Source organism: Pleionea sp. WD8-19 (genome assembly GCF_055326765.1).
Genome location: NZ_JBUZOU010000006.1, coordinates 1 through 115,343 on the forward strand (window position 1 = coordinate 1; position 115,343 = coordinate 115,343).

Consider the following 115,343-nt stretch of genomic DNA (forward strand, 5'->3'; position numbering starts at 1 on the left):
GACCGCTTGCAATTCTATATTTGCATTCTTTTTACGGGCTTTCGCTGCTTCATTTAAAATGAAGTCAGCGATGCCGTTTGCACAGTTTCTTAAAGTATCATCATAGCTGATTATATAGCCTGCAGTGACGTCATGTTCTTGGGCCGCATGACCAGCAAGGCGTTTTGCTGTGAGCATGGAATATCCCAACGCTTCAGAAATGGTGAGAAAAGTTCGCCGTAAGTCATGAGCGGTAATCTTGTAGCCGATGACTTCAGAGGCATAGCTAAGAATATCTCGGCAATCTCTAACTCTTCCTAGCTCGCAGACTGGTGAAGGGAATACAAACTCTTCAGAATACTTATATTTTTTCAATTCAGCTAAAATTCGTACAACTTCGTTACTCATCGGCATATATTCACGATCACCAGTTTTAATTGTTTTTCCTTCTGTTACTTCAAGAGCTGATAAGTCAAAGCGTACTCGATTCCATGTTAATCCTGCCATTTGATCCAAACGCCAACCGGTGAGCAACAAGCAGCGGGCTAGGGCCGAGTTTATGACACTTGAACCTAAAAACCTTTCTGACTTTTGCTGATAGTTTTCAACTGCTACCCACCATTTTCCTAAGTCAGGCTTATGTATTAGAGTGCGCTTTCGTGTGGCTTTAGGAGCAATTCTTAGATCGGATAGTACTTCAGTTGGGTTGTTTCCAAATAGTGGATTGCCATCAGTGTCTCGATAAGCTGCTCTGGCATAATTCCAAAGCGTCTTTATATATGCCATAGTTTGCTTAACTGAGCTTTCGGAAAGAGCCTGATTGCTTTCTGAACCGTTTCGTAATTCGCCAGCTAACTTCAAAATGAATTCTCGATTAAATGACGAAAGTTTTTTATCTCGATACTTGGATAATCTTGAGTTTAATTGGACGTTGTAAGTTTCAATAGTTTTATCTTTCCACTTTTTAACTTTTGCTATTTCACTATGAACTTGCTCAAGCGTAAGATCTAATGCCCCTTGTACTTTTAATTCTGCCTTAGCTTGATATTTACCTTCCTTTATTTGGGTTAAAGTCTGTTGCGCTTTTTCTCTGGCAACTTCAGGAATAATTTCATCAACTTCACCCAATGGAACATTGTATTTTTTTCCACCAAATGTTTTGACTAAGTAGTAAGTTCGTCTACCCGAGTGTCGTACATAACAGGCTAAATAAGATAATGAGCGATCCCAGTATTTCGATGGGGCTGTTTTACTGGTTGGTAAAGGCAGTTTTAACAGGGCTTTTTTAGTGAATTGAAATGCGCACGTTTTGTCATTTGGACGTAGTTCGCTCATTAAATCCTCACAGCTTGTTTGATTAGGTCAAAATAAGTTGATAGTGGGTTGAAAGCGCTGCCACACAATCAGTATTTTGGGCTTTAAAAAACAAAAGGATTATTGCACGTCGTGAAAATTGAACGCAATAGAAAAAAAACCAAAATATGAAGATTGGTTTGGATTTTTTATACCCTTTTTGTACCCGTAAATAATTATACGTCTAGATACGACTAGGTACGAAAAGAAACTAAGTAAATTAGGGTTTAGTAGATTAAAGTGTTGTAAAATATAGAAAAATACGTTTCTTTAAGTGTGATGTCGTATAATACAGTTTCCTTGTTAATTGATATGTTATTGAACTTGAAAACCGGCATGGGTTAATAGCCCATCCAGGGTTCGAATCCCTGTCCCTCCGCCAGATTAAATTAAAACCCGGTTATAACTACCGGGTTTTTTTATACCTTTTTTACGGATTATCCTGAAGGTTGTCACTTACAGCTCGATCGGCGTGTTCAAGTACGCATCTCAATGAGCAATTTCTATACAGGCCACCGCCTAAGTCTTGTAACTTTATATACGCGAAATATACTTGAACGTTGATTTTTGTGTAAACCGATAAGTTAAAGCCTCCTAAAATCACTGCTTGAATTGTTCCTGAAAATCTGCTGCTGTCTCTGAGGCAAACATTATTCGTTTAAAGCGTCGCTCTGCGCTAGCATAATGGACTGCCTACGAGCGATATTTAGTCTTCCGTTATGATACTAATTTACCCTGATTTTTTAGTCCTTGATTCATCTATTTTCGTTAAGAGCAATGCTTGCTCATTCGAATGTTGTTTTTAATATCACTAAAGTGTGTTAAATCAGAGTGCTTGTGCTGTCGTAGATATTAAAAAGAAAAACATTCGAGTATTATGTCGAATAGACATCCTAATCTTAAAAGTTTGAGCGACTTTTGTCAGTCAAGCTTTACTTTGTGCCACGCACCAACGCTGTGCATTACAGCTAATAATTCAGTTTTATTGGCGTTTCATGGGCGCCAAAAAAATCAAGCTCGAACTAACATTTGGTATAGTCGCTTTTCAGCAGGCCACTGGCAGCAGCCACAATGTATAGAGTCGATCCAAGGGCTTAGAGTGAGCTGCATGAACCCGGTGCTGTATTTCAACAAGAACTGCAGTGGATATTTTACTCATGAAACGGTTCAATTATTTGTAAAACTGGGAAATAGCCCAAATAACTGGCAAGGTGCAATTGTAAGTAGCCTGGATAATGGTAATCGATGGAGCCTACTTCAATCACTACCGGATGGCTTGCTAGGACCAACGCGTAATCCGCCATTATGTTTAAATGATGGCACGCTTTTGCTTCCTTCAAGTTGTGAGCGTTACGGATTTAGTAAGCCAATACTTGAAACAATTGATAAAGACGGAAAAGGCTCAAAGCACGAACTGCAGTTTAAAATGCAGAAGCTAACCAAGCCAACCCAATTAAATCAGCCCGCTATTGCTCGTCTTAATGAATTACAACTGACAATATATTGCCGCAGTAACCAAGGATATTTGTTTGCGAGTGATAGCTTGGATGGTGGAAAAAATTGGAGTCAGTTTTACCAGTCTCAAATTCCAAATCCTAACAGTGGAATTGCGATTTTTAACGATACCGGTGGCTTTTTTCTTGCTTACAATCCTAGTAAAACCAATCGTTTCGCACTTTGGGTTGCTTACTTTCCATCAAAAGGTGAAGCTAAGATAGTTTTCCAATTACGAAGTGACCGAAAAGCGCTTGCCTATCCAGCATTAACGCGAATTAGTACAAGTCAATTGCTACTTGTATATTCGGTTAATCAGATGTATTTGGAAAGTCGAATAATTAATGTATAACGAAATGATCTAAATTTAATAAAAAGAGAGTACTTGAGTAAACGTAAACAATTGCAGAGGCTTTAATGATTGATGATGATTTCGAATACGTAGCTGGCTCTTCAGGTCGTTTGAATAGGGTAGGTTATTGCTTCTCTTTATCACGAAACCTGGATCCTGAGCAAACAATTTTGGTCTCGGATGCTTCCTATATATTTAAGCATTGGTCACAGTCGCATCGATTTTTACACAAAGTGAGCTATCGGCGTGAGGATATATTGCAGTCTAAGGTAAACGCGCATCATGATCATGTATCAAATATTACCTTTGATCGCTATGAATCAGTGAAGTCAGTAAGTGTCATTGAAACTTGGCAGCTGAATGACTTGGAAATGGTTAAACAGCTGTACGATTGTAAGCTCTATAAAGAGTTCTGCTCGGGTTTTATGTCTAATGAAAAAGAATTTTTTAACGCATTGTTTTCTATTAATAGTGCAGAATCTAATATTGAAATTGCTCAACACTATCAGCTTGAAAAACAGAAAGCATTAGAGTATTTAACGCCAACACTCAACCTTCATAGCTTAAATGTTTATATTGATGCTGACATTATTTGCCAGGAGGAGTTAATAGAGCATGCATTGGTGTTGCCAGATTACCGTGAGCTCATTGACAAAAAGTTGCTCTTCAACAATGCCCCTTATTTAAAACCAGACGAAAGGTTTAAATACCTTTACTTTTTAATTAAACAATCGCTAAAGAAACCTAGTTTTTCGAAGGAACAAAAGTCGAGATTTGTACATTGGTGCTTGTTGCTCAATTTAAATCTTGATTTTATTGTCGGGAAACAGGACAAGGTGAAACTGCCTGCAGAACTTTTATTTGTGTTGTTTTACCTTTGTAAACACAACAACTGGTTTGCGACTTTGTGCGCGCCTCAGTTCGAGTTTGACTCTTCAAACGATATGTGGCACCGGTTATTAGATCGAGCTATCGTATTGCATTCCTACCCAACTTTGAGGCTTTTAAAGGCAAAAGTAGGTGAGTTTAAGGAGGTTGATCAAGCAAGGTTAATATCCTCCGCTCTTGCATCCGGTTGGTCACAAGAAGATATCGCGTTGCTACGTGACTTTTTAGAGTTGTCCGTTACACAGCAGCAAATTCAACAGTTTCAATCAGAGCTGGCAAAGGGCGCTAGTGTTAGTGAAATAGTGCGTTATGGGTTAACGCTCGGTTACGAGTCTTTATTGCCAAAGCTTGGGCAGGATGAGCTTAACAAAGCGATGCTGCAAGCTGCGGAAAATGGCTACGTTGAAATTGTCAAAGTGCTTCATCAACAGGGTGCTGAGTTAAGTTTCTGGGATAACTTTGCTGTCAAATACGCTAATAAGTACCAGTACCGAAGTTTACTCCTATACCTCTTTAGGCATGGCGTTGAAAATCAGTATTTTGAGAGTTTGAGTTCGGGTACTAATGATAGGTTTCTATATTTTGATGTGATGAAAGTCACTCTGGATGAATTGCGATAGTTATTAACGATAAGAGGGTAACTGATACTTAAAACTTTATCGCTGTGGTAGCGAATAAAGGCGTTTGCTGCTTTAAAATACCTGCCTAATTTAAGCTGACGTGTATGCCGTAATAATCGTAACCTCTTTGACGTATACATTACCGGACTTTATTGCGTGGCGTGAGTTAACATTTGGAGTCATTTAAATTTCTAATGTATTGATAATTAAAGGTTAATTAATTTGCCTGCTATCGCAAATGGAGAACTGAAAGCGAATTTTTTGGGGTTAACGACTTGCCAAGGGTTCAAATCATTATCTCTCTCCCAAATTGATCGGCTCTTTTCGCACTTCAATAAAAACCCAATTCTAAGTCAAACACCACGTCCTACAGGGGCTTACCTTCGTATCAGCTTTATCAATATCGGTATATATTTGTGATTGCCTTATCAATAAAAAATGGTAAGCTTGCTTAATTAGCATGAGATCTTTGCTTACAAATCAAAGTCTTGACTAACAAATATTCAAAACCAGACTAAAATAATTCAAAGGTATTTGAATTACGCAGATAAGAATTAGAATTAAGTGTTTCGTGCGTATAATTTAACGATCAGCCTGCCTGATTTTTCAGTAACTTGAAGGTTATACTCCGGCTTATCGTATTGAGCACTGAAATAATAATTGATGAGGTGAAGGTTTGATCAAGGTACTTATCGTCGACGATCACGATCTGGTTCGAACAGGTATTACCCGTTTGTTGGGCGATGTTCAAGGGATTAATGTTGTTGGAGAAGCCGCAAGCGGTGAAGAGGCGATTGCCAAATCAAGAGAATTGAATCCAAACGTCATTTTAATGGATGCCAATATGCCTGGCATAGGAGGTTTGGAAGCAACTCGTAGACTGATCCGCTATGATCCCGATGTAAAAGTGGTTGTCGTCAGTGTTCATGCCGATGAGCCTTACCCTTCACGCTTTATGCAGGCTGGAGCAGCCGGGTATCTGACCAAAGGTGCCGATATTGAAGAGATGGTAATAGCAATTCGTCAGGTTGCTCGAGGTAAACGTTATTTAACACCTGAAATTGCACAACAAATGGCATTAAAGCGATTTGATGACTCCGATGATGATCCGTTTCAAATTTTATCAGAGCGTGAAATGCAAGTGATGATGATGATCACGCAAGGACAAAAAGTACAGCAAATCTCCGATAAGCTCTGTCTGAGCCCAAAAACCGTAAATAGCTATCGCTATCGATTGTTTGAGAAACTCAGTGTCGATAATGATGTTGAGTTGACTCACTTGGCCATACGTCACGGCCTGATTTCCAGTGAAAATATGAAATAACGGGAGTAACGGCCCCGTTACTCCTAATCCCTGTTATGCCTCCTGCTGCCGACTCTCTTTTCGATATACCTGCGTTTTTAGCTCAACTTACTGAAAAGCCAGGTGTTTACCGTATGCTCGATAAAGAGCAACAGGTGATTTACGTCGGTAAAGCCAAAAACCTGAAAAAGCGGGTTTCCAGTTACTTCACCAAGAATGACCAGTCGATAAAAACGCAGGTTATGGTGAAGCAAGTTACCGGTATCGATGTCACCGTGACCAATACCGAGACCGAAGCGTTGTTGCTCGAAAATAACTTAATTAAGCAACTTAAACCACGCTATAACGTGGTGTTCAGAGACGATAAGTCTTACCCCTTTATTTTTTTATCCGGAGGCGAATATCCGCGCCTTTCGTATCATCGCGGTGCAAAAAAAGAAAAAGGCGAATATTTTGGGCCCTTTCCTGGCGCAAGTTCGGTAAGACACAGCCTTTCTTTACTTCAAAAACTGTTTAAAGTTAGGCAGTGTGAAGACTCGGTGTACCGAAATCGGTCTCGACCTTGTTTGCAATATCAAATCAAACGTTGCAAAGCACCCTGTGTTGGGTATGTTTCTGAGTCCGAATACGCTCAGGATGTTGCACTCACAAGACTGTTTTATCAGGGCAAAAGTGAGCAGGTGATTGAGTTATTGCAAGAACAAATGGATCAAGCATCCCAAAACTTAGCTTTTGAAAAAGCGGCCGAAATTCGAGATCAAATCGCAAGTTTACGAAAAGTCGTTAGCAAACAGGTCATTTCAGGTGTTCAAGTGGACCTGGATTTGTTTGCGGTGGGGGTAAAAGCCGGTGTTGCATGCGTTGTCGTACTTTTTATTCGTCAGGGGAAAGTTTTGGGGACGAAGAATTACTTCCCTAAATATTCATCGATTTACTCATCTTCCGAACTGGTTGAAACGTTTATATTGCAGTTTTATCTCTCCGGTCGAGAACTGCCGAAAGAAGTGATCGTCAATGACCCGAATATTGACTCGGCGCTGATTGGTTCCGCCTTATCGTCTATTGCCAAGCGAGGGGTGAAAGTATCGGTGAGTGTGCGAAAAGATCGTGCGGATTGGTTAAAACTGACCCAGCAAAATCTTGAGCAGGCCCTCCAGTCGCGATTGAATTTGCAGACAAATCAAAGCGAAAAATTAGTCGCGTTAAAAAAAGATCTTAAATTGGAAAGTTTACCCGAGCATATGGAGTGTTTTGATATCAGTCATACGATGGGTGAACAAACGGTTGCTTCTTGTGTTGTGTTTACCAATGGAGCTCCGGCCAGAAACAAGTATCGTCGATTTAATATTAAAGATGTTACGCCTGGTGATGATTACGCTGCAATTGCGCAAGCGGTATCGCGAAGATACGCTCGTTTGGTTAAAGAAGAGGGCGCGTTGCCGCAATTAGTCTTGATCGATGGCGGCAAAGGTCAACTGAAAGCCGCGCAAACTGCACTGGATGAGCTTGGGTTATCGGAGTTGGTTGTTGTTAGTGTGGCAAAAGGGACTGAGCGCAAAGCTGGCATGGAACAATTATTCCGACCCGGACAGTCCGTCGCCCAGGTTTTTGAATCGTCTTCACCCTCGTTGCATTTAATCCAGCATATTCGAGACGAAGCGCATCGATTTGCTATTGCTGGGCACAGACACAAACGCTCTAAAGCGAGAACGCGCTCCTGGCTGGAAGAAATTCCTGGGATAGGTCCCAAAAAGCGGCAAGCTTTGCTGAAACACTTTGGTGGCTTACAAAATATCGAAGCGGCATCTTTATCGGATTTACTTAAAGTGAATGGGATCAACAAGGAATTGGCGGAAAAAATTTATGATTATCTGCATGAAGAATGAATTCCGTTATAATGGCGGCTTAATTGAAGTGACTAACTAACAGAACATTGAATGAATATTCCGAATATCTTAACCACCTTTCGAATCTTGATGATCCCGGTGTTTGTGCTGGTGTTTTACTTACCGGTCGATTGGAGCCATAAAGGCGCGGCGTTAATTTTTGCTATAGCCGGTTGGACGGATTGGTTTGATGGCTACATCGCACGCCGATTTAATATGACCTCACCGTTGGGAGCTTTTCTGGATCCCGTGGCCGACAAATTAATGGTTACCATATCCATTGTTTTAATCGTGGAACTTTATGAAACACCTTGGATCGCCGTTCCAGCGTTAGTCATCATAGGACGCGAAATTACTATTACTGCATTACGAGAGTGGATGGCTGAATATGGTAAGAGCGCAGATGTAAAAGTATCGTTTATTGGCAAAGTGAAAACTCTTTGGCAGCTCGGTGCTATATTCTTTTTGATTCTGGGTGGGGCGCAACCTTCAATTTACGATATTTGGGGTTATCCTTTGTTTGTTATTTTGGGCTATTTTTCTCTTTATGTATCAGTTGCTTTAACGCTTTGGTCGATGCTGATCTACGTAAAAGCGGCGTGGCCCTACTTGACATCAAAAGAATTATAAGGATAATGCAGCTCCTCGAAGATGGCTGTAACAGCTTGTTTTTGAACAAAAAACAGTCTCGAATAGAATTCTTCGGAAAAACTAAAATTGGTGCTTGACAGAAAAATTTCACACTGTAAAATGCACCGCACTTAACGACGCGGGAATAGCTCAGTTGGTAGAGCACAACCTTGCCAAGGTTGGGGTCGCGAGTTCGAGTCTCGTTTCCCGCTCCAGTTTCAAAACTTAGGTAAGTTAAGTGATTTATCTGAGTTCGAGCCGGAATGCCGTATCGCACGTTTCCTGCTCCAAGTTCTTAAGTTTGGGCAAGTCTGAATACATTGCTTAAATTGACGTTAAAACCTCGAAACTCCCAAAAAGTCTCGAGGTTTTTTTGACTCAGGGCTGATGAGTTGTAGCGAACCCTGACAAATGGCTGGGTGGCAGAGTGGTTATGCAGCGGACTGCAACTCCGTGTACGCCGGTTCGATTCCGACCCCAGCCTCCATTCTTTTGAAAGGCGCAATGCCCGGGTGGCGAAATTGGTAGACGCAAGGGACTTAAAATCCCTCGGTGGCAACACCGTGCCGGTTCGACTCCGGCCCCGGGCACCATTCTTACAGTTAAGATTCACTAACTTCCGAATATTTCCGAATACTGTTTCCGAATAAAATCCACCTATTTTTCTTTTTTGGGCTTAGATGTGTTTCGTTTTTCTACTTCGGTAGTTTCTTTATTTTCGACTGACTCTACCGTATCAACCACTGGAATTTTTCGATCATAGGTATCGACCTGAGCCAATGTTTTGTGTCCGGAAGCTTGTTGCTTCTTGAATTGATCTCCTTCGAAATCACTGATGCCTTTTGCTTTTATATCGTGAAAGGTGAAATCCAGCTTTTGTTCAGTTGCTTTGCGTGCTCTTTGAATTGCTTTTCGCCAGCGGTCATCGAAAGCGGAAGTTGTAAGCCGTTTTCCTCTTTCCTGATGAATGACGTAGGGACTTAGTGTATTGGGATGAATTTTTTGCGCCTGGTTTATGGCGGCTCTCAATTTAGGCCCCCACCTCTTGATTTGTTTTTTACCTGTTTTGCCTTGCTGAATGAAAACACCTTCTTTTTGCAGTTGATCACGAGTTAATCCCAATACATCACTTTTTCGTGCCATGCACAAGTAACTGATCATCATGCAAACTTTTACGACTGGACAGGCATATTCATAAACCAGACTAAACTCATCGTCGGTAATATATCGATCGCGAGGCCTTTCTTTAAATTTACTAACGCCTTGGCAAGGATTTTTTTCACACTTTCCACGCTGAAACCCCCACTTAAAGACCGCACTCATAAACGCGTGTTCACGATTAGCCTGAACTTGTGAGGAGTGACCGCGTAAATCCATATATTGCCGAATATGTTTCGGCTCAATTTGATTAGGATGCACATTGCCAAAAACCGGTATTACTTTCTTCGAGTATTTCTCGTAATCTTTTTGAGTTGAATACGCTAAAGATGTGAACTTTTCTGATGCAAAATATTCATTAATTAAGCTTTGAAATGCCCCAACATTTGTATTTTGAACGAAAGCTTTTTCGTATTCTGCCCAGACGACTGCTTTTGATGCGGTTAAATCGCACAATCGTATGGTTCGTCCGTTTTTGGGGCGGTACTCATAAGCAGATTTTCCCCGATAAACGCGAGTTGGCATCCATTGATCGGACTTTTTACGGACTCTACCCATGACTCAAAGCCGCAAAATTGGGTTCATTATTAGGTAAAGACGATTGCTGAGATTTTGGGTGGTATACCGCGTGCCAGGTAACAGTGATTGTTCCATCATGTCGATCAATATAAGTGATTCCAGCCTTGTCAAGCACGCGACGTTGAATCAAAGGCTTCACCGCCTTTGTCAATTCAACGATTTCATCGTCGGTGAGTAGCTTAGCCATTACGACCTCTCAATTATTTCACTCAATACTCGCTGCACATTATGAAGCAAAACTATTGCTCCCCCTTGGCGCAATAAACCGAGTGTGCCACACGGTTTATCCAACAACGCACCAAGCCCCCGCGCTACGTCCGCTAACGCGCGCTACGCTTGGCCCACCCCTTTGTTCAATGGTAAGTTCGTACTGTCCATACCTTTATCCCAAGTTTGTAGTGTTGATTTACTGACTCCAAACGGTGCTTATAAGTCTCGTCATCCGGTTTTTTCAGGAGTAACACCACGCCTGGTTTTTTATTGGTATGAAAGGCGTAGTAGAGTGCCTGACCAACAGCTTCTGCCCATTTTTTGGCCCAGTCAAACTCGATGGCATATTCGACCGTTAAACAGTCAACGCGTGTTTTATCCGGCAACCGGTATTCAACGACCCCGAAATCTATGCACCAAACATTTTGATAATCGCGTTCGTATTGTCGTTCATGTAATACGATCTCCATATCCGAAGGGCGGTCGCTTAAGGAACCTCTGGCGAACATTATTATTGGTAAACTACATACAAATAATAAGAACAGCTTCATTCGGGTGCGCCTTTTTTTTAATTGCATGCGTTATTTTCCTCTTAGAATATCCCAAATGTCTTTCAATGTAGGCGTATCTACACATTGTGCGCAGTGGCCGTTGTTTCTTTCGAAAGTGGGAAGAACAATTACTTTGTAGCATTGTTTGCATTGTGTCTTGCTGCCGATTGGCAAGCCACGCTTTTGAGCCTCTTTGCACCATTTATTCCACAATCGATGCTTTGTATAAAGTGCAAGAAGCTTGTTCAGGGCTACGTAACCGGCACCAAATAGAGCAATGGTGAACACCCAGCTGATAGATTCTATAAAGTTCAAGACTTGCCTCTCTTCAATATTATTTTTGCAAATGTTAAAACCAAAGCGAATGATTTTGCCAAACCAAATTCGCCGCTTCACCAATATACCGATTGCAATTCTTATACACGAAAGCATTACGACCGCTTAACCGTCTCACCGGTGAAGCGAGAATGATTGACGAGGTATTAGGTTTAGCAATTTGCGAGATGATGCTTTCTCGCTCGATGCACCTAAATTGAAAACCTAGCAACCGATCAAACCAAAAAATAAGCATGCCCTAGACCTCCATAATGTTAAGCATTTGATCCGTTGTGGCATAGAAACAACGCTTGTTCGGGGGCAAACCCTTGATCGCACAAAGCACTGTAGGTTTTCCACTTCAGTTGTGCCTGCAATTCGATGTATTCCACCAGCAACGCTTTATTCTTCTTCAGGTTTTCCAGATCTGCCAACTGCTGGGTTAACTGGGTTTGAATGCGATGAATGCTCATAGTGGCAGCCTCCGTTAGTAGATTCTTTGTTGCACGCGAGTCAGAGCATTGCACTCACGTGGACTTAATGGAACATCGATCGGTCGCTGTACTAATTGCTGAACTAATCCTAATTCGCGTGCAGTCAGACGATGCGGATTGAGCAGAGCACGATCGATTATTTTTTGCTGTAAAAGTGTCATGGTCGACTCCAGATCTTGTGGGCAATTATTTTTCTGATGCTTGATTGCGGGATCCGAAACAAAGTTGCCAACTCACATTGGGTTGCTTGTCGCGAGTGATACATTTTGCGGATCTGTTCGGCCTTGGTGTAATTCATGTTTTTGTAATAGCGATTCACGTATTCACTCCTTACTTATCGACTTATTCACAACCGCGACCGATGTTACGACCATCCGGTGTGGTGAATTCACGCCAATGTCGCCAACCTTTACTTACCATTAAGCACCTTGGATGTACGTCGGGTTTTCATCAAGTAGCGTTTGCCGCGAAAGGACTTGATCACTAATTCCAAATCACCACTTCGATAGCACCGCTTTTTACCAAACAAGGTGGCGAGCCATAATTCCAGTGGACCCGCTTCCACGGTGTTGATTGCTTCTACCATAAACATGCAGCACCTCATAAAAACAATTGTTGTTGTGGATATTGTTTCTTGGCTTCTTCTTTCACTTTTAAAAAAGTGTTCCAGGATTGCTCGATTGTGCGGTAAAGCTCCTTGTAAGTGGCGCAGGTAAGAAGTTCCTTTTCTACCTGCTCACTGACGCGCTTGCCGACTGGTAAAAATTTACGCATGACTTACTCCTGACTATTGTTATTGTGTGTAAAGCTTTGCAACAGCCAATAACACAGTACTGCCAATAAGAACCACAAAACCCAGGCTGCTAACAAAAAGCTTCCGAGTTCCTGAGTGTTATTCTGCTGCTCTGTACTGGAGATACTTGCTGTGCTAATTGTCAGGGCGACGGTGTGAAATCCTGCACCTAAACGAAGCTTTGAGGCAGGGTGTATCAGGTTGCTCATGCTGTTACACCTCGATGATTTATTGATGCAGGTAGTACTGATTTTTGGCTTTTTGGCCCCTGTTTTTTCGGGAATTGGTCACTTGCTTCCGGATCACCCCATGCGTTATGCGCACGACCCACCCAATTATTAAACTGCTCAAAAAATTCGTGCACGCGCTGTAAGTCGGCATTCGCCTGTTGCAGATCGGACTCCAGGCCGCGCACGGTCATTGGCCGTTTGGCCTGGTTCAAAAACTGTTTTACATGCCGCACTCGATTAACGAACGGTGCGCAAAAGGCGTTTTGGTAGCGATATGCATACTCAAGGTAATAATTTGGGGCTGAGAAAATCGGTTTGCCTTTGTACTTTCCAAGTGGCCAAAGCAGCTCCGCTATCGTTTTCATGGCCATACCTCCAACCCGATCCGCTTTTCTAATGTCACAGGGACTTGTACCAACCGTCGATCGACCAGAAAGCCACTCCCTTTATGTTCGTTAAATGCACCTAGTGATTGGTGTGTGTCTTTTGTAAAGGCCTCGATTCGATGATCGTCTGATTTGATGGACACATCTCCGTACCATTGATGAAGGGTATGCAACCATTGGCCTACCGATTGAAATGCCTTTTGATTCATCACAATGCTCCTGCTTGATGTTTGAGTGCTAACAATCGCCGTGTAGTTTCGGCGCCGAAATAATTCATCCCTTTGTTGGTAATCATTACTTGAGCGTAGCTGTGTGGTTGAACTGGGGTTCGAGTGGTGCCAGTACGATAGACGAAAAGCTCCCGAACGATGTATTTCTGATAAGCGTGCAGTTGACCTTTACGTCGGAACAGAAACCCGGACCGTAACAGTTGCTCGATAAACAGGTTGGGTTTGATGTTGAGTACTTTCGCTGCATCGCGAAGACAAAAAAGTCCGTCCGTGGACACATAGTGGGAAAGAAAAGCGACTGCGCCTCGGCTTTGTTCGATTTCATTCGTTTCTTTGTGTGAACGCTGTTTGATGATGTGAACATACTCATGCAAATTTACTACTTCATATTCAATATTTATTGGAGCAAGTAGATGAAAGTCCTTTAGCACTTGTTTATTCAAGCTGTATTCGTTCGTACTCATCTAACGATTCCTTTTGAAGCGTTTACAATTTTTTATTCAGTAGTACTACTAAGTTGTGAAATTTTCGTTATCACTGGATTTTTCATTGCATCACCTATGACGGCTGTGTTTAATTGGATAGATATACCTTGATAATTTGAGATACAAATAAACATAGGATTTGTTTCCTGAGCAATTGAGGTAACTCGCAATACGAAAAATATCAAAATAGCTATTTGGTAGTAAAATACTACCAAATAGAGTTGAAATCAAGGCATTTATTCGATAATCTTGTGAGAAATTAACAATTAGGTAGCTAATAACGTGTGAATAAAGGAAAAACTGGTAAACTGTGAGCGACTATTTTCTGGCCAGAACTATAGGAGCAAACAAAAATGTCTGAAACCATTCTTTTCTTTATCTTGTCACTATTTGGAAATGGAGCAACTATGCTTCAAGTGGATCAAGCGTGTGTGGAGAAACAAATCGCTTGTGATACTGTAGAGGTTCGATCTGGGGGGGACGGGTCTACACCTCCTGATGACAGACCGAATAAAAGCGGGAGCAATTAGTAGGACATCTAATCTGTTCCCACAATCATAAGGAATAAATGATGGGAACAGTTCAAATACTTAATTTGTTTAGTACTGCCTTATTATGGGTAATTTGTGCATGCTTATTAACTAATTGGCGAAATCGTCCACTTTTTCTATTAACACTGATTGTTTTTCTGGACTGGTTGCTAGGAAAACTGATGTTTGGATTGGTTTGGAATTGGGGGCAAGCTTACTTAACATGGAATTTATGGTGGGTAGGACTTTCTTTCCCGTTTTACTTAGTAGTCTACGTAAAGCTAAATAGTAGATTTCGATCCGACAAAGATATTCAGATTTTAGCTTTAATGCTTGCAACCATGTTCGTTCATTTTATGCAATTTCTCGATTGGAACTTTAATGATGATCAGGTGATGAGGGGGGCTATGATCTATCTTTTGCCACTTATCAACCTATTAATTACTACAGTCCTTGCAAAAGATTCATTCTTCAGATTCTTGGACTTGCTTAGTAAGGCATTCGAAAGAACTGTTAAGCGGTTTAATTCGAACGGTCCGCAGTCTCTAGATACAAAGTACTAACTTACATCGAGGACGACATGACTATTTTTAGCAGCGGAGTATCAATTTCGTTATTGATTTTTTGTGCAGCTGTAGTCTTTTTTGCTGCGATTCGCAAAGAAAGAAAATACAAAAATGAAAAAGCAATTGAGGAGTAATTGCTATGTTAAATATTTGGATATCGCTTATTGTTATTGCTTCTATTTTTATTTTTTCTGCTGGAATGGGTATACAGGCTTTTCTACAAAAGCGAAGAAATAATATTTTACTAAAACAATATTTAAGCCATGTTTCGCGTAAAATCGATAAAGAGCGAGAACAAGAGAATAGACGTTATTCTCACATGCTCGTTATGGAATATTCTCAAATATGCAAAACCCTTAATTTTGCTGAGCAAATGGATACTGAAGCTTTTAATCGAAAGGGGGAATTGTTAGAAGAAATGGTTGAACATGGTTTTCAATGTACGGAATATGAAAAAAGTTCTCAAGGTGAAATAGCGGATAAAAACTTTTTGGAAATTTAGTTTCATCTCAGCAAGATTCCAACTTAGCTAACTAAAAAGGCAATACCAAGGAGCGGAAAATGCGTTTGTTTAGTGTACAATATGCAAATTTGTGTGTTATCTCAAAATAGGTGTTATGTGAACCCACACGACCGAATAAGAGAAGCTAGGATCCATGCAGGGTTATCTCAGAAAGGACTTGCGGAACTAGTTGGAACAACGCAACAACATATATCGCGAATTGAGGCTACGGCAGTGAAAAACGTTAAAGCACAATTGTTTGCAGATGTGCTTAAAGTACCTGTTGAATGGATTTCGTATGGCCAAAATCCACCACATTGGGTTGATTATGGGAGAGAAAATAACTTTAATTCTATAACACAAGAACATCTTTTAACAGCAACTCAACTGCTAATAGATGCCTTTATCACATCAAACCCTAAAATATCTGACGCGTCAAAACTTGATGTAATAAAGAATGCTTCTACAGTATCAATGGCGAAAGCATTGAAAGTTGCTTTGCTAGAAAACATAAAAACAAAAGAAGAACTTAAAAAATTACTTCCTGAGTGTTTTTAAATATTAATGCTCAGTTTTTAACATTTTTTTCAATTGTTGAATACTTATCTACCAGGCACTCATCCCTAAGAATTGTAGTTTCTTTTGGCTATCTGAATTTGGCAGTTGGAATCTGGACTCATTAAAGTTTATTTAACGCAATTCTCATTATGTTCAATAACTTTTCAATCCATCGGAAATAGTTTCAGCAAGTCTTCCTTAGTTTTGCACTTATCTATAAATGCGGTCCGTATCATGCGAGACAATTGAAGTACAGGCACATTGGTAAGCACCTCAATCTTGGCATCATTCGAAATTTTAGGGTTTGAGGTAATCATCGCATCCATGACTACTTGAATAGCTTGGGTAAGTGCTTCCAAATTTTCGGCGCTTAAGCCATGATTTTTAGATATTTCTATCCAATCAGGAGCGTTACGACCTTCTTCGATCCATTCAACCGGTACTTTCAGCGCTTGCGCAAATAAGTTTGACTCAATCTTTTTAATATTTCCATTTTCAAGTTTCGCGATGTGTTGTTGCGACTTACCTATTTTCTCGCCCAACTCTTTCTGTGAGAAACCAAGTAGTTGACGCACGTATCTTATGCGATTGATTTTGTCTCGATTGTCCACCGATTCAGCTCCGATACTACTAAAGGGGGTAATATACCATAAAAAGTGGTATTTGCTCAAACAGCGAGATAATCTGGAATTTATTTCTTAAATAGAATAAAATAACCAAAAAGTAGTGTTATACTACTAAATAGAAACTTATGTCGGATATACTTTATGTTTAGCAACACTATCGAAAAGTGTATTTATTTGTCCGGGAACAAGCAACATGTGCTTGCCAGAAAGCTGGGTGTTACGCAGAAGTTTGTTAGCAAGTATAAAAAGAAGGGGTATTTCCCACCAAAATACTACCTCAAATTAATCAAGGTATTTCCCGGTCAGTTGAGTTTGACGGAACTACATGATGAGTATCACACCCACCAAGGAATAGATTGAAGGAAGGTTTCTCATGCATAAAGTCGTAATTCGAACAATCGGAAAAATTTGGTTTAACAGAGAATCTTGCCAATTAAAAACCGTTGCATCGAAACAACAATTACTAACGGTTAGCAAGTGTGTTCTGATGCATTGCCCGAGGTTATTTGTGAGTTATTTGAAATTACTTAGTTTGATAATCAGGAGGAGTATCTCCAACATCACCAGTCGCAGCCTTAAAGGCGCTATCTGGCGATGTATTGCCATCATTGCCTCCAGAGGTATAGATACCGTCTGGTGGGGTATTTCCACTACCTCCACCAGCAACTTGGTCGCAGACAAAGTTACTAAAGCAATCCTGACTAATTGTGCCAGGCGTACCGAGACTAAATAAGGTAATTAAGATGTAAGTGTAAGACATCGTTGCGGCTTTCCTTAAATTAATATTTGAGGCGATAAAAGAATAACAGCGCCTTGTAAGTGGGGCAACTTATCAAAATTGAAATCTCATTTTTAGACAATTTGTTGCATTAAGCGGCATTGTGTTGAAGGTTTTTTAGTTACAACAATTTGAGTCTTAATTTACTCAAATAACTTGTTGGATATTCCAACTAAACGCGAAGTACCGAAGACGAGGAATTTCATTTTTCAATGAATCACCCAGGATTAGAAAAATGGCTGGCATTGGTTACATCAAATTGTTTCGCAAAATTACCGATTGGGAGTGGTACCACGATACCAACACCTTTCGTCTGTTTGTGCATCTTTTACTAAAAGCAAATCACAAACAAATTAAGTCTAAAGGGCGAATGATAAATCGTGGTCAGCTCGTGACTGGACGAAAGCAATTAGCGTCAGAAACAGGACTCACAGAACGGCAGGTTCGCACTGCAATGGACAAGCTTAAATCGACGAACGAGATTGAAATTGAAGCGACCAACAAGAATTCACTTGTAACTCTTGTTAATTACGGGCTGTATCAAAGTGATACAGAAAAAGCGACCAACCTGCGACCAGCTCTTCCGCCCGACTCCTGTCCATCGAACGCCCAGCAAAACGGCCAAACGAACGACCAGCAAAAAGACCGTGTAAGCGACCAAGAAAATGACCAACACAGTGACCAGCGAAACGACCAGCGACAAGCAGCGCTACAAAACGCGTTGAATAAAAATAGAGACCAACAAAACGACCACGAAGACGACCACGTAAAAGGCAAAGAAATCGACCAGTCCATCGACCAAACGAACGGCCAAAAGATGCGCGAACAACTCGTCACGCAGTCCGTCCATCGAGCGACCACAAACAAGAAGTTAAAGAATAAAGAATTTACTAATACTAGTATGACGACGAACGAAAATTACGAATCGCGGAACGGAAAAATCACCCCATTACGAAATTTCCCCACGCTCCCAAAAAACGAAACCGACACCACCGTGTTTGCCACAGTTCGACAATGGCTTGTTGCACAGTACGGCCAAAAATTTGAACTCGGCAGAATTCTTACCACTTCTACGGTGAAAAAAATTCGTAGTTGGGAAAACGAAACCTGGGCGAAGCGTGAAAACCTTTTTTACATTCTCGATGAAGCGTACCAACGCGCAAGCGAAAAAGATCCCGATCATGTACCTGGCCTTGCGCTTTGCATGGTGGATGACGTACTGAAGTCACAAAATCAAACAAAACAAAAATCTGAATCGTTGCAGTTTGACGACAACCAACTCAGTCAGATGGAGGCGCGAGGCGATGGCAGTTACAAACTCTGAAAAACACATTCCAGACGATCTCAAAGCCTTGTACCAAAAAAGCGCGAGAATCGCTGCTCAACGACCGAAAATTTCAAACCTTGGTGATGTATTGGAAAAATCAGACAATTTTCATAGCGGAATATTTAAGCCGGATAACAACGTGGTAGTGGGCGAAATCCAAAAGCGAATCGAACGCCAATCTGGAAAACCCTTTCAACTCACCCCGAGTGAGTCTTATTGCGATATTCACGGCACATACCCAGACACTTACATCGAAAATGGGATTGAATACGGTGTGCCGTGTTGTCCGAAATGCCGGCAAGAAGTCAGGGCGCTCAAGGCGATGAACGAATCTGTACCAGCGCGATTTAAAAACAAAATCTTTGATGATTTTAAGATCACACACGAAGGACAACAACGTGCTTTGCAAGCCTGCCGCAATTACGTGGAACACTTCGAAAATAACGCAAGAATAGGTCGCTGCATGGTGTTGGTTGGAAACGTAGGAACGGGTAAAAGTTTGCTGGCCAGCATCATGTGCAATGAAATCAGTAAGCAATACCGCATACATCCCCTATACACCACTGCAATGAATATGTTTCGTGCCATTCGCTCGACTTGGTCATCGGGTTCAACCGAAACCGAAGAACAAGTATTGCGACGCTATGCACTCGCACCATTGCTGGTGGTGGACGAAGTGGGCGTACAGTCCGGTAGCGACAACGAGGAAATCTTAATGTACGAAATTGTGAATCGTCGTTACACACTGATGAAACCCATCATCATCTTAGGTAACGGGGATGCAAAAGACATCGAAAAATATTTGGGGGGACGCAGCTTCGACCGTTTACGTGAAAACGGTGGCGGTTTGGTGGCGTTCCATTGGCAATCTCATAGAAACTTGGAGGGTTGAACAATGCAAAAACGGAGTTGTGCGAAACAATTAACACGCGAGGAACTGGTGTATGCCCGTGAGGTACAGCGACAGGGTAAGTCGATTAACTCGATTGCGATGGAACTGAATTATTGCCCCAAGCAGTTTTGGGTTTATTTCAATACTTATCGTCGAGGTGGTTTTGTTGCGGTAGTGAAACGACAAAACGCCAATCGCAATCAATCTCAAAAGCAATCGGTTGATGCTCAACAAACAAAGCGAGAATTGCAAACACTCAAACAAGGTTTGTATTTTCAGCCTCCGGCATTAATTCGAGAGTCGAACTATGCGTAAACGACGGTCGCTGGAAGATGGGGAACAAGGATCGGTTATTCGTTGGGCGCGCACCATTAGGCTACCGAGAAACGATAAATTTGAGGTTGGCAGCACGCTGTTTGATTATTTGTATCACATCCCTAATGGTGGCGGCCGCAGTAAAGTCGAAGCGGGTATTTTGAAGTCGTTAGGTGTTAAAGCCGGTGTCTCCGATTTAAAGCTTAGCATCCCCACTGAACACTATGCTGGCATGTATATCGAAATGAAACCCAACAAGAATCATCGTTCAGTAGTTTCGAGTCTCCAAAAGCAGTGGAAAGATCGAATGAACCGGGTTGGGTATTTGTGTGTGGTAGCACATGGATTTGAGCAAGCGGTGCAATACATTGCGGATTACCTGAAAGAGTATTTAATCATTCCAACAATTAAGACTAGAGCGAGGTGAGTTATGGGGCAGGCAATCGAAAGCGAGACATACGATGAAACACAAGTGGATGTACGCGCTGTCATTCACAATGCGTTGGCAATCAACATGCGAAGCTCCATTGACTATGAAAAATTAGCCGTAGTTGGGGGGATTGATAATAAAGGGTGGTCTAAAAAAGGGGTGCGAGTTCCAGAACATTTGTTGACAGAAGAAGAAAATTCATTCGCCAAAATTGATCGGATCAAAACGCAATTGCCAGCGAGCGGCAAAGAGGGATTTCATAGAGGTGAAAATGATTTAAAGGTGTGGCAACAATTAAAAGCCGGAAAAGTGTTGGCTGCCATTGACCAACTTCCTGATTTGATAGCGTGCTGGTTGCGATATGCTTATGGCCCGCCACAAAGCACCAATACAGATCGAAATCGTTTGGTCGATGCGTTGTATTTAAATTGGAGAAAGCTTTATCCAAACTCACTAGAAGACAACCAGGTGGCGGCACTGGTAGTGTGTGCCTTGGCTGATCGCAGCACCAACGGACGCTTTAAAACCGAACACATTTGTCAGTACGTGGGGCTCAACGCGAAAAACTGGTCCCGGGATTGGGCGCCCAAATATAAGGCGGCCTTCACTAATATGATTGATGACTGGGATTCTATAGGTAAAAAGCGTGTTCGGGCGATACTTAGCAAGTAAGCATTAATTTGGTTAATTCCGACATTCAATTCAATCGGTTAATTTCAGGCATTCACTTCCTGTTTTCTCACCTCAAATGAGGTTAAAAAACAGGAAGATAAAAGTTGAAAATTTCCTTGCTTGCATTGGATTCTAAGAAGTGACTCTCTCCACATCCAATAACTCTCACTTTCTTTTGCTAATTGGCGCTACCCTAACACTTGAAATCTTCATTGACTTTGTGAAGGGAAAAATGTAGCTTTATTTCTATAGTGGGAAAATTACCCACCGAGCAAAACAGATCACTATTCTAATCCTATCCAAAAAGCCCGTTTCTGCCGGGTTTTTTATTGCCTGACGAAAACATGACGACATCCAAATCTTTTCACGACTTACTGATGCTGGTGGGCTCTGGCAGTTTTGGTTTGATCGAACCCAGTAAGGGGAGTGTGGAGTTTATGGATGCGGTGGCGTTGCAGTTGAATAGCCAATTACACATTACCTGGGGTAGCGTGTTGCAACTTATAGCAATTGGTATTGCGTTGCTGGGGTTGTACTTCCGCATTCGTGACTGGAAATCGGATAGCAAAAGAAAACAATAACATGATTATTGAGCGTGCAATTCTACCCGGACAACATGGAGTGTTTGGAACTATTCTCTCTGCAAGTGGCGAGCTTTTGAGTTATTCGGTGGAACGTGAGTGGGCGAACAATATACCGAAGAAGTCGTGTATACCGAATGGGACTTACGTACTGCATTCGTACTATTTTAATCGCGGTGGCTATCAAACTTTTGCTTTAAACAATCCTGCATTAAACGTTCGGATCAAAGAAGTGACGAGTCAGCCATCAATCCGATGGGGATGCTGCTTTCACAAAGCCAATTTCCCATGGCAATTATTAGGTTGTGTGTCTCCGGTAACCACTATTGATTATCTCTATTCAAAGCAAAAAAGCCGATCATTTTTGGCTGGATTAGATTCGAAAAGTGCTCTAAAGCGTGTTCTGGAATACTTGCAAGATTCGGGTGATCGAATGTGCGTCATTCGATCAAAGTCCGCCGATTTTTCTCTGGGTGTTGCCTGAATTCTGTTGTATCAGGCATTTTTTATGGCTGTTTCCTTATGTTCAAACTCAATTTGAAAGCACAGTTGTTGGCTTTTTTTGCATTTATAACTTTAGCGCTCAGTACCTGGGTGCGAAGTTTACGACGAGACAAGGCGAAGCTTAAACAGCAGCGCGATGCAGCCCAACGACGCGCAAATGCCGAGCAAAAAATGAAAGAAGTTTATCAGGAAACCGAAGTTGAAGAGGTGCAGCATGTTGAAACGGTTAAAGCTGATCTGCAACGCGGCGGTCGCGGTTATTTTTCTGAGTAGCTGTTGTACCGCACCTATACCGCCGGTAAAAATTCTATTACCCCCACAAATAAATTCAGCACTCCCTAAGCTCACAGCAAAACAGGATGCTGCAATAGAAGATGAAACCTATAAAATTCTGGTGACACGCGAAGCGATTCTGAAAGCTCGTAACACGCGACTTAGAGCCTTGATTGAGCAACACAATGCGACTCTTGAACCTGAACAATAACTTCTTTCGTCCTGCCAAATGTAGCGAGGCAAATCATGAAAAAGAATCCTGCCAAAAGTAAAACCATTAACTTTGGTTTGTTGTTAATTATTTTAACTTATGTTCAAGAACACGCACCAGCGCTGGAAGTTTTACTGAAGGAGTACACTCAAGCTTTCACTTTTTTTGTTGGGCTGTTGGTGATCATTTTGCGTTTTAGAACCAAAGAACCCGTGGGTGTTTCTTTTCCCCAATCTAACAATAACCGCTTTCGACATTAGTTTAGAGCGTGCGAGGTTTAACCTATGTCTGCAATGAGTGATTATTTGGAAAATGCGTTACTGGACCATGTGTTTCGGGGTATTGCCTACAATGCTCCTGCCACTTTATACGTAGCGCTGTTCACGACTGCTGCCGGTGATGCCGGCGGTGGTGTTGAAGTGAATGGTGGTAGTTACGTGCGTGTTGCGGTCGCTTCCAATCAAACCAATTGGAACAACACACAAGGCAATACCACCGGTGCAAGCAACGGGAGCGATGGCACTATTGAAAACGCGGTTGAAATTGCATTTCCTGCACCGACAGCCGACTGGGGACAAGTTACGGCCTGGGGGATTTTTGATGCAGCAACAGGTGGTAACCTGCTTTTGCATGCCGCTTTAAATACCCCGAAAACGATTAACAACGGTGATGCCGCACCGCGTTTTCCCATTGGTTCGCTGTCTAACCAAATCGATAATTAGTGGCGCCTGCAATGGGTTGAACTTTCGATGCCTCGTGCACTAATAGACTGCTGTAACAATACCGGCAAATCCTTTACTGATGGTAATGCCTGGAATGAAATGCGGTTGCATTATGTGCACGGGAGTTACCCGTTAGTCATTAACGACGCGGATGGTTCTGGCGCAACCGGCTGGTCGTTTGCGGTTACTGATAATTTTGAAACGCGATTAGCGGTTACGACTAGTAGCAGTGCTTATGATGCGGTCGCTATTAGTGAAGCCTGGCGTTTAAATGATTCTGAAGCGCCAGCACAAGTTGTTTTTTCGGGGCTAGACAACACCAAGCGTTACACCATCATCCTGTTTGGTCTGGGTGATCCAACCTACGATACGGGTTTGGAAATCACCATTAACGGGGTGACTCAATCACTGATTTCTTCATCGAATGCAGCTTATAACGATGACGATCACACGGTGACTTTTACGAACGTGCAACCGTCAAACGGTTCGATCACGCTTGATTTTGTTCTTATCACAGGTATGTTGTTCGGGTACTTCAGCCTGATCGACATTGAACAATTTGACGCAACCGGTGATACAACCCCACCGGTGGTGACTCCACCCAGCAATGATTTAACGATTACGTTTCCAAACGGTAGTGGTGGTGTCGCTCACAACGACACTCGCGTCACCGATTGGTTAGCGACTGCCTCTGCAACGGAAGAAACCACACCAGCGAATCCTACTGTTAGCAACAACTTGAATGCTCTGGCCGATCCAATTCCGGCCGGTACGCACGTTATTACGTTCAGTGCGACAGATGATGCCGGTAATACAGGAACGGCTACGGCCAACTTGGTGTTTACAGAAGCGGCAGCGGATACAACTCCACCTATGGTGAATCCTCCGGGTGATACCACCATTTATTTTCCAAATGGAAATTCGGGTTTAGCGCACAATAGTGTCGAGTTGTTGGATTGGTTGGATTTGGCCAGTGCTACTGATGAAACGGCACCGGCTCAACCAACTGTTAGCCATGATATTTCGGCATTAGCTGATCCGATACCGGTCGGTACTTATACGATAACTTTCAGTGCTTCTGATGATGCGGGTAATACGGGAACAGCAAGCAGTGAGTTGACAGTTGCTGAGGCGGCAGCGGTTACGGATTATTTTTTATCGCCGAGTGGCTCGGATACTAACGATGGTTTAAGTGAAGCCACGCCCTGGCAAACCTTTGCACACGCATTTGCGAACATGGGTGGAGGGAATCGTCTTCGATTGTTGGATGGCAACTACGATCGCAATTCCACGGGTGTGATGCGTGAGGTGGATACGGGAGGTAACCCAATTCCCAATTCTGCGCAACCACCGAGTGGGATCGGACGCGGGCAACGAACGATTGTTTCAGCCCTAAATCCTGGTGGTGTGACACTAACCGAAGAAGGAGTGGGCACCAGTCCGTTGATGTTGGGACGCTCAACTCGAAAAGATTCATACATCGAAATAGATGGATTGCGTTTAATTGGTGGGTTTAGTTTCTTCAACACCAGTTACAATATAATCAAAAATTGTTTCAGTCGTGGGCCTGCCAGTATTGGCACCAATGATCATGCGAACGGTAATACCGATAACCTGGTACAAGATGTTTGGGTGACCACGAATAATCGGCGCATTCCGGCAATTAATTATCGCGCACATCGCAACGTATGGCGTCGAGTATTGGTACGCAATGAGGGCTGTGATGTAGCAGGGTGTGAAGTAGCACCAGTAGCTGATCCATCTGTTTCGATTACGGTGTATGAATCACAGGATGTGTCGAAGCAAAACTGTTTTGTGGTTGATCGTTTGATCAGAAACGATGTGCCTTATTCGGATTTTGCCACCGCACAACATACTAACAATGTGGATTTGTATTTAGCACGCAACGAATGGTTAGGTTGTTTATCCGTTAATTCTTCCGATCAAGGATTTCATTTTGAAGCTGATTACATCGATAACAGCGGGTCTCCGGTTTGGACATTAAAACATTGTGTGACGGTAACCACGGACGGTACCGCAGGCATGAACATTGGCAATACTCCGTTCAACTATGACAGTGGTAATCCGGCACCGAGTGTTATTGAAAACGCGACGAATATTTTAAATCCAGCTACCGGTAATGCGAGTGGAATACGTGTATCGCCTCAGCAAATTAATGTGACAGCTCGAAACTCATTAAGTGCGCATAGCACACGAACCGGCTACAACATGAATGGTTCTACGGTTGAAAACTCGGTGGCTTACAATCCGGGTGCTACAGAAGGAAACTTTGACGCCGCAAACCTGGTGGGAACGAATGTTTCGCTTGCAACGGATCCATTAACCGACGGTTCGATTTTATATCCAGTGCGCATTGAAGCGGGTTCGCCTGTTGCAAATGCAATTGCAGGTCAGGAGGTTGGAGCTAATCTTGAAAACCGTTATGGGTTGGATGATTCGATTTATGGTGATCCGGGTTATCACGATTTAACGTCGACTCCGCTTTGGCCATGGCCCAATGAAGATCGTATTCTCGCAGATTTCCGCGAATATAACGATTACGGTTTTGCTGCGACGGGAGCAACGTCTATTGATGGTTCCGCGCAAACCCTGACGAAGTACGTTTGGGAACAATATGGAAATCAAATTCCACCCGAAGTATACGCAAATACTTATCCTGATGTGGCAGGTGATGCTCAAAGTAGTGCTATATCGACGGCTTCACTTACAACAGAAATTCCGTTAGAGGGTTCAAGCCTGTCACTAAGTGATGCCAGTGCTACGTTACACAATAACATCAACTTTAACGGTGTAGCGGCATCGGCTAGCGTCATCGATGGCGAGCTCCTTGCACAAATTGTTTTTACTGCAAGCAGTTTAAGTGAAGCTTTGGCAACTGCCGAATTGAATAACGATATCACTTTGTCAGGAGAGGGCGTCAGTCAAACTGAATTACTTGCCGATTTAATGGTTGGAGACGTTCTGTCGGGTATTGCCGTGGCCGACAGCTTTGCTGATGCTGATTTATCGATTGATATTACGCTCAATGGTGCGGCGCTCTCTGCTGTTCTCGCTGAGGCTGAACTACAATCGGGAAGCAGTGAATTGAGTGGAAACGCAACAGCGACATGGGTTTCATCCGGTAATTTGCAATCGGATATTCCGATATCCGGCATTGCACTGAGTCTATCCGAAGCAAATGGCGGTTTGTCGATACACCTTGAATTGAGTGGCGAAGCGTTTTCACAAATGGATGCAAGTGTTGATTTAGTGACACAGATCCAGATGAATGCGACGGCCGTGATGAATGCTTTCACTTCTGCATCATTGAACTTAAGTGAAGCGGTACTTTTGGAAATGGCAGAAATGGATAAGTTGGACTTCTCGATCCACTACGGTCACGTGGATTTTTCTTGAGTGACAGGCAAAATGGATCAACCAAAATGAGCAGTCGTAAAAAAATCTATTTTATTCGCCAGGGTGACACTGGACCTGTGATTGATACGACCAATCTTCCATTGTTGGCGAATGAAACATTGAACGGTGATTGGCATTGCAGACTGGCGGTATTAACGGACTATTCGTTACCACCAATCATCCAAAAAGACATTACACAAACCAATGCCGATGGCACGGTGTTTCGCACGTTTATTACTCCCTCCGAAACACAAAATTTACTAGTTGGTGAGTACATTGTCGCAATTGAAGTTGAGAATGCAAATACAGTTCCACCGTTTCGTCAAGAGCGGCACTATCGGCTGATCATTCAATCTCAAGGTGTGCACTGATGGCCCAATTACGATTGGGAGTGGAGGGATTTGATCGCCTGGTGGCGAGTCTGAATATTTATCCGATTGCGGCGAAGAAAGCGTTAGTGCGCTCAATCAATCGAACATTACCTGGGATGCGTGATCGGTGGCAACGAGGGATCCGTAACAAAATTAACTTGCCCGCGCGCGAAGTGCGAGGACAGTTTGCGTTACAAAAAGCGAACGCTTCGAAATTATCTGGAAGCATAGAAGTCAGTCGGAAAGCCATTGGCCTTATCCATTATGATGCAAGACAAACACATAATCGTGGTGTTACTTTTCGGGTGCTTCGCGGTGGACCGAGAGAGCAAATAAAGCATGGATTCATTACCACGATGCGAAGCGGTCATCGAGGTGTATTTACTCGGGAGGGGAGTGCTCGTTTACCGATACGACAGCATTACAGTTCTGCCGTTGTGGAAGTCGCTCAGGATCATCTTTCGGAGATTGAAATGCTGGCAGAGCAACAATTTTTACGCGAGTTTAACCACAACCTGAACTTTTATTTAAGCAAGCAATGATTTCGAATGGCCAGAAAATTTGTGGTGCAGCAAAAGCAGCCTGGCTGGCTGAACAAGCGAGAAATCTGCTTATCACTCGAAATTACACCCACCGCATTTGATAAGTGGGGATTGGTACCGGTTGGACAGATCGGAAGGGAAAAATTTTTTACTGCGCGTCAAGTGTTGGATCACAAAACACGTAAGCTGGAAGAAAAATACGAAACGTTACTAGAAAGCCAGGCATTGGAAAAGGAATACCTCGATCTTGATCAAGAACGTGCACGTAAGGCGGCCGCTGATGCCGATGCCCAAGAAATGAAAAACGCGGTAACACGTCGTGAACTGGCACCTGTAAAAGTGATTGAACTGATATTGAGTCAAGTCGGCAGTCAGATAGGTTCACACTTGGACACCATACCCATTGAAGTAAAACGCAAGGTTCCTGGACTGAAAAATCAGGACATAGCCAAAATTAAAGCCATAGTGGTGAAAGCCGGTAATGCAGCAAGTCAACTGGAAATCGATTGGGAACGGATCGAGGAAGATCTTAGCTGAGTCGGTGAATAGAGGGCTTTCTACGTTATACCGTGAAGAGCCGCAAAATTTACACGAATGGGCAGAAAAGCATTACTACTTGAGTGCGGAGAGTTCAAGCATTCAAGGACCGTGGCGTAGTTTTCCAACACAGAAAGGCGTGATGATTATTTTTTCAATGGAGGATGTGGAAATCGTCACCGTAAAAAAAGCGGCGCGAACGGGTTACACCAAAATTTGTAATGCGTATATCGCGTATAACGCCGAGCATAAAAAGCGCAGTGGTGTGCTTTATCAACCTACGGACGATGATCGGGATTCTTACGTCAAAGACGAAGTGGATCCTATGTTGCGCGACGTAAAAGTGGTGCGTGCCATTTTTCCCTGGTATGGAAAGAAAAGCAGCAATAACACATTAAACAAGAAAAAGTTTTTAGGCTCTACCTGGGATTTTCTTGGCGCCAAAAGTCCTAAGAACTTTCGGCGACTGACGAAAGATGTAGTGATTTACGATGAAACAGATGGATGTGATCACAACATTGGTGGCGAAGGTTCGTTGTTTAAACTCGGCGATACTCGTTTAACTACTTCGAGCTTTCCGAAATCGATTCGGGGCAGCACACCAAAGATTGAACGCACCAGCCAAATTCATAAATCGTTCAATGACGCAGATATTCAACTTCAGTTTTTTGTGAAGTGTTTGCACAAAGGGTGCGGTCATTCACAACCGATGCTTTGGGGTGGAAAGGATGCGGAATTTGGTTTGAAGTGGGACGACGGTGGTGACAATGCGCGCTATGTATGCGAAGCCTGTCAAAAACCGTGGCACTTTGAGCAACTGACTGAGTTGCTAGACTCTGGGCGGTGGCAAAGTGCTTCTGGAATATGGTTAGACAGCGATTGCGAAACCTTTCGTGATAAACACAACAAAACGGTAGAGACACCCGCACACGTTGCTATCAGTTGGCCCAGTTGGTACAGCCCTTTTACTCCCTGGTCAAAACTGATTAAAGAGTTTCTTGACGCGAGCATAAAAGCGCAAACCGGCGACACTTCGGATCTCATAACATTCGTTAATACTAAGATGGGTGAAGTATGGAAGGATGAGCTGGGCGAGCGATTAGAGTGGGAAGATCTTCACGGTCGACGTGAACACTATGCAGCTCAAATACCCGATGGTGTGTTGTATTTAACTGCGGGTATCGATACTCAGATTGACCGCTTGGAAATGGAGATTGTCGGCTGGGGTTTAGACGAAGAAAGTTGGAGTATCGATTACTTAGTTCTCGAAGGGGACCCTGGAAAGCCCATAATTTGGAACAAGCTTCTGAAAGTGATCCAGTCACCGTATTACCGAGAAGACGGTGAAGTCATGAACATTCAAATCGGTTGCATTGATTCTGGTGGTCACTACACCGACGAAGTGTACCAATTTTCACGTAAAGCCGGGATTGATTTTGTGTATCCCATAAAAGGCGCCAACGTGCCCGGTAAACCCATTGCTATTTTACCGAGAAAACGCAATCGCAATCGCGTGAAGCTGGTGGAAGTGGGCACAGAAAACGCCAAAGAGTTGATTTATAACCGGTTGCAACTTCTTGATCCCGGTGGTGGCTACAGTCACTTTCCAGTCAGTGATCAATACGGAGAATTGTATTTCAAAGGACTCACTGTGGAATACAAAATGCTGACGTACAAAAACGGGAGAGAGCAGTACAAATGGCACTGTCCTCCTGGACATCGTAATGAGCCCATCGATTGTCGTGTCTACGCATTGGCAGGTTTGCGACTTGCGTATCAAAAAGGCGTTCGTCTGGATTTATTAGCAGAAGAACGTGAAATGACAGAATTGCAGATAAAAGAAAAAGACGACGATTTAGCGGAACTGTTTACAGGGTCGAAACAAATCAAACCATCGGATCCTTTTTTACGGTAAGACATATATGGCAACGTTAGCGCAACTTGAAACACGATTAGCTGAAGCGGAAGAAGCATTTCATTTGCTACAAATCGGCTGCAATGAAATCTGGATTGAGCAAAACGACAAACGGGTTCGTTATTCCCCTGCAAACGTGAATCGACTGGGTAGCTACATTTACGATTTAAAACAACAGATCGCGCGTTTGAATAATCGAGTCACACCTGGTCGACGAATTGGAGTGGTGTTTTGAACACTCAGGTGTTGTTTAAAGGCAGTCTCAGTCAATTGGACCAATTCCAACAATATTCACTGAGTAACGCGCACTATGGTGCTAGCACAACTGCACCGGAATTTTTCAGTTGGCAACCGACACGCGCGAGTGCCGATGCAGATCTGAACGATGAACTGGATACTCTGGTGGCACGCTCGCGTGATTTATCACGTAACGAAGGACTGGCCGGTGGCGCATTGCAAACCCTGTTGGATAACGTGGTAGGTACTGGTTTTCGTTTATCCGCGAAACCGGATCATGTGGCCTTAGGACAGTCTCCGGAATGGGCGAGGGAATGGGGAACAAAAGTTGAAGCTTTGTTTCGGCTCTGGGCTAATTCCACGGAATGTGATGTACAGCGGCAAATGGATTTTCACACCATGACACAACTGGTGTTTCGCACACGTCTGGACAGCGGTGATGCTTGTATTGTTCCGTACTGGATGCATGACCGGCAAGTGAAAAGTTGTTTGCTGCTGATAGATCCTGATCGATTATCTAACCCTCGTAACATGCCTGACAGCAAATTGATCCGGGCAGGGATTGAGTACAACAAACTTGGTGAACCGATCGCGTATCACGTTCGAAATGGCCATCCATTGGATGTTGGTTTTGAGTTCAACAATGCCTGGGAGCGTATTCCGGCACGAACTAGATTTGGCCGCCGTCGATTTATCCATATTTGTGAGAAAGAACGCATTAATCAAAGCCGAGGAAAGCCGATAGTTTCGGCGGTACTTGGTGAATTTAAGCTCGCAAACAAGTACAAGCAAAGCGAACTCAAAGCGGCAATTGTGAACGCAATGATAGCGGCTTTCGTTGAAAGCAATATGTCAGCAGAAGATGTGATGAGTTTGTTTGATGGTGATCCCAAAAAATATTTACAAAACCGCAGAAAGTGGGATGCTCAAATGGGAGATGCGAGCATCATTCATTTGCCACCCGGCGATAAAATTCACAGTTTTTTACCGAATCGTCCAGCAACCGCTTTCGACTCTTTCATGAGTGCGACGTTTAAGCAAATTGCTGCTGGGCTGAACATGCCTTATGAGTTGTTGATGAAAGACTTTACTCAGTCGAACTACTCAAGTGCTCGTGCTGCGCTCATTGAAGCCTGGCGATTTTTTGTCGGGCGTAAGGATTGGCTGGTTCGTTACTGGTGTAAACCAGTATACGCGTTGTGGCTGGAAGAAATGGTAATGCGTGGCTTTGTGGACGCTCCAAATTTTTACACACACAAAGAAGCTTATTTGAAAGCGCGATGGATAGGCGTGGGCAGAGGCTGGGTGGATCCGAAAAAAGAAGCTGAAGCTGCCGGACTGCGTTTGCAGAACCGCATTTCGACATTGGAAATGGAATGCGCTGAACAAGGACAAGATTGGGAAGAAGTGTTGGAACAAACGGCCTACGAAATGGAACGTAAAAAACAATTGGGATTGAGTGAAAGCTTTGTGTTCACTGAAAAAAACGATAGAAGTGATTTAGAAAATGACGATGAAGAATAGGGTAACTGCCAACTTACGGCCCGCACTGCGGGCCTTTTTTTTGGGGTGAACACATGTATTTAGAACGCCTTTCCAATTTGATTTTCGATCAACCCTTGTTGATTGAGCCGGGTAAGCTGCAAACGATATTGAAAGTCATTGAACCAAAGTTGCAAAACGGATTGGACTTTAAGATGGACCAATCTCTGGCAACAGAAGTTCGCAAATCTCATGAAGGGCGGCGCTATCGGGTAGAAGATGGTGTTGCCTGGATCCCTATCATTGGATCTTTAACACATAGAGCCGGTTGGCTAGATGCTCTTAGCGGCTTGACCAGTTATCAGGCATTACATGATTTGATCGCGAGTGCAATGAACGATGAAACGGTGAAACGCATTGCTTTTGATGTAGACAGCCCTGGTGGTTCTGCCGCTGGTGCTTTTGATCTAGCTGATTTTATTTACGCCTATCGCGGTTTCAAACCGATGACCGCGATAGTCAATGAAACCTGTTGCAGTGGGGGCTTTCTATTGGCCAGTGCTGCCGATGAAGTGGTTGTCACGCGAACCTCTCGCATCGGTAGTGTTGGTGTAGTGACAGCCCATGCGGATTACTCAAAACAACTGGATGATAAGGGTATCAAAGTTACTTTTATTCACGCCGGTAAACACAAGGTGGATGGTAACCCTTATCAATCACTTCCCGATGAGGTGCGTGATCGAATTCAAACAAGCGTCAATGAAACTTATGAGTTGTTTGTTGAAACGGTGGCGCGTAACCGCGACATGTCAGTTGTGGAAGTGAAGAAAACTGAAGCCTTGGTATACAGCGGAACCAAAGCGAAAGACATCGGTTTTGCCGATCGTATCAATACCTTCACCAATGAAAAAGATTTACAAATTCGGCGGGCTCGTTCTGCGGGCGCAATGAGTTTATCGGGTCAAACAAAGACTGAGGAAATCGCTATGCCTGAAGAAACCAAAAACGAACCGCAGAAGAACGTGGATATCGAAGCGGTTAAGCAACAAGCCTTTGCCGAGGGAGAAATCAAAGGGATCGAAACCGGAAAACAGCAGGAGCGCGAACGCATTGAGGCAATTCTCAATTGTGACGAAGCAGAAGGTCGTGCCAAGTTGGCCAGTCATTTGGCATTTAGCACCGACATGCATGCGGATAACGCGAAAAGCATGTTGGCGGCAGCGGCGAAGGAGGAAACGACTTCGAGTACAACGCCATTTGAACAGGCGATGGACAATGAGGGTAATCCGGACATTCAAGCCGATGTTAATGATGAACATTCGGACGCTGCGGATTCTGTTATTTCTGCTGGCCGAGCGGCCGGTGTGTGTAAATGATCGGGAGGTAACCCATGGCTGAAGTGTCAAACGAAGGGGTTTACACCCCAGACGAATTGGTGATTGGTGGCAACATCAATAGCTTAACCAAAGTGTTGAACTCTGGACAAAGCTTGTCTCGGGGATCTGTGTTGGGTGAGATCACCGCAAACGGCAACGTCACCTTGTCGGCATCGGGAGCTGCAGATGGTAGCCAGGTCGCTAAATACATTTTGTTAGAAGATTGTGATGCCAGTGGTGGAGATGCGAACTGCAGTGTCTACATCGCGGGAGAGTTTAACGAAAATGCGTGTTCATATGGTGCAGGTCACGATGCTAACTCAGTGCGTGAACAATTGCGCAATGTTGGCATTATCTTGAAATCTGCAATGGCTCGATAGGAGGAGAACATGGATATCTATGCAACCGGTAGTTTAAACAAAGTGGTGGCGTCTCTTATTCGTCCCGCATCGGATCTGTATAACCGCTATTTTTCTGAAGTCAGCCAGTCGGATGATGAATGGGTGTATTTCGATATTGAACAGGGTAACAAACGCATTGCGCCGTTGGTGCATCCAATGCGTGAAGGAAAGTTGGTCGAAAACCTTGGTTATGAAACCAAGAAATTTAAACCAGGTTACATCAAAGACAAGCGACAATTTCATCCCAAGAAAGCGCTGAAACGAACCATTGGTGAAACCATTGGTGGCAGTGTGTCCAATATGAACCGCTCGCAAATGAACCTGGCAATTGCTTTGAGCGATCAACTGGCCATGTTAACCCGTCGCAAAGAGGTTTGGAGCGCCGAAGTGCTTCGAACCGGTCGGATCATTTTAGAAGGGGATGGTTATGATCAGGTGACTCTCGATTTTGGCCGTGATGCTTCTTTGACTCAACAATTGGCAGGCGCTGTTCAATGGGGAGAGGCTGGTGTATCACCTCTGGATGACATTGAAGAATGGGACCTTCAAATGTTGTCTGCATCTGAAGGTGGTGCAAGTGATGTCATTATGGGGAAAGAAGCCTGGAAACTATTGCGAAAGGATCCCAACTTTAAAGATTTGTTTGAGCCTCGTCGCGCTGATACCAGTACCAGTGTAAAAACGGTTTTAGAGGCTAAGGTTGGGCTGCAATATAAGGGTACCGATGGTACGCGACATTACTTTGTCTATTCCGGCGACTATACCGATGTTGATGGTACGACTAAAAAATACATTGGTGATTACGATGTAATTTTAGTGGGTGGACATTTGGAAGGCGTCAGGCACTTCGCTGCAATTCTTGACGAACAAGCCGGTCTTCAAGCTATGGAGTTTTTTGTGAAGTCCTGGATGATTGAAGATCCTTCAATGCGTTTGCTCTTAATGCAGTCTGCGCCTTTAGTAGTGCCGTATCGTCCCAATGCATCCATGTGCGTAGCGGTTCGACAATAGGAGGTTCACAATGGCTATTAAAACCCATGTTACGGTAATTGTTGGTGCGGGAGATAAAGGCGAGAAGAAAATTCTACCGCCGGGCATTTATGATAAGGAAATTCCTGCTGACGCGAAGAAGTCGTTGCTAAAAAGCGGTAAAGCGAAAGAAGCGACAAAGCAGGATATCACGGAACACCAGGCCGAACTGGAAAAACAAAAGGCGAATGCCAACATCAGTAAATCGTCGGACAAAAACAACACCCCAAAAACGGAAACGAAAAACGATGCCGAATCGTGAATAGTTTCCGGTCAAAAATAAAGGCGGGTAACCCCCGCCTTTTTTGATACTGAAAACCATGACTCTTCAATCCGAATCCTTAAAGCTGACACGCTCTTTGTTGAGAAAGCGTGGTGAGTTTGTTACATACTTTGCTAAAAGTGGCGCTGAATTTCCAAACGTATGTGTCATCATCGATCGTAACGTTAAACGACAGACAAATGAATTTCATTCGAAAGCAACCGATAACGAGACAGTTGCCATGATTGAACTAACAGAAGTCGAGCTGGTAAATATCGGAGATGAGCTGGAAACATTGCAACAGGAGTTGTTTGAAGTGGTTCGCATTCTTGAAAACAACGGTGTGGTTGTTGATGTAAAACTGAAAAAGAAAGCTTATGCCGAACAGCATTCTTGATAGCGTTGTTGCGTTATTTCTCAATCGACTAACTGTTATTCGACGCGAAAATGGTTTCCAAACCGATGCGGGTAAAAACGTATTCGATGAACGCACCAATTTTAATTTTGATGAGGAAGAAGAATTTCCGGCAATCAGTTTTTTTGCTCTCGATGAAACCGTTGAAAGCGATAAAACACGACGTGTATTAAATGAATTGGAGCTCTGGGTGGAAGCTCACGTATTTTCTAATAGCAAACACCCAGGTGAAGCCAAGAGGGCGCTGATTGCAGATATTAAGCGAGCGATGGCAACGCCATTGCCTGAAGAGCCAGAGGGTTTGATCCGCGAGTTTAAACGCCTCAATTACCAAAGTGAGCCGCAATCCGAAGGCGGTAACGTGACCAGTTTTCGAATGAAATTTTCAGTGAAATACATTGAAGGTTTCGCCAATCCTTTTGCTGCAGCAGATTAGGAGTCACAAGATGACAGATAAGCAATCAGCCCAAAATGGTAACAAACGGGAAAAAGTAACCTGTAAACAGGGTCAGCACTTTTACGTCGGTACTGAAAAAATTGAAGGTGGCGGCAGTTGTGAAGTGACGCCGAAAGCTAAAAAGCGATTGCAAGACAAAAATTTGATTGTGTAAACGGGAGACATCACCATGAGCACCAACGCAAAAGTTAATACCCGTACTTATTCGGGACAGGGACCGGTGTTTTACGCCATCCTGGATGATAACAATCAGCACCAGGGGTACAAATCCCTGGGTGATTTCTCAAGTGTTGAAATTAATGTAGAAGTTGAAGAAGAAACCCGCAAAGAATCCTACAGTGGTCAACGCGGTACTAAAAACACAGTGACTAAGGAAACTAAAGCCACTGTATCTTTTACTGGGGATATGTGGGATGCCATGGAGCTTGCTTTGGCTATGTACGGTACTCAAGCACCTATCACCGCTGCCAGTGTTGTCGATGAATCTGTCATTGCCTACCTCGGTAAAGTGATGCCATTGGCAAACATAAACATTTCGAATGTAGTGGTGACCGATCAAGCGGGGACCATTACCTATGTGGAAGGTGAGAATTATTCCCTCAACGCATATGCCGGATCGATCAACTTTTTTACGGCGGCAGAACAAACTGCTGCGGGCGCTGCGAACAGTATTACTGACGGTGCAACGATATTAGTGGACTACGATTTTAGCGATCAAATCAACATCGAAGGCTTAACCACCGCAGCACCAAAACTCGCCATTCGTTTTGAAGGATTGAATACCTCTGAGGGTAATAAGCCAGAGATTGTTGATCTATTCAAAGTAAAACTGAAACCGTTGCAAAATTTGTCACTGGTGACGGACTCGTTCGCGGACGTCACTATTGAAGGTGATATGTTGGCGGATGAAACCAAGTCTACCGGTCAAAGCAAGTACTTCCGTTGGAAACAAGTAGCGTAAGGCAGAGTTATGAACGATGAACTTCAGGCAATTAGTGAAGTTGAACAAAACGACATGCTGATGCTGGACGAAAAATCGTTTGATTGTCGTCCATTGCGTTTCAAACAGTTCGGTACAGTTCTGCATCACTTGTCGCCTATTCTCGAAGATATGAAAGAAACGGTTGACGATATTGGGCTTTCCGAGCTTATTACGCGTCACCAGACCGCATTGGCACGTGCCGCCTGCTACTGGATCAGTATGCCTCAAAACTTTCTTGATGAATTGTCCGCAGAAGAAGTGGAACAGTTGATTGAAAAGTTCTGGGAGTTAAATTCCGATTTTTTTATTCGAAGGGTGCTACCGAAAGTCTTTCACGAAGAAACGCTAAAGCTTCTGGTGAAGTTGAATCAGAGGTTCGCGGTTGGGCAGACACCCTTCAGTATTTGATCCGAAACGGTCATCGTTTTTCAGACATCCAAAATTACACCTTAAAACAAATCAAACTTTTTATTCATTCCTGTGAGAAAACTGAAGCGGAGCGGCAACTCAGTATGTCCGTTGCAATGCTGTATGCACAGGGGGATAAAAAGAATTTTGAGCAATACGAATCCGGATTGAGAAAAATCATTCATGGTCACCAGAAACGTTAAGTTCACTATTGATGGCGAGTTGGAGGCGAGCTTTCAACGTGCAGTTTCTGGGGCCAAAGATTCGTTGCATCAGTTACGTGATGAAGCTCAGAAAATCGATGAAGCAGGCCGACGCATTCAGGCGTTTCGCACTCTACGCCGAGAAGCTAAACAAGCCGGGATTGACTTTAAAGCGGCTAAACAACAAGTGGCGCAACTGAAAAAGGAGCTGCTTGAGTCGGAACAACCTACACGAAAAATGGAATCGGCACTAAAAAGTGCCGAGCGTGCGGCGAATAAAGCTCGTGAAACCTTCCGAAAAAAAGCGCAGGCAGTCGGAACCGCTCGCCAGGTGCTTTCTGGCATGAACCTCGATATCCGTAAGATCACAGCCGCGCAATCCAGTCTTTCTACTTCCACTCAACGCGTCACCAATGAACAAGTGCGCCTGCGCAATGAAATGTCTCGATTTGGTCGTTTGGGGATCCGTCCATTGAGTGACATTCAGTCTGAAGCTGAGCGTGTACGAGCCAGTTATTTGCGGATCGCCTCCAGTGGTCGGTATTCCGCACAAGAAGTCACGCGAGCCTGGAAGGCCTCGCAAGCACAGTTGCGCCAATTGCGCCGCGAAGCCGAAGGGTTAGATCGTGTGGGCGGTGGACTGAATAAAACATTTTTAGCCGTTAACGCCACCATAGCTGCATATGCGGGTTTTCGTGCACTGAAGAGTATTAAGGACATTGCGGTTAATTTGGACAGTGCCAAAGCGGCACTTAAAGCCAGCGTCAGTGAAGATTCATTTGCCAATGAATTGGCCTTCATCGACCAACAAGCGGATCGTCTGGGACAATCATTACCCGTATTAATTAAAGAATATGCCAAGCTGGCCGCCTCAACTCGGGGCACCCATGTTGAAGGTAAAAAAACACGGGACGTGTTCTTGGCGGTGACCGAAGCTGCCACTGTCTTACAGTTATCTTCCGATGATCTCGGTGGCGCGCTGAAAGCCATTCAACAGGTTTTCTCAAAAGGAAAAGTGCAGGCCGAAGAGTTGCGCGGACAACTGGGTGAACGTTTACCAGGTGCTGTCCAGATCATGGCGCGCGCGTTTGGCGTGAGCACCAAAGAACTTGACAAAATGTTGGAGCGTGGCGAACTGACCAGCGATGCTCTGGTTAAATTTGCTGCGCAGATGAAGGTGGAGTTTTCCGATAAAGTTCCGGAAGCGGCCAAAACCGCACGTTCTGAATTTACCCGGTTTGAAAACGCGTTGATCCGTATCGCCGATAACGTTGCAAAAAGTGGTTTTCTTGATGGATTGATCAAAGGAGCGAATGACCTCGCATTGGCATTGAATCAACCGGAAACCATCGCCGCTGCAAATGCGTTAGGGCAAGCACTCGGTTTTGTTATCAGTAATGCTCAAGGCATTGCAACCATTTTAGTATCGTTAGGTGCCGCCCGTTTTCTTGGCCCCATACTCAACGGTATTGGTGCATCAGCAATTGCCGCTTCAAAAGGTTTGTACCAAGTTGGATTTCAAGCTACCGCAGCCAAAGCAAAATTAACAGCACTGGCCGCCACCAGTCGCGCGGTGTCCGGTGCGTTAGCAGCTCTGGGTGGGCCTGCCGGTCTCATTATTTTGGCTGCTGGTGCATTTATGACGTTTTCGTCCGGTGCCAACACGGGTAAAAAATCAATCGAGGATATGAACATTGAACTGGAACGGTTACGCGGAAATTTAGCGAAGGCGAATATGCTGCAACTGGAAAAAGACGAGCGGGAATTAACAGATCAATTAAAAGCGCAGCAGGAGGTTGTTGATAGCCTGGTCACTTCACAAAACAGAGCACTCGAACGTGGCTTTTTGCTGAGTAAAAGCTTTCGCGAAAAGATGAGTGAAGAATACACGCGTTTATCCAAGTTAAAAGATCAGGTCGAAGCGGTTGGTCAAAGCATTATAAAAGCAAAAGCCGAAGTGGAGCGAGTCGAACAAGAGAAGAATCAAACTAACCAATCGAAGAATTCTAAGGCACAGTCGAAAAGCACTGACACTTCGCTACAGCAAGAAGCGTTGAAAAATCAATTCAAACTGACTCAGCAGTATCTGTCACGTGAAAAAGCTTTACTGGACCAGCAGTACGAAGACCGACTGATTGGACTGAAAAAATACTACCGTCAGCGAAGTAGTTTGATCCAAAGTGAGTTGGACAATGAAATTCGTGGTCTTGACTCTCAACTGAAAATAGCGAAACAAAAAGAAGCTGAAGAGGCCGCAAAGGATGATGATCCTAAGAAAGAAAAGGCTTTGATCGCGATTAAGAAAACCATTCTTAATCTTGAAAATGAACTGGCCTTGTTAACCAACAAAAAAGCACAAGCCGCACAAGATGCAGCTCGTGCACAACTTCAGGCGGAAAAGCAACTCGCCACTGAAATGTCGGAAATTCGCAATAAAGTGTTATCGGCGGAAGGCGAAGAGTTGGCTGTTCGGAAAGCTCAAATCGAAGCGGAATATACCGACTTACTAAAACGTTTAAAGGCTTCAGGCGATCGTCAGGGCGTCAATCTGGTGAAGCAATTGATTGATACTGAGATTGCCGCAGCCGAGTTTTCGGAATTTGAACGCCAATACAACCTGGTGCTTGAGCGGTTACAGTTGAAAGAGCAGGAAATACAAACCAAAACCAGTGCTGGGTTATTGGGTGAACGTGCTGCAAGGGAAGCGGTGATACAACTCTATTCTGATACCGCTAAAGAAATTGAAAACTTGATCCCAATGTTGGAGGTACTGTTTGAAAAAACAGGCGATCCCAAAATCAAATATCGTCTGGAAGAAATCAAACTGAAAATGCTTGAGTTGAGTAATACGACCAACCAAGAGTTACAACGGATCGGTGAAACCATTGATACACACTTTGCTGATGGATTGGTCAGTGCACTGGATGCGATGGCGAGTGGCACTAAAAATGCGAAAGAAGCGTTTCGGGACTTTGCACGAGATTTTTTGCGTCAAATCGCTCAAATGATTTTAAAGCAATCTATTTTGAATGCATTACAAAGTAGTGGCGGCAGTTCTTCCGTGGGAGGTGCGGTAGCGAGTGCATTTTTTCATACAGGTGGCGTCGTGGGGGCTGGAGGTTACAAGCGAATGGTACCGGCTGCGGCATTTGTCGGTGCGCCGCGTTTTCATACTGGCGGTTTTCCGGGGCTTAAACCCAACGAAGTTGCGAGCGTATTGGAAAAAGGGGAGTACGTAGCGACCAAAGATAGTCCTTACCATCCGGCCAATAAAAACTCAGGAAATATTAATCTGCTCGTTGGTTTTGATGCGGAAATGCTACAAGCTCAGGCATTAAATTCGCCGGAAGGTACACAAAATCAATTGGTTTGGATCAATAAAAATCGAGCACAAGTAAAATCAATGTTAGGGATATAGGAATACGGTTATGGCTTTTGAAACGGGAACTGCTAACGATAGTGCGGATTTGCTCAATAAGTTGCGTACTTTCTTAACTGGTCATGCCGATTTGGTTGCCGCTAATCAACAATGGACTGAATTGGCGTACAACGAAAACGGCGATGAAGCTGAAGTGTATTTTCGTGGACAGGGTAATGGAGGTAGCGATCAAATCTTTGTGCAAATTCGACGATATTTATACGGTGCTGATACATTTAATTGGCAATTGCGTGGCGCGACGGGTTATGACGCTGCTATGTCGTTTAATGGACAGCCACAGCTCAGTAATTCTTACTACATGAATTTGCACAACACTCCGATAACTTATTGGTTTGTGGCCAATGGCCGATGTTTTAAAGTGGTGGCGAAGGTACAAACCAGTTATCAGCATTGTTATGCGGGCTTTATTCTTCCCTATGCTTCACCCAGTTTGTTTCCCTATCCTTTGTTTATTGGTGCTATGTCGAAAAGTAGTGCTGTACGCTTCAGTAACACTTCGCCTGGCAGTCATTCTTTTTATCTCAAAGCTTACTTGCACGGTGCTTTGTTTTCGCCAGGTGGTGAATGGCTTGAGTTCTGGAATACAGGTTCTACAGGTGGACTGAATCAAAGAAATACATTAGCCAGAATGATCTGGCCTTACTTTAGTAACACCCATGTTGAGTTTCAATTATCTGATATGAAACCAACTCCAGGTGCTGGATATTTTTTGTTGCCGTGTCGACTTTTTAGTAATTACGGCGCCCCCGATTCGTATGGTGAGATGGATGGTGTGTGTTGGATTTCTGGAATTTCCAATGCATCGGAGTCGACGCACTCAGTAAACTCAGACACTTACATTGCATTTCAAAATGGTCCATTCAATACCGAAATGGACTATATGGCGCTTAAGGTTAGTTGAGGGCATTCCATGGCGTATGAAACTGGACCAGTAAATTCACCAGTAGACTTTCTGGATAAGCTAAGGCTGTTTGCTGTGGCTAATGGAATGACCCAAAACCATTGGGCTAATGATGGTACTGGCGAGTGGCTCAATCTGAGCGACAGTTTTGGAAATTTTTTTAATTTTCGTAGTGGAAATTCAATTGTGCATATGAACTTGGCGACTGGTTACAACTCTGCGAGTTCGTTTACATCACAGCCAGAGTATGTTGGAAACAACACAGCCTTGGCACTGCTAAACAATGGTGTTTACAACGCCTACCATTTTTTCTTTGATTCAAACTGTTTTGTTGTTGTGGTCGAAGTTACTGCAGGCCATTTTCATATGATGTCTTTTGGTCAAGTAGACAAGATAGGCAGTTGGACCGGTGGTGGATTCATGGAAGGATTTATTCGCTATTCTGGTCGACTAGATTACCACCCATTTGACTCATTTCACATGACAATGTTTTCCGACAATAGCATACACTCTGGTTTTCGTGGGCATGTACGGCTGGGTTTAAACGGAACCGACACGATTACTTACTCAAATGCGACACATGATGGTTTGAGGGCTTCCTGGACAACTTACTACACTAATTACGACGTGATAGTAAACCCTCCTAGCGCAAGCACAGGTGTGGCTACCATGGCACCTATTTACTTATTGGGGCAGGATAACACTGGCTATTCAATGTTTTTAGGACGTGTTCCCAATGTGCGTGTGATGAACATGCGGGATTTTCAACCGGGAGATGTCACGTTGACTGACTGGATGATTTTCCCTATTGGAAAAAAATCCGATCCTGGTGATTATACGAATTACAATGCAGGCCATTATGCATACGCGATCAAGAGAACAATTTAGAGATGGCCGCGCTGTATGATGTCAATTTAGCGGTATCACAGTTAGGTAAACGCTCTACAAACTTTAATAGTTTGTCTCGCAGTGTTGTGTTTGGCGAATTCTTTTTAGCTACTGAAGGAGCATTGTCAAATTTATCTGTTTTAAATTTACCGCAATCTCAAGCTTCGCTAAATGTAAATTCTTCTCGCGGCGATTATTTTCTAGATATCTTCTATAACCGGATATCGGTGTATCCCGTTCAGATTGAATTAGGAAGTGTGAGTGTTGAAGAAACTCGAATTATTAATGTCTGGAACGCTTACTTTGAACCTGTATCCATAAACAATATTACTCGCGAAAACCTAGATGGTGTTTCTGATGACTCTAATACTCCCTTATCATTGCCAGCACTCTCGGATTATGAGTTTACGGTTATAGTTTCACCTGATGGGCCGCCTAGAATTGACGGGACATATTTTTTTGATACGAACAAAGAAAACTTAACACTTCTCGTTCGAGGGGACAGGGCGCTGTTTTTCCCATTCGAGCCTGATTGGTCAGATCGAGTGGTTGAGAGCCTTCAATACCGAAGTTCGATTTTTCGAAGTGATAGCGGTAAAGAAAAGAGAAATGCGCAGAGGATCATTCCCAGGCGTTCGATTGAATTGAGTTATTTGCTGGAAAATAAGGAAGCAAACCTGTTTGACCGTTATTTGTTTTCTTGGTCTGAAAAGAACTTTTCTTTGCCCATATGGTTTGATGTGCCTCTTTTACCGAATGAATTACCTGTTGGAAGTTCTGTGCTCCCGATTGATCCAACACCTTATAGTTTTTCGGTCGATCAATACTTATGTATCTGGCTAGATTACGACAATTATGAGTTGACGATCATAGAATCGATGGACACGCAGATCCAACTGAAGAAGGGAACATCAAAAGCGTGGCCTGTTGGAACCCGGTTAATACCGGTGGCGAGCGCACGAATACTTAATAACCCCGGTTTATCTCGAGTGACCGACTCCGCATTAAAAGCGCGGTTAAAGTTTGATTTTCTGCCTGGCCAACCGACGAATATACCAACTTTTATTTCTGAAGATGCTTATAAAGGTGTGGAAGTGATCACTGTGCAACCTAATTGGGTGGAGGATATTGCACACTCAATTGAAATTGAGCGAAAAGTTGTTGATTTTGGTTATGGAATAATGGATGTGGTTTCTCATGCTGATTCTGCAAATACTATTCGACGTTATACCTGGTTATTGAACGGCGCAGATGATATTCATCGGTGGCGGGGATTGATTGGATATTTAGAGGGTCGCGTGAATGCTGTTTGGATCCCCAGTTGGCACAATGACTATCAATTGAGTGAAGCGATTGTTGGTACTGAACCTTTTATTCGTATCAAACACGCTCAGCATCAACGTCTTTTTGCACAAAATGGTGCGCGTAAACACTTGATGCTGTTGCACCGTGACGGGACACGATTTTACCGGGAAATAATGGGGTATGGTCAGTCGGCAGATGAGTCCATAGAGGTTATTAATGTTGATAGTCCTTTAGGGATTAATGCAGCTCCGAGCGATTTTCTGTTCGTCTGTAATCTTTGGTATTGCCGGTCGGCCTCAGATGAAGTGTATTTGAGCTATGTAACGGACACGCTCTGCAAACCATCGATTTCTTTTATGAGTATCGAACCCGAGGTGTAACAGGGATGAGCAAAGTCGTTGTTCTGTACAAAATCACTATCGGAGAACAAAAGTGGCGTTTTAATTCATCTTCCGTTGTAGTCACTCACAATTATGAAGAGTATCTACCGCTTCCTATTACACACAGTGTGCGCACCATATCGGCGAGTGACGACCACCTTAAGCTCACAATTACTTTCAGCAACAGACATCCGTTTGCCAAGCTCAACTTTGCCAAAGGGGACGTGTATTTTCAGTTATTTCGCGGTGATTTTGATACAGGGAATTATGTTCAGTTTTTTCATGGTTATTCCATTTCAAAAAACGTTGATGGTTTGGCTGAAACTTGTGAAGTAATTGTCGAACATATGGTCAATATCTTGTCTCGAAACGCTTTACCAGCAGTACCTTCACCAACTTGTCAGAAACAGGTGTATGAGCCAGGCTGTGGTTTGGACTTTTTCCAGCACGCAGAAACGCTCAACGTGATAGGCGTTGATGGGGAGACTATTAGCTTTACCTCGCCAACGACTTACGCGGGGAATTATTTCTCTGGTGGCTTGGCATATTTCAACGGCGAGTATCGAACCATCGTCTCAAATACTTCGAATGAATTGATTTTGAACCGTTCTATAGCTTCCTTACAAGCCAGTGAGCAGCTTCGCTGCGCACGTGGTTGCGATCGTCTCTACAGTACCTGTGTCAGTTCGTTCGATAATCTTCAAAACTTTTTAGGTGCGCCTTTTATCCCGGTAAAAAACATATTTACAGAAGGAATGAAATAGTAATGTCATGGGGACTGTTTTGGAAAATATTGATCGCGCTCGTCATTACTGATCTAACTACTAGAATTCCAAATACAGCCAGTAAGCCGATTGATCTCGATGACTTTAAACTACCGAGTAACGACCCCAGCAATCCCTTTCCTTTGGTGGCGGGTGATGTACTTCTTGAAGCTCCACTCATTGCTTCCATGCCGTATTTCGGTAAAAACCCACTATACAGCAAAATCAAAAAACTGTTTTCATCAAAGAAAGTGTTGGTTGGTTGGGAGTATCTGGTAAGCCTTGAGTTTATCCTGTGTGTCGGTCCGATTGATAGTCTTCTGGAAATTTATGTGGGTGATAAAGTTGCGTGGAGTGGAGACGTTGCTAACGGAGCGGTGACTATTGATAATCAATCGCTGTTTGGTGGCTCGAAAGCCGGCGGTGGTGTTTACGCAATTTGTGAATTGTTTAATGGCGCACCTGGACAAGCAACTAGCAGTTATCTGGAGGCGCGAAACGGTATTGACTTTGTGCGAGAGGGGATCGCTCGTTTTGTGTTTCAGGGGCCAACTGCAGGCATCGAAGGCGCTCGAAGTGGCCTATTAGGTGAGTCAGGACAAGCGGATGGCTTTAAGTTTCGAGTACGTCGTTTATTTACCGAGCTGTCATCGGGTTACTCGAATGTGAATGGCTCTGCGAATCCTGCAGAGTTTTTGTACGCCATTATGACAGGTAATCATTATCGTTTTTTGGGCGTGGATGCTCCAAAAGTTCCCAGCTCTATGTTTGATTTAACCCAATGGCGTACTGCGGCTCAAACGCTCTTTGATGAAGATGTTGGTATCGATGTGCGTTGGTATAATGGCACTACTGGTGAATTGATTCAGGAAGTGGAACGACACATCGATGGTAAGGTGATTGAAAATCAGTATACCGGACTATTAGAATTGCAATTAGCTCGAAAGGATTACGATAAAACCTCATTACCTGTATTTGATCGGAATAACAGTAAGTTTGTTAGCTTGTCCATTTCTTCGGTTCGAGGCACTGTTAACCGGATCAATTACACCTATCGTGATAAATCCCGTCAGTTTAAAAAGGTCAGTGGGAGTGTTTACGATCCGGGAAACCGAAAAACACAGCAACAAGAAGTGACTCAGACGGTTGATTTTCCATTCTTCAATGATGGAGCAAGAGCCGCTGCGGCCGCCACTCGTGAATTACTGCAGCTTAGCACGCCATTACACAATGGAAAAATTGAGGTGGCGCGAGACGGACTCTCCTTAAAGTGGGGGGATGTGTTCGTACTGAATTTCCCGGAGCGCTCGGAAGAGTTGAATCGTGCAGTAATGCGAGTTACTTCTATCGAGTACGGTGATTTTACAGGCAATGTCATTATAGGCTTTATTTCAGATGTGTTTGATAAAGCTAAACCTATGTTGGCTATTCCATCAGAAGGGTATACCGAAGTCATCACTGAAGCTGTGAATCTCATTCCTGCTGAAACAAGAACTTTTGAATTGCCATTTCCATTGATGGAGGATGTAAAACACAAAGTAGCGATTTTGGCTGAAGAACCTAATATGCATCATGCTAACTATTACAAGCTACATACCAATGTAAATAACGCAGGGTACCAACTTATAGATCCGAACGCCTATTACTCATCAGTTATTCAACTAAAAACGGTCATTCCCGAGTTAACCACAAGTGGGAATATTGGAACTGTAATTGCGGAGTTATCTGCAGGAGTCACGGCTGTACCCAGCTCATCTGATTTAGTTACGGTTTTAAATGAATTCAACAACTTGTTTTTAATCAACAATGAAATATTTGGTTTTACGGATTACAGTTTGAATGCGCAGGACGGGCAGATTCTTTTTCACAATGTTACTCGTGCACTTGCTGATACGGTGCCTCAAGCCCATGCCATTGATGATTATCTATTTAGTTTATGGGAAGACCACATTAATGTACTAGATGGCTCATTCGCTCTGAATGATGAGATCCGGTGGCGCGCTCAAACAATTCATGGTTCAGACGAGTTAGACTTCAATGCCGCCACCGAGTTTGTATATACCGTCAATGGTCGTTATGACAAACCTTTACCTCCTTGCAATGTTAAGGTCAACGGCGATTCTACAATTACCAGTATTGGACTTCAGGATGAGTTAACCATTTCCTGGTCATATCGATCAAAAGCACAACCTGTGCTCTCAGAGTATCATGACGATAGTTTGTCTTTGGACGGGGGAGTGACGTATACATTGCGTTTATATGATGAAAATAATATCTTGCGGCGGACGGTTACCGGTTTAACTGGAAAGTCATTTACCTGGTCTACAGCAGAAGAGCAATCTGATAGTGGATTAGTCGATCGGCTGAACAACAGTGTGCGGTTTGAACTTTATGCTGAAGGTGGGGGCTTGCAGAGTGAGTACCAATTTTACCGCCTTGTCACACGGAATTAATAGGCTCTGTTTTGTATATAGTAGCTCATATTTGATCAGACAAAATAGAGTCGAGAGTACGAACTGGTCGTACAGTGCACTGTTCGGCTATCTATCGGCCAATTACAGTCTCCCAAAAGCAGACATTCAATCAAAAGAAGAGTAAACCAGTCGGCTTACTTTTTATTTAATCTGACTTTTTAACTAACTATATCTATTATTAAAAATATCCAGCATTACATCATACTCCTTTGAGTTTTCAAATTTCCCCCTATCAATTAATCTCAGAGTACCATCAGCGGAAACAAACACTTCTAAAGCCTTGGGTGTCTTTTTTAAGCTGCTCTTTATATAAACAACATAACGACCAAGGTAAATCTGGAAGTACTTTACATCGTACCACTCTGTCGCATGAGGATCTAACATGGTAGCCCCGGGATTAGCAGCATCAAACTTTGCTAATACAAAGGAAAAATGATGCTTCTTATCAATTGGTTCGCTAGACCAAACTAATTCTCTAGCCCAATTTTCGAGGCAACGCAAACTAACTCCCTTATAAAATTCATGAGAAGAAACAGATGCTCGCCACAGCACAGAGAGAAAAAAACGTTTTAATCTATCGTAATCCACTTTTTCAAGCGAATATCCGACCCGCGTACCATTATGTACGATTGGAGTTAACTCCGCTTCTCTTAAGATCAGCTGTTCATATGCATATTGGTCAATATCTTTGAGTGAGTCTTCACAATCAGGACAAAGAATATAGTCGTAAATTCCTATACGCGATTTTTTGGGGTGATAACTTTTTATGTTTGAAATTAGTTTTTGTGGAGGTTTGTCTTTTTCGATTAAGAAAAAAGAACGAGGAATAATGTGTGATTTCACGAGATTTTTATCCTTACCACACTTTTTACATAACATTTCTGCTGTTTCCCCTCTCATATTATCTACGTTAGCCAAACGTACTTATTTTTGGACTTTTACCTGCTAATCATGAGTGGAATTCGTTTGATTGACAACCCAGTCAATTAAAAACTCACCCTCAGCGGTTAGCGATAGCTTTTCATACGAGTTTTTGCCGTGAGCTCCCGCAATCACAAGCTTAGGCTGTTGTGTACAGAGGCTTCTGTAAGCATGCTCTAGAACAAACCAATGATAATCAAATTCTACTTTTTTGCTTGAATCTAGAGTTTCTACAGTCCCATATTCATTGTTCTTTATCAATCTAGCTTGAATTGGCGCTCGAGCGCCTATTTTGTCGAGCGCAGCAAGTATTTCAATCGCAGGGTTATCTAGTCGTTCTAATAGTTCTTCAGCAAAACGCGCAGATTCCCATTTAGGATCGTTAGCTTTTAGTGTTGCGCAATTAAGTAGTAAATCCCGAAAAAGTACTCTTTTTTTCTCATAAGTAGTGGTAGCGATTTTTGGACCGGTATTTTCTAAAAATAAAGCAAAGTCTTCATTTTTTATATTACTAGCAGGTATTTCATTCTTTTCCATTAATTCGCCAAGTTCTTTAAGTGTTTGCTCAAGTCTCGCCCACCTAATATTGTTTAAGTTCCCGAAGAAGATTTCATCCAAAGATGAACCAATATACGGAATTAGTTTTACACCTGCTCTTTTCCAGTTACGGCTGGTACTAGCTAATAAATCAGTAGCTTTCTCTAGATCTTTGCTTTGTTGTTCCTTCATCTCTTGTAACTCTAGTTCATTTTCGAACTAAGCGAGCGGTTCGCTCGATAAACGGTCAATGTCCGCTTTAAGATATTAGCCGAAGCTAGACTGTCTGATTAAATTAAATTCTCTCAATCAAAAATGTAAGAATGTGTTCAGACTAATCCATTTGTATTATAGTCTTCAAACGGCCATAAGCGGACATTATCTATCATTGATAAGTATTTCCTTTTGTCCGCTATTCATTTCAAAAATATGATCTACTTTCTAACCGCTTGCATGAGTGGCTTTGCCCAGAGCGACGAAGGAGCAGTGGTGAAAGTCCCTCTCTATGAATTTGTTCGTGCCTTTTTTGAATAATTAGTATTTATATTTCCTAATGAATCCTACTTTGCCTTCATTGGAAACCAGTTTACACAGCTTTAACTCGGACTATTTCCACTGGGATATTTTCTTCAGCCATCCATGAAAGCCAGTTTAGCTGAGACTCCCTGACTTGCTCACGAACCTTCTTAATCTCAACCATTCTAAGCTCTTCATCATTCCAGATGATAAAGTCTGATACACCAGAACGATTTTCATTCGGATTTTGGGCAATCCTATAGACAATTTTGGCATATGTTTCAGGGTCAATTCTGTGTACAAACTCTTGCACAATATTGGACTTTGTGTATGCCAACATGTCTTGATCACCGTTATAAATAAGCCTTGTCCATGCACCATCTGATCTCTTGACTTGCTGGATTATAAAGTCTGGAAGACTGGTCGACTTAATCTTCATATAACGACTGTCAATGGCATGCTGTCTGTTAAGGTAGAAGTCTTCGCCTCTGAATAGGTCATGTGGAATATCCTGCCCCTGTGAGGGTGTTCCCATTCCTTCAAAAATCTCATCCCAGAAGCTCAGGCAAAACATAGCTTGCCAGAATGATACTTCTGCCCTCATTACACGCCAACCTTGACGCTCGGCATAGTCTTTAAAAGCTGCTTCGGTTGAACATGGTTCACCCTTTGAATTAATAAATCCTAGCTTGCCTTTTTGCCCTGATTTAGGAATTTCAATTTGACGGGTGATAGTTTTGTGATCAAAGGTAGGTTTTTCTTCCTTAAGGGGCACGAATTTACTTTCAACATAACCTATACGATGACCGATGCTTTGCAACCATTGAAGTTGCCCAGTATTTCCATCCACTTTGTAAATGCTGTTCAACACATCATATGAGATTAGCCTTGGCACCATGTAGTTTTTGAGCTTCTTAACTCGTTCGAAGCTAATTGCTTCAAGCTTCTTCTCTTTCAAGCTAGGATTGCCATAGAAAGCCATCTGCTGTTCAGTTGTGAACAGCTTGTGCTCATGAAAAGATTTTAAAAAGTTTTCATACAGCTCAATGTCTTTCAAGCACCAGTTAACAAGCTCATCCTTATATGAAGGGTTGAATTTATAGCGTCGGTCCAAATACTTGATGATACTCAAAATGATAAAGTGCTTATCGGTAGCTGATTGTGCTGTATCGTAGATTTTGAGTTGGGATTCAAAATTTTCGCGGGCAATGTTCAGTGAATTCCACAGCTCAAACATTCGTTCAATATTAGCTGATAATTTGTCAGCGTTAGGTGAGTTAGGAAATGTCTTTTTAAACGCCGTCATCAATATCAATAATCCATTGAAATATTCCTCAGCCTTCCAGTTGGATTGAAGTTTTTGCAAGCCTGCAAAATTTTTCCATTCATGCTCTGGGTTTTGCAACTGCAATTGCGCGTGCTGGTATGACAACTGAATGGCTGTCGCCTTTGATTTAAGATTAGCTCTTTGCTTGTAAAAGCGGTTGATTTCTTTTCTGAGTGTCGCTTCCTGTTTGGTTAAGTCATTCGGCAAATTGAGAGACTTCGCCGATGCTTCGATCTCACTCAACGACTGGCCATGATTTTCATGGAATAACGCTAAGGTCGAGGCTGTATCTGCTAATGCCGTTTCAATGTCCGGTGCAGATTTGAATGACGCCTTAAGAGACTTTAATGAACTCGCCTTTTGCCTTTTAGCCTCTTCCCAGTCACTGTTATCAACATGCATGGAAACTGTCAGTGTAGGCTCAGATTTTCTCTTTTTGTTATAGCGGTAAACTACCCATAGGATGATACCGCCAATGAACACATACCACATCAGCAAACCTCTTTCTCGATGAACAAATGCATAGTAGTTGTTAAATAGTCACCCATTACTTTATTGTGAGGTCGATATCCATTAAGCGCTTAAGGTTTTCGGCCATAACAATTAGCTTCTACTAAAGCATCAGACTCACAAGCCTACATCCCTTAAGCTAAAATTACTAGAACGATGTATTGGTTGCCATCTCGTATGTTTAAAGTTCGCTTATGTCATCTAAAATCTTGGTTTAATTGTTTTCATGGCATGTCCGCTTTAAGATATTAGCCGATGTGTAGTGGTGTCTGATTTTATTAAAATCTCCAAATACAAAGTGTAAGATTATGTTAAGGTTAATCCAGTCAATGACTTATATTTTGTTTGGCAGTTTTAGCGGACTAGAGAACACAGGCTCTATCAGACCATAATGAACACTGTAATCCAAAAGGATAATTCAAAGCTTAAACTATTAAAAGTTTATTTCGATTCCGTATGCCTCTCTGTAGTAGTAATTGTCCTTCTTAAAGCCATATCACATTGGGCTATGCAAGAGGTACTTAGCCACTTGAGATTTACTGCGGGTACGCGGACGCGCAGTGTTTCCCTATTTTTTAAAATTTTATAAAGGGTGGTGGTTGGTGTATTTTTATTCCGTGTCTTGATAGCCAACTATTTGTGCTAGAGTGCTCGGACTCATATAACTGGAAAACAATGTAGTTGCTTTTAATGACCTGAAGATTTTCAATTAAGAGCTTGAACTAATCGTACTACTCACGGTTCTTCTATCGGCCAAAAGCGGACATTAACTAGTAATCAAAACATTCTGACCCTAATGATTTTTGCCTATGGTGTCGCATGGGTTGATGATTGGAATAGCGGGTTTCAGGCAAGTCTAAATGAACCCGTCAATTCAATCCCGACGGGCTTCACCTGGTGGACTCATACTGCATAACGGTTATTATCGAATCGGTATGGCGGAAGTTAACATTTCTGGCTTAAACACATCGCGTTTTAAAGTAGTCCCAACAAACCATTTGCATACGATATCATTTTCGTCAGCGCCTTCCTTTTGAAATTTAGTTTTTAAGTCCACAGGAAGATCCTTTACTGTATTAAAAATGGTCATTTTTGTACCACCAGATTGCAACTGAACTAAATCACCTCTTCGCATAGTTTACCCCTTTCTTTTATTTTTGTGACTTTAGATGAACTGCGTTGTTTTTCTGTGTTATTTATACTTAATTAGAGATGAAAAAGCTGTGCAAATCTCGTGAAATGATGTGAAACAAGAGGTTTAACAATAAAAACAAAGAGTTAACTGTATTTTTGTTGGTTAAGAAACAATCACCGGTTTTCCTTTGTCACACACCACAAACACGCCAGTTCCGACGTGTGCGCCTAGCAGATAACGGTTTGGGTCAACGATTTGCCAGTCTTTGCTGAAAAAACCATCCGTCTCAGTGTAATCGTGCGGATAGATTTTGACCTTCATAACATTAGGGAGCAGTGGTGCTTTGTTGATATCGACGAAACCCAGAAAGCGTTCATGTTGATAGTTTCCGTCTTTTCGAAGAACTCCTACCTTCTTATTGTTAGAAGTTTCAACGGTAACAAGTCCAAAATTCCATCGTCGTCGTAGTTTCATATATTACAATATACTACTTGTGCAAGTAGTTATCAAGGGGCAAAGATAAACTGTGGCCAATGGATTTAAAAGACAATTTCGTGGAGATTGTACGTAAATTTTGGGTAGTAATTTGAGATATTGCTTACAGCGGGTTGCGATAATTTCAACTATGGAGAAAAAGTGACGTCCGTATAATGGCCGACGATTAAAAAAACTCGAATGGAGTAGTTTATGCGGTTTACGGATACAAAACCTGAAAACTTTATGCGTAGTTCACGATACGTACTACATAATGAACAGTGGTATTTCAAAACACGTGAAGGGGACTTACTGGGACCTTATCAAGAAATCTTCGAAGCAGAGCAGGGGCTTGAGGTCTATATTGCGTTAGTGAATTTGGATGGAGAAAGGCAACAAGCCGGGTGAGCAAGTTGTTATTAGTAAAAATCAGTTGGAATACAATTGAAGAAGACCGACATTGTCGGTCTGATGTTAAAAGTCTATTGGGCTGGTTATTTGCCGAGCGTTTTTTTTCACTACGTGTGTATAAACCATAGTGGTATTTAGATCTTTATGACCCAGTAACTCTTGAATGGTACGAATGTCTGTTCCACTTTCCAATAGATGAGTCGCAAAACTGTGTCGTAACGTGTGACTGCTAGCATGTTTAAAAATACGAGCTTTTTGCAGTGCGAGCTTTATTTTCTTTTGTAGAGTTGACGGCGATGTGTGCCAACGACATGCTGAATGTGTTACTGGATCTTTACGTGTAGTTGAAGAAGGAAAAAGGTATTGCCACGCAAAACTTACCGGAGCATTAGGATATTTTTTTGCTAACTGGTGTGGCATGGGTGCGCGCACTCCACCGTTTGCCAGATCTTGTTCAAACAGATATCGGCGTTTTTTCAAATACTCTTTGAATGGTGACTTCAGCTTGTTTGGAAACACAGTAACGCGCGAAGTATAGCCTTTGGTGTCGTGAACGGTCAGAGTTCCGTATTCCAAGTCAATGTCTTTTACACGTATATTGCAACACTCGCGGATCCGTAGTCCAGAGCCGTACATGATCGAAGCCATCAGCCAAGCAGTTCCCGAAAGGTGGGATAATAATCGTTGTACTTCTTCACGTGAGAACACAACAGGTAATCGTTCTTTTTTCGCGCGCACGAGCCATTTTTGAAAAGTCACCAATATCAACAGCGAGAACGCGTTTGTACAAAAATACTAACGCATTCAACGCGACATTTTGGGTAGCACCAGACACATTTTCGTTAACTGCGAGATGACTTAAAAATGCGCTGATATGCGTATGGTCCATTTCTAACGGATGCGTTTTCTGGTGAAAAAGAATATAGCGCTTGATCCAGTGTTTGTATGCCGCTTCAGTGCGTGGACTATAGCGGAGTTTTCGGAAGGTAAAGTGAATTTGATCAAATAACCTCGGACCTTGAATCGCGGTCCGCACTTTTTTTTATCATGGTAGGAAAATCTCCATAAGGTATTGAAATAACAAGGAAAATATTTGAGTGGAAAACACCCACATGTATTATAACGAAACTGGGTCCGCTTTTTCCCATTTCATTATGAGAATTGGTAATCTTAACTGTATGTTTTAAGTAAGAAATATGAGAAAATTTCAATAATGAGATAAATGAATATGCGGTTCTTAGGGTCCGCATATCACTAATGTTATGTGTAATAGGAATGTCAATGACTGACACTGAATATCAAGTAGAATGTTGTGAGCATGGAAAAGCACAAGCCACCTTTGTTTGCTGCCACATATTGGAGGAGCAAAACACAGAGTGGTACTCTGCTGAACCAGATGACGATGAGCCTTTTCCTGATTCATGGTGTGGTACCTGTCATAAGCACTACGAGAAAGAAGGCGAATGGAATGAGGCAGCCGAAGTCGCAGCAGGTGCACCGGACACAATTAAAATTTTATGCGCCAACTGTTACCAAAATCGAAAGTCAAAATGTAATGTGCACTTTGTTAAGTAATACACATAACAAAGTGCATCACACACATTCGCTACGCTCTTTGGACGCTTCGCCTGCGGCTTTGCGCCCGTGTGCACAACGTTAACTGCAATCAAATATGAGAACTCCGAAAGAAATTCTAGATCTGCAAGAGCAATTTATAGAGAGAGCTAAAAAGGCCCTTGCTCAAGTACAAGATGACAAGCTGATTGCTTGGAATTCGTCACGCCTGCTTCAGAATACGCTTATGGCATGGCTCATGGCAAAGCGCCATGATCTTGATTTTCAGACAGAAGAATTACATTCATCGATCACAACATTTGAAGATAACTTCACTGTAATTAGAGAGCAGCCCGAATCAAGTTGCACGTACTATCTATTGGCATGTATGATTTGCAATCTGAAGCCAGAAGCCCATATCCTTGAATTTGCCAAGCCTCAAGCGAATGATATTGGTTTTCTGTTAAATTCATCTGTTGTTCCGTATGTCCATTTTGGTCTTGTAAGCTCGGATGAGGTTATAATTGCGTTAGAAAATAAAGAAAAAAATCTATCTGTCGAGAGCGCAGTTATATATTTAGAATTGCTCTCCCTCGATGGTAATCCCTCTAATGAGGCAATAGAGTCTTTATCTGCTCTATACCATCGCCGTAAAAAAGATAGTTTTTACTCTGAGGCGCGGATATATGGTGGTGGTCCAGACAACGATATGGTGTGTGATGTCGAGTTTTCTGCAATCTCTTCTGCTAAGGGGTTTAGCACCGTGGTAGTGCCAGCAGTTAACAAGGCGTTGCACCGGACAAGCCGGTGAACGCGGCGTTTTGATCAAAAGGAAAATTAGGTGTTAAGTCGGATATTCAAGAAAGAGAAACCTAAGCTTTGGCTTGGGGTAGTGGCTGTAGCACCTAGAATTGATTTGGGTCGCCACTTTGACGAATGGAATATTTTTGGCCACAGAGAAGATTTAGATACATCTATTCGTAAAACTCTTGAAAATATTTTTGATTTATCATTAGCTAGTGGTGTCAACAATCCAGAAAGTAATGACTATTCACTTGATATTGTTGTCCCTAAATTTCAATCTGGTGATGCATGGAATGCATCACTCGGTGATATAAATATGCTTCGTCTTACTCGACTTTGATTGAAACTTGGTAATATTAACCTGTTTATTCCTAATATACTTTATTAATATCCCCGCTCCATTAACGATGAACAAAGGCTGAATTTACAGCCCAAACTTCAAATTAAAAAAAGGGGATTTTCTAGGTGAAAGTAGTATATGGTTTGATGGTAACATTCGCGTCATCTATAATGACCGTAAATGCTGAAGATGTAATTACTGTTGTGGGAAAAAGAATTGTTAGCAGCAACAATGTTATTTATTGTGATGGCGGACCTGCTTGTCAAGATTTTTTAGACTCTCTTAATAATACGCAGTCATGGAATCAAAACCATCTCGGTGGAGGTGGAGGTCCTAGTAGCAATAATGAAGAAGATGAAGAAGATGAAGAAGATGAAGAAACGCATGAAGAATGTAACACAAGGTTAGATGGAGCATTAGAAGCTTGTCAAGACGCTGTTGTTCACGGTGGTGCATGGATGGGTGGTACTTTTTGCCTAGCTTCTGGTGTTGTAGCAGCTTTTTTCACTACTCCTCTAGGAGGCGCTGCTGTTGGTACAGCTTGTGCGGGGGGGGCAGCGGTTACTGGACACGAAGCTCTTCAAAGATGCCAGCAAGAGGCTACCACTCAACGAGCGAGTTGCCCTGCTCCATCAGGTGATTAATTTTTTACGAAAAACAATAGATATGCGGTTTCGCATATCTATTGTTGTTAAGGAGGGGGACATTGAAGAGCAGTTATGTAAGAGTGTTGTCAATTTTTGCTCTTTTGATAATAGCCATTTTAATTTTGGTTAACTTTAATAAGCAAACTGGTGTTTATTTTGATGAAAGCAAATTAACTGTTGGAGACTCTGAAGTTACTCCAAAAGTTGAAGAAGTTAAGAGCACTAATAGCTACTTCAAGTGCGATGACTATTTTGAACATTTAGAGTTGATGTCATTGTTTACTGAAAAAGCAATTTTAAAAGCCAAGGAATTTAATGTCGGATTAGCTCAACTGGAGTTGATATTACATAAACTTAATTTAAGTGCAGAGCATAGCTTATACCCACTAATTCAATCTGAGCTACCTAGGTTCTCACTAGGAAAAATTAAAGGATTAAAATTTATAGGTCTTAATGAGAGAAAAATTATTGATTCTTTTATTTATATGGATACTGCTACAAACTTTGAAGTGTTCAAGGGCAAGCCATTAGTATCCGGAATTCCACTCTTTATTTATGTGTACACTAAAAACCCTGAACAAGCGGAAAGGAACTATCAGAGGTTAATAAGCGCAAACATTAAGCCTACTTTATTCGACTTTTTTGTTGGTTTAAAAAAAGAAATTAATAAAAGAGAATTGAATACTATTTTAGAAAACCTAGTAATAGAGTCCTCTAATGAGGAGCTGGTTTTTACAGTAGCGTATACTTTGATTCATAAGCGAAATTTAGAACTGTTAGATTTGTTTTTAGATCAATTTTCTATTTCGGAGATAAATAAAATTGATAATGTGACACTTTTAGATGTATTTCAGCCAAGAGCTAGAATTGAGAACTCAAAAGATATATTAATTATTAAAAAATTAACTTCTTTAGGTATGAAGTATAGATTAAGAAGTGCACTTGAAGTGCACTCCAGAATCTTTGAGAATTCAAAAGAATCGATTGATTGGCTATCAGTGACTGCTTTTACTCAAAATATTGAAATGGAAGCTGAATCTTTATTTGATGAACTTTCTGAAGATGAGGTTTATTTAGAACTTAAAGAAGACTTAAAGAAAGACTTGTTTGGTAACTGTAATGAACTAAAAAAACACAAATTGTTAGTAAGTAAATTTGATGAGAAAGTTTTAGAGTTTAATAATACTAAGCGTAGTCAAGTTCGTAATTTTTCTCTTGGAGACTTGTATTCAGCGAATTTGAGTGGAGAATACGCTAAATTTAGAGATGAGCTATATAAAAGTCTTCTAAAAAAAGATTGGGAAAGGGTTCTTAATTTGCTTCCTTTGCTAAATGGTTCTGGTGTAGAGAGCTTGGCATTACAGTCGAGTATTGACATGTCGTTAATATCCAATGCTGATATAGATGTAATCTTAAGTTTGATCAATTTAGGTGCAGATATTCCATCAGATGCCATACATACTTTGATGAACTTAGGGTATACTGATTTAGCCGAGTCATTGATTCCTTATGGTTTAGATATTCATTATGTTGACGAAATGGGATTAACGTCACTTGAAAAATTGATCGTTAGTAGCAAACAAATGTACTCGGAACAAAGTACATTAAAGTCTTTACAGTTTCTCCTGAATAATGGGGCGGAAGTTAGTAGATATAATGGCCAGTTTGACGCATTAAATTATGCATTGATGAATCCGAGTGAAGGTAATGGATATGTTACTATAGTTAATTATTTATTGGAAAACGGAGCGGTGATTCAAGACTCTCATAGGTATCAAGTGAGAAAATTGTATGAAAATGATTTTGAGCTATATTCAGCTCTTATTAGTGAAGCTGAATCGTTAAGAGTAAATAATTGAAAATGTGGTAATGCTATGCTAATTAGATATTCTAGATTGCAAGCGGCAATCTTATACTTTTTAGGGATTGTGATTTTAATTTCCCCAATAGTTTTTTTATTAAATTATTTTGTTGCTTTCGAACTTATTTTATTGATTAAGTACAATTTATTATTTGCAGTTTTCGTATCTATATTTTTGAGCGTTGTAAAGCGATGTGACATAAATATTAACAAGGATGGAATTTCCTCAGTTGGAGGAGAGCTCGATCGAAGAGCAGGGTTTTCTTCTAGACTTCAAAGGGAAATATTTCTTACTTTTGATAGTATTGATTGGAAAAAGAGTAAGTGCTTAAATTCTTCGTGGAAAAAGAAATTAGTATATAGAATATGCTCTTTTGACAATAAATTCATAGACTTACATTTACTCTTTTTTAGTAAGGGTAATAGAAAATTAATATGTGGAAAGCTAGCGGAAATTGAACATAATTCAGTTGACGGTGGATTGTCATAGCTCATTAAAATTTTGGGCCCAAATTGAGACAAAAATATTTACGCTTGTTCCAAATAATAGATAAATGAGGAAGGCTACAGCCTACTATTTGTATGAATTGAATCGAGTATTCGCACATTTTTCTCATACGCAAAAATAGGGTCCTATAAGGTTTCAATACACTCGCTCAATCAAATTTTTAAAACGGAAGTATTGTGAACGTCCAGTAAACTTCCGCCAAGGAAGCAGCCAAAGGCATTAAAACACCTGACGATTTAAACAAGTTCACCCAGATGTTGAAAAAGATAGCCGTCGAAGCGGCGTTGAATGCAGAGATGGATGAACATCTAGGCTATGAGAAGTATCAAAACTCCACGTCCAGTAATAGTTGAAACGGTAAAACCAGCAAGCGCGTCAAGACCGAAGACGGAAAATTTGAGCTGGATACGCCACGTGACTGAGACGGCTCGTTCGAACCTAAGCTAGTTAAGAAGTATCAATCTCGCTTAACCTCTATGGACGATAAAACCTTGTGGCTCTACGCTCAAGGCATGAGTACCCGCGATATAGTCGATGCCACTAATGAGTGGTATGGCGCCGATATCTCTCCAACATTGGTATCACGCGTCACTAATGCGGTGATGGAGCAAGTGATAAAGTGGCAGTCATGCCCTTTGGACAGTATCTATTCGATAGTCTATCTCGACTGTATTATGGTGAAAATTCTTTAGGATAAGCGGGTAGTCCATATTTCTAGCGCTCGGCATCAATTGAGCCCACTGGGACCACAGAGTTTGGTGCCACTGCTGTTAGCTATTAACCTTGGCTTTCTGCCGGCGATGAGTAAACAAAATGTAATTAGAATAGAAATAATCGCTAAAACTATACCTAAGTCCATTGGTTTATCCTGAATTTATTGGATTCGAAACAGTACATTCTAGAATTTTAATAGGTTAGATACATATAGCAAAGAATGCGGTAATCTTTCCGAATATTTAAACCACTCTAAATGTAACATATTGAATTATAAGTGATAAATTTACTAAGAAATATTCGGAAAATTGAGGATAAGGTATTAATTCTTAACTCATTCGATTCTGACTTAAAATCCCTCGGTGGCAACACCGTGCCGGTTCGACTCCGGCCCCGGGCACCATTCTTTCTCTCAGTTTGATTCTTCTCCTGATATTTCTAATTTGAGATATTAAATAATCTTCGCCAATACGGGCGATCTAAATTGCAATACTCATTACGCTGATTTCGCTAGGTTGTTCTTGGTCGAGTCATTGTTTACGGGATAGCTGCACTTTTCTTATTGTGTTCTAACGTTTAAGCCAAACCGACGTATTCTTATTTCTTAGCTATACTCTAATTACTTGAAAATCATGGTAATTAATTCATTTTGTTACGCAATTGGTTATCTTTCTTTGTTCTGTTATCTTCTTGGGCTGCAGTCGCAGATTTACCGCAGCGTTTGGTTGTGGATGAGTTGCTGGCAGAAAACAAACTGAATCAGAATACGATAGAAGTCGTTCATGAAGATTCTTACGGCTTTTTATGGATTGGTACGCAAAGCGGACTGCATTTTTATAATGGTCACGATCTGTTTTTATTTCAAAGTGAATTACAAAGTAATCAAGGTTTGTTCGATAGTTTTATCAAAGATATAACATCGTCACGAAACGGTGATCTTTGGGTATTGAGTCTTAATGGCATCAGTCAGCTCGATCGAACGCAAATGAAGTTTAACCGAATACTCGGTGATGATGAATTTGCATCAATTGGTGCAGTTCAAAACATACAATACGACCCGAAAAAAAATGTTTTATATTTGATCTCTGATACTCAATTGTTCCAATTTTCATTACAAAGTAGGGCATTAAATAAAGTATATAGCGCAAAGTCACTTAGGTTGTTTAAGTGTGAGCGAAGTGGCATTCTCGATACATCGGTTTTACTTGTTAATGGTACGCAATTAATTGAAGTCGATACTCTTGATACCATTAATTTACCTCCAGAAATTAAAGATAAAATACAATACGCTAAGTTTTATTATGAGAAATTAGTCGTCGTATCCAATGGTTCTTTCTATATAAAAGATAAGAGTGGAAAGTGGGCATCATCGGTTAGAATAAAAGCAATCGACAATGCGCAAATTTCTGGAATGGTGATTGATGACCAGGAACATTTATGGCTTTCTATTGAAGGTGTCGGTTTATACCTAATCTCGCTCAAAGGTCAAGAAGCAATACTTTTCGATTATAGAAACAGTAATCTTAGTGAACTGGCTTTACGTAATCTCTATATAAGCAGTGAGCAAGTGCTCTGGATTGGCACTGCGACACAGGGACTATTAGGCTACGATTTACTTGGGCAAAAATTTGAGACCTTTCAGTTAAAAGATAAAGAAGGTTCCATCGCGAATAATCACATCCGCAGTGTCAGTGGGAATAGTCAGTTTTTAATACTTGGAACCGATAGTGGCCTCACTCGCGTATCATACGATAGAAAAGTGCAGGAAGTTATAAGTGATAAAATTCGCGTGCTAGATATTTTAAATATGGATGATGATGTGGTTTGGGTGGCGACGGACAAAGGATTAAAAGCATATGACTCAATTAATAATGAACTTACAACAATTGTTGATAATCATGGCGTTTTAAAAAATTTAATGATTCGTAGTCTTTCTAAACTAAAGGATTGGATCTTAATAGGTACTAATGATCTCGGCGTTTTGTTTTATAACTCAATTGAAAATGAAGTGGTATTCCAGGATAAACGCATTGGAGGGCATCAGTCTACCGTACCGATCATTTTAAAAACCTATGTCGATAGTAAAAATCGCGTTTGGATAGCACACTTAAAAGGACTTGATTTAAATGAATATGAATTTAAAGGGAATCAAGTATTGCCTGTCTCTTCAACATCACTTTTGGATAGTGTATTAGTGAGAGATGTAATACAGTTTTCTGAAAATAAATACTATGTAGGTACTCATGCTGGATTAGTAGAATTTACGTTTGAATCAGGACAATTGCTTTCATCACAATATTTCGGACGTAATCAAGGTTTGCCAGACAATACTGTGTATGCAATGGAGCGCCATTACGATGAGGGTATTTGGTTTACTTCAAATCAGGGAGTGAGTTATTTTTCTATGACTGACAATACATTCACACATTTCCAAAATGAAAAGCATCTTGGGCAACTTGAGTTTAACGGAGCTGCGAAATATAGAGATTTTAATAACAATATATATTTTGGAGGAATCAATGGGTTAACGATCATTAATTCATTATCAAAAGTAAGAAAGGTGACTAAGCCGGTTTGGATTTATCAAGTAATGTATGATGAAAATTTCACTCGGTTGCATATTTTGCCAAACGAAAGACTAGAGTTTAATCGCTTGCAAAATGTATTTACTGTTAAGTTTGCTAATACCAATTTGAGTTTGACGCAAAAACCAATATTTCGTTACCGCTTGAATCAGCAAAACTACATCAATATTGGCGAACGAAATGAAATTGTACTCGCCGGATTGAAGCCAGGAGATTATTCGTTGCAGTTAGAGTCTAGAGTAGGTGGCAGTGATTGGGTTCAGTCGAGGAATAGTTTTCAGTTTAAAATACATCCTATATTTTGGGAGACGACAGCGGCTAAACTAATTTATTTGTCAGTTATCAGTTTGTTTGTTTTCGTTCTTGGAATGCAGGAGTACCGTCGTCGTCAACAAAATAAACGTGCGTTAGAAGTCATAAAAACTAATGAAGAGCGATTGACAATGGCGCTTACAGCCAGCGAGCAAGGGCTTTGGGACTGGGTGCGAAGTAAAAACGAAATGATTCGATTTAACGTAGAGCACTTCTTTGATCTTGATGAGTCTGCAAGCAGCTTTGAATTTATTGATAAAGTAGTACATCCAAAAGATTTACCTAATGTCATCAATGAGCGAGAACGGTTTTTGCGAGATAAAGATGAGTTCGATATTCAGTATCGAGTTTGCTCAAAGGATGGTGGTTGGAAATGGGTTCATGATAAAGGAAAAGTTATAGAGCAGAGTGCTGATGGCGAAATTTTACGTGCGACGGGCACCTATACTGACATTACACACTTAAAACGAGCCCAACTCGAAAGTGTGTTATCGAATGAAATTATTCGAAACATGGCTGAAGCGGTCGTCGTCATGGATAATCAGCGAAAAGTTGCTTTTGTTAACTCGGCATTTTCCCGAATGACTGGCTACGATTTTGATGAGGTCATAGAGCGAAGCTTGATTCATCTACGCTCAAGTAAACATTCGGATCAGTATTACGATAAAATCTGGAATGAGTTTGAATTAGAGGGCCGCTGGTTTGGTGAGTTTTGGATTCGCTGTGCTGATGGGAAGGATATTTTATGTGCGTTAGAAGCATTCCATATTACCGATGAAGAGTTGGAAGAGTATTTGAGCGTTCTAATTTTTAACAACATTACTGAAAAACGAAAAGCCGAAGAAGAGTTGAGCTTTTTAGCGCGTTATGATGCATTAACCGGGCTGCCGAACCGTAATTTGTTTTTTGATAGATTGCATCACGCAATTGCCTTGGCTCGCCGTCACCATCATAAAATTGCAGTAATGTTTATCGACTTAGATGGATTTAAGAAAGTGAATGATTCATTCGGTCACCATGCTGGAGACCGTTTACTGAAAAAAGTATCGGAAATTATCAGTAACTGTATAAGAGATGGAGATACTTTGGCACGACTCAGTGGCGATGAATTTATTCTAATTGTTGAAGACTATCAAAGTGAACAACAACTCGAGATTATTGCACAAAAAGTGCTCGAAAATTTACAAGTGCCTATTGATATTGGCGAAAACCAGGTGAACATTAGTTGCAGTATCGGTATTAGCCAATTTCCGAACGACTCCATTGAACCTGAAGCCTTAATGAAGTATGCCGATACCGCTATGTATTACGCTAAAGATAAAGGAAAAAATTGCTTCTATTTTTATCAAGGAGAAATGCACGAAAAATTAATTCAAAGAATTAGTATTGAGAACTATTTGCGCAATGCAGTAGACAACAATGAGTTGTATTTGGTTTTTCAGCCCATTGTTCGTTTATCGGATCAAAAAGTGGTAGCTGCGGAAGCTTTAATCCGTTGGAATAGTCCTGAATTAGGCCAAGTGTTTCCTTCGGACTTTATTCCGCTGGCCGAAGAATCGGGCATGATTCTTAAAATAGGACATTTTGTACTACAGACAGTTTGCGAAAAAATCAACTACTTAGCAAATCAATACAATGAACCACTGACAATAGCTGTAAATGTATCGGTTAGGCAACTTATGTCTGACACCTTTGTCGACGAAGTGAAAGAAATTTTAGATTACTCCCGTATTAATCCTGAACTATTAAAAATTGAAATTACAGAAAGCCTCTTAATGGCGAATGCCAGTCAGACCAGCGATGTCGTTAATCGTTTAAAACTGCTTGGTGTCACCGTTTCGATTGATGACTTTGGTACTGGGTATTCATCACTGAGTTATCTTAAGCGATTCGCCATTGATGAACTGAAAATTGATAAGGAGTTTATCGCAGATATTCGAGAAAATACTAAAGAAGAAACGATTGTGAATGCCATTATTGCACTTGCTGGTAGTTTAGGAATGGTGGTTGTAGCTGAAGGGGTTGAGTCAAAAGCACAATTAGAATATCTTAAGGCGCACAATTGTCAATTTGCGCAGGGGTATTACTTCAGTAAGCCTTGCAGTGGGCAGGCGTTAGAAGAGCTTATAAAATCCTCTAATAAGCCCTAAGCCCTAAGCCCTAAGCCCTAAGCCCTAAGCCCTAAGCCCTAAGCCCTAAGCCCTAAGCCCTAAGCCCTAAGCCCTAAGCCCTAAGCCCTAAGCCCTAAGCCCTAGGCGTTATAAGTGGAGTTGGAAATTTTAAATAATAAAACTAAAGATTTCCAAGACTCGTCGTAAAATTCAATATATCGAAGCACTTGAATCTTTGCATCACTCATGAGTGGTACTCTTTTCAGGTAACAGTTATCAGTAGAGTCGATTTATATTAAAATCCCGTTAAAATCGATAAATTAAGTCAACAACGTTATGAGTAAGCAATCAAAGTCAATTATAAAGCTTCATTATCAAGTATCCGTTGAAGATGCCGTAGCTCACTTATTTAAAGTCAAATTCAGTGTTTCCAGCACTAAACCCGAATTGGTATTAAAACTCCCGAACTGGATTCCTGGCAGTTACATGATTCGAGATTTTTCCAAACATATTGTCGACTTTAAAGTAACCGATTCGTTGGGTAAAAATGTTGAGCATTCGAAGCGAGATAAAAGTTGCTGGGTTGTCAAAAATAGAAAGGAAAGAGTTGACATTGAATACCTTGTGTACGCTTGGGACCTTTCAGTAAGAGGCGCGCACCTTGATCAAACGCATGGATTTTTTAATGGCACCAGTTTGTTTTTTCAGATTGAAGGTATGGAAAATGAGGAGTGTTACCTAACCATACATAAGCCCGACTTTTCTGGTTCAGAATCATGGCAGGTGGCAACAGCTATGAAACCGGCTCAACATGTTAACGGTTTAACTTCTGAACTGGACAGGGGATTTGGTAATTATTGGTGTGAAAACTACGATGAACTGATCGATCACCCAGTTGAAATGGGGCGTTTTGGCCGTTTTAGCTTTTCAGTAAAAGGCATTCCTCATGAGTTAATTATCACCGGAGAGCATAATGGTGATATGCCACGTATTGTCAGTGACTTAACAGCAATTTGTGAAAAACAAGTTGAGTTTTTTGGAAGTTTACCAAAGTGCGTTAACAAATACTTGTTTCTCGTTCATGTATTACCACAAGGTTATGGAGGGCTTGAGCACCGAAGTTCTACCGCTTTGCATTGTGGCTACGCAGATCTTATTAACGCCAAAACAATTAGAAAAACCTCCGAATATATTAACTTTTTAACACTGTGTAGCCATGAGTATTTTCATACTTGGAATGTGAAGCAGATTAAACCGAAAGCTTTTTTACCTTATCAACTGGATCGAGAGACTTATACAAAGCAACTTTGGATTTTCGAAGGGTTTACTTCGTATTATGAAGATCGGATGGCTTATAAAAGTGGTGTTTTAACCGAGGAGGAATATTTAAAATTACTGGCCGAAGCGATTACCCGGGTGCACCGAGGAAAAGGTCGTCATTTGCAGTCGGTTGCTGATTCTTCCTTCGATGCTTGGACTCGCTTTTACCAACAGGATCAAAACGCGCCCAATGCTATTGTAAGTTATTACACTAAAGGTAAATTGATCGCACTGTGTCTTGATTTATTGGTCCGTAAACAATCAAATAATCAAAAAAGTCTTGATCAAGTAATGCAATATTTGTGGCAACATTATGGAATGAAACAGGTTGGTCTTGAAGAAGGAGAGCTAGAAAGAATATTTGATCGGGAATTTAATTTGGAATTGAAGGACTTTTTCGATCAATACGTGTATTCCATGAGAGAGTTGCCAATAAAAGAGTTTCTCAGTTGGGCAGGTGTTGACCTATTCTGGCACTCGGTACCCAGTTATAAAGCATTGGTTGCAGAAGATTCCAATGTTGATGTTAACTTAGGAGCAACGGTAAAACCCAATAATGCTGGCGCCGAAATTGTTACTGTCTTCCATGATTCCAATGCTTACTTAGCGGGTTTGGCAACTGGCGATATCGTTGTCGCACTGGATCATATCAAAGTAGATGCGACTAATCTGGAATCGCGATTTTCGTTGCTGGAGCCTGATCAAATGGTTACTCTACATTATTTTCGGCATGAGCGTTTATATGAATCTAAATTTCAATTGAAAACAGCTGAAGCGAATACCTGTCGATTAGTAAAACAAGAGAGTACTGAATTACCAACCGTTAAATGGCTATCCAATTAGGGAGTTTTATGAAAGTTGTATCATTTAATATCAATAGCCTTCGTGCCAGAGTGCATCAATTACAAGCGGTCATCGATCGTATCGATCCTGATGTCATTTGTTTGCAGGAAACGAAAGTGTCCGATGACGATTTCCCATTATCAGAAGTCGGCGACTTAGGTTATTTTGTCGATTACCACGGTCAAAAAGGTCATTACGGCGTAGCGACTTTTTCAAAAACGCAACCTGTTGAAGTGATTAAAGGTTTTAAGAACGATGACGTGGACGCACAAAGACGCGCAATTACGACTTTTTATCAGATTAATGGCAAAAGAATTGGTGTTTTTAACGGTTATTTTCCGCAAGGTGAAAATCGAGCGCATGAAGTTAAGTTTCCCGCGAAGCAAAAATTTTATGCGGACTTGAATTTAATGCTGGACGAACTTGATTGTGAAAATTTTATTATTCTGGGTGATTTCAATATTTCTCATACCGACGCTGATATCGGCATTGGAGAGGCAAATCGTAAACGCTGGTTACGTACTGGTAAATGCAGCTTTTTACCTGAAGAAAGAGAGTGGATGGCGTTATTGATGTCGAAAGGTTATTTTGATACGTATCGCAAGCATTATCCGCAAGTGAATGATCGGTTCAGTTGGTTTGATTATCGAAGTAAAGGATTTGAAGACGATCCCAAACGAGGTTTACGTATCGATTTAATTCTTGCCTCTAAAAGTTTGCACGATCAATGCATCGCCTCAGCCATTGACTATGACATTCGTGGAATGGAAAAGCCTTCTGATCATTGTCCAATTTGGAGTGAATTCAAAATAGAATAACTAGCAACTTGCGATGGCGCCTTTTTGAACACCTTCAAAGGCGCGTATTTTAATAACATCGCCCGGGTATTGTTGTTTCAATTCTGCTGCCAAATGCTCCGCAATGAGCTCAACTGTTGAATCGGTATTTAAGAAGTCGCAAACTCTTTGCGGTAAGCTTAATTCAAAGGCTCCCTGATTGGCCTGATAGGCTACTTTTACATAGGGTTCATCGTTGATAGTAAACTTTTCGACCAGATCTTCATTGGTGATCAAGTATATATCTCGCCACTTTTCAGCGATGGCATGTTCCAACGCTTGATCACGTTGATTATTACGTAACACCACAATGCGAGAACGATGTCCGTGTGCGATACGTTGACAATCGCCGTAGTGTTTTTTCAGCCCATGGGAATAATGATAATAGGCGCCTTCTATGACTTCATTGCGTAAATTGATACTCAGTCCGGTCACATTAGACGGTAAAATATTCAGTAAGCTCTGATGTAAGTAGGGGAGAACACTCTCAAAGTCGACTTTTTTCGCTGGAATTAAGGCAACAGCCTGTTCCGGTGAACGATGTCGGTATTCCGCGCCATCTCGGGTTTTAAGCGTCATGATGAGTTGATCATCGATCTGCTCCAATGTCAGATCGTCGTATCTTTGCGGTACCAAAAATTTATGATCGATCAGTTGATCCACGTGCGCTTTGATTTGCTTTTTCACATGTGCGAAATCGAAAACCATACCGTTTTCATCGAGGCTCCCTTCGAGTTCAACGTCCATTATCCAGCTTTCACCAACGATTCCGCGGTTTGGATGAAAGTAAGAAAAGTCGATTACCGTCAGTTGTTCAACAAATAATTGCGTCATGTCTTGAATTTATCTTCTTCAACGAGTACCTTTCCTGCTGGATTTTTGGCTAATCATGCAGAGGGTGTGAATTCATTACCGTTTGCGAAGTTTAGCATAATGAAGCCTCACTCGGGATCTGTGAACTTAAAGTTATCTCGTTCAACAGCTCTGCGGGCGGGGACTGATGCAAATCAAGGTTGCACAAATGAAAAATTATCATATTTATGGGATTGGCAATGCGCTGGTCGATATTGAAATTGAGGTAACGGAAGAGGAGTTGGCGCGCCTTGGCATTGACAAAGGTGTCATGACCTTGGTGGATGAGGAGCGACAAAACTTTTTACTCGAAGCATTACCTGGAACGCATCACAAACGTGCTTGTGGTGGTTCGGCGGCCAATACGGTAATTGGCGCAGCGAAACTGGGGGCCGAATGCTTTTATAGCTGCAAAATCGCCAATGACGAAACGGGTGATTTTTATGCAGATGATTTAAAACAGGAAGGCGTCGACTCTAATTTAAACCATCATGAGCGTGAACCGGGCCATACAGGAAAGTGCCTGGTAATGGTTACACCAGACGCTGACCGAACAATGAACACGCATCTTGGTATCACCGGTGATCTCAGCTACTCACAAATTGATGAGTCAGCACTGCTACGATCGGAATGGCTTTACATCGAAGGTTATCTCGTGAGTACGGACGCAGCGCGTGAAGCGGCAATAAAAGCACGTGGTTTTGCACGGGAAAACAACATTAAAACGGCTATGTCATTTTCGGATCCCAGCATGGTAAAGTTTTTCGCCGATGGATTGAAAGATATGCTGGGAAAAGGTGTGGATTTGCTGTTTTGCAATCGAGATGAAGCACTGATGTTTACAGGTAGCGAAACATTGGAAGATGCCTTTGAAGCGTTAAAAGGGTGGGCTACTCAATTTGCAATTACCACGGGTTCTGATGGTGCATTACTTTGGGATGGTGAGCAGCAAATTTCTGTTTCAGCACAGAAAGTGAAGGCGGTTGATACCAATGGTGCCGGTGATCTTTTTGCAGGGGCATTTTTGTACGGCCTTAATCATAAGCTGAGTTTTAAGCAGTGTGGTCAATTGGCAAGCTTTGCTGCGGGGCACTTGGTCACCGAGTTTGGCCCCCGATTATCAGCTGATGGACTAAAGCAGGTAAAAGCTTACCTTAAAGGTAATTTTGCATGAAAAACTTATGGATTTTACGCCACGGAGCGGCAAGCTGGAAAGCCGACAGTGATGAATCAAGAGCGCTCTCTGAAGCCGGACTTAAAGAAATCGCCTCTGTAGCGAAAAAAGTGGAAAGTATTAAACCGCTGAAGGTCTGGTGCAGTCCTTATTTACGGGCGCAGCAAAGTTGTGCCCAGTTCTTGAAAAACTGTGATTGTGACATTATCGATCAAAGGGAAGAAGCATTGCTTAAACCAGAGTCAGGCGTAGAGCTGACTGAAGAGCTGATTAATGCGACCGAGTTTGAAAACTTGCTTTTGGTCAGCCATATGCCGCTGGTAGGCCGGCTAACTCATAGACTCACACACGATGAGCGGATAGGCGGTTTTCTCACTGGTCAACTTGTGCATTGTATTCAACTCAAACCGGAACTCAACTGGCAAGTTTCGGCGATTTACTCTCCCAGCCCACAGACCTCTTAAGTGCTGTAGGCAATGGCTTTTCGGGCGTAAAACTCGTAAAATTGCCCGCTTTCGCAATAACCGGGAACCCACCTTGAACCAGCCGTTAGTTTTTAGTCGTAACCGTGCCGAGTCTCGTGCAGGTTTGTGGCGTACTGTTTTTATTACTCTCAGCACCTGGGTATTGACCTTTTATTATTGTTGGAAAGCCATTGGGGTGGTGTTGTTTACCAAACAACCACGCGAGAAAATCGATACTGTCATTCGTCAGTGGTCCAGTTCGTTGTTGAAACTCGTGGGTATGAATATTCAAGTGGTTGGAGAGTTTAAGCCTTATCCCGGCAAGCCATGCATCATCATGTGCAATCACTCCAGTGCTTACGATATTCCTGTCAGTTTTCTTGCGATTAATGGCAGTGTACGAATGTTGGCAAAAAGAGAGCTTTTCAAGATACCCTTATTTGGTCGGGCTATGTTAATGAGTGAGTTTATGTCGATAGACCGACAAGACAAAGAACGAGCGAAACGGGATCTGGATTTTGCTCGTAAAAAAATGGAAGACGGCATTAATATTTGGATCGCACCGGAAGGGACACGTTCGAAAGATGGGCAATTACTGCCTTTTAAAAAGGGTGGGATGCATTTAGCCATTCAAACGGGTGCTTTGATAGTGCCAGTGGTTATCAAAGACATTCATCGCGTTTTGCCAACAAAAACTTTTCGATTAAACTTGAATCAAACCGTTGAGTTCCGAATCGGTAAGCCGATAGATGCAGCGGAGTTTAGTTTTGATTCGCGTAATAAACTAACGGAAGAAGTTCGCGTACGAATGCAAACCATGTTGGAGCCGGAAATGGGGCAGTGGAAAAATGACTGATTGTTTAAGCGAAGAGCAAATGCAGGACGCCGTAAAAGATTTATTCACCATTGCTGATTGGATACGATGGGTCACCAGCCGGTTAGACGAAGCGGGTGTTTATTTTGGTCATGGCACGGATAACCCTTGGGACGAAGCGCACGCATTGGTTCTACAGGCGCTTAACCTGCCGTTTGACTTGCCCGAAAAAATGTACCCTGCAAGATTAACAAGTAGCGAAAAATCCAAAGTTATCGAGTTTGTTGATCAAAGAATTAATCATCGAAAACCCTTAGCTTACATTACGAATTTTTCTCTTTTTTGCGGCTTACCCTTTTATGTGGATGAGCGTGTGTTAGTTCCTCGTTCGCCCATTGCTGAGTTGATTGAAAACCGGTTTGCGCGTTGGACTGATCCGGACTCCGTAGTGTCAATTCTTGATCTCTGTACCGGCAGTGGTTGTATCGCTATTGCCTGTGCACACTATTTTGAAAATGCATTTGTCACAGCAACCGATATTTCAAGCGATGCATTGGCTGTAGCAGAAGCGAATGTTGAACAACACGGACTGGAAGAACAACTTTGTCTTTTGCAAAGTGACTGCTTTGATCAAGTTCCGGAACAACAATTCGATATTATTGTATCGAATCCACCGTATGTGGACGCCGAAGATATGTTCGATTTACCTGAGGAATATCGACAGGAACCTGAGCTTGGCTTGGCATCCGGTGAAGATGGGCTGGATTTGACTCGACGTATTCTAGCGCAAGCCGCAGATTATTTAACTGAAAATGGTATTTTGGTTGTGGAAGTTGGAAACAGTTGGCCAGCTTTAGCCGCAGCGTATCCGGAAGTACCGTTTGACTGGGTGAGTTTTGAACGTGGTGGAGATGGTGTTTTTATTTTAACGCGCGAACAGCTGAAGCACTTTAAAAATTAACCGGTATTTTTGATTCGTTGCCGAAAATGATATTGAATATGGCGAAACTCCCATCCGCGATAAATGGACTTTAACAGTTTTGCCAATTTACCGGGTGCCGGAGTAAAGCAGGGATAACGATACCAGTCATTTCCTTGACCTTTGTAAACGACGGTTTTTTCCTTTCGTCCCATCCACTGTTCCCATTTACTGGGCATCAGCCTAAGCGTGACTTCCATACAATCTTGATCGAGCTTACTGGGTTCAACTTTTACGATTTGTGCTGGCATAAGGTGACTACTTGCTGGAAAACGTTGTAATTATAGTCAATTTTTGTCGGAAGTTGAATATCTCTTTTTGGGATGTTGTGGGGAGGGGAAGTCCTAAGCACTAAGTAGACATAGCGACGTATATGGCACTTACTACTTAGAGCTTAGAACTTTGAGCTTAGAATTGGTTTTACCCACACTTGGAGTCGCCGCAATTCAAGCAGGTCATGCAGCCGTCCATCAGAATGGAAGCTTTCACCATACACTTATTACAAAGTTGAGCGCCTTCCGGGTATTCCGAATCCGACTTAGATTCGCTGGCTTGCGCACCTTCAAACTGCTTGCGTTTTTCGTCGATCAGCGCTTTTTGGTGTTCGTCCAAGTTATCGTCTTTCAGCAAACCAATCATTTTTAAATGAGATTCGATTGCTTCGCCAATTTCAGCAACCAACGAAGGCATAAAACGACCACCGCGTTTAAAGTAACCACCTTTGGGATCAAAAACCGCTTTAAGCTCTTCTGCAAGGAAGGTGCAATCACCACCTTTACGAAAAACGGCCGAAACAACGCGCGTTAAAGCCACGACCCATTGAAAGTGGTCCATATTTTTTGAGTTTATAAAAATCTCAAAAGGTCGACGTAACTCATGTTCGGTACCCGGATTGAGCACGATGTCATTAATGGTGACATAAAGTGCGTGCTCCGATAACGGCGTTTTAATTTTATAAGTCGAACCGAGCAGCATTTCTGGACGTTCAACACTTTCGTGCATTTGTACGATCTCTGCGCTGGGCTTATCTTCTTTTACTACGGGTGTATTTTCAACTTCGTCTTTTTTAATTTTGTAGCCGACGATAGCTTTGTCAATTTTGTGTGCCATTTTCTAATTCCTTAAACGTTGCCTTGAGTGGATGGTTAAAGTTTTCCGTAATAACCTTCTTTCAAGGCGTCAAACAGGTTGGCTGCGGTATGAGTTTCACCGTCGTATTCTATTTCTTCATTACCTTTCACTTCAATGGTACTGCCATCTTCTAGAGTGAATTGGTATGTCGTATTTTCCAAATCTTTTTCTTTTACCAATACGCCCTGGAACACTTCCGGGTTAAAGCGGAACGTTGTACAGCCTTTTAAACCTTGTTTGTAGGCGTAGGTATAGATGTCTTTAAACTCTTCGTAATCGAAATCGGTCGGCACGTTTGCCGTTTTTGAGATTGAAGAGTCAATCCACTTTTGCGAAGCGGCTTGAATATCAACATGTTGAGTTGGCGTAATGTCATCGGAAGTGACAAAGTACTCTGGTAACTTTTCTTCTTCATTTTCGGAAAATGGCATGGCTTTAGGGTTTACCAACGCACGATAAGCCAGCAACTCGAATGAGAATACATCCACTTTCTCTTTTGACTTTTTACCTTCTCGAATCACATTTCGAGAGTAATGATGCGCGAAACTTGGCTCAATACCATTACTGGCATTGTTAGCCAACGACAAAGAAATCGTTCCCGTTGGTGCAATCGAAGAGTGGTGGGTAAAGCGAGCACCAATTTCAGCCAGCTCTTTTGCTAGCTCGGGGTCTTCCTGTGCGACTTGTTGCATGTAGCGACTGTATTTTGCATGTAACACTTTACCTTTAATTTTGTCGCCAACTTTAATGCCGTCTTTTTTCATTTCAGGGCGTAAACGCAGCATTTCGCCAGTCACTTTAAAGTCTTGTTCCATAATGGGTGCCGGGCCTTTTTCCTTTGCCAGATCCAGCGCTGTGCGCCAGCCTTCCATTGCCAAAGCTTTGGTAACTTCTTCGGTAAACTCTACCGACTCTTTTGAGCCATACTTTTTACGGAGCATCGTTAGCGTTGATCCTAAGCCTAAATAGCCCATTCCGTGTCGGCGCTTGTTTAAAATTTCTTTCCGTTGACCTTCGAGCGGTAGGCCGTTAATTTCGACGACATTATCGAGCATACGTGTGAATATGCTTACCGCTTTACGGAATTTTTCCCAGTCAAACTCGGCTTTTTCAGTAAAGGGCTTTTTGACAAATTTAGTGAGGTTGACCGAGCCTAACAAACAGGAACCATAAGGTGGCAAAGGCTGCTCACCACAAGGGTTGGTTGCACGTATGTTTTCACAGAACCAATTGTTGTTCTTTTCGTTGACTTTGTCGATTAAGATGAATCCTGGCTCGGCAAAATCGTAAGTGGATGACATAATCAAATTCCACAAGTTTTTTGCACGAATGGTTTTGTGAATCCGACAAGCGACTCGACCTTCTTTGTCGGTGATATAACCTTCCTTTTGCGGCCAATCACGCCAAATGACCTGCTCAGGGTTTTTAACATCGATATTATCGATCTCCACTTCTTTTTCAGAAAGCGGAAAAGCCAAATGCCAGTCGGTGTCTCCAATGACCGCTTGCATAAATTCATCGGTGATCAAAAGAGATAAATTGAACTGACGTAAACGACCATTTTCTCGTTTAGCTCTAATGAAATCCATAACATCGGGATGGCCCACATCAAACGTTGCCATTTGAGCGCCACGACGACCTCCCGCACTTGATACGGTAAAACACATTTTGTCGTAGATATCCATAAACGACAATGGACCCGAGGTATAGGCGCCAGCACCAGAAACGTAAGCATTTTTCGGGCGTAAAGTAGAAAACTCATACCCGATACCACAACCGGCTTTTAATGTAAGGCCTGCTTCGTGTACTTTGGCTAAAATATCGTCCATCGAATCGCCGATGGTGCCAGAAACCGTGCAGTTGATGGTGGAGGTGGCTGGTTTATGCGCCAGTGCGCCCGCATTCGACATAATTCGGCCGGCAGGTATCACACCGTTGCGTAACGCCCATAAAAATTGTTCGTAGCATTCTTCTTGTTTCTCTTTGGCTTCAACATCCGCCAAAGCTCTTGCCACCCTTTGGTAAGTTGCATCAATGGTTTCATCAACCGGGCTACCGTCTTTTGCTTTTAAGCGGTATTTGGTATCCCAGATGTCGACCGAGGTGGATTGAAGTTCGATGTCAAAGTTACTAGCTTCTATTTGTTTTTTTAGCGCTGTCATGGTGCTCCGATCCCTTCGCTGTGTGTGTATAAGTCTGTTGATAACGGCTGGTAAACTTGTGGAAAGCCAGTGAGCACAGATGAATATCTGTACAAGATATGGTGGCTCGCCTTGGAATAATCACAATATATAGGATCTTAAAAATTGTGACAAACAAAAATATCTCTATATGTGGTGCTGTTCTGCACAATGTTTCGCTATATCTTTGAATGTTGGGAAAATTTCAAAAAAAAATTATTTTCATTGACTTTTTGGGGTGATCGACTACCTATCTAAGTGTTTAATTTATATCCTGTTTTCGATATTTTTTAAGAAATAAACTGGGACTGAAATTTAGTCAGTTTTGCTATAAAATACGACGCTTTTTAGACCTTAAACTTGTAGTTTTATCTGTGCCTGAAATTATCAAACTTAAGCAATTGCAAGAATTATTCAACGAGCTGTTTCTCTTCAGTGAAAATACACGTCTGGTATTTGGAAAAGAGGAACCTTTTTATCAGGCGGCACGAGGTGAACTACCTGCAGAAGTGCAATCGCGCGAAGACTTTTTATCCAGTGCTTTGCATGAAATAGCGCATTGGACCATTGCAGGAAAAGAGCGCCGAAAAATCGACGATTTCGGCTATTGGTATAGCCCGGATGGACGAACCGAAGCCAAACAAAAAGCATTTGAGCAGGTCGAAGTTAAACCTCAAGCTGTTGAGTGGGCACTTTCGATAGCTTGCAAACAAACCTTTCATTTTTCAGCAGATAACCTTGGCAGCGACATTGGCGCGTCAGAAACCTTTAAAAAAGCCGTATCGGCACAACTGTACGAATATTGGCATAATGGTTTACCAATACGAGCGCAGATATTGTTCGATAGTCTCATCAATCAATATTTGGATGGGATTAAACCTCCGTTTCCACAAAGCGCCAAACGCTACTTATAGGGGTTGAAATGTTTACTGTGGGTTTTCTTGTCAATCCATTTGCGGGTATCGGGGGCAGTGTCGCTTTGAAAGGCAGCGATGGGACCGACATTCGCGAGGAAGCTTTGCGTCGTGGGGCCGAGCAGCTCTCTCCTTTAAAAGCGCAAACGGCCTTGGAAAATATTCCGGCAAATTTACGATCAAATATTAAACTGTTAACCGCTTCGGGGAACATGGGAGAAACCGCTGCTCGTAAAGCCGGGTTTAACACGCAAGTGATCGCACAAGTTAAACAGCCCAGCCATGCCAGCGATACGCAGCGATTGATTAAATTGTTTGAAAAAGAGTCTGTCGATCTTATTCTTTTTGCTGGAGGTGATGGCACCGCAAGAGATGTCTTTGCGGCATTAAACGACGATATTCCAGTACTCGGAATTCCTACCGGTTGCAAAATACATTCGGGAGTTTATGCCGTTACACCAAAAGCCGCTGGCGTGCTAATTGGTCAGTTAGCAGCTGGCGAAATTTTGTCACTCCGTGAAGCCTCTGTTATGGATATTGATGAAGAAGCTTTTCGAACGGGTAAGGTGAAAGCACGAAATTTTGGCAGCATGACGGTTCCCGATTCATTGCAATTTGTCCAAGCAACCAAGCAAGGAGGCAAAGAAGTGGAAGAGTTGGTGCTGGAAGATATTGCGGCTGATGTCATCGAACAAATGGAGCCTGATACTTATTACGCAATTGGATCAGGTTCCACTTGCGCCGCAATTATGGAGCAACTGGGGTTGCAAAATACTTTACTCGGTGTCGATATTATAAAAAACGGCGAGTTAGTTGCTAATGATGTGACCGCAAAAGAGTTACTAGAGCTGGTTAATCAAGAAAAGCCTTTGGAAATTTTCATCACTTTAATTGGTGGGCAAGGGCATATTATTGGACGGGGTAATCAACAGATCTCTCCAGCGTTGATTCGGAAGATTGGCTGGCATCATGTTCATGTGATTGCGACCAAGTCGAAACTGAAAGGGCTTGATGGGCGACCACTGATTGTGGATAGTGGAGATGCTCAACTGGATGAAGAGCTGAAAGGAACCATAAAAGTGATTACCGGGTATCACGATGCGGTTTTGTATCAAGTTGGGGTAGAGTATTAATCTTCGAAGCTGAAGAAATCTTAGATTAAACAGCTATACTTTTTGAAGCTTTTACTTAATACAGCCCTGAACATGAACTTATCCTTTCAAGTCTTTCACCAGAAAGACATCATTAGAAGCGATATTGACGGAAAGTTTAATTTGGATGAAACTTTATCCATTTTGAAAGACTTGACTGCGCGCCCTGAGTTGCCCGACTCTTATGATATTTTGTTTGATTTGCGGCAATCTATTTGCACACTCAATGAACTGGATATTTTTGCAATTGCGGAGTACATGATGGATCATGCGGAAGCTTTTTCGGGAAAAATTGCTGTTTTACTTGATAATATGAGCGCCATTGACAGAGCGCGCTTTTTAAGCTGCTGTACAGGTAAAAATATCGAAATCGAAATATTTTTTGATCTGGAAAAAGCAGAAGCCTGGTTAACCAGTGAGTAACCTTGTCTTTTGAAGCCTTAAAGCGACTAAAAACTAAAATTAACCGTCACAGAAAGGTTTAACGATGACTCAATGTCTAAGTTAACTCTACGGTTGTCATTTAGGTTGAATTCGTAATGCGCACTAAAATCTTTTCCTAGTATTGTACTGAATGTCGTGCTTTTCGAATATTGCCAATCGAGTACGGCTGTAAACCGATAAGCTTTAAAGTTGAAATCCGAACCTTGTTCCAAATTTCTGTCCAAAACATACCATTGCGCACCAACGGGCTCAAAAGCTAACTTCCAATTCCAATTATCGTGGAGTTGATGCTGAACACTTAAAACGGGATAGCTTAATAAAAATTGTGTGCTCTCTCTTTGCCAGTTAATTCCTATGTGAGGATAGAGCTGTTCTTTACCAAAAAGGTAATCATTGCAAAATCCGAGTTTAAATGACCACTCGGTTGTAAGTTTCGTCTGATAAACCGCTGCTCCCCACCATTGCAACATTTTATTATTGTATCGATGAGGTCGCTTATTTAAGTTGGAAGAGGAGGCTAAAGCAGGTGCAAGTGCAAGACGAAAGTTGGAGTTTAAGCTGTTGCTTATTAATTGTATTGGAAAGTAAACCGTGTGATGGTGGCCGTTGGATTGAGCATCCAACGCATCAATATTAAGAATGGTGTATTGATGAGCAATGCCAAAATAAGATGTTTTGTTGCTCGGATGCTGATTTTTAAAGGTCAGTTGAACGTTAAAGTTTTCTTGTTTAACACTTGCTGAAGAGTTGTCAGCACTGGCTCTCTTTGAGAGTGATTGACTTAAGTTTAGTCCGGTACTGAACGGAAAAGGACCACTGCACAGGTTTGAACTTGCCAAAGCAGAATGAACAGGCAAGATGAAGCAGATGATAATTAGTTTACGACCAACGCGTTCTATCATGATTACTCATATCGAATTTTAATTAGTTTAACTATATGACTAAGCATTTTATTACAAGGATAGGAAAAAGCTTCATTAACCAATGTATGTACAATTTTTAGTCTAACTTTAAGACGTGTTCACACTTCGCTGCTCTAGGAGTTGAAGATGTGGTAACACATTGTTTTTAAAAGAGAAGTGTGGGGTTTTTATTGGTTGAGTCGGTTGTTTATGTGGTTTGGATATCTCGATGTTGGAATAGTTGTGGATGAAAAATGTAATGACCCGTAAAATACGGCTTTTCTTTAGAATTTATCTAAAAATGGAGTCAAAGTGAATCGACGTGGATTAATTGGAAGCGCTTTTTTAGGCGCAACCTCAGTGTTAGTTACGCAAAATGCTACTGCTGCTGAGACGGGCCGAAATTTAAAAGTTTTTAGTAACATATCAGATATGAAGCTTTCAACAGATTTGAAAGAAGGGGATTATGTTGTTACCGAAGGATATTACATCGCAGGTGATGGAGGAGGAGGTCAATATAAAATAAAAGTTGAGTGTTCGGTCGGGGAGGAAGGCGGTGCATTTCACTCTTTGGCAAATGGACTAAAAGCCGAACTTATACATGGCAATGTAATTAATGTGCTTCAGTATGGAGCTCATAGGAACAATGGCGAGTTAACTTTAACAACAGATGCTTTAATTAGAGCAAATTCGTTTTCGAATAGTACAAAATTACCGGTATACATACCTACAGGAGAATATCAGTTTTCGCCTCAAGAAACTTTAACTCTTGGCGATAAGACTCAGTGGGTCGGTGAGAACAAAGACAGTGTTATTATTAAGTGCATAACAGGAAATAGAGATTTCAAACTGTTTCAATTATCTACTTTTTCAAGCTTTGAAAATATTACTATAGAAGGCGACAATGTATTATACGGTACAGGAATATTTATTAGGCATGAAGTGGCTGGGATCAATTTTTCTTCGCGAATAAAAGTTCAAGATGTGGTAATTAGAAATTTTAAATCTGCAATAGAGTTAGATGGAACTTGGAACGCTAACATTGATAATGTTGAAGTTGAGTTTTGTGGTAGAGGAATTACAGCGGTCCCTTCAGATCCAGCGCTATATTTTACAACCCTAAGCTTAAATAAGGTTTTTGTAAATGAATGCAATGGGTATGGGTTAAGAATAGAGAGTTCAGGTAGCCATTATTCACAAGCTATTCACCTAAATGACATTATTATTCAAGGATGTGCAAGTAATACGGATAGCTATCAAGCAAAAATTTCTCGTTGCCGGACTTTAAGTATACATAATTGGTATTCTGAAGGTGTTGAAAGCAAACCCGCATTATGCCTTTATCAAGCAAGTGTAGATATCAACTCAATGCATTTGAAAGGTACTGGTGGAATAAAAATAGAAGAAGCTCCTTATATTCCTGCGCATAAGGATTTTGTTAGCATCAGAAATATCACCACTACAAGTGATTCAGATATATTACATACAGAAGGAAGAAATCATTTGCATCTAACTATTGCAAATTCTGTTGTTTCTGGCGAGAGTATTGTTCGAGCAAAAACATGGCACTTTACTAATACGCAAATAAAGTTTATTCGGGATGCTGATGAGCGTTTTTTTGGTCCTGATGGATTAGAAGTGTAATGAGGTGTTTAGTTGCAATTGTAATTCGTAAATCCAAACGCAAAAACTGAGCGATTATAAGTGATATAAGAACTCATTCATAAGTACAATTCGCCAGTTGACATGACTTAAAGTGATACTGGCTCTGAATGTAGTAAGGTTAATTGTATTAATTAGGAGTGGACCTAATGCACGGTAAATGCCTGTGTGGTAACGTTGAATTTGAAATCGACTCTGAACAATTAAAACTCTATCAGTGTCATTGTTCACTGTGCCGAAAGCAAAGTGGAACATACTCTAATGCAGCGACTATCGTACCAGTCGATAAACTTCGTTTTATATGTGGCTCAGACAGTATTTCCAGTTGGGTAAAAGATTCCGGTTTTCGGTCGGACTTTTGTTTGAAGTGCGGCTCACCTGTTCCTAACCCACTTCGCGAATTAGATTATTATTGGGTGCCCGCTGGTTTGCTGGAGGAAAATGATAGTATTAAGTTAGAGGTTGTTTCGCATATATTTTGGGGTTCGAGAGCTTCTTGGGAACCCGATTCGGCGTTGACAACAGAAAGGCACATAGAATTTCCAGGATTTATCGAGCACATTAAAACTTTGAACCAATAAGTTCATGCCTTATCTTTGTTTTTGCTAAACTTTGATGCCATTTTTCTCAATGTCTATACTTAGAGTTTTAAATCTCCAGTCTCAATTTTTTCTCTATTTCGGGGTCAATAACGAGGATGAGCAGAGTTTCTTCAACTCTATTATCGGCACTGATTCTTCTGGTGTCTGGGCTGAGTCTTTGCGAGGAACCTGATGGTTATCGTGACGACCTGTTCAGTCTCGGTATTGAAGAGTTGATGAAAATAAAAGTGAAAATCGCTTCTGGAATTGATCAAAGTCTTCGAGACGCTCCTGCAGCAATAGTGGTCATTACGGATAAGGATATTCAAAAGAGAGGCTATCAAAGCCTTAATGATGTCATTGGTGATCTTCCAGGGTTCGATTCAATTAATATTTCGGGGACCAGTCAGCTCAACTTCTATCAGAGAGGGTACCGGACACCATCCTCGACACGTACTCTCATAATGGTCAACGGTATTGTTGATAACCATCTTTGGTCTCAACAAGTGCAATTGTTGCAGCAGTATACTTTATTAAACGTAGAGCGAGTGGAAGTGCTCTATGGGCCAGCCAGTGCAATTTACGGTGCGAATGCGTTTATGGGTATTATTAATATCGTTACCCCATCGTTAGAAAAAGGAGAAAATACTTTTTTGTTTCGTAATCGCGCGCAGTACGGAAGTTTTGAGTCCAAAAGTATCGATGCTCATTTTCAAGCAAAGCAAGATAAGCTTTCGTATCAGTTTTCCACTCGATTTTACGACAGTGAAGGACCGGAAATAGGAGACTTTAACTCAAAGTGGGGGTTTGCGAGCGAATCCTGGTTATCGGACCAAAACGTTTGGGGACCAATACTGAATGAGTCACATAACGGGATCCGTTATGGCGAGTATTACAGTCCTTCGCAATCGAAAAGCTTTCAAGGTGATTTACATTACGCTCATTTTTCCATAGGCACCCTAAACTGGAAAGCGCGCAGTGGTTATGGTGTTTACTACAGTTTCGATCATGCTCAACCCAATGCATTTTGGAATCATTCATCTAACCAAACGTTTATAAAATACAACAGCATTTTATCACGTGAACTGTCGCTAACATCGATGTTGCTCTATCGAGAAAATCGTACCTGGGGAGACTGGGCTGAAGCAGAACCCGATTCAACGCCAGGCTTTGAAGAGTATTCATTTGTTAGCCTATCTGGCTGGAACTCAGAGAATAACAGTTGGTTGTTAAAGCAAGATTACGATTGGCAGCCGAAAAGTAATATACGCATCAATGGTGGTTGGAAATACGAGCGAAAAACATTAACGAGAGCTTACGATGTTTGCGGCTATTGGGCCGATGCGTTTTGTTCAAGTGCGGATGCGCAAAACATGGGTCCTTTGGGTTTAGGAGCAGGAATCGATCACAGTAGCAGTGATCGTTATGCAATACAGCCCGGTCCATTGTCAAATATGCCCGATGATAATTTGATTACGTTCAATGATAAAGGTACTTATCTACAAGCAAGCATCGACAAGAGCCCTTATTTATTTAATGCGGGTATTCGATACGATAAAAACAGTATTTATGGGGCATCAATCAATCCCCGAGCTTCAGCCATTTACAACTATTCTCGTCAAACCACCTTCAAGCTACTTTTGGGAACCGCTTTTCAGGAGCCTTCCGCGCAAGCATTATTTGGAAGCTGGAGTGGACGCAATGCAAACGTGGACTTAAAACCAGAGAAAGCAAGGAACCTGGAATTTATAATGCTGTACCAAACAACGCATTGGTTACATGACGTGTCCGTTTTTAAAGCTCATTATAAAAATGTCATTCAGGAAGAAGCTGAAAACACGGGCCGAAGAGATATTCGAGGGTTGGAGTATCGAGGCAAATTTCAATATGTGAGTTCCATTGACAATACTAATGATATCACTGGCTACCTGTACTACACCTATACACGAACAATCAGTGATATCTATTTTGACCATGAGCTTAGTGAATGGGCTGATGGTCAAACGGAAATTGGAGATATTGCACCTCATAAAGTGAATATGGGCGTTGACATACCCTTCAGTGATCGTTGGGCGGTCAATTTAAGAAGTCAATTTGTTAGTAAAAGAGTGCTTTATAGCAGGAATCCTTTGCGGGCTGATGATAAGCCGTTACCAAGTTATCATTTAGTGAATATAAACCTGCGTTATCAAAAGCCTGATCACTCAATAACTTTTTCGGTTAACAATATTTTCGACAAAACTTATTCTCAGCCCGGAGGAGAGCACGCGAATTCAGGTGAGCGGTTTGATGAGCGCGCACTGGGGTATCAAAACTCTTTAATCATACAAACGGGGCGAACTTATTTTATTTCTTTTAATGGCCACTGGTAATCAACGAGTGAAGTCGTTATTTTGAATTTCGAAGCACCATGTTTAAAACTTGATTTGTTAGCTCAGAAAAATCTAGTCGACCGTCGGTGGAATACCAGTTCACTGTCCAACTCAACGCGCCGGTGAGCAGTCGTCGTAATATAAACGGTTCGGTTTTGACTTCATCTTGATCGTACAGTTGTTGTAATACGTCGAGCCATAATTGTTCATAGTCTTCACGCATGGACAAAATTCGTTGTTGGTTGCTTTCACTCAAACTTCGCCACTCATAAACCAAAACAACCATCGCTTCGTTGGTATCACCATTTATTGAATTCAATTCGCACTCGATTAAGGCGCGTAACTGCTCCTTTGTGGACCCGCATTGAGCCAGTGCCGCCTTCATTCGAGCAGTATTGAAGCGAATCACTTCAACCATAATCGAGTAAAGAATTTCTTCTTTAGTTTTAAAGTGATGAAAAATACTGCCGGATTGAATGCCCACAGCGCTGGCTATGTCGCGAACGGTGGTGCGTTCAAATCCTTTGTTTTTAAAAAGGTGAGCGGCGGCACTAAGTAACTTGCCTCGAGGAGAGTCGTCGAGACCGTTGATAATATTGATAGGAGCAGCGGTATTCATCACGGTAATCAGTAAAGCCTAATATCCTATTGAGATAAAAGTAAAAATCATTAAACCAAGCGCTTGCTTGGTATTGTAAATCAGGTTTTAATCGTTTGCCATAACCTAATGATTCGGTAAAACGATTTATGGCGGAAAAGTGCTCGGTTCGCATTGGTTGTGCCAGTGCCTTTTGGGGTGATACTCAAACGGCAGCCTTTCAGTTGGTTCGTGGAGGCAGTCTCGATTACCTGGTATTTGATTATCTGGCGGAAATTACCGTGTCGCTTTTAGCGTCAGCAAAACAAAAGTCACCGGAGTTAGGTTACGCAACTGACTTTGTAACCGATGTGATAAAGCCATTAGCGAGCGAGATTCAACAAAAAGGCATTAAAGTCATCAGTAACGCCGGAGGTGTTAATCCGTTAGCGTGTTGTGATGCTTTGCAAAAGCTGTTTGAAGAAAACAATATACAGCTAAAAATCGCTTGCATTATGGGTGATGATTTAACACCGTTGTCAGAATTTTACGGAAGCCCGATCGTTGAAATGGATACCGGTGCAGTTTTACCGGAAACAATCGTTAGTGCTAATGCGTATCTTGGCGCGCAACCCATTGCAGATGCACTTGCAGCTGGCGCAGATATTGTGATCACGGGACGAGTCGTGGATAGCGCTGTAGTACTTGGTCCGTTAGTTTATGAGTTTGGCTGGTCAATGAGCGACTACGATAAATTGGCACAGGGCAGTCTTGCAGGGCATATCATTGAGTGTGGAACTCAATGTACTGGCGGAAACTTTACCGATTGGGAATCGGTTCCAGGTTATGAAGATATGGGATTCCCTATTGCGGAATGTTATCCCGATGGTAGCTTTTTCGTTCAAAAACCGGATAACACCGGAGGTTTAATTTCAACGCTCACTGTTGCCGAACAGTTGGTTTACGAAATTGCTGATCCGGCCAATTATATTTTGCCCGATGTGATTTGTGATTTTCGACAAGTTAAATTGGAACAACAATCTAAAAACTGTGTAAAGGTTACAGGAGCAATAGGGCGAGCGCCAACAGATACCTACAAAGCCTCAATTGTTTACCCCGATGGATTTCGAATCACTGCGACATTTTTATTGGCGGGTATCGATGCGACGCGTAAAGCGCAACGCACTGCCGAAGCAATAATTCAGAAAGTAAAAAATTTATTTTCTCAACTCGGTTGGCAAGACTTTGAACGTCGATCCATAGAAATACTCGGCAGTGAGTCGACCTATGGAGCCCATCGCTCTATTAATAGTAGTCGTGAGGTTGTCGTTAAAATCACCGTTACTCATCAAGAGATAAAAGCGTTATTCTTATTTTCTAAAGAAATTGCTCAAGCGGCTACGGCAATGGCACCTGGTATTACAGGGTTGGTTGGTGGACGTCCTAAACCGTCTCCTGTGATTCGTTTGTTCTCTACGCTTATTCCGAAATCAATGGTGAATATTCAACTTCATATGAATAATGAAACCACAGCACTCACTCTACGAAATACTGAATGCTCAAAACCTAAACCTCACAATGAAATACCGAGTCAAACTTCAGTAGAGGGGGCAGGAATCACTGTGCCACTTATTAAACTTGCGGTTGCTCGCAGTGGCGATAAAGGTGATCACTCGAACATTGGGGTGATTGCGCGTAAATCCGAATATTTACCTTATATTGAATCAGCGTTAACCGAAGAAGCGGTCTCTGAATATATGGCTCATTGCCTCGATAGCGCCAAAAGTACAGTACATCGTTGGAAACTTCCGGGAGTTCATGCACTTAATTTTCTGCTAAAGCACAGCCTTGATGGTGGTGGTATTGCTAGCTTACGAATTGATCCTCAAGGTAAAGCGTTCGCACAACAATTGCTGGAGTTTCCGGTGCCTGTTTCCAAAACCATTGCTGATCAAATTAATTAAAATTAAACGGCGAGCAAAATATGCCTGTGATTGAGTCGAAAATTCAAACGCATTCTCGAGCGTTTCAAAACAACCGTGAAGCCATGCAACAAGCCTTACATGAGTTTCGCGATATAGAAAACAAAGTGGTGCTACAAACCGAATCAAAAAAATCCACGTTTGAAAAACGGGGCCAACTGTTACCAACAGAACGGCTCGGGCTTTTACTGGATGCAGGCAAACCCTTTTTGCCAATCTGCTCATTAGCCGGTTACCAAATGCATGATGATACCGACGGTACGCTTGCTGGAGGAAACAGTTTCTCGGGTATTGGTTATGTGTCGGGTATTCGATGTTTGGTTCGAGTCGACAACAGTGCGATTAAAGGCGGCACCATTACACCTGCCGGCTTGAACAAAGCATTAAGGCTCATCGAAATAGCGAAACAAAATAAATTACCTTTTATATCGCTTTCGGAAAGTGGTGGAGCAAATTTGAACTATGCGGCAGAAGTGTTTGTTGAAGGCGCTAGAGCTTTTGCAGAACAAGCAAGATTGTCTGCGCTAGGCATTCCACAGATTACTGTTGTTCATGGAAGTGCTACTGCGGGCGGCGCTTACCAACCCGGTTTGTCCGACTACGTCATTATGGTAAGAAATAAAGCGAAAATGTTTTTAGCCGGTCCTCCTCTATTGTTGGCCGCTACGGGAGAAGTCGCAACCGATGAAGCAATCGGTGGAGCTGAAATGCATTGTTCTATTGCAGGAACTTCAGAATACCTGGCTGAAAATGATGCAGATGCTATAAGGTTTACACGTGAATTGGTTAAAACGCTTAACTGGCAAACTGAAAAGCAACCTAACGATAATAAAGTATATTTAGCACCAAGGTACGATATTGAAGAGTTACTCGGTGTCGTGCCTTCGGATCCAAAAACACCTTACGATGTTCGAGAAATTATTGCTCGCATTGCAGATGATTCCGAGTTTTTGATATTCAAGGAAAATTACGATCCACTGACCGTTTGTGGGTGGATGAGTATTGAAGGTCATGTCTTGGGAGTGATTGGAAATAACGGTCCAATCACGGCGCAGGGGGCTACAAAAGCTGCTCAATTTATTCAACTTTGCGATCAATCCAATCGACCGCTGTTATTTTTACATAACACCACTGGGTTTATGGTAGGCACCGAAGCCGAGCAGCAAGGCATCATTAAGCAAGGTTCCCGTATGATTCAAGCAGTTGCTAATGCACGAGTGCCAAAATTTTCAATGGTAGTAGGAGGATCTTACGGCGCAGGCAATTACGCGATGTGCGGACGCGGACTGGATCCTCATTTTATTTTTTCTTGGCCTCGGAGTCGAACGGCAGTGATGGGCGGGGCACAAGCCGGTAAGGTACTTCGAATAGTTACAGAAGCCAAATTGAAAGCTACCGGTACAATACCCAGTGAAGATCAACTGAATCAAATTGAGCAAGAAACGGCAAACAAATTAGAACAACAATCGACGGCTTTGTATGGCACTGCGCGACTTTGGGATGATGGAATCATTGACCCGCGTGATACACGAAAAGTTTTAGCCACTTTGTTGGACATTGTGAACGAAGCAGCAAGTCGAAAGTTGAACACAAACACTTACGGTATTTCAAGATAGAACGACGACAGGAGACCATCATGCAATTAACCCAGGAGCATCAGGAGCTTCGTAATGTGGTTCAAAAATTCATCCACAAAGAAATCAATCCCTTTGTCGATGAATGGGAAGAAGCTGGGCGTTTTCCTATTCATCATGTATTTAGAAAAATGGGAGAGCTGGGGTTGCTGGGTGTGAATAAGCCAGAAAAATTTGGCGGTCAAGGCCTGGACTACAGTTATGCGATGGTGCTTGCTGAAGAATTAGGTGCTATTCATTGTGGCGGTGTCCCGCTAGCCATTGGTGTGCAAACCGATATGGCAACGCCTGCATTGGCGCGTTTTGGCTCAGAAGAACTTTGCAAAGAATTTTTATCACCAGCAATCCGTGGTGAACGTGTGGCGGCCATTGCTGTGAGTGAACCTGGTGCTGGCTCCGATGTAGCCAATATAAAATCGACTGCGAAAAAGCAGGCGGGAGATTTTGTTATCAATGGCAGCAAAATGTGGATCACCAACGCGCCGTCGGCCGACTTTTTTTGTTTATTGGCTAATACGGGTGATGGGCCGATGCATGCGAATAAGTCGTTAATGATTGTACCTAGAGACGCAATGGGCATTCAAATTGATAAGCCTTTAAACAAATTAGGTATGCGGTCGTCTGAAACGGCTCAAGTCTTTTTTGATAATGTAAAAATTCCACAACGATTTTTGATTGGTGAAGAAAATAAAGGATTTATGATCCAGATGATGCAGTTTCAAGAAGAACGCATGTGGGCGGCCGCGAACTGTTTAAAGGGTGCTGAAAATGTACTCAATGAGACCATCGTATATTGTCGAGAACGAGAAACGTTTGGACAACCACTGATCAACAATCAAGTCATTCATTTTCGCTTCGCGGAGTTGCAGTCGGAAATCGAAGCATTGCGCGCCTTAGTCTACCGGTGTTGTGAAGAATACATTCATGGCAAAGATGTATTACGTTTAGCGTCTATGGCGAAGCTCAAAGCCGGGCGATTGGCACGAGAAGTTGCTGACAGTAGCGTGCAATACTGGGGTGGAATGGGATTTATGTGGGACAACCTTGCGTCTCGATATTTGCGTGATGGTCGGCTCGCATCGATAGGTGGAGGGGCAGATGAAATCATGCTGAACATTATTTGCAAAACAATGGAACTATTGCCGGAAAAACGTACATGAATAAACGCTCTATGTTTCAAAAAATACTCATCGCGAATCGTGGTGAAATTGCGGTTCGTATTATTCGTACTGCAAAAGAGTTGGGCTTCGATACTGTTGCCGTATTCAGCGATGCCGATGCTGATAGTTTGCATGTTGAATTAGCCGATGAAGCAATAGATATTGGTTCGTCAGAGGTTAATTTGTCCTATCTTAGCATTGAACGAATCATAGATGCCGCGCGACAGTCGAGTGCCACCGCCATTCATCCTGGTTATGGGTTTCTCTCAGAAAACGCTGACTTTGCACGTGCTTGTGAAGAAAATAATATCACTTTTATTGGTCCACCATCGGAAGCCATAGAGCTTATGGGCAATAAACGTAAAGCTAAAATTGCGGTGCAAGCGGTTGGCGTGCCCTGTATACCCGGTTATGAAGGCAATGATCAATCGAACGATGCATTCATTAACGCTGCAAAAGACATCGGCTTTCCGATAATGATAAAGGCGGCAGCTGGAGGTGGTGGAAGAGGTATGAGACTTGCGTCGTCTGCTGAAAACATGCAAGAGCTATTAGATTCGGCTCGTTCGGAAGCCCTTAATGCATTCGGCAGCAGCGAACTTATTCTGGAAAAGTTGATTCAACCTGCGCGTCATATTGAAGTTCAGATATTTGCTGACAGCCACGGAAACTACGTTTATTTTACTGAGCGTGATTGCTCAACCCAAAGGCGACATCAAAAAATTATTGAAGAAAGTCCTTCACCCGCAGTTACCGATGAAATACGAAAAAAAATGGGCGAAGCGGCAATTGTCGTTGCACAGTGTTGCGATTATTTAGGTGCAGGTACAGTCGAATTTCTAATGGATGAATCCGGACGCTTTTATTTTCTAGAGATGAACACGCGTCTTCAAGTTGAACATCCGGTAACTGAAATGATACACCAACAAGATTTGGTTGCTTGGCAAATTTCTGTTGCCAACGGAGAGCGATTACCGCTTTTACAAGAGCACATTCAATATTTTGGACATGCAATCGAAGCCCGACTCTATGCCGAAGATCCTGAAAGTAATTTTCTACCGCAAGCCGGCCAAATTACGAAGTTTGCTTTGCCAACATTGAGCGGTGTTCGAGTTGATTCTTACCTTAAGACAGGCGCTAATATTCCTTCGTTTTACGATCCTTTATTGGGAAAGTGGATTGCGTGGGGTGAAACGCGTGAGGTGGCACGACGTAAGTTAAATAAGGTTTTGAAAGACAGTGTCATACGAGGAGTGAAAAACAATAAGTTATTTTTAAACCGATTACTGAATCACGCAGCATTTATCGATGGAAAAATAACGGTGAATTTTTTAAATAAAGAGGTCGTGTCGAAGCTAATACAATCAGAGGTAAGTAAAGAATTGTTGGCTCTTGTAGGTGTTATAGAAGCTATGAGTCAAAATAATGGAATAGAAACGATGCTGGAATCAGGAGTAACAATCCATCGCATGTGGAAATTTAGTAAAGGTCCATTTTCAACAAAGCTCAAATGCGAACGAAGTCAAGTACATGTGGAGCTTGGTTTCGAGCAGGAGCAGTATAACTTTCACTTTCAGCGTTTAAAACTTAATAGCGGTGTCTGCCAATATCAATTCAATAATTTCCTGCGATCTGTCCATTATTCGGTGACGGAAAAGGGTGTTTATTTGGAGAGTAATGAAGGCGATGTATTTATTGAAAACATAACATTTCAACCGCCATCAACGGAAAGTCAAATTATTGATGGCCAAATTCGTGCACCTATGGACGGTTCGGTTGTAAAAGTGTTTATTGAAAAAGGGGAAGCCGTGAAGAAAGATCAAACATTAGCCGTTTTGGAAGCGATGAAAATTGAACACGCGCTTAAGGCAAATTTTGATGGAGTGGTTACGGATGTGCTGATATCTACGGGGGAGCAAGTTAAAAGTCGACAATTATTGGTTTCTATTGGTTAACGAAGTTAATTATAAATTTACCACGTTGGTTTTTGTGTATTGGAGCACTTTTGCCATTTAGAATATCCTCGAGTTGTGCGATGAGTTTAAGTTCTTAATTGAAAAACACTCAATCAAGTAAGAGCTATTGATCTTGGGGAAACCTCAGACGAATGAAGTCTCATTTTCTAGTTGATTCAGGTGGATTAGTCTGCAGCCGAACCTTTATTTTTGATTATGAGAGTTTAATATGCTCAGGCAGTCGATTTCGGCTGATATCTTAAACCTGGCATATCCCAGCTTCCTTCTTGCTCGATATATTTTCTGAACACTTTTAACCTTTGTCCATTGACATGTTTGCGCAATAAGCCTGCTATATTTTGGGCTATCTATGGCGTATTCGGTCCGTAATTTCTCCGTAGAATTTCGGGAAGCGTTGTAAGTAATTGATTTAGTGCGTTTTTTTTGGTGTGATAAATGACCAGGGGTATTATACTGAAATCTGGTCCGCTTTTTCCTATTTCATTATGAGAAGGTGGTAATCTTAACTGTATGTAATTATTCAAAAATATGGGAAAATCACCAGAATGAGATAAATGGATATGCGGTTCTTAGGGTCCTCATATCACTAATGTTATATTTAGAATTTTGGAGTTTTAATGAATAGAGTCATCAAAAAAATAGTAATGTTTGTTTTTGCATTTGGAGCAGTAACTGCATGGGCAGATGGACCAGGGTGGACTCAAGAATCTGAAGTTGCAGACTTGGTGGTTACCGCAAACGGAGGAATTAACGTGAAATTGTCTCCTCTATTGCGGAATTGTGTTTCTCAAAGTGGTTATGGTGCTTCTTATGCTTCTATTTATCCAGAGCATCCTGGAATTGATAGAATTCAGTCTAACTTACTGGCGGCCATGATGAGTGGTAAAAAGGTTGCACTTTATCTAACAAATGCTCAGTGTAAAGTAACAGAAATACGCATCAAGAAGTAAAAATATAACCATGCATTAGAGAACGACGCGCAACTCGCGCGTCTCAATTGATCGTTATAAACAAAGTAGGAAAACTATGAAAAACATATATCTGTTATTTTCTATATGTGTCTTCTCTTTAGCTTCGTTAGCAGCTACACAGAATGCTACAGGACATATTGGTGATATTCGATATCATACTGCTGAGCAAACGCTTAATGCACCTTGGAGAAAGGTCCTTTGGTTTAAGCTAGTGGACTCTGATAATAATATTTGTACTAGCAATAATATAAGTTGTACGATTAAGTTAAACTCTTGGCTTCAAAGTGTCTGCTCAAGTATGAGCTACTACAATTCAGTCCTTCAAAGTAAGTTCGGCCACTTCTTTTTTAGCCGATATTCGTATTGTCATTAAAAGTTCTGCCTGATTCATATCGGTTATATAATCGATATTTTTAGGGACATCTCCGATGATGTCGAGTTTTTCTTCGCTAAGTGAATATGACCACAATTGAAAGTCTTCATTAATACCGTAAATAACATTGTCTTTTATTACGAAGTGTTTATCGCTTCCTTGATGTTTCAAGGTTTCTATGAGCTGATCTTCGGCCGGACCTGGTCGCCAGAATCGATCCATATGATCCGTATAAATTAATTGTCCACTCTCACTTTTTAGTGCCCAATTAATATTTTTATCATTAATGATACGGACTTTAGAATTTGTTAAATCAATCTCGGCGAATTTCAATATCCCTTTAATTCGAATGTTTACTAAAGCGATTTGACTTTCGCTATCCCATTGAAACAGTTTTGTAATTGGGTATTCTAATGAAAAATTCTTTTCTGTTCCGTCCAAAAATATTTGTTTAAGCTCATGAATAACATTAACTAAAATGCTTTGCCCATCTGCGGCCCAGTCCATACCGGATAAATAAGTATCCATAGGAAAATGGGTGAGTTGTTGTGCGTCTTTACCGTCGGTTAACCAAACTTGTTCATCCCCAGAACGTTCCGATTTATAAGCAATGAATTGACCATTGGGTTGGAATTGGGCACTGTCTTCTCCAACAATTGAACGCTCTATAATTGAGTAATGAGTGTTTTGGCTATTAATTGCTTTAATTTGCGATAGTGGTATTGAAGCAATATCGCTGTCGTAATGACCTTTAATCACCAACATTCGCTTACCATCGGGATGAAAGACAGGTGATCCCATAGGTTCATCAAGTGGTAAACTGATATTGGATATGTGACCATCATGAGTCAGTGTAAAGAGTTGTCTGCCTGTGCTAAAAATAAATTGATTTTCGAAAGGCGAAAAATTGGGATAGATAAGCCGAAAATTCGCAATTTCATTTGGGTAATTTATTCGATGGCTGGATAAAACCTGACCATCCGACTTTAGTACTTCAAAATAATAATTACCATTATTGTGAAAACTGGTCAGTGCGATTAAATCATCTTTTGTCGAGTAGTCGTAGTCGATTAAATTACCATCATCCAACGCATAAATATCTTGGCTTTTATTTTCAGTGGTGGAATAGCTGATTAGTTTCCAGCGCTTCGAATGCTTTTGCATTAAAGCGATATTGTTGTTATTTAACCATCGAGGATTTTTGATTTCTGAGTTTTTGCACTCTAATAAAACGCGCATAGGTTGAGGTGCTTCAAGGGCTTTGTGAAAGTCAAGGCTCATGAGTTGGTAGCATTTTTTTTGAGCGACCAGTTCATTGCAACTTCCGGTTTTAATAAAGACCAATTGTTTACCATCTTTGGAGAAACTATGTCTGCCATAAGCGTCGAAGTTCTTTGTAAGTTGATACTCTTTCTGTGTTTTCGTATCTTTTGCCCAGATATTGTTAATGCAGTCTTCAGTTGAGTAGCGATGGAAAATAATGTATTGACCATCTGGAGAATAAATACTGGCAAACTCTTTATTATCTGTGGCAGTTAATGCACGTATTTCTCCTACAGATAATTTCGGTGATTGCGATGGTGTCAGGTAGGTAAATCCCATAATTCCTAAAGTGATAATTCCAATGCTGAGTGTAAGCAAACGTGTGATCGAACGGTTTTTTTTTGCAACCTGAGTTTTTACAGTACGGTTTTGCGAGGCGTTGTCTATCCGCTTCGTTTCTGATGGAGTGATTTCAGCGACTGATGACTGAGCTATTTTTGAGTTTGATAATGGCACTTGTTCAGCCAGTGAGTCGACATTGAATTGGTTTTGCCACCGAACTTCACACTCCAGGCTGTACCCTTGTTTGGCATGGGTTTTTATATAGGATTTATTTTGAGTATCTTCCCCCAGTGCTTTCCTTAATTGGGCGATGCTTCGGTGCAAGGTATTCGGGGTAACCACTGTGTCAGGCCAAACCTCCGCTAGTAACTCATCATGGCGAACAACATGATTAGCGTTTTTAGCTAAATAGGTGAGTACTGCCAGTGCTTTAGGGGGAACCGTCTGAGATCGTGCTTTTTGTGTGATTTGATTTCTGGATAAGTCGATGAAGTAATCGCCTACCCAATATTGTTCGGCCATGTGTGCGCCTTCCATGTTGAAAATTGGTGCTGGAATATTAGGAAACTCATATTAGCACAACCTTCTGACGATGCTAAATTTGACCTTCAACTCGTTGATATTTATACGTAATTTTAACGTCAGTAAGATTTCAGAAAGACGTCAGGTGAACTTCATGCTTTTTCACTTGGGTTTGCTTACTTTTAATGCCTCAACTGAATTCGATCGACACCTTACACCCAGAGGTAAAAATGAAAATGCGTTTACTGTTAATTTTTTTAATATTGCTGCCTTGTTTAAAGCTCGAAGCTGCAGAACAAAATATATACAAAATGCCCAGAACACAAGTTATTCCGATTAAAGATACGCAATCGAAAAAGCAATACGAACTGCTCATAAAGCTGCCCGAAAATTACTCAGAGAACCAGGACAAAAAATACCCAGTAATCTATTTTACGGACGCCGTTTGGCATATCGAACTTTTATCATCGGCTACCTTTTTTATGATGGAAGACGTTATATTGGTGGGCATTTCCTGGCAGAAAGATATTTCGGAAGAGATCAAGCAACAATACGGGCCTCAATTTAGTCGATATGGTGATTATTCTTTTAAGAAAAAGGTTAATCCAAGACACCCCAAAATAACATTTGGACAAGCCGAGAGCCATTTGGCTTTTATTCGCAACGATGTTTTTAAGTATGTAGAGAAAAACTATCGAACTGACCCCAGTAATCGAACATACTTTGGTTTTTCTGCTGGTGGGGTTTTTGGCACCTACGCATTATTTGCGCATCCTGACTCTTTTAAAAATTATATACTCGGAAGTCCAAGCATATGGCGTAACGGACCTGATCTTTTTGCTCAAGAAAATGCCGCATTAAAGCATAAGGCGCTAGAAATTAACGTTTTTATTTCCTATGGAGAATTAGAAGAAGAGTTGCGCCCTCACGTCGAAAATTTTATTTCTACGCTGAAAAGTAAAAAATATAAAGCTTTAACTTCTATAAATCATATCGTTGTTGATTCAGCTGGGCATAGCGATTCCTCTCCAATGATGGCGGTACAGAGTTTGAGATGGTTATCGAACTTGCAAAGTAAGGGAAGTGAGTCATGAGCTTTTTTTATACAACGATAATCCTGATCCTTTTGATTGTAACAACGACGGATACAGCTTTTTGTCAAAGTGAGTTTCCCATTCGCCAAAATTAATGAGTTCGGTCGTGAACTCAGGTAAATGGACCGCTCATCCGTTTATAGCGCCAGACGAGAGCTATTTGATTTGGGATAGCGAACGAGAAGGCGGCTACGGAGGCTCTCTGATCTCTATACCAGCTTTAAACAGTGGGGGCCCGCTGTCAATATAGGGCCTTCGGTTAATTCGGATAAGTGGGATGCTTATGCCAGTGTCACTCCAGACGGTCAATACATTCTTTTCATTAGTCGTGTCGATGACGGCATTAATAATGACAATACGGATGTGGATATTTACTGGGTCGACGCGAAAATTATCGACACACTTAGAAACAATCAGTCAATCAAGTAACCGCTGTGCCATTCATCAGTAAATTAAGGCGCAAAAAAATGAGCGAATAGGGTGGATAACGCTTTTGGTGAACCCACCCTAAACTAAAGTTAACTCAGAGCCTATTTTGAATCACTTTCTTTATGGTTTCTAATAATCAATTTTTTAATACGTTTATTTCCATTTTTGTCAATCGATTCGAACTCATAATCTTCGTCAATTTGAAGCTCTTGATGATTATTCTCTGATTGAATAAAACTGTTGAAATTATCATCAATGAAAACGTTAAAGTGATCGGATTCTATGAATTTAACCGACTTAGTAATTCCCGCTGATGCGATAGATGCCTTTATGGTTTCTTTTTGATCCTCGGATAAACCTTTCGCCATAATTCGAATGGTGTCGTCTTGCTTTAATTGATTAAACGTGTGAAGTGCTGTTACGCTTGCTGCAAGGTTATTTTCGTCAATGGAAGGAATAACGATATCGTCACCTTCTTGCGTTGTAACAATCAAGTCACCATTTCTTTTACTGACAGTAATTGTTATGCCGTTGTCTGAAGTGAAGGTTTTACTTTCTCCTTCGCTTAAATCGGGTAATTCAAAAACACTCGATGTGCCATCCAGCTTAATGTCTACCGTTGGGTTATGGTGGTTTGTTTTATTAACAAATACCGAAATATTTTTTTCTTCGTCAGCATTTACGAGCGTTGAAAAACTTATCAATGCGAATAATGCAACGCGAGTAATCGTTTTAAATCGTTTCATTTTGTACTCCTTTTCAGGTGACTTAATTTAGAAATAAATGAAAGCTTAAAAACCTTCAATATTACTTAGTCAAATGTTATGCCAGTTTGATAATAATCTTTAACCTATTGAAAATTAAGCGTTTTATATGATTCTTTTTTCCTGGTGCGAATCGACGATTGTATGGTCCTCCTGATATACGGAAAAGAGTTCCTGATATCGGGAGGCTATTTAATACAAATGTCGTATTTTTCGAGGCGATATAAAAACGCTTTATAATTTAAACCCAGTAACTTAGCGGCTTGAGTTCGGTTATTTTCGGATTTTTGTAAAGCTTGTACCAAAATATCGCGTTCGTAGTCTTCCCAATGAATGCCTTCGTCGGGAAGCTCGAATTTTTGCTGCTCCACTTGATATGAATTGGGAAGTGCAAGATCGCTTACTTCAATCGTTTGGTCTTTATTTAATACCGTTAGTCGCTCAATTAAATTACTTAATTCACGAATGTTACCCGGCCAATGGTATTGAAATAACCAATTGCGAGCGGCTTTGGAAAAATCAGGCAATGGACAGTGATACCGATTTGCAAACTTTTCTGAGAAAAACTGGATTAATTGTGGCAGATCATCTCGACGTTCTCGAAGTGGAGGGAGTAACAAGGGGACTACATTAAGCCGGTAAAACAGATCTTCCCGAAATCGATTTTCGGTAACTTCATTTGCTAAGCTTTTATGGGATGCTGCAATGACACGAACATCGACGTTGATTTCTTCGTTTCCACCGACACGCATGATGGTTCCTTCTTGAAGAAAGCGAAGTAACTTTGCTTGAATCGAAAGGGGCAGTTCTGCTATTTCATCCAGAAAAAGCGTCCCGCCATTTGCCGCTTCTATTTTTCCAATTTTTCTTTGATTTACACCTGTGTAGGCACCTTTTTCAGCACCAAACAATTCGGATTCGGCAATTGATTCCGGAATGGTCGAGCAATTAACGGGAAGAAAAACCTTCATTTTTCGATCAGAATGACTATGCAGTGCTTGCGCCACCAGTTCTTTTCCAGTTCCGCTCTCACCGTGAATCAGCACAGTAATTGACGTGGAAGATAATTTTTCAATGTGTTGATACAGCCTTTGCATTGCAGGCGAAGAGCCAACGATTTCACCCAGTTGCTCTCGCGCCAAAGATTCTTGTTTCAGCTTTTGATTCTCTGCATGTAATTGACGGCTTTGCTCTAGCTTTTTTAAAGTGAATAAAAGCTGCTCCTTTTCGAAAGGTTTTGACAAATAATCATCGGCGCCAGCTCGAATGCAAGTAACAGCATGGCTGATACTACCGTATGCAGTTACCAGTATAAATGAGACGGATGGAAACTCTTGCTTTACTTTTTCGAGCAGTTGTAAGCCATCCATACCAGGGAGTTTCCAGTCAGAAATAATGGCGTCAATTACTTGTGATTGCAGCTTTGTAATAGCGGCTTCTGCAGAGTGAACCAAAGTACTCTGATGCTCACTATTTTGCACAATCAGCTGCTGAATTAATTCGCCTTGTTGTTGCTCGTCTTCTACGATTAGCAAATTCATAGTTTAATCCAGTCGTTTCTAGTGGATGCGTGGTTTGAGGTATACAGTAAAAATGGTGCCATGGGGTTTGTTTTCTTGATGTTCTATTTTTCCTTGGTATCGGCCTCTAACGATTCGGTTGGTAATATAAAGGCCCATTCCTGCACCGTAGGTTTTATTTGTAGTATGTGGTGTAAATAATTTATCGATTAATCTTTTATCAACACCATGCCCAGTGTCGAGTATAGAAACGCTAAGAAACTCGTCTTGTTTTTGAATATGAAAACTGATCTGCGCTTTTTCGTAGTCTTTGCAAGCATCTACGGCGTTATTTAAAAATGTGGAAAACACGGAGTGTAATTCGGAGTGTAGGGCAGATAGGGTTTGTGTGTTACTCACTGCTTCTATCGATATTGTGATGTTAGGGTGCAGCGTGGCAACTTCAGACTTCAGTTCGTTGAGTAAGCGAATGAGGTCAACATTTTCAGCGGCTAATGATTCATGCGTCGTGACTTCCATTAAATTACGAATGTGCGTATCAATGCGTTCAATTTGCTTTTTAATGATACGCCTTAGTTTATTGAAGCTCTCAGTTTTATCTTTCTCGATATCAAGTGATAATGAAATGGTGTGCAGCGGGTTTCTAATACTGTGAGCAAGGCCACGGGTGATTTCTGAAATTTCATCGGTGGCTTTTCGTTCTTGTAACATTTGTTTTTGTTGTTCGAGTTGCTGTAAATGACCAGACATTTTATTGATTGAAGCTACCAAATCTTGAACTTCCTTACCGGTAAAACGGGTATTGGTTTCTACCTGAACACCAAATTTTCCAGCACCAATTTCCTTGCTGGTGTTGCTGATTTTTTGTAAAGGTTGAATTAATTTTCGAGTCAATAGGACAAAAAATACCAATGAAGTTATAGCAATTAAACCGCTACTGATAATGATTTCATTTCGGACTTCTGCTACGGTTTTTTCGACCTGTGTTCTAGGAATTGGGATATCAAATTGTTGCTTGTTACGACTTAAAACGATTGAGCGACCCGTTGCTTGATCTTTGAGTTGAAGATCCACTTGTTGCTGGATTCGACCGAAAGGGTTGATGATGATTTCTTTCACTTGACCAGACAAATGTGAGCGACTGATATTTTTGAATTCTGAGTTCACCAGGAAAAGACTGGCATTAAACTTTTGCGAAAGCATCGACTCCACGGTTGATTTGCTCACTTCAAAGGCAGCTTCACCCAAGCGTTTGCTGAGATCTTCCGTCATTCGGTGAAAGTGCCAACCATTGACGGCTACGACAACCAGCATAAAAATCAGTACGCTCGTTAATATAATGTTTTTAAGCGACATATCTCGGTATTCCCACGGTCAATTTCCCCATATCGGGAAATCTTAGCATTAATCATCTTTTTCAAGTAGTCGAGTCGATGCAGGTATTTAAGAGAGTCGAAAATAAGAAATCTGCTCTAAGCCAGTTTTGACGGCGTATTCGCTCGACTTTCGTAACTTTGGATTACGTTTAAGAGAAATCAATCAAAGTCTCGAAATAGGGAGATAGCAATATAAATGCCAGCGGGGGAAAGTGCTTTTACCTATTGTGGTTTAATATACCGCTCTTGGCCATCAGTGGATCATAGAAAGCACAAGCAGTGTTACCACTCCCAATAACGCACCCAGAAAATGGTATTTCCGCCAGTGTTTGAATTGATCGAGCAGTTGGTGTTGATGGTGATGGCCATGATGGTGACGGTGAGGCCGATGAAGCAATACATGCATAAGAGTTCCGGTGACAAATGCCTGTAACCAAGCGAAATTCTGACTGGTCATGGCCGCTTCCATTTCTACGCCTAATATAAAACCAAAAAGCGTAAAGATTGCTAGCCCAGATAAAGACAGCCAAACTGCTTTGAATCCAAACACCGGGCGTATGATCCATAGCACCGAGAGAGCAACTGGAATACGGTGCAATACGATGGCTAAAGGTAACAGTGGTGAAGCGGACTCAATACTTTTAAATTCATTTAATGAAGCACCATCAACCATTGTATGAAGTAACAAGCCGGAAAATCCAATGATCAAAGTGATCTGATGGGTGCTGTCGGCTGCTTTTCGAAAGGCTTTTTCGATGAGAGTGGGGCCAATCAACCCCATAAAAGCAAGTGGAATGACTGGCCAGCCGCCATTGGAATAAGAGAGCGGAAGTAGTTCGGCGAAAATAATACCGCCTAACACCACCAGCAAAAAGCTCGACAGTGTGTCTTCAAAGTGCGGCGTATTTTCAAAAAGACGCGCAATTATGGGAGCAATCGCCAATACGACGATGCTGAGTATTAAAAAAATCATTGAGAGCTCTCAGGGTAAAGGCGAGGGCATTTTACTGAAAAAGGGTGCGCAGCGCTAACAATAACTTATGGGTGATGAGTTACGAGTATCGTTTGCCAGATTATTTGATTAGAAGGCGCAATTCTTCACAATTAATCTCGCAACTCGCAACTCGCAACTCGCAACTCGCAACTCGCAACTCGCAACTAGATTAATTTTCCAGGATTTAAAATTCCTTCGGGATCAAATGCTTTTTTAATCTGTCGCATTAAATTGATTTCGGCTTCTGAACGGCTGTACTCCAGATAGTCTTTTTTGACCAGTCCAACACCATGCTCAGCGGATATACTGCCATTGAGTGCACGAATGGACTCAAAAATCAGTGGATTCACTTGTTTGCAACGTGCGACAAACTCATCGATATTCAATTCTTGTGGACGTAATATATTCAAGTGCAAGTTACCATCGCCAATATGACCGAACCAGATGATTTCAAAGTCCGGATATTTTTCCGCTACAATTTTGTCGACCGCTTGCAAAAACTCACTGACTTTACTCGGCACCACGGAAATATCATTTTTATAAGGCGTGTATTGGCTAATCGACTCAGAAATACGTTCACGTAAATCCCAAAGCTGCTGCGCTTGCGTTTTACTCTGGCTAATTACGCCATCCAGTATATGACCGCCTTCCATTACTTGCTCAAAACAACCAAAAGCAACATCCATGGTATCTTCCGACTCGTTTTCAAACTCTATTAGAACGTAAAAGTCGGATGGAGTATCAAACGGACGTTGCAGTTGGTGATGTTGCATAACTTTCTGCAGCGCTTGTTCTGAAAAAAATTCAAAGGCCGTTAATTGCAATTTCTTTTGAAATTGTGTCATTACTGGGTATACATCGTTTAATGTATTGAGGCCAAGCACCATAACGGTAAGATCTTTTGGTGGACGTGTTAACTTAACGGTCGCTTCGACAATAATCCCTAAGGTACCTTCGCTGCCAATCATTAAGTGACGAAAATCGTAACCGGTCGCGTTCTTAACCAAACCATGATTAAAGCTTAATAGCTCGCCTGTGCCGGTGACCACTTTAAGCCCTACGACCCAATCACGTGTCATTCCCCAACGGATCACTTTAATGCCGCCAGCGTTTGTTGCAATGTTACCGCCAATTTGACTGGAGCCTGCCGATGCAAAGTCGACGGGATAATACAACCCTTGCTCTTCTGCAAAACGTTGCAGTTGTTCAGTTATCACTCCTGCGCCACAAGTAACGGTTTGATCGACGGCGTTAAACTCAGAAATGGTGTTCATGCGATCAAGTGAAAGCACCAGTTCACCTTGGGTTGCGCACGCACCGCCACTCAGACCTGTTCGTCCACCGGAAGGGACTATCGCCACTTTGTTTTCTTTGGCCCATTGCACAATCGCCTGAACTTGCGACACATTATTAGGGCGGACAATGGCCAGCGCATTGGGCGTAAAAAGTTTACTCCAGTCTTGGCCGTATTCGGATAAATCCTGAGCTTCGGTGAGTACATAAGTTTCACCGACGATGTTTTTCAATTGTTCAATCATGGGTTCGGTCATTTTGGGGTATCAATGTTAATTGGTAATTGGATTGGGTCGCTTGCAAAGGTGTCGCTCGACCGTGTACCCAGTCTAGCAGACCTTGCTCGTAAAATGGGGACAAAGGATGTGCTGACTGTCCACCGGGCATATGAAAAATAGCCTGATCAAGGTGTCCTGGAGAAATAACCATTCGTTGTGAAGCGCCAAAGACGGGACTTTGCACTCGAGGAGAGTGGTAATCTCCAGGCATTTCATAAGTGGGACGATCCAGCCACCAACCCAGAAGAGGAACAGCTCGGCTAATGGGATGCTGAATATTGAGCTGGTTGTGTTTGCCCCAGGTTTGATCGCTTAATACTTGGTTATTTTGGGTCAACTCATCAATTACGTCGTCAATACAATCTAGAAACAGTTGTTGAAAATTTTCGTAATTCGCGGGGAGAAAATCTCTTGGTTTTTTGCTGGCAATTTGCCAGAGAGGGTATTCGTATTGTTTTGAATAATAGCTGAAATTAAATTGCGCTTCGGGATCCATTTCTTTTAGCCAAGGATCCAGCAGTTGTTTACTGAGCGAACTGCGATAAGCACGCAGTAAAGTGTAACCGGCTTGATCGGGATCGGCCTTTTGATTCCACTCGGTGATCAGGCGCTTAAACTCTTTTCGTAGTATCTGGTCTTTGATGGCTTCTGACGTTAAAACCTGTTGTAAGTGCAACTGCCAACGTTGATAGAGTTCGGCATCGGTATCCAGTTGAATGGCAAGCAAGTTTTTTTCACTGGCTTGTTGCAAAGTAAGTAATTTATCGCGAATCTGTTTACCGCGTGCTCCCAGTGCATAGCCGCCATTGCCAATTTTACTGAAGTCTTGACCACCTAAAATACGACCATTCGCGGTCCAAAGCGCACCAGAAGGAGGGTTTATTATACGAGGGTAGTGTTCGGGTTCTAACCACTTCATTTTTCCGTTTTCATGCGCCAATGTAATAAACGGATTATTCGTTTGTTGGCGTTGTGGCAGCGGCCCGATGATAGTCCAGCCGATGTTGCCTTGATCGTCACCGACCACAAAATTTTGCGCTGGAATAGCGGAGTGGTTCGCTATTTCAACTGCCTGCTGTACGTTTTTAGCCGACTCTAGTTGAAACAGGTTAAAGTTAATGGCGTGCGTTTGGTGCGCAACCCAGAAATAACTCCAGATGCGATCTTCTTCTGTTTTTTCGACAGGGCCGAACTGAGTTTCTTGAATGGTAATTGTTTGTGGCTCGGCGTTTTTAATGGCGATTTTTTCTTCGACCGATTTCAAAGAATGCCATTGATCCTGAAACCAATAATGCTCATTTAGTTCGGCGCTGCGCTTTAAGGCAACGGCATCGGAATAGTCACCGTAGCTATTGGTGAATGTCCAGGCGATATGACCATTAGTACCCGCAACCAGTAGAGGTGTACCGGGCAATGTAACGCCAGAAAGTTGGATAGACTCTCCGTTATCAGACTTGTAACTTAGATTCGCTTTGTACCAGATATTAGGGATGCCGTGACCAAGGTGCATATCGCCCGCTACCATGGCGCTGCCTTGTTGCGTTCGACTGCCAGCGAGGGCAAAGTTGTTACTGCCGACAAAACCTTCCGAACTTTCAGCAACGGTCGCCGGATGATGATTAATACGTTGTTCCAAACGAGGCAATTGTGGCAATGCCAGTGACGTATTATCCAACGGAGCATCAAACTCGGTACCGTTAGGTACCAGAAAATCGAAAACGGCTTCTGGTAGAGAATGAAACGCATTTTGTAATACTTTTTCTCGTTCAATAGAGCTGCTTTGCAATTGCAGATACATGGTATACACAACCAGTAAGGCGTCTTCTTCATTCCAGGGGTGCGCTTGTGTTTGCAATAGCCAATATTCAAACGGTCGTGTCGTTAGTGCGTTAAAGCCTTGGTTTACTCCTCGAGTGTAGGCGTTCAGTAACGCGCGATCGTGATCAGGAAGTTGAGTCAGAATGTCGCGAGCACGACTGCGAAACCGATGACGCCGTCGTTCCTTATCGAATTCCAAAGTTGCTGCACCAATTAATTCGGATAGTTCACCGGCGGCATTGCGTCTTAATAGATCCATCTGGAAATAACGTTCCTGCGCATGAGTCCATCCGAGCGCAAAGGCGAGATCCTTTCGGTTGTTTGCACGGATTGATGTTGTGCCTGCTGTATCTCGTTGGATAAGTACCGAGTGCTCAATCGCATTGACCAGAACATCACCGTCGTATTGCGGCAAGCTGAAATGCAATACTGAATAGGCGGTGATCAGACCGAGTACAAAAACACTGAAAGCAAGTGCAAAAAGCTTGCGTAGAATGCGTCGATATAAAGGATGTTTTGCCGGACGGTGGAATACATTACGCTGCTTTTTCATTATTTTGCGACGGTCTGAATAAGTTCTACGACGTATCCTATCATAGGGGCTGCTGGTCGAGAATAATGAAATAAAGAAGCGTAAAATTGTGAAGGAGTGGTGGGCGCTACTGGACTCGAACCAGTGACCCTCGCCTTGTAAGGGCGATGCTCTCCCAACTGAGCTAAGCGCCCACTCCGTAAGAACGGGGCGCATTCTAGGGGAGTCTTTGTAAGAGGTCAACGGAAAAGTGAAGTTTTTTTTAAATTTTTGAATACGAGACGAAATCATGGAGGTTTCGTCATGAGAGTCTATTTTGCTAAAATAACGGCATTATCTAATCAGGAATTCTAACAATGTCTGTCGTTACTCGATTTGCTCCCAGTCCTACCGGTTATTTACACGTTGGCGGCGCACGTACTGCTTTGTACAGTTGGTTACATGCGCAAAAACACAAAGGTGAATTTATTTTGCGTATTGAAGACACCGATCGTGAACGTTCAACCGATGAAGCGGTGCAAGCCATATTAGAGGGTATGGAGTGGTTGGGTTTACAGCATACGCAAGGACCATTTTATCAAACGCAACGTTTCGATCGTTATAAAGAAGTGGTACAGCAATTGTTGCAACAGGGGGATGCTTATCGGTGTTACTGTTCAAAAGAACGGTTAGAGCAATTGCGTGAACAACAAATGAGCAATAAAGAAAAACCACGGTATGACGGTTGCTGCCGAGATTTAGCCGAATCTGATCACGATATTAGCAAGCCACATGTGATTCGGTTTAAAAACCCTCAAGAGGGCGAAGTGCGTTGGCAGGATGCTGTAAAAGGTGAAATTGTTATTGCAAATAAAGAATTGGATGATTTGATTATCGCACGTACTGATGGTACGCCAACGTATAATTTTACGGTAGTTGTTGACGATTGGGATATGAAAATCACGCAGGTGATCCGCGGCGATGATCATGTGAACAATACACCCCGTCAAATTAATATTTTTAAAGCATTGAATGCGCCCGTACCCGAATACGCTCATGTGCCTATGATTTTGGGTGATGATGGAAAAAAGTTATCCAAACGTCATGGTGCCGTTAGTGTGATGCAATATCGTGATAATGGCTATTTGCGCGAAGCGGTTTTAAATTATCTGGTTCGATTGGGCTGGTCGCACGGTGATCAGGAAGTATTCAGTTTAAATGAAATGATTGAATTGTTCGATATTCATGATATCAATCGCGCACCTTCGGCATTTAATACCGAAAAGCTAAACTGGCTTAATCAACACTATATGAAGTCGTTGCCTGTGGCCGAAGTGAAAGCGGCATTACAATGGCATCTGGATGAACAAAATATTGATATCAGTAACGGACCGGATATTGAAAGGCTGATCCCGATTTTTGCTGATCGCGTGCAAACTTTAAACGATCTGGTCAAATCCATTGGCTATTTTTATAAGGACTTCGACGAGTTTGATGCGCAAGCAGCGAAAAAACATTTGCGTCCCGTTGCAAAAGAAGCCCTGGTCACGGTGAAAGATAAATTAACTCAAGTAATCGAATGGAAAGCGGAAGATATTCAACAGGCGATTAACGATACTGCTGAATCCTTGGAAGTAGGCATGGGTAAAGTGGGTATGCCATTGCGCGTTGCCGTTACCGGGAGTGGTCAGTCGCCGAATTTGGATTTGACGTTATTGTGGATTGGGAAAGACCGAGTGTTATCGCGAATTAGTAAGGCTTTGCAGTTTATCGAACAACGCGAAACAAATGGTTAATGATTAAAGCAAATGCGCTCCTGTAGGCAGCCTCCGTTAATTCGGAAAGGTTACTTGTGGGAGCGAAGCACTTTTATTTAATAAAATTTGAAAGCGCAATGGAATAGTTGACGCGTCAAGGAATGGCTCTTTCTTCAACCAGCTGTTGTTCAAGAATCAATGGTTTATAAAATTTTATGACGAACCGGCTACTGCGCCCACGTATTTCAGGTGCATACATATGTCGGGTTAAATCGTCTTCTTTATTTTTTAAAATATCGGACTTTTCTTTGAACTTAAAGCCAACGGTGGTTAATTCTTGCACGACCAGTTTGGGTGATATGCGGTGTAATTCGTGGCCAGAAGTCGAAGGGCTATCGGCTAAGGCTTCATGATCGACAACAGCCAATATACCACCTGGTTTTAAAGTATTGTAAAGGCGTGTAAGAAAGTCATCGCGATTAATTTTAGGCCAGCTATCATTTTTCGGGCGATAGTAAATATCGTGATAGGCGAGGATTAAGAAAATCATATCCGCTGAGTTTGCGGCAAACTGCAGCTCGTTGGCTTCGGCCGTTATTCGTTTTACATTTGCGAGTCGACCCGGTAAAAAACGTTTATTGATCGTTTTTTCTACATAATCAATATAAGCTTGATTATTATGCGCAATGACTTCACCTGTCGGTCCTACAACATAAGACAATAATTCCGAGTAGTATCCGTCTCCGGAAAAAACATCAATGACTTTCATGCCTGAACGCACATTAAAAAACTTAAGTACTTGAGCCGGTTTACGGTAGAGGTCTCTTTCGCGATCCAATTCCAGCCGTTCGGGGTGGTTGACCGCCCATTCGATCAATTCATGATCGTGCGTGTGTCCCGGCAGGCCATAAATGCTGGTAAAAAGTATCGTAAGCAACAGAAAATATTTAGGTTTCATCTGTTGATTATGGGAAACTGTGGATAACAGGTCGAGCAGACTTTGTAACACAATATTACCGAGGCTTATCTTGTTACTCAATAATAAGAATTATGTGGTGCGCGGCATAATATATATGCTATTAGCCGTGTTCTTTTTTTCAGTTATGGATGCCTGCATGAAGTGGTTAAGCGCTTTTTACTCGCCATTTCAGGTGTCTTTTTTTCGTGGTGCCTGCTCGCTACCGTTCGTTTGCGCGTGGTTTCTCTATCATGGTCACGTTTCTGATTTAAAAACTGACAATTATAGGTGGCACCTTATCAGGGGGGTGGTAAGTGTCCTGTTTTTGGTCGCTGCAGTCATAGGGTTGCGAGAACTAACATTGGCCAATGCTTATGCCATATTTTTTTCTGCACCTTTAATTGTTGCTGTTTTGTCAGTTATTTTTTTAAAGGAACGAGTAGGGGCCCGTCGTTGGTCAGCGATATTAGTGGGCTTATTGGGTGTCATTGTCGCTTTGAATCCGGGTAGTGGTAACTTTTTTTCACTGGGGGCATTTGCATGTCTATTGGCTGTTATTGGATACAGCGTTGTTGTCATTATTATTAAAGTGATGTCGGCGACAGAAACAACTTTTGCTATGGTATTTTATTTTTTGTTGGCATTGACTTTAGGGTGTGGCCTTTTATCGCTATTGGAGTGGCGTTCTATACAACCACAACATTTTCAAATATTGCTGATATTAGGAGCGAGTGGTGCCATTGGACAAATTTTTATTACCGAGTCTTTTCGTTTGGCTCCCGTTTCTTTGGTGGCTCCATTGGATTATTCCAGCCTGATATGGGGCAGTGTTTTCGGATTTGTTATTTGGAATGAAGTTCCTGGTGGTTATGTTTGGACCGGTGCTGCTATTATTATATTGAGTGGACTTTACTTGATGTTTCGCGAAACAAAAGTTAATAATGATGAGAATTAATTTCGTTTAAACCCGCAAGAGAATAATTAGCGCTGTAATGAGATATTTAATTAAAATTGTTTTATTGATTTTTATAAGTAGTAGCCACGCATACAACCAAGAAGCTTTTTCTATCGTTCGTGCAGAGCTAGTGCAAGGCGGATACTTGATTGGGCAAGTTGGTCGTTCGGTTAAAATTCAATTTGAAGGGCGCGATGTACTGGTTGATGATGAAGGCGTATTTATTATTGGATTTGGACGTGACTTTAAGTCACAAGCAAATTTAAAGTTTTTATCAGCAGATAAAACGGACAGTTATCCGCTGACGATTGAGCCTAGGCAGTGGCAAATTGAAAGAGTCGATGGCTTACCCCCTTCTAAGGTAACACCCCGTTCACCAGAAACTCTTAAACGTATTGCCGATGAAGCAAAGCTTATAAAATCAGCTAGAGAAAAAATTTCCGCTTTAACCGCGTTCAAGGTACCTTTTAAAATGCCGGCCCAAGGCCGAATCAGTGGCGTGTACGGTTCTCAAAGGATATTAAACGGTAAACCCAGGCGTCCACATTATGGACAAGACATTGCTGCGCCTGTAGGATCTCCGGTGTACGCACCGGCATCGGGTGAAGTAACCTTGGCGCATCCGGATATGTTTTTTTCTGGTGCGACCATCATTATTGATCATGGACTTGGTTTATCATCGACTTACTTGCACTTAAATAGCGTTACGGTGAAACCAGGAGATAAAGTAGAGCAGGGCCAACAAATTGGGACAATTGGCCAAACGGGCCGTGCTACTGGGCCACATTTAGATTGGCGCATTAATTGGTTGGATCAACGTCTCGATCCAGCTTTGTTTGTAAAGTAATCGGAATAAAAAACGGTTTTACATAAATGAATAATAACTACATGAGTAATGAGATTGACGTAGCAGTAAACGGTAACACTGAGGCAAACGGTAATGTGGAGCCTCAGCGCAAGCGATCCAAAAGGCCAGGTGTTCGTATTCATTGTGATACGGATCTGGTTCAAATTATGCCGGATCCGGAATTACCCGAAAAAGCAGCGTGGTATGGTGTGCAAAATGACATGTTGGTCATGTGCAATGAAGTTTACCCCGATAATATGAAACTGGCGTTTAGTCTTGAGTCGAGTATGCGCTATGAAGTGATCCGGCCCGATCATATTTATTACGATCAGGTGATGGAACGAATGGAGTTTCGTACGTTGCGTTTTCTCGAATTAAATCGCAGTCCCGGACAGGGTATTGTTATTCGACTACGCCCCGGAATTGATCCTGCTGATGGGCTGGAAGATTTGCATACAAATGGCATGCTGATTAAAACAGCGACCGGCAATTATGATAATGATTACAAGTCGGTTATTTGTATTAGTGCATCGGATATTTGGCAAATTATGCGACTAGAGCTGACCAATTACATGCATTCATCGCGTAAAAAGTTTGTTCCATATTTTCAGTACTAAAATAATAAAGCAATAAAAAAGCCCGGTAAGTCCGGGCTTTTTTATTGCTTAGGATTAAATCAGTCTTTGTGTTTCGCCGCTGCAACTCGTTTACGAGCTAATTCATCGGCGACAACATTGGTCGTTTTATTTTCTTTCTCTGCCGTCGCAAACACTTCTTCTAACGTATTATAGATTTCGTCTACTTTACGCAGAGCCGCATCACGATCGTAGTTTTCTTCGAAAGAAACATTAATGATACCACCAGCATTAATGATGTAGTCGGGTGTGTATAAAATTCCACGTTGTTTCAGTTCATCACCGTGACGATCTTCTGCCAGCTGATTGTTCGCTGCACCTGCAACTACGGTTGCTTTCAGCTTTGGAATAGTGACATCATTTAATGTTGCACCTAAAGCGCAAGGGGCATAGACATCAACGTCTTGTTGGTAAATTTCGTCTTTGTCTACTGCAGTAGCACCAAAGTCATTCACAATACGATCAATGGACTCTTTATTGATATCCGTGACAAACAATTGCGCTCCTTCGCGAGCGAGGTGTTCGCATAAATATTGGCCGACGTGTCCGAGCCCTTGTACGGCTATTTTAATATCGGACAAGGAATCTTTACCCAGTCGATGTTTTACCGCAGCTTTCATTCCCATGTAAACACCGTAAGCGGTGACCGGAGAAGGATCGCCACTTTTTCCTTCTAGACCCAATACATGGTTTGTTTCTTTGTGAACCATTGCCATGTCGTCTGGGTTGATACCAACGTCTTCAGCAGTGACATATCGACCTTTCAGGTTGTCAACAAAACGACCAAAAGCGCGAAACAATTGTTCAGACTTCATCGTTCGCGGATTTCCGATAATCACGGACTTTCCACCGCCCATGTTTAAGCCAGCCATTGCGTTTTTGTAAGTCATACCTCGTGATAACCGTAATGCATCGATTAAAGCACCTTCGTCCGAGTTGTATTCCCACATACGACAACCACCGGTTGCAGGGCCTAACGCGGTACTGTGAATGGCGATAATTGCTTTCAAGCCCGACTCGGCATCGCTGCAAAACACGACTTGTTCGTGTTCATCATAAGCACGCAGATTAAAAACTGCCATAAGATGTCTCCTGATAATGGAATGCGTGAGAGGGGATCACCAGGATCCCCAAAAAGCAGATACGGTTATCCGATATTGAATTCAATACCTTGGGCAAGAGTAGGTTTGTCGCCCCAGAAAATGGTATTGGTTTGACGACGCATATAAGCTTTCCAAGAATCGGAACCGGCTTCGCGACCGCCACCTGTTTCTTTTTCACCGCCAAATGCACCACCAATTTCGGCACCGGAAGTTCCGATGTTGACGTTTGCAATACCACAGTCGCTACCGGCAGCAGACAAGAATTTCTCTGCACTTTGCACATCCATGGTAAACATGGCCGAAGATAATCCTTGTCGAACAGAGTTGTTCAGTTTGATGGCTTCTTCAATGGTTTTAAAAGTCATGATGTAACAAATGGGGGCAAACGTTTCGTTTTGAACGGCTGGCCAATGATTTTCGGCACGTATTATAGTTGGTTCAACAAAGTTACCAGCGCCTTCGATGACTTTTCCGCCATATAACACTTCACCACCTTGCTCGACTGCAGCGTCAACGGCAGCTTTGAAATTATTAACCGCAACTTGGTCGATAAGCGGACCCATTAATGTATTCGGATCGAGAGGATCACCAATTTTCACTTGGCCATAGGCATTAACCATAGCTTCAATGACTTGATCGGCGATGTCCTCATGAACGATTAAACGGCGAGTTGTCGTACAGCGTTGACCACCAGTACCTACAGCACCAAATGCGGCTGCGGGAATTGCGTGCTCAAGACGAGCAGACTTATCGATGATCAGTGCGTTGTTACCCGACAATTCCAACAAACACTTGCCCATACGTTCGGCAACTTTTACACCAACCATTTTGCCAACAACGCTGGAACCAGTGAAGGACATCTTCTTAACACGACTGTCATTGATAAATGTTTCGGCTAGCTTATTATCGGCACCATCAACAAAAGTATAGAAAATGGGTAAATATCCATTTTCTTTCATAACTTGGTTGCAGATGTTCTGAACAGCGATTGCTGTAAGTGGTGTTTTAGGAGAAGGTTTCCACACGGTTACATTTCCGCAGATGGCTGCAATGAATGCATTCCACGACCAAACCGCAACGGGAAAGTTAAATGCAGAAATAACACCTACGATACCGAGTGGGTGCCATTGTTCATACATGCGATGTTCCGGACGTTCGGAATGCATGGTGTTACCATAAAGCATACGCGATTGACCCACGGCAAAGTCTGCCATATCGATCATTTCCTGAACTTCGCCGTCGCCTTCGGCTTTAATTTTTCCCATTTCCAAAGTCACAAGGCTGCCCAGAGCGTCTTTTTTAGCGCGTAGTGCTTCGCCCATTTTGCGAACGACTTCACCACGAATAGGGGCAGGTACTTTGCGCCATTCTTCAAAGGCTTTTTCGGCATTTTTTATAATTGTTTCATAGTCGGCTGCTGAAGCGGCGTAAACTTTGGCGATCAGCTCACCGTTGGCAGGGTTAATTGATTCGATAACGCCATGGTCCTGGGTTTTACTCCATTCGTCAGTGCTTAATGAAGCGCCTGAGTTGATGGCTTCAATCCCGAGTTCCTTTAATAAATCCATAAAACTAACCTCGCTTAATCATTCGGTTGTGTCAGACTGGTCTTGTGTCAGGTAACTATAGTGTATTCTGGATGCATACTCTTTAGACGCCCACCTTGAAACATGGTTTACCGTTTTGGTGTTGTTATAACCGGTTGATTTCGGTCAAAACAGCGTGAAAAAGATGCCCCAATTTGAGGTGGCGCAACCTTACCACTCTAAAATTCAAATCGCTAGTTTATTTTTAGTGGAAGCCTTGATTTTAGGTTATTTTAGAAGCATTTTTACAGGAAAAGCCGTCAAATCAGCCAATCAAGGCGCTTTTTCTGGTCAGATGAGTTTGGTGCGGGTTGAAGTATGATGCGCTGCCGCATTGGTGTAAAAAAGTGAATAAACAAGAGAAAATTTAATGTTATATCAATTGGGTAATCATATACCAAAGTTCGACTCTAATACCTGCTTTATTGCTGAGAGTGCCGATATTGTTGGGCAGGTGACACTCGGCAGCCATGTGAGTGTTTGGTTTAATGCCGTCATACGTGGTGATACCGATCACATCATTATTGGTGATCGCAGTAATGTACAAGATGGCGCTGTTCTGCATACGGATCCAGGTATACAATTGCAGCTGGGCACGGGCGTGACCGTCGGTCACAATGCCATGTTGCATGGGTGTCAGATCGGTGACTTTTCGCTGATTGGTATTAATGCTGTGGTATTGAATCGAGCTCAGATTGGTGATCATACACTGATTGCAGCCAATACTTTAATCACAGAAGGAAAGAAAATTCCTTCAGGTGTTTTGGTGATGGGAAATCCGGGCAAGATAGTCCGTGAACTCGATGAGCAGGAACGTCAACTGCTCGAAAAAAGTGCCAGGGTCTATACTGATAAGATCGCACAATATCGTGGTCTAAGCAAAATAGCCAACGAGAGGCTCATTGAGCACGGTTAGAGTGAGCGGGTTAACAGGAAACCATCAGGAAAAGTATTATGTCTGCGAAACACGCCTTTCGCATGGATGCAGACTTTGAAAGCACCATTGACTGGTCTACGCTTTCACCTTGGACGCAAAAACAATTGCAAAGTGTTATCGAGTTTTGCCGACAGCATCGATGGCAAATCAGGCACATTAGTGAGTCGCAATCGCGAGTGATGGAACCAATTATAGCTGTTTGGCAGGTGACTTTTGAAAGTCACCACAAGTTAAAAACAGTGTGGGCGATAAGCGGCGATCTGCCCTTGGAAATCATTTCTTATCGTAATGTAAACAGTGCCCGAGAATCGTTATTGCAGTTTTCACGGAAATACTTGAGCCGAGCGCAAAACATGAAGCACAGAGGTGTGGAAGGTGGTGGCGTTGACTTAAGCGAAAAGGATAAATTGTTAGTACAACGATTGGTCAAAGCGGCGGCTGATTTGTTAGTGCTTTACCATGAAGATCAGATTTGGGCAGATGGTAAATAACAGGAGCGGGGAGCGAGGTACGAAAAGCAGATACGTCCGACTGAAAGAGTTATGAATAAAAGTTTTTAAATTTCGCTTGAAAGCGAGAAATTGAGGCGCATAATTTCTCCTCGCTCCTCGCTCCTCGCTCTAGTCTAATACTCCCACCAACAACTTTCCCACCAAGTGAGAAACTCTTCGAAGTCGATGTGGCCATCCTTGTTTTCATCGATAAAGTTGAACCCTTGTTCTGCTTGTTGATTTGTTGATTTAGGTGATAACACTCGCAGCAGTTCGGTAAATTCTTCCAAGTCGATCTCTCCATTGTGATCGCGATCGAAAAACGAAAAATTCTTTTTAATTTCTTCAATTTTACTTTCGGGTAATGGCTTTACATCAGTCATGATTCTATATTCCAAAAATACGTTATTTAAATGGTTGTTTCTTCCTTACGGTAAACAACATTACGTTCATTTAAGTAGTCCAGTACGAATTCGCAGGCATTTTCTAATGCGCCAAATTTTTCTGGAGGGCAGATCCCAGCTTCTGGTGGCTTATGGTTTAACAGGTAGTTAACCGCAGCGGTCGCGGTATAGCCCGTCGTTCTCGACATGGACGAAACAGCGTTTTCTTTATCGGTTTCATCATAAAGGTTGTAAACGTAACGTTTCTGTTTTCCGTTTTCACTCCCTTCAATGGTCACGCGCATAACGGTGAACTCACTCTCGTTACGTTTTAGTTTCCAATTGTCGATTAAAATACTGGAAGTAAAATCGAGTGGACGAACGGCCGCTCCATTTACTTCAATAGGCTCTTCAGAAAAAAATCCAGTACTGGCCAAGACCTTGATGTATTCAGCATGCCCAGGATAACGCAGTGTTTTTTCTTTCATATTGGGAATGTGTGACATCGTGTTCAGAAGAGTGCGTAAACCATCGGTATTAAAGGCCTCAAGAGTGCCTACTTTGTCGAACTGAATGAGTTCGCAATCGGTTAGTGGCTCTCGCGTCACTTCTTTGCCATTTTCAACGTATCGTGCCGGACGAGTGTATTCTTCAATCACATCAATGGGAGAAAAAGGTGCTTTGTATTCAAATGGCCAGTTGCGCGCTTTTGGTAATCCACCAACCAGACACTCAAAGTTTTCTACCGTCATAGTTTCGTTGTGATGGCCCAATAAAATGTTATCCATACCGGGAGCAACGCCGCAGTCGACAACGGCAAAAACATCGTTTTTCTTTGCCAAGTAATCAAGATCCATGGCATTTTCAGGAAAAAAGGAAATGTCGACAGCGGATTTTTTGTGACCGAGTACGGTTTTTAATACTTCAAATCCCATAAAACCGGGAACCGCACACACGACCAAATCAGCGTCAGCAATGACATCGGCTACAGCATCCGGATCCGATAAGTCTGCCACCGTAGTTTGAATATTATCAGATAACTCTTTAAGCTTTGCCAACGACTGCTTACTTTTATCGGCTGCGATTACCTGATGCTGTTGTGACAAATCGCGTGCCATAGCACTGCCGACCATTCCACAACCTAAAACGCAAATTTTTGACATATTATCTCCCAATTTATAATGCTGCGTTTTCCAAGGACTTGTTATCGTAAGGACGGATCTGAATGACCAATCCAAACAGTGGATGGTCAAAATAGTGAATTTCTCCACTGCGAACACGTCGTGACTGAAAAAGCGGATAATTGAGCAACCTATCAAC

The 115,343-nt window shown here is 42.0% G+C and carries 115 protein-coding genes, 4 tRNA genes and 1 pseudogene (1 of these 120 running past the window's edge); 77 read left to right on the forward strand and 43 right to left on the reverse strand.

From position 1 onward, the window contains the following. Nucleotides 1-1,314 (reverse strand): tyrosine-type recombinase/integrase (locus ACTUJY_RS08715; RefSeq protein ID WP_463615695.1); only part of this gene is annotated, 1,314 nt, incomplete at its 3' end. An 895-nt stretch (nt 1,315-2,209) separates the two neighbouring features. On the opposite strand from ACTUJY_RS08715, the gene ACTUJY_RS08720 reads away from it, so the two are divergent. The 8 genes from ACTUJY_RS08720 (at nt 2,210) to ACTUJY_RS08755 (ending at nt 9,098) form a co-directional block, all read left to right on the forward strand. Further along, nucleotides 2,210-3,178 carry an exo-alpha-sialidase gene (locus ACTUJY_RS08720; RefSeq protein ID WP_463615696.1) on the forward strand — a complete coding sequence of 323 codons (969 nt, stop codon included), beginning with the start codon at nt 2,210-2,212 and terminating at the stop codon, nt 3,176-3,178. Between the two features lie 65 nt (nt 3,179-3,243). Next, on the forward strand, nt 3,244-4,686 hold the full coding sequence (locus tag ACTUJY_RS08725; protein ID WP_463615697.1) for a hypothetical protein: 1,443 nt from the start codon (nt 3,244-3,246) through the stop codon (nt 4,684-4,686). A gap of 676 nt (nt 4,687-5,362) precedes the next feature. Beyond that, complete coding sequence (uvrY, locus tag ACTUJY_RS08730) at nt 5,363-6,010, forward strand: UvrY/SirA/GacA family response regulator transcription factor (RefSeq protein WP_463615698.1); 648 nt, start codon at nt 5,363-5,365, stop codon at nt 6,008-6,010. Between the two features lie 35 nt (nt 6,011-6,045). After that, on the forward strand, nt 6,046-7,875 hold the full coding sequence (gene uvrC, locus ACTUJY_RS08735) for an excinuclease ABC subunit UvrC (RefSeq protein WP_463615699.1): 1,830 nt from the start codon (nt 6,046-6,048) through the stop codon (nt 7,873-7,875). Between the two features lie 51 nt (nt 7,876-7,926). Continuing rightward, nucleotides 7,927-8,505: a CDP-diacylglycerol--glycerol-3-phosphate 3-phosphatidyltransferase gene (gene pgsA, locus ACTUJY_RS08740; RefSeq protein WP_463615700.1), complete on the forward strand. Its 579-nt coding sequence runs from the start codon at nt 7,927-7,929 to the stop codon at nt 8,503-8,505. A 139-nt stretch (nt 8,506-8,644) separates the two neighbouring features. Further along, a tRNA-Gly gene (locus tag ACTUJY_RS08745) sits at nt 8,645-8,720 on the forward strand. 198 nt (nt 8,721-8,918) lie between these two features. Further along, nucleotides 8,919-8,992, forward strand: a tRNA-Cys gene (locus ACTUJY_RS08750). A gap of 19 nt (nt 8,993-9,011) precedes the next feature. Then, nucleotides 9,012-9,098: transfer RNA gene (locus ACTUJY_RS08755), tRNA-Leu, on the forward strand. A gap of 64 nt (nt 9,099-9,162) precedes the next feature. Here the strand turns inward: ACTUJY_RS08755 and ACTUJY_RS08760 are convergent. The 13 genes from ACTUJY_RS08760 to ACTUJY_RS08820 form a co-directional block, all read right to left on the reverse strand. Beyond that, nucleotides 9,163-10,221 carry a tyrosine-type recombinase/integrase gene (locus tag ACTUJY_RS08760; protein ID WP_463615701.1) on the reverse strand — a complete coding sequence of 353 codons (1,059 nt, stop codon included), beginning with the start codon at nt 10,219-10,221 and terminating at the stop codon, nt 9,163-9,165. Next, complete coding sequence (locus ACTUJY_RS08765) at nt 10,214-10,429, reverse strand: DUF4224 domain-containing protein (RefSeq protein ID WP_463615702.1); 216 nt, start codon at nt 10,427-10,429, stop codon at nt 10,214-10,216. The genes ACTUJY_RS08760 and ACTUJY_RS08765 overlap by 8 nt, the downstream gene beginning before the upstream one ends. A gap of 166 nt (nt 10,430-10,595) precedes the next feature. Beyond that, nucleotides 10,596-11,030: a hypothetical protein gene (locus ACTUJY_RS08770; RefSeq protein WP_463615703.1), complete on the reverse strand. Its 435-nt coding sequence runs from the start codon at nt 11,028-11,030 to the stop codon at nt 10,596-10,598. A gap of 3 nt (nt 11,031-11,033) precedes the next feature. Further along, a complete protein-coding gene (locus tag ACTUJY_RS08775; protein WP_463615704.1) occupies nt 11,034-11,435 on the reverse strand; it encodes a hypothetical protein in 402 nt (133 codons plus the stop codon). A 158-nt stretch (nt 11,436-11,593) separates the two neighbouring features. Then, on the reverse strand, nt 11,594-11,791 hold the full coding sequence (locus ACTUJY_RS08780; RefSeq protein ID WP_463615705.1) for a hypothetical protein: 198 nt from the start codon (nt 11,789-11,791) through the stop codon (nt 11,594-11,596). 14 nt (nt 11,792-11,805) lie between these two features. Next, on the reverse strand, nt 11,806-11,973 hold the full coding sequence (locus ACTUJY_RS08785; RefSeq protein ID WP_463615706.1) for a hypothetical protein: 168 nt from the start codon (nt 11,971-11,973) through the stop codon (nt 11,806-11,808). After that, on the reverse strand, nt 11,970-12,131 hold the full coding sequence (locus ACTUJY_RS08790; protein ID WP_463615707.1) for a hypothetical protein: 162 nt from the start codon (nt 12,129-12,131) through the stop codon (nt 11,970-11,972). The genes ACTUJY_RS08785 and ACTUJY_RS08790 overlap by 4 nt, the downstream gene beginning before the upstream one ends. A gap of 90 nt (nt 12,132-12,221) precedes the next feature. Then, on the reverse strand, nt 12,222-12,398 hold the full coding sequence (locus ACTUJY_RS08795) for a hypothetical protein (protein ID WP_463615708.1): 177 nt from the start codon (nt 12,396-12,398) through the stop codon (nt 12,222-12,224). 14 nt (nt 12,399-12,412) lie between these two features. Continuing rightward, nucleotides 12,413-12,586, reverse strand: a complete 174-nt coding sequence (locus ACTUJY_RS08800; RefSeq protein ID WP_463615709.1) for a hypothetical protein — start codon at nt 12,584-12,586, stop codon at nt 12,413-12,415. A gap of 3 nt (nt 12,587-12,589) precedes the next feature. Beyond that, complete coding sequence (locus ACTUJY_RS08805; protein ID WP_463615710.1) at nt 12,590-12,814, reverse strand: hypothetical protein; 225 nt, start codon at nt 12,812-12,814, stop codon at nt 12,590-12,592. Next, nucleotides 12,811-13,200, reverse strand: coding sequence for a hypothetical protein (locus ACTUJY_RS08810; protein ID WP_463615711.1), 390 nt, complete (start codon nt 13,198-13,200; stop codon nt 12,811-12,813). Before ACTUJY_RS08810 ends, ACTUJY_RS08805 begins: the two co-directional genes overlap by 4 nt. Continuing rightward, nucleotides 13,197-13,430 carry a hypothetical protein gene (locus ACTUJY_RS08815; RefSeq protein WP_463615712.1) on the reverse strand — a complete coding sequence of 78 codons (234 nt, stop codon included), beginning with the start codon at nt 13,428-13,430 and terminating at the stop codon, nt 13,197-13,199. The genes ACTUJY_RS08810 and ACTUJY_RS08815 overlap by 4 nt, the downstream gene beginning before the upstream one ends. Then, complete coding sequence (locus ACTUJY_RS08820) at nt 13,430-13,915, reverse strand: phage antirepressor KilAC domain-containing protein (RefSeq protein WP_463615713.1); 486 nt, start codon at nt 13,913-13,915, stop codon at nt 13,430-13,432. Before ACTUJY_RS08820 ends, ACTUJY_RS08815 begins: the two co-directional genes overlap by 1 nt. A gap of 1,256 nt (nt 13,916-15,171) precedes the next feature. Between ACTUJY_RS08820 and ACTUJY_RS08825 the strand changes: the two genes are divergently transcribed. Both ACTUJY_RS08825 and ACTUJY_RS08830 read left to right on the forward strand, forming a co-directional pair. Beyond that, nucleotides 15,172-15,534 carry a hypothetical protein gene (locus ACTUJY_RS08825; RefSeq protein WP_463615714.1) on the forward strand — a complete coding sequence of 121 codons (363 nt, stop codon included), beginning with the start codon at nt 15,172-15,174 and terminating at the stop codon, nt 15,532-15,534. A 117-nt stretch (nt 15,535-15,651) separates the two neighbouring features. After that, nucleotides 15,652-16,092 (forward strand): helix-turn-helix transcriptional regulator, encoded by a 441-nt coding sequence (locus tag ACTUJY_RS08830; protein WP_463615715.1) that lies wholly within the window; start codon nt 15,652-15,654, stop codon nt 16,090-16,092. Between the two features lie 164 nt (nt 16,093-16,256). Here ACTUJY_RS08830 and ACTUJY_RS08835 read toward each other — a convergent pair whose 3' ends face one another. Then, complete coding sequence (locus tag ACTUJY_RS08835; RefSeq protein ID WP_463615716.1) at nt 16,257-16,703, reverse strand: helix-turn-helix domain-containing protein; 447 nt, start codon at nt 16,701-16,703, stop codon at nt 16,257-16,259. A gap of 538 nt (nt 16,704-17,241) precedes the next feature. Continuing rightward, on the reverse strand, nt 17,242-17,478 hold the full coding sequence (locus tag ACTUJY_RS08840) for a hypothetical protein (protein WP_463615717.1): 237 nt from the start codon (nt 17,476-17,478) through the stop codon (nt 17,242-17,244). Nucleotides 17,479-17,731: 253 nt separating this feature from the next. Here ACTUJY_RS08840 and ACTUJY_RS08845 point away from each other — a divergent pair, with 253 nt between their 5' ends. From ACTUJY_RS08845 to ACTUJY_RS09005, 33 genes are all read left to right on the forward strand, one after another. Next, nucleotides 17,732-18,820: a hypothetical protein gene (locus tag ACTUJY_RS08845; RefSeq protein WP_463615718.1), complete on the forward strand. Its 1,089-nt coding sequence runs from the start codon at nt 17,732-17,734 to the stop codon at nt 18,818-18,820. Then, nucleotides 18,801-19,715: an ATP-binding protein gene (locus ACTUJY_RS08850; protein WP_463615719.1), complete on the forward strand. Its 915-nt coding sequence runs from the start codon at nt 18,801-18,803 to the stop codon at nt 19,713-19,715. Before ACTUJY_RS08845 ends, ACTUJY_RS08850 begins: the two co-directional genes overlap by 20 nt. Before the next feature lie 3 nt (nt 19,716-19,718). Beyond that, a complete protein-coding gene (locus ACTUJY_RS08855) occupies nt 19,719-20,030 on the forward strand; it encodes a hypothetical protein (RefSeq protein WP_463615720.1) in 312 nt (103 codons plus the stop codon). Beyond that, nucleotides 20,023-20,457, forward strand: a complete 435-nt coding sequence (locus ACTUJY_RS08860; RefSeq protein ID WP_463615721.1) for a VRR-NUC domain-containing protein — start codon at nt 20,023-20,025, stop codon at nt 20,455-20,457. Before ACTUJY_RS08855 ends, ACTUJY_RS08860 begins: the two co-directional genes overlap by 8 nt. Before the next feature lie 3 nt (nt 20,458-20,460). Further along, a complete protein-coding gene (locus tag ACTUJY_RS08865; protein WP_463615722.1) occupies nt 20,461-21,132 on the forward strand; it encodes a hypothetical protein in 672 nt (223 codons plus the stop codon). Nucleotides 21,133-21,476: 344 nt separating this feature from the next. Beyond that, nucleotides 21,477-21,713 carry a hypothetical protein gene (locus tag ACTUJY_RS08870; protein ID WP_463615723.1) on the forward strand — a complete coding sequence of 79 codons (237 nt, stop codon included), beginning with the start codon at nt 21,477-21,479 and terminating at the stop codon, nt 21,711-21,713. Between the two features lies 1 nt (nt 21,714). After that, complete coding sequence (locus ACTUJY_RS08875) at nt 21,715-22,197, forward strand: DUF5675 family protein (protein WP_463615724.1); 483 nt, start codon at nt 21,715-21,717, stop codon at nt 22,195-22,197. Between the two features lie 38 nt (nt 22,198-22,235). Further along, nucleotides 22,236-22,490, forward strand: coding sequence for a hypothetical protein (locus ACTUJY_RS08880; protein ID WP_463615725.1), 255 nt, complete (start codon nt 22,236-22,238; stop codon nt 22,488-22,490). Continuing rightward, nucleotides 22,432-22,701 carry a hypothetical protein gene (locus ACTUJY_RS08885; protein ID WP_463615726.1) on the forward strand — a complete coding sequence of 90 codons (270 nt, stop codon included), beginning with the start codon at nt 22,432-22,434 and terminating at the stop codon, nt 22,699-22,701. The genes ACTUJY_RS08880 and ACTUJY_RS08885 overlap by 59 nt, the downstream gene beginning before the upstream one ends. Nucleotides 22,702-22,736: 35 nt before the next feature. Continuing rightward, nucleotides 22,737-22,961 carry a hypothetical protein gene (locus tag ACTUJY_RS08890; protein WP_463615727.1) on the forward strand — a complete coding sequence of 75 codons (225 nt, stop codon included), beginning with the start codon at nt 22,737-22,739 and terminating at the stop codon, nt 22,959-22,961. 24 nt (nt 22,962-22,985) lie between these two features. Then, nucleotides 22,986-23,423 carry a phage tail fiber protein gene (locus ACTUJY_RS08895; RefSeq protein WP_463615728.1) on the forward strand — a complete coding sequence of 146 codons (438 nt, stop codon included), beginning with the start codon at nt 22,986-22,988 and terminating at the stop codon, nt 23,421-23,423. A gap of 27 nt (nt 23,424-23,450) precedes the next feature. Beyond that, nucleotides 23,451-26,840: a hypothetical protein gene (locus ACTUJY_RS08900; protein WP_463615729.1), complete on the forward strand. Its 3,390-nt coding sequence runs from the start codon at nt 23,451-23,453 to the stop codon at nt 26,838-26,840. A gap of 26 nt (nt 26,841-26,866) precedes the next feature. After that, nucleotides 26,867-27,211: a hypothetical protein gene (locus tag ACTUJY_RS08905; RefSeq protein WP_463615730.1), complete on the forward strand. Its 345-nt coding sequence runs from the start codon at nt 26,867-26,869 to the stop codon at nt 27,209-27,211. After that, nucleotides 27,211-27,753, forward strand: coding sequence for a phage tail protein (locus tag ACTUJY_RS08910; protein WP_463615731.1), 543 nt, complete (start codon nt 27,211-27,213; stop codon nt 27,751-27,753). Before ACTUJY_RS08905 ends, ACTUJY_RS08910 begins: the two co-directional genes overlap by 1 nt. Before the next feature lie 6 nt (nt 27,754-27,759). Then, nucleotides 27,760-28,290 (forward strand): terminase small subunit, encoded by a 531-nt coding sequence (locus ACTUJY_RS08915; RefSeq protein WP_463615732.1) that lies wholly within the window; start codon nt 27,760-27,762, stop codon nt 28,288-28,290. After that, complete coding sequence (locus tag ACTUJY_RS08920) at nt 28,235-30,205, forward strand: phage terminase large subunit family protein (protein ID WP_463615733.1); 1,971 nt, start codon at nt 28,235-28,237, stop codon at nt 30,203-30,205. Before ACTUJY_RS08915 ends, ACTUJY_RS08920 begins: the two co-directional genes overlap by 56 nt. 7 nt (nt 30,206-30,212) lie before the next feature. Then, a complete protein-coding gene (gene gpW / locus ACTUJY_RS08925) occupies nt 30,213-30,440 on the forward strand; it encodes a gpW family head-tail joining protein (protein WP_463615734.1) in 228 nt (75 codons plus the stop codon). Next, nucleotides 30,437-31,966 carry a phage portal protein gene (locus ACTUJY_RS08930; protein WP_463615735.1) on the forward strand — a complete coding sequence of 510 codons (1,530 nt, stop codon included), beginning with the start codon at nt 30,437-30,439 and terminating at the stop codon, nt 31,964-31,966. Before gpW ends, ACTUJY_RS08930 begins: the two co-directional genes overlap by 4 nt. A gap of 53 nt (nt 31,967-32,019) precedes the next feature. Then, nucleotides 32,020-33,300, forward strand: a complete 1,281-nt coding sequence (locus ACTUJY_RS08935) for a S49 family peptidase (RefSeq protein ID WP_463615736.1) — start codon at nt 32,020-32,022, stop codon at nt 33,298-33,300. A 14-nt stretch (nt 33,301-33,314) separates the two neighbouring features. Next, entirely contained in the window at nt 33,315-33,680 is a 366-nt protein-coding gene (locus ACTUJY_RS08940) for a head decoration protein (protein ID WP_463615737.1), read from the forward strand. Nucleotides 33,681-33,689: 9 nt separating this feature from the next. After that, nucleotides 33,690-34,712 (forward strand): major capsid protein, encoded by a 1,023-nt coding sequence (locus ACTUJY_RS08945; RefSeq protein ID WP_463615738.1) that lies wholly within the window; start codon nt 33,690-33,692, stop codon nt 34,710-34,712. Nucleotides 34,713-34,722: 10 nt separating this feature from the next. Beyond that, complete coding sequence (locus ACTUJY_RS08950; protein ID WP_463615739.1) at nt 34,723-34,992, forward strand: hypothetical protein; 270 nt, start codon at nt 34,723-34,725, stop codon at nt 34,990-34,992. 58 nt (nt 34,993-35,050) lie between these two features. Then, nucleotides 35,051-35,389 (forward strand): hypothetical protein, encoded by a 339-nt coding sequence (locus ACTUJY_RS08955; protein WP_463615740.1) that lies wholly within the window; start codon nt 35,051-35,053, stop codon nt 35,387-35,389. Then, nucleotides 35,370-35,843, forward strand: coding sequence for a hypothetical protein (locus tag ACTUJY_RS08960; RefSeq protein ID WP_463615741.1), 474 nt, complete (start codon nt 35,370-35,372; stop codon nt 35,841-35,843). Before ACTUJY_RS08955 ends, ACTUJY_RS08960 begins: the two co-directional genes overlap by 20 nt. A gap of 10 nt (nt 35,844-35,853) precedes the next feature. Beyond that, nucleotides 35,854-36,018, forward strand: a complete 165-nt coding sequence (locus tag ACTUJY_RS08965) for a hypothetical protein (protein ID WP_463615742.1) — start codon at nt 35,854-35,856, stop codon at nt 36,016-36,018. A gap of 15 nt (nt 36,019-36,033) precedes the next feature. Continuing rightward, on the forward strand, nt 36,034-36,825 hold the full coding sequence (locus tag ACTUJY_RS08970; RefSeq protein WP_463615743.1) for a phage tail tube protein: 792 nt from the start codon (nt 36,034-36,036) through the stop codon (nt 36,823-36,825). A gap of 9 nt (nt 36,826-36,834) precedes the next feature. Beyond that, on the forward strand, nt 36,835-37,254 hold the full coding sequence (locus tag ACTUJY_RS08975) for a hypothetical protein (protein ID WP_463615744.1): 420 nt from the start codon (nt 36,835-36,837) through the stop codon (nt 37,252-37,254). Nucleotides 37,255-37,437: 183 nt separating this feature from the next. Next, nucleotides 37,438-40,875: a tape measure protein gene (locus ACTUJY_RS08980; RefSeq protein WP_463615745.1), complete on the forward strand. Its 3,438-nt coding sequence runs from the start codon at nt 37,438-37,440 to the stop codon at nt 40,873-40,875. A gap of 10 nt (nt 40,876-40,885) precedes the next feature. Further along, on the forward strand, nt 40,886-41,797 hold the full coding sequence (locus ACTUJY_RS08985; RefSeq protein ID WP_463615746.1) for a hypothetical protein: 912 nt from the start codon (nt 40,886-40,888) through the stop codon (nt 41,795-41,797). A gap of 9 nt (nt 41,798-41,806) precedes the next feature. Next, nucleotides 41,807-42,685, forward strand: a complete 879-nt coding sequence (locus ACTUJY_RS08990) for a hypothetical protein (protein WP_463615747.1) — start codon at nt 41,807-41,809, stop codon at nt 42,683-42,685. 2 nt (nt 42,686-42,687) lie between these two features. Continuing rightward, on the forward strand, nt 42,688-44,370 hold the full coding sequence (locus tag ACTUJY_RS08995; RefSeq protein WP_463615748.1) for a hypothetical protein: 1,683 nt from the start codon (nt 42,688-42,690) through the stop codon (nt 44,368-44,370). A 5-nt stretch (nt 44,371-44,375) separates the two neighbouring features. Further along, the gene (locus tag ACTUJY_RS09000) at nt 44,376-45,134 is read left to right on the forward strand and encodes a phage BR0599 family protein (RefSeq protein ID WP_463615749.1); all 759 of its coding nucleotides are present in this window, start codon (nt 44,376-44,378) and stop codon (nt 45,132-45,134) included. A gap of 2 nt (nt 45,135-45,136) precedes the next feature. Continuing rightward, complete coding sequence (locus ACTUJY_RS09005) at nt 45,137-47,587, forward strand: phage tail protein (protein WP_463615750.1); 2,451 nt, start codon at nt 45,137-45,139, stop codon at nt 47,585-47,587. Between the two features lie 183 nt (nt 47,588-47,770). Here ACTUJY_RS09005 and ACTUJY_RS09010 read toward each other — a convergent pair whose 3' ends face one another. The 5 genes from ACTUJY_RS09010 to ACTUJY_RS09030 all read right to left on the reverse strand — a co-directional run bounded on the left by ACTUJY_RS09010 (nt 47,771) and on the right by ACTUJY_RS09030 (nt 53,028). Then, entirely contained in the window at nt 47,771-48,526 is a 756-nt protein-coding gene (locus tag ACTUJY_RS09010) for a hypothetical protein (protein WP_463615751.1), read from the reverse strand. A 27-nt stretch (nt 48,527-48,553) separates the two neighbouring features. After that, entirely contained in the window at nt 48,554-49,258 is a 705-nt protein-coding gene (locus ACTUJY_RS09015) for a hypothetical protein (protein ID WP_463615752.1), read from the reverse strand. 394 nt (nt 49,259-49,652) lie between these two features. Then, nucleotides 49,653-51,401 carry a VRR-NUC domain-containing protein gene (locus ACTUJY_RS09020; protein WP_463615753.1) on the reverse strand — a complete coding sequence of 583 codons (1,749 nt, stop codon included), beginning with the start codon at nt 51,399-51,401 and terminating at the stop codon, nt 49,653-49,655. 940 nt (nt 51,402-52,341) lie between these two features. Beyond that, a complete protein-coding gene (locus tag ACTUJY_RS09025; RefSeq protein ID WP_463615754.1) occupies nt 52,342-52,554 on the reverse strand; it encodes a DUF2158 domain-containing protein in 213 nt (70 codons plus the stop codon). A 162-nt stretch (nt 52,555-52,716) separates the two neighbouring features. Next, nucleotides 52,717-53,028 carry a hypothetical protein gene (locus ACTUJY_RS09030; RefSeq protein ID WP_463615755.1) on the reverse strand — a complete coding sequence of 104 codons (312 nt, stop codon included), beginning with the start codon at nt 53,026-53,028 and terminating at the stop codon, nt 52,717-52,719. 213 nt (nt 53,029-53,241) lie between these two features. On the opposite strand from ACTUJY_RS09030, the gene ACTUJY_RS09035 reads away from it, so the two are divergent. Next, on the forward strand, nt 53,242-53,436 hold the full coding sequence (locus tag ACTUJY_RS09035; RefSeq protein WP_463615756.1) for a DUF6316 family protein: 195 nt from the start codon (nt 53,242-53,244) through the stop codon (nt 53,434-53,436). 66 nt (nt 53,437-53,502) lie between these two features. On the opposite strand, the gene ACTUJY_RS09040 is transcribed toward ACTUJY_RS09035, so the two are convergent. Next, nucleotides 53,503-54,198: an integron integrase gene (locus ACTUJY_RS09040; RefSeq protein ID WP_463615757.1), complete on the reverse strand. Its 696-nt coding sequence runs from the start codon at nt 54,196-54,198 to the stop codon at nt 53,503-53,505. Then, nucleotides 54,134-54,475 (reverse strand): site-specific integrase, encoded by a 342-nt coding sequence (locus tag ACTUJY_RS09045; protein ID WP_463615758.1) that lies wholly within the window; start codon nt 54,473-54,475, stop codon nt 54,134-54,136. The genes ACTUJY_RS09040 and ACTUJY_RS09045 overlap by 65 nt, the downstream gene beginning before the upstream one ends. Before the next feature lie 245 nt (nt 54,476-54,720). On the opposite strand from ACTUJY_RS09045, the gene ACTUJY_RS09050 reads away from it, so the two are divergent. From ACTUJY_RS09050 to xthA, 10 genes and pseudogenes are all read left to right on the forward strand, one after another. Then, on the forward strand, nt 54,721-55,014 hold the full coding sequence (locus ACTUJY_RS09050) for a hypothetical protein (RefSeq protein WP_463615759.1): 294 nt from the start codon (nt 54,721-54,723) through the stop codon (nt 55,012-55,014). Nucleotides 55,015-55,111: 97 nt separating this feature from the next. Further along, on the forward strand, nt 55,112-55,804 hold the full coding sequence (locus ACTUJY_RS09055) for a hypothetical protein (RefSeq protein WP_463615760.1): 693 nt from the start codon (nt 55,112-55,114) through the stop codon (nt 55,802-55,804). A 30-nt stretch (nt 55,805-55,834) separates the two neighbouring features. After that, nucleotides 55,835-56,137 carry a hypothetical protein gene (locus tag ACTUJY_RS09060; RefSeq protein ID WP_463615761.1) on the forward strand — a complete coding sequence of 101 codons (303 nt, stop codon included), beginning with the start codon at nt 55,835-55,837 and terminating at the stop codon, nt 56,135-56,137. 125 nt (nt 56,138-56,262) lie between these two features. After that, nucleotides 56,263-56,781 carry a hypothetical protein gene (locus tag ACTUJY_RS09065; protein ID WP_463615762.1) on the forward strand — a complete coding sequence of 173 codons (519 nt, stop codon included), beginning with the start codon at nt 56,263-56,265 and terminating at the stop codon, nt 56,779-56,781. 62 nt (nt 56,782-56,843) lie between these two features. Further along, nucleotides 56,844-58,643, forward strand: a complete 1,800-nt coding sequence (locus tag ACTUJY_RS09070; RefSeq protein ID WP_463615763.1) for a hypothetical protein — start codon at nt 56,844-56,846, stop codon at nt 58,641-58,643. A 728-nt stretch (nt 58,644-59,371) separates the two neighbouring features. Beyond that, nucleotides 59,372-59,839: pseudogene (locus ACTUJY_RS09075) on the forward strand (transposase); the annotation flags it as partial. 382 nt (nt 59,840-60,221) lie between these two features. Continuing rightward, nucleotides 60,222-60,314: a hypothetical protein gene (locus tag ACTUJY_RS09080; RefSeq protein WP_463615943.1), complete on the forward strand. Its 93-nt coding sequence runs from the start codon at nt 60,222-60,224 to the stop codon at nt 60,312-60,314. A gap of 202 nt (nt 60,315-60,516) precedes the next feature. After that, nucleotides 60,517-64,914, forward strand: a complete 4,398-nt coding sequence (locus ACTUJY_RS09085) for an EAL domain-containing protein (RefSeq protein ID WP_463615764.1) — start codon at nt 60,517-60,519, stop codon at nt 64,912-64,914. 297 nt (nt 64,915-65,211) lie between these two features. Next, nucleotides 65,212-67,038: a M61 family metallopeptidase gene (locus tag ACTUJY_RS09090; RefSeq protein ID WP_463615765.1), complete on the forward strand. Its 1,827-nt coding sequence runs from the start codon at nt 65,212-65,214 to the stop codon at nt 67,036-67,038. An 8-nt stretch (nt 67,039-67,046) separates the two neighbouring features. Then, nucleotides 67,047-67,856 carry an exodeoxyribonuclease III gene (gene xthA, locus ACTUJY_RS09095; RefSeq protein WP_463615766.1) on the forward strand — a complete coding sequence of 270 codons (810 nt, stop codon included), beginning with the start codon at nt 67,047-67,049 and terminating at the stop codon, nt 67,854-67,856. On the opposite strand, the gene ACTUJY_RS09100 is transcribed toward xthA, so the two are convergent. Then, nucleotides 67,857-68,708: a 6-pyruvoyl trahydropterin synthase family protein gene (locus tag ACTUJY_RS09100; protein ID WP_463615767.1), complete on the reverse strand. Its 852-nt coding sequence runs from the start codon at nt 68,706-68,708 to the stop codon at nt 67,857-67,859. Nucleotides 68,709-68,874: 166 nt separating this feature from the next. Here ACTUJY_RS09100 and ACTUJY_RS09105 point away from each other — a divergent pair, with 166 nt between their 5' ends. From ACTUJY_RS09105 to prmB, 4 genes are all read left to right on the forward strand, one after another. Continuing rightward, nucleotides 68,875-69,900 carry an adenosine kinase gene (locus tag ACTUJY_RS09105; RefSeq protein WP_463615768.1) on the forward strand — a complete coding sequence of 342 codons (1,026 nt, stop codon included), beginning with the start codon at nt 68,875-68,877 and terminating at the stop codon, nt 69,898-69,900. After that, the gene (locus tag ACTUJY_RS09110; RefSeq protein ID WP_463615769.1) at nt 69,897-70,364 is read left to right on the forward strand and encodes a SixA phosphatase family protein; all 468 of its coding nucleotides are present in this window, start codon (nt 69,897-69,899) and stop codon (nt 70,362-70,364) included. The genes ACTUJY_RS09105 and ACTUJY_RS09110 overlap by 4 nt, the downstream gene beginning before the upstream one ends. Nucleotides 70,365-70,437: 73 nt before the next feature. Further along, nucleotides 70,438-71,220, forward strand: a complete 783-nt coding sequence (locus tag ACTUJY_RS09115) for a lysophospholipid acyltransferase family protein (RefSeq protein ID WP_463615770.1) — start codon at nt 70,438-70,440, stop codon at nt 71,218-71,220. After that, nucleotides 71,213-72,139: a 50S ribosomal protein L3 N(5)-glutamine methyltransferase gene (gene prmB / locus ACTUJY_RS09120; RefSeq protein ID WP_463615771.1), complete on the forward strand. Its 927-nt coding sequence runs from the start codon at nt 71,213-71,215 to the stop codon at nt 72,137-72,139. The genes ACTUJY_RS09115 and prmB overlap by 8 nt, the downstream gene beginning before the upstream one ends. Here the strand turns inward: prmB and ACTUJY_RS09125 are convergent. The 3 genes from ACTUJY_RS09125 to ACTUJY_RS09135 all read right to left on the reverse strand — a co-directional run bounded on the left by ACTUJY_RS09125 (nt 72,136) and on the right by ACTUJY_RS09135 (nt 75,450). Continuing rightward, complete coding sequence (locus tag ACTUJY_RS09125; protein WP_463615772.1) at nt 72,136-72,408, reverse strand: hypothetical protein; 273 nt, start codon at nt 72,406-72,408, stop codon at nt 72,136-72,138. The two genes, prmB and ACTUJY_RS09125, sit on opposite strands and share 4 nt — an antisense overlap. 169 nt (nt 72,409-72,577) lie before the next feature. Next, nucleotides 72,578-73,267, reverse strand: a complete 690-nt coding sequence (locus tag ACTUJY_RS09130) for a TSCPD domain-containing protein (RefSeq protein ID WP_463615773.1) — start codon at nt 73,265-73,267, stop codon at nt 72,578-72,580. Between the two features lie 35 nt (nt 73,268-73,302). Then, nucleotides 73,303-75,450, reverse strand: coding sequence for an adenosylcobalamin-dependent ribonucleoside-diphosphate reductase (locus ACTUJY_RS09135; protein WP_463615774.1), 2,148 nt, complete (start codon nt 75,448-75,450; stop codon nt 73,303-73,305). Nucleotides 75,451-75,842: 392 nt separating this feature from the next. Here ACTUJY_RS09135 and ACTUJY_RS09140 point away from each other — a divergent pair, with 392 nt between their 5' ends. From ACTUJY_RS09140 to ACTUJY_RS09150, 3 genes are all read left to right on the forward strand, one after another. Then, nucleotides 75,843-76,382, forward strand: coding sequence for an elongation factor P hydroxylase (locus ACTUJY_RS09140; protein ID WP_463615775.1), 540 nt, complete (start codon nt 75,843-75,845; stop codon nt 76,380-76,382). Between the two features lie 8 nt (nt 76,383-76,390). Continuing rightward, on the forward strand, nt 76,391-77,515 hold the full coding sequence (locus ACTUJY_RS09145; RefSeq protein WP_463615776.1) for an ATP-NAD kinase family protein: 1,125 nt from the start codon (nt 76,391-76,393) through the stop codon (nt 77,513-77,515). A gap of 72 nt (nt 77,516-77,587) precedes the next feature. Next, the gene (locus ACTUJY_RS09150; protein WP_463615777.1) at nt 77,588-77,956 is read left to right on the forward strand and encodes a hypothetical protein; all 369 of its coding nucleotides are present in this window, start codon (nt 77,588-77,590) and stop codon (nt 77,954-77,956) included. Between the two features lie 26 nt (nt 77,957-77,982). Here ACTUJY_RS09150 and ACTUJY_RS09155 read toward each other — a convergent pair whose 3' ends face one another. Further along, nucleotides 77,983-78,879 (reverse strand): hypothetical protein, encoded by an 897-nt coding sequence (locus ACTUJY_RS09155; RefSeq protein ID WP_463615778.1) that lies wholly within the window; start codon nt 78,877-78,879, stop codon nt 77,983-77,985. A gap of 312 nt (nt 78,880-79,191) precedes the next feature. Here ACTUJY_RS09155 and ACTUJY_RS09160 point away from each other — a divergent pair, with 312 nt between their 5' ends. From ACTUJY_RS09160 to ACTUJY_RS09170, 3 genes are all read left to right on the forward strand, one after another. Next, nucleotides 79,192-80,523 carry a hypothetical protein gene (locus ACTUJY_RS09160; protein WP_463615779.1) on the forward strand — a complete coding sequence of 444 codons (1,332 nt, stop codon included), beginning with the start codon at nt 79,192-79,194 and terminating at the stop codon, nt 80,521-80,523. Between the two features lie 167 nt (nt 80,524-80,690). After that, nucleotides 80,691-81,122, forward strand: coding sequence for a GFA family protein (locus ACTUJY_RS09165; protein ID WP_463615780.1), 432 nt, complete (start codon nt 80,691-80,693; stop codon nt 81,120-81,122). Nucleotides 81,123-81,238: 116 nt separating this feature from the next. Beyond that, complete coding sequence (locus ACTUJY_RS09170; protein WP_463615781.1) at nt 81,239-83,494, forward strand: TonB-dependent receptor plug domain-containing protein; 2,256 nt, start codon at nt 81,239-81,241, stop codon at nt 83,492-83,494. Nucleotides 83,495-83,510: 16 nt separating this feature from the next. On the opposite strand, the gene ACTUJY_RS09175 is transcribed toward ACTUJY_RS09170, so the two are convergent. Further along, complete coding sequence (locus tag ACTUJY_RS09175) at nt 83,511-84,113, reverse strand: TetR/AcrR family transcriptional regulator (RefSeq protein ID WP_463615782.1); 603 nt, start codon at nt 84,111-84,113, stop codon at nt 83,511-83,513. A 128-nt stretch (nt 84,114-84,241) separates the two neighbouring features. On the opposite strand from ACTUJY_RS09175, the gene ACTUJY_RS09180 reads away from it, so the two are divergent. From ACTUJY_RS09180 to ACTUJY_RS09200, 5 genes are all read left to right on the forward strand, one after another. Then, nucleotides 84,242-86,035: an acyclic terpene utilization AtuA family protein gene (locus ACTUJY_RS09180; RefSeq protein WP_463615783.1), complete on the forward strand. Its 1,794-nt coding sequence runs from the start codon at nt 84,242-84,244 to the stop codon at nt 86,033-86,035. Between the two features lie 20 nt (nt 86,036-86,055). Beyond that, a complete protein-coding gene (locus tag ACTUJY_RS09185) occupies nt 86,056-87,669 on the forward strand; it encodes an acyl-CoA carboxylase subunit beta (protein WP_463615784.1) in 1,614 nt (537 codons plus the stop codon). A gap of 20 nt (nt 87,670-87,689) precedes the next feature. After that, a complete protein-coding gene (locus ACTUJY_RS09190) occupies nt 87,690-88,847 on the forward strand; it encodes an acyl-CoA dehydrogenase family protein (protein ID WP_463615785.1) in 1,158 nt (385 codons plus the stop codon). Beyond that, nucleotides 88,844-90,802, forward strand: coding sequence for an acetyl/propionyl/methylcrotonyl-CoA carboxylase subunit alpha (locus ACTUJY_RS09195; RefSeq protein WP_463615786.1), 1,959 nt, complete (start codon nt 88,844-88,846; stop codon nt 90,800-90,802). The genes ACTUJY_RS09190 and ACTUJY_RS09195 overlap by 4 nt, the downstream gene beginning before the upstream one ends. Before the next feature lie 638 nt (nt 90,803-91,440). After that, complete coding sequence (locus ACTUJY_RS09200; RefSeq protein WP_463615787.1) at nt 91,441-91,773, forward strand: hypothetical protein; 333 nt, start codon at nt 91,441-91,443, stop codon at nt 91,771-91,773. 334 nt (nt 91,774-92,107) lie between these two features. Here the strand turns inward: ACTUJY_RS09200 and ACTUJY_RS09205 are convergent, their stop codons facing one another. Next, complete coding sequence (locus ACTUJY_RS09205; protein ID WP_463615788.1) at nt 92,108-94,294, reverse strand: winged helix-turn-helix domain-containing protein; 2,187 nt, start codon at nt 94,292-94,294, stop codon at nt 92,108-92,110. Between the two features lie 230 nt (nt 94,295-94,524). Between ACTUJY_RS09205 and ACTUJY_RS09210 the strand changes: the two genes are divergently transcribed. Beyond that, a complete protein-coding gene (locus ACTUJY_RS09210) occupies nt 94,525-95,388 on the forward strand; it encodes an alpha/beta hydrolase (RefSeq protein WP_463615789.1) in 864 nt (287 codons plus the stop codon). 530 nt (nt 95,389-95,918) lie between these two features. Here ACTUJY_RS09210 and ACTUJY_RS09215 read toward each other — a convergent pair. From ACTUJY_RS09215 to ACTUJY_RS09245, 7 genes are all read right to left on the reverse strand, one after another. After that, the gene (locus tag ACTUJY_RS09215) at nt 95,919-96,563 is read right to left on the reverse strand and encodes a hypothetical protein (RefSeq protein WP_463615790.1); all 645 of its coding nucleotides are present in this window, start codon (nt 96,561-96,563) and stop codon (nt 95,919-95,921) included. A 206-nt stretch (nt 96,564-96,769) separates the two neighbouring features. Next, nucleotides 96,770-98,122, reverse strand: a complete 1,353-nt coding sequence (locus ACTUJY_RS09220) for a sigma-54-dependent transcriptional regulator (protein WP_463615791.1) — start codon at nt 98,120-98,122, stop codon at nt 96,770-96,772. An 18-nt stretch (nt 98,123-98,140) separates the two neighbouring features. Continuing rightward, nucleotides 98,141-99,457, reverse strand: a complete 1,317-nt coding sequence (locus tag ACTUJY_RS09225) for an ATP-binding protein (protein ID WP_463615792.1) — start codon at nt 99,455-99,457, stop codon at nt 98,141-98,143. Between the two features lie 273 nt (nt 99,458-99,730). Beyond that, on the reverse strand, nt 99,731-100,450 hold the full coding sequence (locus tag ACTUJY_RS09230; RefSeq protein WP_463615793.1) for a hypothetical protein: 720 nt from the start codon (nt 100,448-100,450) through the stop codon (nt 99,731-99,733). Between the two features lie 185 nt (nt 100,451-100,635). Continuing rightward, entirely contained in the window at nt 100,636-102,021 is a 1,386-nt protein-coding gene (locus tag ACTUJY_RS09235) for an FAD-binding oxidoreductase (protein WP_463615794.1), read from the reverse strand. Next, a complete protein-coding gene (locus ACTUJY_RS09240; protein WP_463615795.1) occupies nt 102,002-104,413 on the reverse strand; it encodes a penicillin acylase family protein in 2,412 nt (803 codons plus the stop codon). Before ACTUJY_RS09240 ends, ACTUJY_RS09235 begins: the two co-directional genes overlap by 20 nt. A 97-nt stretch (nt 104,414-104,510) precedes the next feature. Beyond that, nucleotides 104,511-104,586: transfer RNA gene (locus ACTUJY_RS09245), tRNA-Val, on the reverse strand. Between the two features lie 162 nt (nt 104,587-104,748). On the opposite strand from ACTUJY_RS09245, the gene gltX reads away from it, so the two are divergent. Continuing rightward, a complete protein-coding gene (gene gltX / locus ACTUJY_RS09250; RefSeq protein WP_463615796.1) occupies nt 104,749-106,167 on the forward strand; it encodes a glutamate--tRNA ligase in 1,419 nt (472 codons plus the stop codon). 115 nt (nt 106,168-106,282) lie between these two features. Here the strand turns inward: gltX and ACTUJY_RS09255 are convergent, their stop codons facing one another. Next, the gene (locus ACTUJY_RS09255) at nt 106,283-107,137 is read right to left on the reverse strand and encodes a class I SAM-dependent methyltransferase (RefSeq protein ID WP_463615797.1); all 855 of its coding nucleotides are present in this window, start codon (nt 107,135-107,137) and stop codon (nt 106,283-106,285) included. Nucleotides 107,138-107,183: 46 nt separating this feature from the next. Between ACTUJY_RS09255 and ACTUJY_RS09260 the strand changes: the two genes are divergently transcribed. The 3 genes from ACTUJY_RS09260 to ACTUJY_RS09270 are packed head-to-tail and all read left to right on the forward strand — an operon-like array spanning nt 107,184 to nt 109,505. Further along, a complete protein-coding gene (locus tag ACTUJY_RS09260) occupies nt 107,184-108,041 on the forward strand; it encodes a DMT family transporter (protein WP_463615798.1) in 858 nt (285 codons plus the stop codon). Between the two features lie 37 nt (nt 108,042-108,078). Next, nucleotides 108,079-108,888 carry a M23 family metallopeptidase gene (locus ACTUJY_RS09265; RefSeq protein WP_463615799.1) on the forward strand — a complete coding sequence of 270 codons (810 nt, stop codon included), beginning with the start codon at nt 108,079-108,081 and terminating at the stop codon, nt 108,886-108,888. Nucleotides 108,889-108,914: 26 nt separating this feature from the next. Beyond that, the gene (locus tag ACTUJY_RS09270; protein WP_463615800.1) at nt 108,915-109,505 is read left to right on the forward strand and encodes a hypothetical protein; all 591 of its coding nucleotides are present in this window, start codon (nt 108,915-108,917) and stop codon (nt 109,503-109,505) included. Between the two features lie 59 nt (nt 109,506-109,564). Here the strand turns inward: ACTUJY_RS09270 and ACTUJY_RS09275 are convergent, their stop codons facing one another. Continuing rightward, nucleotides 109,565-110,605, reverse strand: coding sequence for a Glu/Leu/Phe/Val family dehydrogenase (locus ACTUJY_RS09275; protein ID WP_463615801.1), 1,041 nt, complete (start codon nt 110,603-110,605; stop codon nt 109,565-109,567). A gap of 65 nt (nt 110,606-110,670) precedes the next feature. Next, the gene (gene amaB / locus ACTUJY_RS09280; protein ID WP_463615802.1) at nt 110,671-112,194 is read right to left on the reverse strand and encodes an L-piperidine-6-carboxylate dehydrogenase; all 1,524 of its coding nucleotides are present in this window, start codon (nt 112,192-112,194) and stop codon (nt 110,671-110,673) included. A 154-nt stretch (nt 112,195-112,348) separates the two neighbouring features. On the opposite strand from amaB, the gene ACTUJY_RS09285 reads away from it, so the two are divergent. Genes ACTUJY_RS09285 through ACTUJY_RS09295 form a run of 3 tightly spaced genes read left to right on the forward strand, consistent with a single transcriptional unit; the run spans nt 112,349 to nt 113,640 of the window. Further along, the gene (locus ACTUJY_RS09285) at nt 112,349-112,534 is read left to right on the forward strand and encodes a hypothetical protein (protein ID WP_463615803.1); all 186 of its coding nucleotides are present in this window, start codon (nt 112,349-112,351) and stop codon (nt 112,532-112,534) included. A gap of 48 nt (nt 112,535-112,582) precedes the next feature. Then, nucleotides 112,583-113,128: a gamma carbonic anhydrase family protein gene (locus ACTUJY_RS09290; protein WP_463615804.1), complete on the forward strand. Its 546-nt coding sequence runs from the start codon at nt 112,583-112,585 to the stop codon at nt 113,126-113,128. Between the two features lie 38 nt (nt 113,129-113,166). Further along, nucleotides 113,167-113,640 carry a DUF4826 family protein gene (locus ACTUJY_RS09295; RefSeq protein ID WP_463615805.1) on the forward strand — a complete coding sequence of 158 codons (474 nt, stop codon included), beginning with the start codon at nt 113,167-113,169 and terminating at the stop codon, nt 113,638-113,640. A gap of 134 nt (nt 113,641-113,774) precedes the next feature. On the opposite strand, the gene ACTUJY_RS09300 is transcribed toward ACTUJY_RS09295, so the two are convergent. The 3 genes in view from ACTUJY_RS09300 to ACTUJY_RS09310 are tightly spaced (at most 26 nt apart) and all read right to left on the reverse strand, a layout consistent with a single transcriptional unit that may run on beyond the window. Then, the gene (locus ACTUJY_RS09300) at nt 113,775-114,023 is read right to left on the reverse strand and encodes an EF-hand domain-containing protein (RefSeq protein WP_463615806.1); all 249 of its coding nucleotides are present in this window, start codon (nt 114,021-114,023) and stop codon (nt 113,775-113,777) included. A gap of 26 nt (nt 114,024-114,049) precedes the next feature. Then, nucleotides 114,050-115,186, reverse strand: a complete 1,137-nt coding sequence (locus ACTUJY_RS09305; RefSeq protein ID WP_463615807.1) for a saccharopine dehydrogenase family protein — start codon at nt 115,184-115,186, stop codon at nt 114,050-114,052. Between the two features lie 13 nt (nt 115,187-115,199). Beyond that, nucleotides 115,200-115,343: the 3' end of a CsiV family protein gene (locus tag ACTUJY_RS09310; protein ID WP_463615808.1), read on the reverse strand. It continues 882 nt past the right edge of the window; only the last 144 of its 1,026 coding nucleotides appear in the window; the start codon falls outside the window, past its right edge; it ends in the stop codon at nt 115,200-115,202.

Coding starts and splice junctions, on each gene's coding strand:
- ACTUJY_RS08720 (WP_463615696.1), top strand. CDS start 2,210: ATGTCGAATAGACATCCTAATCTTAAAAGTTTGAGCGACTTTTGTCAG.
- ACTUJY_RS08725 (WP_463615697.1), top strand. CDS start 3,244: ATGATTGATGATGATTTCGAATACGTAGCTGGCTCTTCAGGTCGTTTG.
- uvrC (WP_463615699.1), top strand. CDS start 6,046: ATGCCTCCTGCTGCCGACTCTCTTTTCGATATACCTGCGTTTTTAGCT.
- pgsA (WP_463615700.1), top strand. CDS start 7,927: ATGAATATTCCGAATATCTTAACCACCTTTCGAATCTTGATGATCCCG.
- ACTUJY_RS08760 (WP_463615701.1), bottom strand. CDS start 10,221: ATGGGTAGAGTCCGTAAAAAGTCCGATCAATGGATGCCAACTCGCGTT.
- ACTUJY_RS08765 (WP_463615702.1), bottom strand. CDS start 10,429: ATGGCTAAGCTACTCACCGACGATGAAATCGTTGAATTGACAAAGGCG.
- ACTUJY_RS08770 (WP_463615703.1), bottom strand. CDS start 11,030: ATGCAATTAAAAAAAAGGCGCACCCGAATGAAGCTGTTCTTATTATTT.
- ACTUJY_RS08775 (WP_463615704.1), bottom strand. CDS start 11,435: ATGCTTTCGTGTATAAGAATTGCAATCGGTATATTGGTGAAGCGGCGA.
- ACTUJY_RS08780 (WP_463615705.1), bottom strand. CDS start 11,791: ATGAGCATTCATCGCATTCAAACCCAGTTAACCCAGCAGTTGGCAGAT.
- ACTUJY_RS08785 (WP_463615706.1), bottom strand. CDS start 11,973: ATGACACTTTTACAGCAAAAAATAATCGATCGTGCTCTGCTCAATCCG.
- ACTUJY_RS08795 (WP_463615708.1), bottom strand. CDS start 12,398: ATGGTAGAAGCAATCAACACCGTGGAAGCGGGTCCACTGGAATTATGG.
- ACTUJY_RS08800 (WP_463615709.1), bottom strand. CDS start 12,586: ATGCGTAAATTTTTACCAGTCGGCAAGCGCGTCAGTGAGCAGGTAGAA.
- ACTUJY_RS08805 (WP_463615710.1), bottom strand. CDS start 12,814: ATGAGCAACCTGATACACCCTGCCTCAAAGCTTCGTTTAGGTGCAGGA.
- ACTUJY_RS08810 (WP_463615711.1), bottom strand. CDS start 13,200: ATGAAAACGATAGCGGAGCTGCTTTGGCCACTTGGAAAGTACAAAGGC.
- ACTUJY_RS08815 (WP_463615712.1), bottom strand. CDS start 13,430: ATGAATCAAAAGGCATTTCAATCGGTAGGCCAATGGTTGCATACCCTT.
- ACTUJY_RS08820 (WP_463615713.1), bottom strand. CDS start 13,915: ATGAGTACGAACGAATACAGCTTGAATAAACAAGTGCTAAAGGACTTT.
- ACTUJY_RS08825 (WP_463615714.1), top strand. CDS start 15,172: ATGTTAAATATTTGGATATCGCTTATTGTTATTGCTTCTATTTTTATT.
- ACTUJY_RS08840 (WP_463615717.1), bottom strand. CDS start 17,478: ATGTCTTACACTTACATCTTAATTACCTTATTTAGTCTCGGTACGCCT.
- ACTUJY_RS08845 (WP_463615718.1), top strand. CDS start 17,732: ATGGCTGGCATTGGTTACATCAAATTGTTTCGCAAAATTACCGATTGG.
- ACTUJY_RS08850 (WP_463615719.1), top strand. CDS start 18,801: ATGGCAGTTACAAACTCTGAAAAACACATTCCAGACGATCTCAAAGCC.
- ACTUJY_RS08855 (WP_463615720.1), top strand. CDS start 19,719: ATGCAAAAACGGAGTTGTGCGAAACAATTAACACGCGAGGAACTGGTG.
- ACTUJY_RS08860 (WP_463615721.1), top strand. CDS start 20,023: ATGCGTAAACGACGGTCGCTGGAAGATGGGGAACAAGGATCGGTTATT.
- ACTUJY_RS08865 (WP_463615722.1), top strand. CDS start 20,461: ATGGGGCAGGCAATCGAAAGCGAGACATACGATGAAACACAAGTGGAT.
- ACTUJY_RS08870 (WP_463615723.1), top strand. CDS start 21,477: ATGACGACATCCAAATCTTTTCACGACTTACTGATGCTGGTGGGCTCT.
- ACTUJY_RS08875 (WP_463615724.1), top strand. CDS start 21,715: ATGATTATTGAGCGTGCAATTCTACCCGGACAACATGGAGTGTTTGGA.
- ACTUJY_RS08880 (WP_463615725.1), top strand. CDS start 22,236: ATGTTCAAACTCAATTTGAAAGCACAGTTGTTGGCTTTTTTTGCATTT.
- ACTUJY_RS08885 (WP_463615726.1), top strand. CDS start 22,432: ATGTTGAAACGGTTAAAGCTGATCTGCAACGCGGCGGTCGCGGTTATT.
- ACTUJY_RS08890 (WP_463615727.1), top strand. CDS start 22,737: ATGAAAAAGAATCCTGCCAAAAGTAAAACCATTAACTTTGGTTTGTTG.
- ACTUJY_RS08895 (WP_463615728.1), top strand. CDS start 22,986: ATGTCTGCAATGAGTGATTATTTGGAAAATGCGTTACTGGACCATGTG.
- ACTUJY_RS08900 (WP_463615729.1), top strand. CDS start 23,451: ATGCCTCGTGCACTAATAGACTGCTGTAACAATACCGGCAAATCCTTT.
- ACTUJY_RS08905 (WP_463615730.1), top strand. CDS start 26,867: ATGAGCAGTCGTAAAAAAATCTATTTTATTCGCCAGGGTGACACTGGA.
- ACTUJY_RS08910 (WP_463615731.1), top strand. CDS start 27,211: ATGGCCCAATTACGATTGGGAGTGGAGGGATTTGATCGCCTGGTGGCG.
- ACTUJY_RS08915 (WP_463615732.1), top strand. CDS start 27,760: ATGGCCAGAAAATTTGTGGTGCAGCAAAAGCAGCCTGGCTGGCTGAAC.
- ACTUJY_RS08920 (WP_463615733.1), top strand. CDS start 28,235: ATGCAGCAAGTCAACTGGAAATCGATTGGGAACGGATCGAGGAAGATC.
- gpW (WP_463615734.1), top strand. CDS start 30,213: ATGGCAACGTTAGCGCAACTTGAAACACGATTAGCTGAAGCGGAAGAA.
- ACTUJY_RS08935 (WP_463615736.1), top strand. CDS start 32,020: ATGTATTTAGAACGCCTTTCCAATTTGATTTTCGATCAACCCTTGTTG.
- ACTUJY_RS08940 (WP_463615737.1), top strand. CDS start 33,315: ATGGCTGAAGTGTCAAACGAAGGGGTTTACACCCCAGACGAATTGGTG.
- ACTUJY_RS08945 (WP_463615738.1), top strand. CDS start 33,690: ATGGATATCTATGCAACCGGTAGTTTAAACAAAGTGGTGGCGTCTCTT.
- ACTUJY_RS08950 (WP_463615739.1), top strand. CDS start 34,723: ATGGCTATTAAAACCCATGTTACGGTAATTGTTGGTGCGGGAGATAAA.
- ACTUJY_RS08955 (WP_463615740.1), top strand. CDS start 35,051: ATGACTCTTCAATCCGAATCCTTAAAGCTGACACGCTCTTTGTTGAGA.
- ACTUJY_RS08960 (WP_463615741.1), top strand. CDS start 35,370: ATGCCGAACAGCATTCTTGATAGCGTTGTTGCGTTATTTCTCAATCGA.
- ACTUJY_RS08965 (WP_463615742.1), top strand. CDS start 35,854: ATGACAGATAAGCAATCAGCCCAAAATGGTAACAAACGGGAAAAAGTA.
- ACTUJY_RS08970 (WP_463615743.1), top strand. CDS start 36,034: ATGAGCACCAACGCAAAAGTTAATACCCGTACTTATTCGGGACAGGGA.
- ACTUJY_RS08975 (WP_463615744.1), top strand. CDS start 36,835: ATGAACGATGAACTTCAGGCAATTAGTGAAGTTGAACAAAACGACATG.
- ACTUJY_RS08980 (WP_463615745.1), top strand. CDS start 37,438: ATGGTCACCAGAAACGTTAAGTTCACTATTGATGGCGAGTTGGAGGCG.
- ACTUJY_RS08985 (WP_463615746.1), top strand. CDS start 40,886: ATGGCTTTTGAAACGGGAACTGCTAACGATAGTGCGGATTTGCTCAAT.
- ACTUJY_RS08990 (WP_463615747.1), top strand. CDS start 41,807: ATGGCGTATGAAACTGGACCAGTAAATTCACCAGTAGACTTTCTGGAT.
- ACTUJY_RS08995 (WP_463615748.1), top strand. CDS start 42,688: ATGGCCGCGCTGTATGATGTCAATTTAGCGGTATCACAGTTAGGTAAA.
- ACTUJY_RS09000 (WP_463615749.1), top strand. CDS start 44,376: ATGAGCAAAGTCGTTGTTCTGTACAAAATCACTATCGGAGAACAAAAG.
- ACTUJY_RS09005 (WP_463615750.1), top strand. CDS start 45,137: ATGTCATGGGGACTGTTTTGGAAAATATTGATCGCGCTCGTCATTACT.
- ACTUJY_RS09015 (WP_463615752.1), bottom strand. CDS start 49,258: ATGAAGGAACAACAAAGCAAAGATCTAGAGAAAGCTACTGATTTATTA.
- ACTUJY_RS09020 (WP_463615753.1), bottom strand. CDS start 51,401: ATGTGGTATGTGTTCATTGGCGGTATCATCCTATGGGTAGTTTACCGC.
- ACTUJY_RS09025 (WP_463615754.1), bottom strand. CDS start 52,554: ATGCGAAGAGGTGATTTAGTTCAGTTGCAATCTGGTGGTACAAAAATG.
- ACTUJY_RS09030 (WP_463615755.1), bottom strand. CDS start 53,028: ATGAAACTACGACGACGATGGAATTTTGGACTTGTTACCGTTGAAACT.
- ACTUJY_RS09035 (WP_463615756.1), top strand. CDS start 53,242: ATGCGGTTTACGGATACAAAACCTGAAAACTTTATGCGTAGTTCACGA.
- ACTUJY_RS09050 (WP_463615759.1), top strand. CDS start 54,721: ATGACTGACACTGAATATCAAGTAGAATGTTGTGAGCATGGAAAAGCA.
- ACTUJY_RS09055 (WP_463615760.1), top strand. CDS start 55,112: ATGAGAACTCCGAAAGAAATTCTAGATCTGCAAGAGCAATTTATAGAG.
- ACTUJY_RS09090 (WP_463615765.1), top strand. CDS start 65,212: ATGAGTAAGCAATCAAAGTCAATTATAAAGCTTCATTATCAAGTATCC.
- xthA (WP_463615766.1), top strand. CDS start 67,047: ATGAAAGTTGTATCATTTAATATCAATAGCCTTCGTGCCAGAGTGCAT.
- ACTUJY_RS09100 (WP_463615767.1), bottom strand. CDS start 68,708: ATGACGCAATTATTTGTTGAACAACTGACGGTAATCGACTTTTCTTAC.
- ACTUJY_RS09105 (WP_463615768.1), top strand. CDS start 68,875: ATGCAAATCAAGGTTGCACAAATGAAAAATTATCATATTTATGGGATT.
- ACTUJY_RS09110 (WP_463615769.1), top strand. CDS start 69,897: ATGAAAAACTTATGGATTTTACGCCACGGAGCGGCAAGCTGGAAAGCC.
- prmB (WP_463615771.1), top strand. CDS start 71,213: ATGACTGATTGTTTAAGCGAAGAGCAAATGCAGGACGCCGTAAAAGAT.
- ACTUJY_RS09125 (WP_463615772.1), bottom strand. CDS start 72,408: ATGCCAGCACAAATCGTAAAAGTTGAACCCAGTAAGCTCGATCAAGAT.
- ACTUJY_RS09130 (WP_463615773.1), bottom strand. CDS start 73,267: ATGGCACACAAAATTGACAAAGCTATCGTCGGCTACAAAATTAAAAAA.
- ACTUJY_RS09135 (WP_463615774.1), bottom strand. CDS start 75,450: ATGACAGCGCTAAAAAAACAAATAGAAGCTAGTAACTTTGACATCGAA.
- ACTUJY_RS09145 (WP_463615776.1), top strand. CDS start 76,391: ATGTTTACTGTGGGTTTTCTTGTCAATCCATTTGCGGGTATCGGGGGC.
- ACTUJY_RS09150 (WP_463615777.1), top strand. CDS start 77,588: ATGAACTTATCCTTTCAAGTCTTTCACCAGAAAGACATCATTAGAAGC.
- ACTUJY_RS09155 (WP_463615778.1), bottom strand. CDS start 78,879: ATGATAGAACGCGTTGGTCGTAAACTAATTATCATCTGCTTCATCTTG.
- ACTUJY_RS09165 (WP_463615780.1), top strand. CDS start 80,691: ATGCACGGTAAATGCCTGTGTGGTAACGTTGAATTTGAAATCGACTCT.
- ACTUJY_RS09170 (WP_463615781.1), top strand. CDS start 81,239: ATGAGCAGAGTTTCTTCAACTCTATTATCGGCACTGATTCTTCTGGTG.
- ACTUJY_RS09175 (WP_463615782.1), bottom strand. CDS start 84,113: ATGAATACCGCTGCTCCTATCAATATTATCAACGGTCTCGACGACTCT.
- ACTUJY_RS09180 (WP_463615783.1), top strand. CDS start 84,242: ATGGCGGAAAAGTGCTCGGTTCGCATTGGTTGTGCCAGTGCCTTTTGG.
- ACTUJY_RS09185 (WP_463615784.1), top strand. CDS start 86,056: ATGCCTGTGATTGAGTCGAAAATTCAAACGCATTCTCGAGCGTTTCAA.
- ACTUJY_RS09190 (WP_463615785.1), top strand. CDS start 87,690: ATGCAATTAACCCAGGAGCATCAGGAGCTTCGTAATGTGGTTCAAAAA.
- ACTUJY_RS09195 (WP_463615786.1), top strand. CDS start 88,844: ATGAATAAACGCTCTATGTTTCAAAAAATACTCATCGCGAATCGTGGT.
- ACTUJY_RS09200 (WP_463615787.1), top strand. CDS start 91,441: ATGAATAGAGTCATCAAAAAAATAGTAATGTTTGTTTTTGCATTTGGA.
- ACTUJY_RS09205 (WP_463615788.1), bottom strand. CDS start 94,294: ATGGCCGAACAATATTGGGTAGGCGATTACTTCATCGACTTATCCAGA.
- ACTUJY_RS09210 (WP_463615789.1), top strand. CDS start 94,525: ATGAAAATGCGTTTACTGTTAATTTTTTTAATATTGCTGCCTTGTTTA.
- ACTUJY_RS09215 (WP_463615790.1), bottom strand. CDS start 96,563: ATGAAACGATTTAAAACGATTACTCGCGTTGCATTATTCGCATTGATA.
- ACTUJY_RS09220 (WP_463615791.1), bottom strand. CDS start 98,122: ATGAATTTGCTAATCGTAGAAGACGAGCAACAACAAGGCGAATTAATT.
- ACTUJY_RS09225 (WP_463615792.1), bottom strand. CDS start 99,457: ATGTCGCTTAAAAACATTATATTAACGAGCGTACTGATTTTTATGCTG.
- ACTUJY_RS09230 (WP_463615793.1), bottom strand. CDS start 100,450: ATGATTTTTTTAATACTCAGCATCGTCGTATTGGCGATTGCTCCCATA.
- ACTUJY_RS09235 (WP_463615794.1), bottom strand. CDS start 102,021: ATGACCGAACCCATGATTGAACAATTGAAAAACATCGTCGGTGAAACT.
- ACTUJY_RS09240 (WP_463615795.1), bottom strand. CDS start 104,413: ATGAAAAAGCAGCGTAATGTATTCCACCGTCCGGCAAAACATCCTTTA.
- gltX (WP_463615796.1), top strand. CDS start 104,749: ATGTCTGTCGTTACTCGATTTGCTCCCAGTCCTACCGGTTATTTACAC.
- ACTUJY_RS09265 (WP_463615799.1), top strand. CDS start 108,079: ATGAGATATTTAATTAAAATTGTTTTATTGATTTTTATAAGTAGTAGC.
- ACTUJY_RS09270 (WP_463615800.1), top strand. CDS start 108,915: ATGAATAATAACTACATGAGTAATGAGATTGACGTAGCAGTAAACGGT.
- ACTUJY_RS09275 (WP_463615801.1), bottom strand. CDS start 110,605: ATGGCAGTTTTTAATCTGCGTGCTTATGATGAACACGAACAAGTCGTG.
- amaB (WP_463615802.1), bottom strand. CDS start 112,194: ATGGATTTATTAAAGGAACTCGGGATTGAAGCCATCAACTCAGGCGCT.
- ACTUJY_RS09290 (WP_463615804.1), top strand. CDS start 112,583: ATGTTATATCAATTGGGTAATCATATACCAAAGTTCGACTCTAATACC.
- ACTUJY_RS09295 (WP_463615805.1), top strand. CDS start 113,167: ATGTCTGCGAAACACGCCTTTCGCATGGATGCAGACTTTGAAAGCACC.
- ACTUJY_RS09300 (WP_463615806.1), bottom strand. CDS start 114,023: ATGACTGATGTAAAGCCATTACCCGAAAGTAAAATTGAAGAAATTAAA.
- ACTUJY_RS09305 (WP_463615807.1), bottom strand. CDS start 115,186: ATGTCAAAAATTTGCGTTTTAGGTTGTGGAATGGTCGGCAGTGCTATG.